At 70.2% G+C, this 106,844-nt stretch carries 107 protein-coding genes, 2 pseudogenes and 1 riboswitch; of the genes and pseudogenes, 50 read left to right on the top strand and 59 right to left on the bottom strand.

The features are described 5' to 3' along the window. Window positions 1-196 precede the first annotated feature (196 nt). Window positions 197-472: a helix-turn-helix domain-containing protein gene (locus HKK72_RS05215; protein ID WP_187233065.1), complete on the bottom strand. Its 276-nt coding sequence runs from the start codon at window positions 470-472 to the stop codon at window positions 197-199. A gap of 62 nt (window positions 473-534) precedes the next feature. On the opposite strand from HKK72_RS05215, the gene map reads away from it, so the two are divergent. Both map and HKK72_RS05205 read left to right on the top strand, forming a co-directional pair. Beyond that, complete coding sequence (map, locus tag HKK72_RS05210) at window positions 535-1,302, top strand: type I methionyl aminopeptidase (protein WP_187233064.1); 768 nt, start codon at window positions 535-537, stop codon at window positions 1,300-1,302. Between the two features lie 370 nt (window positions 1,303-1,672). Beyond that, complete coding sequence (locus HKK72_RS05205) at window positions 1,673-1,930, top strand: hypothetical protein (RefSeq protein ID WP_187233063.1); 258 nt, start codon at window positions 1,673-1,675, stop codon at window positions 1,928-1,930. A gap of 16 nt (window positions 1,931-1,946) precedes the next feature. Here HKK72_RS05205 and HKK72_RS05200 read toward each other — a convergent pair whose 3' ends face one another. After that, on the bottom strand, window positions 1,947-3,071 hold the full coding sequence (locus tag HKK72_RS05200; RefSeq protein WP_187233062.1) for a DUF6461 domain-containing protein: 1,125 nt from the start codon (window positions 3,069-3,071) through the stop codon (window positions 1,947-1,949). A gap of 907 nt (window positions 3,072-3,978) precedes the next feature. Between HKK72_RS05200 and HKK72_RS05195 the strand changes: the two genes are divergently transcribed. Then, window positions 3,979-4,284: a hypothetical protein gene (locus tag HKK72_RS05195; RefSeq protein WP_187233061.1), complete on the top strand. Its 306-nt coding sequence runs from the start codon at window positions 3,979-3,981 to the stop codon at window positions 4,282-4,284. Further along, window positions 4,212-4,804 (top strand): annotated as a pseudogene (locus tag HKK72_RS05190) (transposase family protein); the annotation flags it as partial. The gene HKK72_RS05195 and the pseudogene HKK72_RS05190, both read left to right, overlap by 73 nt. Window positions 4,805-4,854: 50 nt before the next feature. Here HKK72_RS05190 and HKK72_RS39710 read toward each other — a convergent pair. After that, entirely contained in the window at window positions 4,855-5,262 is a 408-nt protein-coding gene (locus HKK72_RS39710) for a DUF4111 domain-containing protein (protein ID WP_222720345.1), read from the bottom strand. 107 nt (window positions 5,263-5,369) lie between these two features. Then, window positions 5,370-5,606, bottom strand: coding sequence for a nucleotidyltransferase domain-containing protein (locus tag HKK72_RS42650; protein WP_222720344.1), 237 nt, complete (start codon window positions 5,604-5,606; stop codon window positions 5,370-5,372). Window positions 5,607-5,868: 262 nt separating this feature from the next. Between HKK72_RS42650 and HKK72_RS05180 the strand changes: the two genes are divergently transcribed. Both HKK72_RS05180 and HKK72_RS42645 read left to right on the top strand, forming a co-directional pair. Beyond that, complete coding sequence (locus HKK72_RS05180) at window positions 5,869-6,645, top strand: phosphotransferase family protein (RefSeq protein ID WP_315987083.1); 777 nt, start codon at window positions 5,869-5,871, stop codon at window positions 6,643-6,645. Window positions 6,646-6,923: 278 nt separating this feature from the next. Continuing rightward, window positions 6,924-7,199, top strand: a complete 276-nt coding sequence (locus tag HKK72_RS42645) for a helix-turn-helix domain-containing protein (protein WP_187233083.1) — start codon at window positions 6,924-6,926, stop codon at window positions 7,197-7,199. A gap of 115 nt (window positions 7,200-7,314) precedes the next feature. Here the strand turns inward: HKK72_RS42645 and HKK72_RS05170 are convergent, their stop codons facing one another. Both HKK72_RS05170 and HKK72_RS05165 read right to left on the bottom strand, forming a co-directional pair. Next, entirely contained in the window at window positions 7,315-7,803 is a 489-nt protein-coding gene (locus HKK72_RS05170; protein ID WP_187233060.1) for a hypothetical protein, read from the bottom strand. 112 nt (window positions 7,804-7,915) lie between these two features. Then, the gene (locus HKK72_RS05165; protein ID WP_261986555.1) at window positions 7,916-8,137 is read right to left on the bottom strand and encodes a hypothetical protein; all 222 of its coding nucleotides are present in this window, start codon (window positions 8,135-8,137) and stop codon (window positions 7,916-7,918) included. A gap of 6 nt (window positions 8,138-8,143) precedes the next feature. Between HKK72_RS05165 and HKK72_RS05160 the strand changes: the two genes are divergently transcribed. Beyond that, window positions 8,144-8,518 (top strand): hypothetical protein, encoded by a 375-nt coding sequence (locus HKK72_RS05160; RefSeq protein WP_187233059.1) that lies wholly within the window; start codon window positions 8,144-8,146, stop codon window positions 8,516-8,518. A gap of 98 nt (window positions 8,519-8,616) precedes the next feature. Here HKK72_RS05160 and HKK72_RS05155 read toward each other — a convergent pair whose 3' ends face one another. The 3 genes from HKK72_RS05155 to HKK72_RS05145 all read right to left on the bottom strand — a co-directional run bounded on the left by HKK72_RS05155 (window position 8,617) and on the right by HKK72_RS05145 (window position 10,232). Continuing rightward, a complete protein-coding gene (locus HKK72_RS05155; protein ID WP_187233058.1) occupies window positions 8,617-8,862 on the bottom strand; it encodes a hypothetical protein in 246 nt (81 codons plus the stop codon). A gap of 64 nt (window positions 8,863-8,926) precedes the next feature. Continuing rightward, on the bottom strand, window positions 8,927-9,310 hold the full coding sequence (locus HKK72_RS05150; protein WP_187233057.1) for a hypothetical protein: 384 nt from the start codon (window positions 9,308-9,310) through the stop codon (window positions 8,927-8,929). A 34-nt stretch (window positions 9,311-9,344) separates the two neighbouring features. Then, on the bottom strand, window positions 9,345-10,232 hold the full coding sequence (locus tag HKK72_RS05145) for an SDR family NAD(P)-dependent oxidoreductase (protein ID WP_187233056.1): 888 nt from the start codon (window positions 10,230-10,232) through the stop codon (window positions 9,345-9,347). 71 nt (window positions 10,233-10,303) lie between these two features. Here HKK72_RS05145 and HKK72_RS05140 point away from each other — a divergent pair, with 71 nt between their 5' ends. Then, window positions 10,304-11,221: a LysR family transcriptional regulator gene (locus HKK72_RS05140; protein WP_187233055.1), complete on the top strand. Its 918-nt coding sequence runs from the start codon at window positions 10,304-10,306 to the stop codon at window positions 11,219-11,221. Between the two features lie 82 nt (window positions 11,222-11,303). Here HKK72_RS05140 and HKK72_RS05135 read toward each other — a convergent pair whose 3' ends face one another. Continuing rightward, complete coding sequence (locus tag HKK72_RS05135; protein WP_187233054.1) at window positions 11,304-11,561, bottom strand: GlsB/YeaQ/YmgE family stress response membrane protein; 258 nt, start codon at window positions 11,559-11,561, stop codon at window positions 11,304-11,306. Window positions 11,562-11,738: 177 nt separating this feature from the next. After that, on the bottom strand, window positions 11,739-12,665 hold the full coding sequence (locus HKK72_RS05130; protein ID WP_187233053.1) for an alpha/beta fold hydrolase: 927 nt from the start codon (window positions 12,663-12,665) through the stop codon (window positions 11,739-11,741). A 66-nt stretch (window positions 12,666-12,731) separates the two neighbouring features. Between HKK72_RS05130 and HKK72_RS05125 the strand changes: the two genes are divergently transcribed. After that, on the top strand, window positions 12,732-13,301 hold the full coding sequence (locus HKK72_RS05125; RefSeq protein ID WP_187233052.1) for a helix-turn-helix domain-containing protein: 570 nt from the start codon (window positions 12,732-12,734) through the stop codon (window positions 13,299-13,301). Between the two features lie 49 nt (window positions 13,302-13,350). Here the strand turns inward: HKK72_RS05125 and HKK72_RS05120 are convergent, their stop codons facing one another. From HKK72_RS05120 to folE, 3 genes are all read right to left on the bottom strand, one after another. Further along, entirely contained in the window at window positions 13,351-14,547 is a 1,197-nt protein-coding gene (locus HKK72_RS05120; RefSeq protein ID WP_187233051.1) for an MFS transporter, read from the bottom strand. Window positions 14,548-14,792: 245 nt separating this feature from the next. Further along, window positions 14,793-16,025 carry an NAD(P)/FAD-dependent oxidoreductase gene (locus HKK72_RS05115; RefSeq protein WP_187233050.1) on the bottom strand — a complete coding sequence of 411 codons (1,233 nt, stop codon included), beginning with the start codon at window positions 16,023-16,025 and terminating at the stop codon, window positions 14,793-14,795. Window positions 16,026-16,072: 47 nt separating this feature from the next. After that, window positions 16,073-16,669: a GTP cyclohydrolase I FolE gene (gene folE, locus HKK72_RS05110; RefSeq protein ID WP_315987082.1), complete on the bottom strand. Its 597-nt coding sequence runs from the start codon at window positions 16,667-16,669 to the stop codon at window positions 16,073-16,075. Between the two features lie 240 nt (window positions 16,670-16,909). On the opposite strand from folE, the gene HKK72_RS05105 reads away from it, so the two are divergent. Then, window positions 16,910-17,617, top strand: coding sequence for a helix-turn-helix transcriptional regulator (locus HKK72_RS05105; RefSeq protein ID WP_222720343.1), 708 nt, complete (start codon window positions 16,910-16,912; stop codon window positions 17,615-17,617). A gap of 229 nt (window positions 17,618-17,846) precedes the next feature. On the opposite strand, the gene HKK72_RS05100 is transcribed toward HKK72_RS05105, so the two are convergent. Next, the gene (locus HKK72_RS05100) at window positions 17,847-19,268 is read right to left on the bottom strand and encodes a sensor histidine kinase (protein ID WP_187233048.1); all 1,422 of its coding nucleotides are present in this window, start codon (window positions 19,266-19,268) and stop codon (window positions 17,847-17,849) included. A 412-nt stretch (window positions 19,269-19,680) separates the two neighbouring features. Here HKK72_RS05100 and HKK72_RS05095 point away from each other — a divergent pair, with 412 nt between their 5' ends. Next, a complete protein-coding gene (locus tag HKK72_RS05095) occupies window positions 19,681-19,875 on the top strand; it encodes an FCD domain-containing protein (protein ID WP_187233047.1) in 195 nt (64 codons plus the stop codon). Window positions 19,876-19,905: 30 nt separating this feature from the next. Here the strand turns inward: HKK72_RS05095 and HKK72_RS05090 are convergent, their stop codons facing one another. Next, entirely contained in the window at window positions 19,906-20,136 is a 231-nt protein-coding gene (locus HKK72_RS05090; RefSeq protein ID WP_187233046.1) for an AzlD domain-containing protein, read from the bottom strand. Between the two features lie 3 nt (window positions 20,137-20,139). On the opposite strand from HKK72_RS05090, the gene HKK72_RS40640 reads away from it, so the two are divergent. After that, a complete protein-coding gene (locus HKK72_RS40640; RefSeq protein WP_315987081.1) occupies window positions 20,140-20,388 on the top strand; it encodes a cupin domain-containing protein in 249 nt (82 codons plus the stop codon). A 37-nt stretch (window positions 20,389-20,425) separates the two neighbouring features. On the opposite strand, the gene HKK72_RS05080 is transcribed toward HKK72_RS40640, so the two are convergent. After that, window positions 20,426-22,300, bottom strand: coding sequence for a serine/threonine-protein kinase (locus HKK72_RS05080; RefSeq protein ID WP_261986553.1), 1,875 nt, complete (start codon window positions 22,298-22,300; stop codon window positions 20,426-20,428). Between the two features lie 92 nt (window positions 22,301-22,392). Continuing rightward, window positions 22,393-22,461: riboswitch (guanidine-III (ykkC-III) riboswitch) on the top strand. A 35-nt stretch (window positions 22,462-22,496) separates the two neighbouring features. On the opposite strand from HKK72_RS05080, the gene HKK72_RS05075 reads away from it, so the two are divergent. Then, window positions 22,497-22,772, top strand: coding sequence for a DMT family transporter (locus HKK72_RS05075; protein WP_315987080.1), 276 nt, complete (start codon window positions 22,497-22,499; stop codon window positions 22,770-22,772). A 270-nt stretch (window positions 22,773-23,042) separates the two neighbouring features. Then, window positions 23,043-23,495 carry a response regulator gene (locus tag HKK72_RS05070; protein WP_187233045.1) on the top strand — a complete coding sequence of 151 codons (453 nt, stop codon included), beginning with the start codon at window positions 23,043-23,045 and terminating at the stop codon, window positions 23,493-23,495. Window positions 23,496-24,115: 620 nt separating this feature from the next. On the opposite strand, the gene HKK72_RS05065 is transcribed toward HKK72_RS05070, so the two are convergent. Both HKK72_RS05065 and rpmG read right to left on the bottom strand, forming a co-directional pair. Next, a complete protein-coding gene (locus HKK72_RS05065) occupies window positions 24,116-24,361 on the bottom strand; it encodes a type B 50S ribosomal protein L31 (protein ID WP_187233044.1) in 246 nt (81 codons plus the stop codon). A 2-nt stretch (window positions 24,362-24,363) separates the two neighbouring features. Next, the gene (rpmG, locus tag HKK72_RS05060) at window positions 24,364-24,528 is read right to left on the bottom strand and encodes a 50S ribosomal protein L33 (protein ID WP_187233043.1); all 165 of its coding nucleotides are present in this window, start codon (window positions 24,526-24,528) and stop codon (window positions 24,364-24,366) included. A 62-nt stretch (window positions 24,529-24,590) separates the two neighbouring features. Here rpmG and HKK72_RS05055 point away from each other — a divergent pair, with 62 nt between their 5' ends. Beyond that, window positions 24,591-25,757, top strand: a complete 1,167-nt coding sequence (locus HKK72_RS05055) for a CobW family GTP-binding protein (protein ID WP_187233042.1) — start codon at window positions 24,591-24,593, stop codon at window positions 25,755-25,757. Between the two features lie 109 nt (window positions 25,758-25,866). Then, entirely contained in the window at window positions 25,867-26,181 is a 315-nt protein-coding gene (locus HKK72_RS05050) for a GNAT family N-acetyltransferase (protein ID WP_187233041.1), read from the top strand. Between the two features lie 33 nt (window positions 26,182-26,214). On the opposite strand, the gene HKK72_RS05045 is transcribed toward HKK72_RS05050, so the two are convergent. From HKK72_RS05045 to HKK72_RS05000, 9 genes and pseudogenes are all read right to left on the bottom strand, one after another. Further along, window positions 26,215-26,706 (bottom strand): hypothetical protein, encoded by a 492-nt coding sequence (locus HKK72_RS05045; protein ID WP_187233040.1) that lies wholly within the window; start codon window positions 26,704-26,706, stop codon window positions 26,215-26,217. After that, window positions 26,696-27,262, bottom strand: a complete 567-nt coding sequence (locus tag HKK72_RS05040) for an RNA polymerase sigma factor (RefSeq protein WP_187233039.1) — start codon at window positions 27,260-27,262, stop codon at window positions 26,696-26,698. Before HKK72_RS05040 ends, HKK72_RS05045 begins: the two co-directional genes overlap by 11 nt. A 205-nt stretch (window positions 27,263-27,467) precedes the next feature. Next, a complete protein-coding gene (locus HKK72_RS40635; protein ID WP_261986552.1) occupies window positions 27,468-28,781 on the bottom strand; it encodes an alanine racemase in 1,314 nt (437 codons plus the stop codon). A gap of 38 nt (window positions 28,782-28,819) precedes the next feature. Beyond that, complete coding sequence (locus tag HKK72_RS40630; protein WP_187233038.1) at window positions 28,820-29,041, bottom strand: hypothetical protein; 222 nt, start codon at window positions 29,039-29,041, stop codon at window positions 28,820-28,822. 162 nt (window positions 29,042-29,203) lie between these two features. Next, entirely contained in the window at window positions 29,204-29,602 is a 399-nt protein-coding gene (locus HKK72_RS40625; protein WP_187233037.1) for a sensor histidine kinase, read from the bottom strand. Between the two features lie 142 nt (window positions 29,603-29,744). After that, a pseudogene (locus tag HKK72_RS42640) lies at window positions 29,745-30,002 on the bottom strand (two-component sensor histidine kinase); the annotation flags it as partial. A gap of 266 nt (window positions 30,003-30,268) precedes the next feature. Further along, a complete protein-coding gene (locus tag HKK72_RS05010) occupies window positions 30,269-30,565 on the bottom strand; it encodes a hypothetical protein (protein WP_187233036.1) in 297 nt (98 codons plus the stop codon). 221 nt (window positions 30,566-30,786) lie between these two features. Next, window positions 30,787-31,962, bottom strand: coding sequence for a glutamate--cysteine ligase (locus HKK72_RS05005; RefSeq protein WP_187233035.1), 1,176 nt, complete (start codon window positions 31,960-31,962; stop codon window positions 30,787-30,789). A 55-nt stretch (window positions 31,963-32,017) separates the two neighbouring features. Further along, the gene (locus HKK72_RS05000) at window positions 32,018-32,518 is read right to left on the bottom strand and encodes a hemerythrin domain-containing protein (RefSeq protein WP_187233034.1); all 501 of its coding nucleotides are present in this window, start codon (window positions 32,516-32,518) and stop codon (window positions 32,018-32,020) included. Between the two features lie 312 nt (window positions 32,519-32,830). On the opposite strand from HKK72_RS05000, the gene HKK72_RS04995 reads away from it, so the two are divergent. Next, on the top strand, window positions 32,831-33,688 hold the full coding sequence (locus tag HKK72_RS04995) for a L,D-transpeptidase (RefSeq protein ID WP_315987079.1): 858 nt from the start codon (window positions 32,831-32,833) through the stop codon (window positions 33,686-33,688). A gap of 85 nt (window positions 33,689-33,773) precedes the next feature. Next, a complete protein-coding gene (locus HKK72_RS04990) occupies window positions 33,774-34,421 on the top strand; it encodes a choice-of-anchor P family protein (RefSeq protein ID WP_187233033.1) in 648 nt (215 codons plus the stop codon). A gap of 109 nt (window positions 34,422-34,530) precedes the next feature. Here the strand turns inward: HKK72_RS04990 and treZ are convergent, their stop codons facing one another. The 6 genes from treZ to HKK72_RS04960 all read right to left on the bottom strand — a co-directional run bounded on the left by treZ (window position 34,531) and on the right by HKK72_RS04960 (window position 43,274). Further along, the gene (gene treZ, locus HKK72_RS04985) at window positions 34,531-36,234 is read right to left on the bottom strand and encodes a malto-oligosyltrehalose trehalohydrolase (protein WP_187233032.1); all 1,704 of its coding nucleotides are present in this window, start codon (window positions 36,232-36,234) and stop codon (window positions 34,531-34,533) included. Then, entirely contained in the window at window positions 36,231-38,534 is a 2,304-nt protein-coding gene (gene treY, locus HKK72_RS04980) for a malto-oligosyltrehalose synthase (RefSeq protein WP_187233031.1), read from the bottom strand. The genes treZ and treY overlap by 4 nt, the downstream gene beginning before the upstream one ends. Beyond that, entirely contained in the window at window positions 38,527-40,617 is a 2,091-nt protein-coding gene (gene glgX, locus HKK72_RS04975) for a glycogen debranching protein GlgX (protein ID WP_187233030.1), read from the bottom strand. The genes treY and glgX overlap by 8 nt, the downstream gene beginning before the upstream one ends. 106 nt (window positions 40,618-40,723) lie before the next feature. Continuing rightward, window positions 40,724-42,022: a phenylacetate--CoA ligase family protein gene (locus HKK72_RS04970; protein ID WP_222720341.1), complete on the bottom strand. Its 1,299-nt coding sequence runs from the start codon at window positions 42,020-42,022 to the stop codon at window positions 40,724-40,726. A gap of 134 nt (window positions 42,023-42,156) precedes the next feature. Beyond that, a complete protein-coding gene (locus HKK72_RS04965; RefSeq protein WP_187233029.1) occupies window positions 42,157-42,831 on the bottom strand; it encodes a class I SAM-dependent methyltransferase in 675 nt (224 codons plus the stop codon). 44 nt (window positions 42,832-42,875) lie between these two features. Then, window positions 42,876-43,274, bottom strand: a complete 399-nt coding sequence (locus HKK72_RS04960) for a hypothetical protein (RefSeq protein WP_222720340.1) — start codon at window positions 43,272-43,274, stop codon at window positions 42,876-42,878. Window positions 43,275-43,419: 145 nt separating this feature from the next. Here HKK72_RS04960 and HKK72_RS04955 point away from each other — a divergent pair, with 145 nt between their 5' ends. Further along, a complete protein-coding gene (locus HKK72_RS04955) occupies window positions 43,420-43,656 on the top strand; it encodes a hypothetical protein (RefSeq protein ID WP_187233028.1) in 237 nt (78 codons plus the stop codon). A gap of 143 nt (window positions 43,657-43,799) precedes the next feature. Further along, window positions 43,800-44,717, top strand: coding sequence for a sensor histidine kinase (locus HKK72_RS04950; protein ID WP_315987078.1), 918 nt, complete (start codon window positions 43,800-43,802; stop codon window positions 44,715-44,717). 30 nt (window positions 44,718-44,747) lie between these two features. Here HKK72_RS04950 and HKK72_RS04945 read toward each other — a convergent pair whose 3' ends face one another. Then, window positions 44,748-45,116 (bottom strand): STAS domain-containing protein, encoded by a 369-nt coding sequence (locus HKK72_RS04945; RefSeq protein WP_222720339.1) that lies wholly within the window; start codon window positions 45,114-45,116, stop codon window positions 44,748-44,750. A 241-nt stretch (window positions 45,117-45,357) separates the two neighbouring features. Continuing rightward, window positions 45,358-46,011, bottom strand: coding sequence for a TetR/AcrR family transcriptional regulator (locus HKK72_RS04940; protein ID WP_187233026.1), 654 nt, complete (start codon window positions 46,009-46,011; stop codon window positions 45,358-45,360). 370 nt (window positions 46,012-46,381) lie between these two features. Between HKK72_RS04940 and asnB the strand changes: the two genes are divergently transcribed. Continuing rightward, window positions 46,382-48,247, top strand: a complete 1,866-nt coding sequence (gene asnB / locus HKK72_RS04935) for an asparagine synthase (glutamine-hydrolyzing) (RefSeq protein ID WP_187233025.1) — start codon at window positions 46,382-46,384, stop codon at window positions 48,245-48,247. 14 nt (window positions 48,248-48,261) lie between these two features. On the opposite strand, the gene HKK72_RS04930 is transcribed toward asnB, so the two are convergent. Then, on the bottom strand, window positions 48,262-48,369 hold the full coding sequence (locus tag HKK72_RS04930) for a LuxR C-terminal-related transcriptional regulator (RefSeq protein ID WP_410050283.1): 108 nt from the start codon (window positions 48,367-48,369) through the stop codon (window positions 48,262-48,264). A gap of 210 nt (window positions 48,370-48,579) precedes the next feature. Between HKK72_RS04930 and HKK72_RS04925 the strand changes: the two genes are divergently transcribed. From HKK72_RS04925 to HKK72_RS04915, 3 genes are all read left to right on the top strand, one after another. Then, the gene (locus HKK72_RS04925; protein ID WP_222720338.1) at window positions 48,580-49,065 is read left to right on the top strand and encodes a hypothetical protein; all 486 of its coding nucleotides are present in this window, start codon (window positions 48,580-48,582) and stop codon (window positions 49,063-49,065) included. Continuing rightward, entirely contained in the window at window positions 49,046-49,351 is a 306-nt protein-coding gene (locus HKK72_RS04920; RefSeq protein WP_187233023.1) for a transcriptional regulator, read from the top strand. Before HKK72_RS04925 ends, HKK72_RS04920 begins: the two co-directional genes overlap by 20 nt. 562 nt (window positions 49,352-49,913) lie before the next feature. Beyond that, window positions 49,914-51,017, top strand: a complete 1,104-nt coding sequence (locus HKK72_RS04915) for a calcium:proton antiporter (RefSeq protein ID WP_187233022.1) — start codon at window positions 49,914-49,916, stop codon at window positions 51,015-51,017. Between the two features lie 109 nt (window positions 51,018-51,126). On the opposite strand, the gene HKK72_RS04910 is transcribed toward HKK72_RS04915, so the two are convergent. Beyond that, window positions 51,127-54,735 (bottom strand): protein kinase domain-containing protein, encoded by a 3,609-nt coding sequence (locus HKK72_RS04910; protein WP_187233021.1) that lies wholly within the window; start codon window positions 54,733-54,735, stop codon window positions 51,127-51,129. A gap of 90 nt (window positions 54,736-54,825) precedes the next feature. Between HKK72_RS04910 and HKK72_RS04905 the strand changes: the two genes are divergently transcribed. Together HKK72_RS04905 and HKK72_RS04900 are read left to right on the top strand one after the other, a co-directional pair. Beyond that, window positions 54,826-55,311 (top strand): NUDIX hydrolase, encoded by a 486-nt coding sequence (locus tag HKK72_RS04905; protein ID WP_315987077.1) that lies wholly within the window; start codon window positions 54,826-54,828, stop codon window positions 55,309-55,311. 173 nt (window positions 55,312-55,484) lie between these two features. After that, entirely contained in the window at window positions 55,485-56,042 is a 558-nt protein-coding gene (locus tag HKK72_RS04900; RefSeq protein WP_187233020.1) for a hemerythrin domain-containing protein, read from the top strand. A 68-nt stretch (window positions 56,043-56,110) separates the two neighbouring features. On the opposite strand, the gene HKK72_RS04895 is transcribed toward HKK72_RS04900, so the two are convergent. Next, window positions 56,111-56,536: a hypothetical protein gene (locus HKK72_RS04895; protein ID WP_187233019.1), complete on the bottom strand. Its 426-nt coding sequence runs from the start codon at window positions 56,534-56,536 to the stop codon at window positions 56,111-56,113. Between the two features lie 158 nt (window positions 56,537-56,694). Further along, window positions 56,695-57,006: an STAS domain-containing protein gene (locus tag HKK72_RS04890; RefSeq protein WP_187233018.1), complete on the bottom strand. Its 312-nt coding sequence runs from the start codon at window positions 57,004-57,006 to the stop codon at window positions 56,695-56,697. A gap of 397 nt (window positions 57,007-57,403) precedes the next feature. On the opposite strand from HKK72_RS04890, the gene HKK72_RS04885 reads away from it, so the two are divergent. Next, entirely contained in the window at window positions 57,404-57,946 is a 543-nt protein-coding gene (locus tag HKK72_RS04885) for a hypothetical protein (protein WP_187233017.1), read from the top strand. Window positions 57,947-58,351: 405 nt separating this feature from the next. Then, entirely contained in the window at window positions 58,352-59,818 is a 1,467-nt protein-coding gene (locus HKK72_RS40615; protein ID WP_187233016.1) for a PhzF family phenazine biosynthesis isomerase, read from the top strand. A gap of 493 nt (window positions 59,819-60,311) precedes the next feature. Here HKK72_RS40615 and HKK72_RS04875 read toward each other — a convergent pair whose 3' ends face one another. Together HKK72_RS04875 and HKK72_RS04870 are read right to left on the bottom strand one after the other, a co-directional pair. Continuing rightward, window positions 60,312-61,778: a DEAD/DEAH box helicase gene (locus tag HKK72_RS04875; protein WP_187233015.1), complete on the bottom strand. Its 1,467-nt coding sequence runs from the start codon at window positions 61,776-61,778 to the stop codon at window positions 60,312-60,314. Between the two features lie 367 nt (window positions 61,779-62,145). Beyond that, entirely contained in the window at window positions 62,146-62,349 is a 204-nt protein-coding gene (locus HKK72_RS04870) for a cold-shock protein (RefSeq protein WP_187233073.1), read from the bottom strand. A 291-nt stretch (window positions 62,350-62,640) separates the two neighbouring features. On the opposite strand from HKK72_RS04870, the gene HKK72_RS04865 reads away from it, so the two are divergent. Beyond that, entirely contained in the window at window positions 62,641-63,444 is an 804-nt protein-coding gene (locus HKK72_RS04865) for a phosphatase PAP2 family protein (protein WP_315987076.1), read from the top strand. A gap of 102 nt (window positions 63,445-63,546) precedes the next feature. Here the strand turns inward: HKK72_RS04865 and HKK72_RS04860 are convergent, their stop codons facing one another. After that, on the bottom strand, window positions 63,547-64,404 hold the full coding sequence (locus tag HKK72_RS04860) for a helix-turn-helix transcriptional regulator (protein WP_187233013.1): 858 nt from the start codon (window positions 64,402-64,404) through the stop codon (window positions 63,547-63,549). 184 nt (window positions 64,405-64,588) lie between these two features. Between HKK72_RS04860 and HKK72_RS04855 the strand changes: the two genes are divergently transcribed. Then, on the top strand, window positions 64,589-65,938 hold the full coding sequence (locus HKK72_RS04855) for a sensor histidine kinase (RefSeq protein WP_261986550.1): 1,350 nt from the start codon (window positions 64,589-64,591) through the stop codon (window positions 65,936-65,938). Between the two features lie 12 nt (window positions 65,939-65,950). Here the strand turns inward: HKK72_RS04855 and HKK72_RS04850 are convergent, their stop codons facing one another. Genes HKK72_RS04850 through HKK72_RS04835 form a run of 4 tightly spaced genes read right to left on the bottom strand, consistent with a single transcriptional unit; the run spans window position 65,951 to window position 69,438 of the window. Further along, the gene (locus HKK72_RS04850) at window positions 65,951-66,697 is read right to left on the bottom strand and encodes a family 16 glycoside hydrolase (RefSeq protein WP_187233011.1); all 747 of its coding nucleotides are present in this window, start codon (window positions 66,695-66,697) and stop codon (window positions 65,951-65,953) included. A 42-nt stretch (window positions 66,698-66,739) separates the two neighbouring features. Beyond that, entirely contained in the window at window positions 66,740-67,921 is a 1,182-nt protein-coding gene (gene wecB, locus HKK72_RS04845; RefSeq protein WP_222720337.1) for a non-hydrolyzing UDP-N-acetylglucosamine 2-epimerase, read from the bottom strand. A 57-nt stretch (window positions 67,922-67,978) separates the two neighbouring features. Beyond that, window positions 67,979-69,220 (bottom strand): glycosyltransferase family 2 protein, encoded by a 1,242-nt coding sequence (locus HKK72_RS04840; RefSeq protein ID WP_222720336.1) that lies wholly within the window; start codon window positions 69,218-69,220, stop codon window positions 67,979-67,981. After that, window positions 69,217-69,438: a hypothetical protein gene (locus tag HKK72_RS04835; RefSeq protein ID WP_187233010.1), complete on the bottom strand. Its 222-nt coding sequence runs from the start codon at window positions 69,436-69,438 to the stop codon at window positions 69,217-69,219. The genes HKK72_RS04840 and HKK72_RS04835 overlap by 4 nt, the downstream gene beginning before the upstream one ends. A 376-nt stretch (window positions 69,439-69,814) precedes the next feature. Here HKK72_RS04835 and HKK72_RS04830 point away from each other — a divergent pair, with 376 nt between their 5' ends. Further along, window positions 69,815-71,662, top strand: a complete 1,848-nt coding sequence (locus HKK72_RS04830; RefSeq protein WP_187233009.1) for a DUF2334 domain-containing protein — start codon at window positions 69,815-69,817, stop codon at window positions 71,660-71,662. Between the two features lie 61 nt (window positions 71,663-71,723). Here the strand turns inward: HKK72_RS04830 and HKK72_RS04825 are convergent, their stop codons facing one another. The 5 genes from HKK72_RS04825 to HKK72_RS04805 form a co-directional block, all read right to left on the bottom strand. After that, window positions 71,724-72,755, bottom strand: coding sequence for a glycoside hydrolase family 113 (locus HKK72_RS04825; protein ID WP_187233008.1), 1,032 nt, complete (start codon window positions 72,753-72,755; stop codon window positions 71,724-71,726). 163 nt (window positions 72,756-72,918) lie between these two features. After that, a complete protein-coding gene (locus tag HKK72_RS04820) occupies window positions 72,919-73,356 on the bottom strand; it encodes a response regulator (protein WP_187233007.1) in 438 nt (145 codons plus the stop codon). A gap of 10 nt (window positions 73,357-73,366) precedes the next feature. Then, complete coding sequence (locus HKK72_RS04815; RefSeq protein ID WP_261986549.1) at window positions 73,367-75,148, bottom strand: sensor histidine kinase; 1,782 nt, start codon at window positions 75,146-75,148, stop codon at window positions 73,367-73,369. Beyond that, window positions 75,145-76,359 carry a PP2C family protein-serine/threonine phosphatase gene (locus HKK72_RS04810; protein WP_187233006.1) on the bottom strand — a complete coding sequence of 405 codons (1,215 nt, stop codon included), beginning with the start codon at window positions 76,357-76,359 and terminating at the stop codon, window positions 75,145-75,147. Before HKK72_RS04810 ends, HKK72_RS04815 begins: the two co-directional genes overlap by 4 nt. Before the next feature lie 302 nt (window positions 76,360-76,661). Further along, on the bottom strand, window positions 76,662-77,138 hold the full coding sequence (locus HKK72_RS04805) for a MarR family winged helix-turn-helix transcriptional regulator (RefSeq protein ID WP_261986548.1): 477 nt from the start codon (window positions 77,136-77,138) through the stop codon (window positions 76,662-76,664). A 108-nt stretch (window positions 77,139-77,246) separates the two neighbouring features. Between HKK72_RS04805 and HKK72_RS04800 the strand changes: the two genes are divergently transcribed. Next, window positions 77,247-78,437 (top strand): GAF domain-containing SpoIIE family protein phosphatase, encoded by a 1,191-nt coding sequence (locus HKK72_RS04800; protein ID WP_187233004.1) that lies wholly within the window; start codon window positions 77,247-77,249, stop codon window positions 78,435-78,437. Window positions 78,438-78,489: 52 nt separating this feature from the next. On the opposite strand, the gene HKK72_RS04795 is transcribed toward HKK72_RS04800, so the two are convergent. Then, a complete protein-coding gene (locus HKK72_RS04795; RefSeq protein WP_261986547.1) occupies window positions 78,490-79,206 on the bottom strand; it encodes a DsbA family protein in 717 nt (238 codons plus the stop codon). Window positions 79,207-79,890: 684 nt separating this feature from the next. Next, a complete protein-coding gene (locus tag HKK72_RS04790) occupies window positions 79,891-80,286 on the bottom strand; it encodes a DUF488 domain-containing protein (protein WP_187233003.1) in 396 nt (131 codons plus the stop codon). Window positions 80,287-80,397: 111 nt separating this feature from the next. Here HKK72_RS04790 and HKK72_RS04785 point away from each other — a divergent pair, with 111 nt between their 5' ends. The 6 genes from HKK72_RS04785 to HKK72_RS04760 are packed head-to-tail and all read left to right on the top strand — an operon-like array spanning window position 80,398 to window position 85,390. Further along, window positions 80,398-80,952 carry an RNA polymerase sigma factor gene (locus tag HKK72_RS04785; protein WP_187233002.1) on the top strand — a complete coding sequence of 185 codons (555 nt, stop codon included), beginning with the start codon at window positions 80,398-80,400 and terminating at the stop codon, window positions 80,950-80,952. After that, window positions 80,949-81,866 (top strand): hypothetical protein, encoded by a 918-nt coding sequence (locus tag HKK72_RS04780; protein ID WP_187233001.1) that lies wholly within the window; start codon window positions 80,949-80,951, stop codon window positions 81,864-81,866. Before HKK72_RS04785 ends, HKK72_RS04780 begins: the two co-directional genes overlap by 4 nt. Window positions 81,867-81,913: 47 nt before the next feature. After that, on the top strand, window positions 81,914-82,390 hold the full coding sequence (locus HKK72_RS04775; RefSeq protein WP_187233000.1) for a hypothetical protein: 477 nt from the start codon (window positions 81,914-81,916) through the stop codon (window positions 82,388-82,390). Further along, window positions 82,387-83,463 carry a peptidoglycan-binding protein gene (locus tag HKK72_RS04770; RefSeq protein WP_187232999.1) on the top strand — a complete coding sequence of 359 codons (1,077 nt, stop codon included), beginning with the start codon at window positions 82,387-82,389 and terminating at the stop codon, window positions 83,461-83,463. Before HKK72_RS04775 ends, HKK72_RS04770 begins: the two co-directional genes overlap by 4 nt. After that, complete coding sequence (locus HKK72_RS04765) at window positions 83,460-84,203, top strand: ABC transporter ATP-binding protein (protein WP_315987075.1); 744 nt, start codon at window positions 83,460-83,462, stop codon at window positions 84,201-84,203. Before HKK72_RS04770 ends, HKK72_RS04765 begins: the two co-directional genes overlap by 4 nt. After that, window positions 84,200-85,390, top strand: a complete 1,191-nt coding sequence (locus tag HKK72_RS04760) for an ABC transporter permease (RefSeq protein WP_187232998.1) — start codon at window positions 84,200-84,202, stop codon at window positions 85,388-85,390. Before HKK72_RS04765 ends, HKK72_RS04760 begins: the two co-directional genes overlap by 4 nt. A 160-nt stretch (window positions 85,391-85,550) precedes the next feature. Here HKK72_RS04760 and lepB read toward each other — a convergent pair whose 3' ends face one another. Further along, on the bottom strand, window positions 85,551-86,258 hold the full coding sequence (lepB, locus tag HKK72_RS04755; protein WP_187232997.1) for a signal peptidase I: 708 nt from the start codon (window positions 86,256-86,258) through the stop codon (window positions 85,551-85,553). A 260-nt stretch (window positions 86,259-86,518) separates the two neighbouring features. Next, window positions 86,519-87,736: a PQQ-binding-like beta-propeller repeat protein gene (locus HKK72_RS04750; RefSeq protein WP_222720335.1), complete on the bottom strand. Its 1,218-nt coding sequence runs from the start codon at window positions 87,734-87,736 to the stop codon at window positions 86,519-86,521. A gap of 692 nt (window positions 87,737-88,428) precedes the next feature. Here HKK72_RS04750 and HKK72_RS04745 point away from each other — a divergent pair. Continuing rightward, on the top strand, window positions 88,429-89,802 hold the full coding sequence (locus HKK72_RS04745; protein WP_187232996.1) for an HNH endonuclease signature motif containing protein: 1,374 nt from the start codon (window positions 88,429-88,431) through the stop codon (window positions 89,800-89,802). Window positions 89,803-89,836: 34 nt separating this feature from the next. Here the strand turns inward: HKK72_RS04745 and HKK72_RS04740 are convergent, their stop codons facing one another. Then, on the bottom strand, window positions 89,837-90,544 hold the full coding sequence (locus tag HKK72_RS04740; RefSeq protein ID WP_187232995.1) for an SDR family oxidoreductase: 708 nt from the start codon (window positions 90,542-90,544) through the stop codon (window positions 89,837-89,839). 147 nt (window positions 90,545-90,691) lie between these two features. Between HKK72_RS04740 and HKK72_RS04735 the strand changes: the two genes are divergently transcribed. The 6 genes from HKK72_RS04735 to HKK72_RS04710 all read left to right on the top strand — a co-directional run bounded on the left by HKK72_RS04735 (window position 90,692) and on the right by HKK72_RS04710 (window position 99,262). Further along, window positions 90,692-93,928 carry a BTAD domain-containing putative transcriptional regulator gene (locus tag HKK72_RS04735; protein WP_187232994.1) on the top strand — a complete coding sequence of 1,079 codons (3,237 nt, stop codon included), beginning with the start codon at window positions 90,692-90,694 and terminating at the stop codon, window positions 93,926-93,928. A gap of 81 nt (window positions 93,929-94,009) precedes the next feature. Further along, the gene (locus HKK72_RS04730) at window positions 94,010-95,581 is read left to right on the top strand and encodes an MFS transporter (RefSeq protein WP_187232993.1); all 1,572 of its coding nucleotides are present in this window, start codon (window positions 94,010-94,012) and stop codon (window positions 95,579-95,581) included. A 161-nt stretch (window positions 95,582-95,742) separates the two neighbouring features. Further along, window positions 95,743-96,624, top strand: coding sequence for an ABC transporter permease (locus tag HKK72_RS04725; RefSeq protein ID WP_222720333.1), 882 nt, complete (start codon window positions 95,743-95,745; stop codon window positions 96,622-96,624). Beyond that, window positions 96,621-97,472, top strand: a complete 852-nt coding sequence (locus tag HKK72_RS04720) for an ABC transporter permease (protein ID WP_187232992.1) — start codon at window positions 96,621-96,623, stop codon at window positions 97,470-97,472. Before HKK72_RS04725 ends, HKK72_RS04720 begins: the two co-directional genes overlap by 4 nt. Then, window positions 97,465-98,232, top strand: a complete 768-nt coding sequence (locus tag HKK72_RS04715; protein WP_187232991.1) for an ABC transporter ATP-binding protein — start codon at window positions 97,465-97,467, stop codon at window positions 98,230-98,232. The genes HKK72_RS04720 and HKK72_RS04715 overlap by 8 nt, the downstream gene beginning before the upstream one ends. Window positions 98,233-98,263: 31 nt before the next feature. Continuing rightward, entirely contained in the window at window positions 98,264-99,262 is a 999-nt protein-coding gene (locus tag HKK72_RS04710; protein ID WP_187232990.1) for an ABC transporter substrate-binding protein, read from the top strand. A gap of 12 nt (window positions 99,263-99,274) precedes the next feature. Here HKK72_RS04710 and HKK72_RS04705 read toward each other — a convergent pair whose 3' ends face one another. Beyond that, window positions 99,275-100,015: a hypothetical protein gene (locus HKK72_RS04705; RefSeq protein ID WP_187232989.1), complete on the bottom strand. Its 741-nt coding sequence runs from the start codon at window positions 100,013-100,015 to the stop codon at window positions 99,275-99,277. Between the two features lie 132 nt (window positions 100,016-100,147). Next, on the bottom strand, window positions 100,148-100,888 hold the full coding sequence (locus HKK72_RS04700; RefSeq protein WP_222720332.1) for an IclR family transcriptional regulator: 741 nt from the start codon (window positions 100,886-100,888) through the stop codon (window positions 100,148-100,150). Window positions 100,889-100,988: 100 nt separating this feature from the next. Between HKK72_RS04700 and HKK72_RS04695 the strand changes: the two genes are divergently transcribed. The 5 genes from HKK72_RS04695 to HKK72_RS04675 form a co-directional block, all read left to right on the top strand. Further along, window positions 100,989-102,248 (top strand): FAD-dependent oxidoreductase, encoded by a 1,260-nt coding sequence (locus tag HKK72_RS04695; protein WP_187232987.1) that lies wholly within the window; start codon window positions 100,989-100,991, stop codon window positions 102,246-102,248. 56 nt (window positions 102,249-102,304) lie between these two features. Next, entirely contained in the window at window positions 102,305-103,384 is a 1,080-nt protein-coding gene (locus HKK72_RS04690; RefSeq protein WP_187232986.1) for a cupin domain-containing protein, read from the top strand. Window positions 103,385-103,395: 11 nt separating this feature from the next. After that, window positions 103,396-104,262: a fumarylacetoacetate hydrolase family protein gene (locus HKK72_RS04685; protein WP_187232985.1), complete on the top strand. Its 867-nt coding sequence runs from the start codon at window positions 103,396-103,398 to the stop codon at window positions 104,260-104,262. A 7-nt stretch (window positions 104,263-104,269) separates the two neighbouring features. Next, entirely contained in the window at window positions 104,270-105,778 is a 1,509-nt protein-coding gene (locus tag HKK72_RS04680) for an aldehyde dehydrogenase family protein (protein WP_187232984.1), read from the top strand. Next, on the top strand, window positions 105,775-106,844 hold a 1,070-nt coding region (locus tag HKK72_RS04675), incomplete at its 3' end, for a thiamine pyrophosphate-binding protein (protein WP_187232983.1). The genes HKK72_RS04680 and HKK72_RS04675, both read left to right, overlap by 4 nt.

Below are 106,844 nucleotides of genomic sequence, written 5' to 3'. Positions count from 1 at the left end.
GAGCCTCACCCTGGCTGCTGCCCTCCGGACGCCCCGGCCAGCCGATCAGCTCCTATCGCTTAGTGGTCGGCTCGAAGTCCTTCGGGGTTGACCTTAGGGTCCGCGCCGTGCCGAGAAGACAGCGTCGATCTGGTGCCATGCGGCGAAGATCGGCACTCCCGCGCCATGTTCGGTCGGACTGCAGGTCTCGTGACGTTCACGCCGACACGGCCTGGCCACCGCCGTCGGCATCCTCTGCGCAGGCTGTGGCCAGGTCGTCCAGCGATAGGTCCAGCGCGTGGGCCAGGGCCGCCACGGTGAAGAAGGCCGGGGTCGGGGCCCGGCCGGTCTCGATCTTGCGGAGTGTCTCCGCGGACACCCCTGCTGTGGCGGCCACATCCACCATGCTGCGGTCACCGCGGGCCTCGCGGAGCAGGGCCCCGAACCGCTCTCCACGTTGCCGCTCTTGCGGGCTCAAAGGAACTCTCACCATGCCCGTGATACTAATACCGGTATAGGTATTGGGTAGATTCGCGCCGCAGGGAGTCACGACACATGGTGGAGATCAAGACCGACACGGCACTGGAGACGATGCGTGAAGCCGGACGCGTCGTGGCCCAGGCCCTCGCAGCGGTCCGCCAATCGGCAGCCGTGGGGGTTCGCCTGCGCGAGCTCGACGAAGCCGCCCGCACCGTCCTGGCCAAGGCCGGGGCGCGCTCTCCGTTCCTTGGCTACAAGCCCTCCTTCGCCCCCATCCCCTTCCCCGCGGTGATCTGCGCCTCCGTCAACGACGCCGTCGTGCACGGCATCCCCGACGACTACCGCCTGTGCGACGGCGACCTGGTCAGCATCGACTGCGGGGCCGAACTCGACGGCTGGACCGGCGACGCCGCGATCAGTTTCACCGTCGGCACCCCCCGTCCCGCCGACCTGGAACTCATCGCCGCCACCCAGCAGACGCTGGACGCCGGCATCGCCGCCGCCACCGTCGGTCACCGCATCGGAGACATCTCCCATGCCATCAGCACCGTCGCACGCAAGGCCGCCTGCGGTATGCCGGCCGACTTCGGCGGCCACGGCATCGGCCGCCAGATGCACGAAGACCCCCACGTCCCCAACCACGGACGACCCGGCCGCGGCTTCCCCCTGCGCCACGGCCTCGCCCTCGCCATCGAACCCATGCTCATGGCCGGCGGACGCAACGACTACCGCACCGACCCCGACGGATGGACCCTGCGCACGATCGACGGCAGCCGCGCCGCCCACATCGAACACACCATCGCCATCACCCAGGACGGCCCCCGCATCCTCACCCTGCCCTGACCTCGAACCCGCTCACACGCGGCAGCGGACGACGCCACTCTCGGAAAGCACAGACCTGCGATCACAGGCTCCCACCGGCGTCGATTCCCTGGCAGGCAGCCACGCGCCCTTGACCGCGGAGCGGATCGCGCCTCGGCGCACGCAGGCGCCTTGACCGTTCCGAACGATGCCCCGAGATTGGCCGTCGCCCTTCCATGCCTGTGGCCCGAGCCGTGTCGCTTACCTTGACCGCCTCCGAGCGCCACCGGTTGAAGACGATGGCCTACGGTCACAAGACCGAGTATCAGGCCCGGCGGCGGGCATCGATCGTGCTACTGGCAGCCCGCGGGCACTCCAACGCACGAATAGCAACACGATCTCGGCGTCCACGGTGCGCCGCTGGGTGCACCAGGACGCGATCAAGCCCTGGCAGTACCGGTCCTGGATCTTCATCCGCGACCCGGACTTCCGCGCCAAGGCCCAACGGGTCCTGGACCTGTACGCCCGCACCTTCGAAGGCGTGCCGCTCAGCGACGATGAGTATGTCGTCTCCAGTGACGAGAAGACCTCGATCCAGGCACGCTGCCGCGTCATAGCCGAGGGCTTGGGCGATGACAGGTGCGGGCCTGGCGGGACCGGTTCTGGCTAAGCGGGACCGGTTCTGGCTAAGAGGCCGCGAACGCCCGCATCACGACCTCGCGCAATCCCGCCACGTCGTGCCCCAGGTCCCGCCGCGCCTCGTCGGCGTACTTGATCGCCCGGTACGCCACGACCACGGGCGCGGCCGCCTCCGTCGCCTGGTGGAGCGCCTGGACCGCCATGGCATGCCCGGGCTCAGAGTCGGAAACCCCCTCGGGATACCCGCGCAGCCGGCGCGCTATTTCGAGATCGGCAGGCCGCACTGCGGGCGCCGTCTCACCCGCCCTACCCTGCGCCCGCATGGGCCCGGGGTTAGAGCGTGCCGGTCGTGAGCCCACTGACTGCGCCATCCGCTCCAGGAGCGCGGGCCGTTCAGGCCAGGCCGCCAGAGCCTCGGCGATCACCGGATGACCAGAGATCCCCGCCATGGTCACGGCGTACTCCGCTGCGGCGAACGCGGCGCGCCGCAGCGGCCCTTCGCCCGCCGAGCGCAGCGCCTCACCCAGCGCCCCGTCGAGCTCAGGCAAAAAGAGCCGCCCGTCAGCGTCGCGTCGCGGCCACCGGACCAGCGGAACGGCCAGGAACTCACCGTTCAGCCACTCGGGCGTGAACACCTGCCCGGTGAGCCGGCCCGCCAGCGTGAACATGGCGCCCAACCTGCTCTCCCAGCCCAGCCCCTCCAGCGCCGCGTCAATGCGACCGGGGTCAGCACCGTGCACCGAACCCAGCGCACCGTCGGAGAACTCCGCCAGCACCCGCCCGTTCTCGGCGAATGCGAACTTGGTCAGCATGTTGACGTTCCAGAACACGCTGACCGACCGACACACGCGCGACGCCCGTTCAAGGACCGCCGCGCGGGTGCCTTCGCCGCCGTTGTCCTCGAACGTGACCGCCCAGCCGTCTCGGCGGGCGAACAACGCCACCGGCAGGCCCTTGCCGAACCTGGATCCGGGGATCCGCTCGGCGACGACGGCCAGCGCCTCGGCGAGCGGCCGGACTCCCTCCACGGGTAGGGCGTGGTCCAAGCGTCCGCCGAACGCGGCAGCAACGCGGCCTACCTCATCGTCTTCCGTGAAGGTGACACACGCCGCCTCGCTGAGGCACGTGGCATCGATCCAGCCGAACGCGTCCTCCCCAAGCTGTCCGTCCATGCCCGACATCTACCACCCGCTACCGTCATTCCTTCTCGGGAAAAGACGACGGTCAGCCCGACGGTGCCCCACGGGACGACCACTGTCGCTGGCGAGGCGGTGGGCGGCCGACCGAAGCCCTCAGCCGAGCTGCTCGGCCAGTGCGACGATGATGCCCTTGGGGCCGCGGACGTAACAGAGCCGATAGCTGTCCTCGTACTGCTCCAGCTCGCCAACGAGTTCGCCGCCGTGGGTGTGCAGGCGGGCAAGGACGTCCTCATGTCTTCGACGGCGAACATGATGCGACGTATGCCCAGCGTGTTCGCCGGTGCGTTTTCCGGCTCAGCGCTGACCGCCTTCAGCGTGCGACATGGAATCACTAATCGACCTGCTGCGCATGTGCAATCGCGAGGGCATGGCCGCCGCTCGCGCCAAGGACAAGCCGCGCGGCAAGCAACCCAAGCTCTCCCCGAATCAGCAGGCCGAACTGCGCCGCATGCACGCCACCGGCGACTACACGATCACCGATTCTCGGCGAGTACTACGGCGACCCCTTGAATGCTGCAGCTACACGTCCAAGCGTCCTTCGTCGGGCTTCAAACGATGGATTTTTGAAGATCAGCCGCCGGCGATCCGCCTTCGGCGGGGGCCGTGTCCGGGCATCGCCGGCCTTCCGGCCGGACGCTCCCGACACCGCCTGTGCGATCGAACGGAATCCGGCGTTAAACCGCCACGGGGATCCATCGGCGCCGACGGAGCGCTGACCAGCGGAACTCGCTGTCGCCGGCTTCCGTTCCGAATCCCTTCGACCCCCGGCTCCGATCGGTCCGCGAGTCATGTCGAAGACGGGCGCCTGGCTCCGTCCTAGCGGGTGACAGAGCCTCGACGCGAACGCGGAGCGGCGGACAACGACTGGTAGGAGGCCGGGATGCGGAAGTTGATCGCGAACGAGTGGATGACGCTGGACGCGGTGGTGCAGGCTCCCAGTTATGCCGATGAGGACGTGACCGGTGGCTTCGGGCACGGTGGCTGGCATAGCCGCTACTTCGATGACCTGTCCATGAACTGGGTGATCGAGAACGTGCGCGGCGCGGGCGGCTACCTGCTGGGGCGCGGCACGTACGAGATCTTCGCCGCCCACTGGCCGAACACGCCGGCGCCATCGGCACCACAACCGCGTGGCGTTATGTGCGGGAGTCGGTCGACCTGCTCGCCGTCCTCGCCGACGACCTGAACGCTGCTGCCGTCCGGGTCTGTCGGCTGGCCTACGCGATCCTCGACGGCACGCTGATTCCGATCGACCGTGTCGCTGACCAGAAGTCGTACTACTCCGGCAAGCACAAACGTCACGGCATGAACGTCCAGGTCCTCGCCGACCCCGCCAGCCGGCTCGTCTGGGCCTCGCCCGCTATGCCGGGAGCGGTGCACGACCTGACAGCAGCCGAGCTGTCGGCCTGACCGACGCATTGACCAGCGCCGATGTGATGACCTTGGCGTACAAGGGATACCAAGGCGCGGGCGGCACGATCCGCACCCCCTTCAAGCGTCACCGGCATCGCCCAGGGTTGTCACGCGGGCAGAATGCCGTCAACCGCTCTCATGCCCGCATCCGAGGTTTGGGCGAACGCGCTGTATCCACGCTGAAGACCTGGAAAGTCCTGGCCAAGCTCCGCTGCTGCCGGCACCGCGCCGCCGCAATCGTGCAGGCCAGCCTCGTCCTGCAAGCCATCGAAGCCGACCACCACTCAGGATGAAGAGGATGTACCGACTTCGATCGCATCGCGCAGGGCTGCGAGCGTCAGCGCTACGACAGCCGGTCGATCTCAGCGAGCACCTCGTCTACGTGCGGACGCACCTGTGCCTTCAGCTCATCGCTCCAGCTCTCCTCGGAGTACCGGCAGCTGAGATACAGCTCCTTGGCATGCTCCAGGACGCGGCGGCGCTCCGGTGGGAGCTGAGCGAGGGCCCACTTGGCGGCGGCGTCCTTCGACCTGATCTCACCGGTGGCGAGCGTAGTCCAGATGCGAGCGAAGGTCAGCACGACGTTGCGGGTGTCACCGTCCAGGTCGTCGAGCAGGCCAGGGATGCCCGCCACACTCGCCCGGACCAGGTCCGCGTGCGGGACGGGGTCCAGGACCTGCGCCGGTGGCGGGCCGGTGAGGGGATGGTCGCCGGCCAGTACCATCGTGATCAGCAGGGCCAGATCCGGCATCGGTTCCGGCTGAGGGGCTCCAGTGGCCTCGAGTTCGTCACGTAGCCACTCGCCGTACAGGAAATCACCGGTCGGCGGGAACCGCCACGGGCGGACCTCGGACTGGACTACAACGGTGAGTTCGACCGGGCGGGCCCCGGCCGTGGAACTGGAGATCTTGAACAGTCCTTCAAGGATCGCCCTCGTTCCTGACCGTCCATACGCCGCTGGGAGACGACGAGGACGTCCAGATCGCTAGCCGGCTTGAGGCCGCCGAGCAACGAGGATCCGTGGAGATAGGCACCAATGGCCTCGGGGCCCAGTACGTCGCCGACCAGCCCCACGATCTCCTGAATCTGATCCATTACGCCAGTGTCGGCCATCAACCGGAGGAGCGCACCCCGCGTTTACCGGTCGGCGCGCGTGCATGTTTCAGCGCGTCGATCAGTCCGGCGGGTGGGCGGCGGTCAGGTCGTGGGTGCTGCCCCGGGTGATCCGCAATCGGGTCGTGACCTGCGCCTTCAGGTTGGAAATACCTCACTGCTCGATCCGTCAGCGGTCGGTGTCGTGCACAAGGCCGCCGGGCAGCGGGACGCGGTCAGCCGCGCAGTCGCACGCGATAAACCCGTGGCGACGTCGGTGGTCATCCCCGCGATAATGGCCGACGTGGAAGAGGTCGAGGTCGTCGTCGCCCATCACGAGCGCGCGACCCTGCGCGTCGGCGACGTGTTCCTGAAGATCGACGCTGATCAGACGCGCACCGACGTCGAGGTCGAGGCGATGGCTATGGCGCCGATCCCGACTCCGGAGGTCCTGTGGCGGAAGCCGCCCGTGCTCGCGCTCGCCGCCCTCCCAGGGACGGCACTCGGCCGCCTCGGCGAGCCGTCGATCGCGTCGTCGGCGGCGTGGGCCGCAGCGGGTGCCGCCGCACGGATGCTGCACGACGCGCCGCTGCCGCCATGGCCCGGTCGGAGCCTCGACGAGTTGGCCTCGCACCTCGACGGCGAATGCGAGTGGCTCGTCACGAATGGCGTCCTTCCCACCGACGTGGTCACGCGCAACCGCCGGGTTGCCGAGGCTGCGCTCCGGCCGTGGACACCGGTGTTCACGCACGGCGATTTGCAGCTCACCCACGTGTTCGTCGATGTTGACGAGATCACCGGCGTGATCGACTGGTCCGAGGCGTGCCAGGGCGATGCCCTGTTCGATCTCGCCACCTTGACGCTCGGACACGAGGAGCACCTTGGCGACGTCGTCGCCGGCTACGGTACCGACGTCGACCTCGACGTGATCCGCGCGTGGTGGTCGTTGCGAAGCCTGCTGGCGGTCCGCTGGCTGGTCGAGCACGGCTTCGACCCGTCCTCGCCAGGCTGCGAGGTCGACGTGCTGAGATCCCGGCTGTGAGGCTGCACGAGTCCGACGGCTACGAGTGCCGGAGCGGAGAGCTTGATCCTTGGGCTTTGGCCCGGAGAGGTTGTCCCTCGTGTCGCGTCCTTCGAAGTATCCACCCGGAGTTTCGGCAGCGTGCGGGCGATCTGGCGCGCAGCACCGACCGCCCGATCGCGCATGTGGCCCGGTAGCTGGGCGTCAAACGAGACGCTGCGGACCTGGGTGCGTCAGGCCCAGTTCGATGACGGTGAGTGGGAAGGCTTGACCAGCGATGAGCGGGCGGAGCTGGGGCGCTGAGTTTCGCCGATCGGGAGAAGATCTCCCGCGGTGTCGCGCGAGGTGAGTCGATGCGTTCGATCGCTCCCCGGCTGGGCCGCCCCGCGGCAACGATCAGTCGCGAGATCTCCCGTCACAAGGGCCGGGCCTCATGCCATCGACGCCCGGGCTGGCGCGCCAGGGCAGCCATCTGTGTGGCTTCCACCTGTAGCTGGGTCCGTCCAGATCGCTATGCCACTCACAAGCAGTATCGACTGGTGACGCTCCACGACCAGTCACTGTCACCCGAGTGACCAGCGACCTGTAATCCACCACTCAGATTCAGTGCCGCGTCGTCAGCCGGTTGATCGGCCCGGCTCGTTTCGCCGCTCCCGAAAGTCGCGTCGCGGTTCTTCAATGAAGAGGTGCTCACGAGTCGGCTCCCGGGCGAACGATCATTAGGACGACGACGACCGCCCACAGCAGGTTGTAGATACCGGCGAGCATGGCGAGCGTGCGCAGCCGCCCGCCATCGTCGGGTTCGGTGAGCGCATCGCGTTGAAGCGGATAGATCTGCACGGCCAGCAGGCCGCCGGCGATGGCGGTGAGGATCATGGCGAGGGTGATCCAGATCTCGCCCATTCGGCCTTGGACGAGGGCCAGGACGATCCCGACGACGGGCACGACAATGCCGAAGATGCCGTACACCCGGGTGATGCGGTGCAGCGTGACGGCCACGGCCCGGTTCCGCTCTCCCGAGGCCTCCGGCGAAGCGACGGGAGCACCTCCGCCGGCCGGCCCGGCGGAAACGCCGGTGGCGACCGGCGCATAGCGGGGAAACAGGCTCGTCGCGACGGCCGAGCCCCCGACGAACACGATGCCGGCGAGCACATGCACCGACAGCAACAGGTCGTCCATGGATTCTCCTTTGCAACCTTCAGCCAGACTGAAGGCCAACAGGAAGCTTCAGGTGGGTTGAAGCTAACGGGGAGGCTCGGTGCACTGCCGACTGCGTCGCCTTGCGAACAGGTCAGGACGTGGAGTCGCCCTCGAACGCGGCGCGGATGGCACTGGCGACCTGCCGCTGAATCGGGTCCGCGTCCGGGCCGAACAGCCGGTCGTCGACCCCGGCCACCGCGTCTTTCGCCGCATCGAGGAGGCGCGCACCGTCAGGCGTTATCTCGATGGTCGAAGCGGAGCCGGCGCGAGCGGTGTTATCGCGCACTAGTCCGGCGCGGGCGAGCACCTTCACCGCGGTGTGGACGCTTGCCAGTCGCTCTGCGAGGGAGGTATCGCGTCCGACGTCGAGACCTGCAAGAAGGAATTCGCCCCCATAGAGAGTCTTCTCAACCAGACATTCGGCGGCAGGAGCGAATTGTTGACGATGGCGCTATACGGCTGGAAGGTGCAGTACAACCCGCAGGGCAGCGGGGTGACGATGAACCACGCCGACAAGGTGGTGGAGATCGGCCCCTCCCGATCCCCAGAGCAGAACGCCTTCGAGTTCCGGGTGGAATGGGATGATGACCTCCTGGAGGACGACGGTCCTTCAAAGCTTAAGAAGATGAGTTCTGGGGGAGATTCTTGGCGTAGACCCCAAGGAGCATTTCCTCAAGGACTACAAGGGCCCTGAAACCATTTATTTCCGCACCGGCGAATCTTCGGCACTCCGCGGCCGTGGCCACGGGCTCATCGACATGCCGTGGTTACGGGAGTGCACAGGGCGGGTGGCTATGAGCCGTTCGCTCGTGTTCGCACCGCGTTCAGGCTTCTGACGACCGACAGCACGCCCTGATGTATAGCCACGCCGACAAGAGTGTTGAGCACCGCCAGGCCGGCCCCTCCGGCCAGGGTCGACAAGGACGTGGTCACGTCGCCCGCTAGGAGTACGACGGGCCAGATGACGGCGGCCGCCAGGAGCGATGCGCGCCACCAACGCCCGAAGACGAGCCCGAACAGGATCATGGTGGGAATCATCGTCCACGCCCTCGATGCGGTGATCTGCTGACACCGCCATCATGGCTTGGGGCGCGGGGCGCCGTCACCTGCCACGCTTCACGTAGCCGAAGACCTGGATCTCGACGCCGTCCAGCGTGGTGGTCGTCCGCACCTCCACGACCCCCTGTTCGTACCGGACGATCTCGCGCGGTTCGGTGCTGAGCGCTTGGGCGTAGCGGCCGACGATCTGACGGATCTGGTCCGCGGTACGGATCTCCTCCACGGCCCGGATCTCCGCCACGGCCTGGTCGACGTCGGTGACGTGCCCCAGGCCCACCCATCGGCCGTCCAGGTGGATCGCGCGCCAGCGCAGCACTGGCAGGTCGGGATGCGCCCGAGCGATCCAGTGGCCGATCACCTCGCCGGCCGCCTCGGCCGCCGCGTCGCGCACCGCGTCGCCGAGCCGCTCCCGATCCTGGTCGCTCAAGGGAGCCTCCCTGTGCGCTGCTCGGGGCCGGCGATCACCTGTTGGCGGGCGTGACGTTCGGGTCGGCGGGGGAACCGCTGTGCCAGGGCAGGACCTTACCGTCGCGGACCAGTTCGCCATAGGTGGCGGGATCGATCGGCTCGGCCAGGATGAAGTCGAGCAGGGGGGCGGCCGCCTGTGCGGGGGTTCGGGCTCGGCTGAAGTCGGCGAACCACGGTCGTGAGGTCGCCGTGTCGACCAGGCCGGGGCAGACCGCGGCCACCAGGGTGCCGTCCGGCAGGTCGGTTCCCCTGCGTTCGCGGGCGACGGCGCGTACCGCGGCGACCTGGGCGACCTTGGACGGTACGTTGATCCACTTCGGCCAGCCGAGGTCCTGTGCGGTGCCGGCGTGTACGGCAGTGCGCCACGACTCGACCAGCGACTCGACCGCCTCGAGCGAGGCGTTCTCGAGCAGCGGGTGCAGGCGCTCGTCGAGGTTCCCCAGGGTGCCCAGGGAACTGGCCACGACGATCAGGCGCCCGCCCGGGCGGACCGTCGGGCCGAACGAGCGCAGCATCGCGTGCGTGGCGCCGTTGGCGACGTCGATGAACTCGTCGGCCTGCTCCTCCTGCGGCAGGTCGGGGGTCATCCTGGCGATGGCGTTGGAGACCACGACGTCGATCCCGCCGTACCGCTCGCCCAGTTCGGCCGCCATGCGGGCGATCGCGCCGGTGTCGGTGACGTCGAGCTGCGCGCCCTCGACCCGGGCGACGGTCGTGGCGGCCGCAGCGGCGCGAGCGGTGGCATCGGTCACCCGGGCCGGATCACGTCCGGTGAGCAGCACCAGGTCCTGTGGGCTCCATCGCGCGGCCAGCCCCTCGACGAGCGCATAGCCGATGCCTTGGTTCGCTCCAGTGATCAGAGCGATGCGTTGAGCAGTCATGTCGCCCACGCTAGGCAGCCGCCCACCATGCGTCCAACGAGACTTTCTCATCCGTGATATGCGTAAAAGTCATGGACTTCACCGCTGTGTCGCTCACCGGGCTGCGGGTCGTACGCGAGATCGCCGAACGCGGCACCTTCAGCGCGGCGGCGGACTCGCTGGACTACACCCAGTCCGCGGTGTCGAGACAGGTCGCCGCCGTGGAGCGAGCCGCCGGTACGCCGGTGTTCGAACGCCGCCGCGACGGCGTGCGGCCCACCGCCGCCGGACGCGTGATCCTCCGGCACGCCGCGGCCGTGCTCGACGAGATCGACGCCGCCGACCGCGAACTGCGCGGCCTGCCCGCCGAGACCGGAACCGTGCGGCTGGGCGCCTTCCCCACCGCCGGAGCCGTCCTGCTGCCACAGGCCCTCACCCTGCTGCGCCGCACCCATCCCGGCATCTCGGTCGTCACCCGTGACGGCGGTACGCCGTCACTCGTACGAGGCCTGCGGGCCGGCAGCCTGGATCTGGCGATCCTGGGATCGGCGCCGCCGTTTCGGGCACCCGACTCCGAGGAACCGGCCCTGACCATCGAGACGCTGGCGGAGCGAAATCTGTGCGTGGCGGTCCCCGCGACGCATCCGCTGGCCGCGGGCGACTGGGTCGATGTCGGCGACCTGCAAGGACAGCGGTGGATCGCCGGCAGGTCGTCCAGTGACGAACCGCAACTCGGCGCCTGGCCCGGTCTGGCCGGCCGGCCCGACATCGTGCACACCTCCAGGGATTGGCTGACCAAGCTGCGGCTGGTGGCCGCCGGGTGCGGCCTGACCACCGTGCCCGCCGTCCTGGCCGCCGCGGTGCCCCCGGGTGTACGGGTCCTCGCGGTGCGGGGCGGCCCTGAGGAACGGCGCCGCGTCATCGTCGCCCATCTCCCGCACCGTCTGCCCGAGGCCACCGCGCGCGTCATCGAAGCCCTACGGGCGGTCGCCGGCACCCAGGCCTCCTGACGGGCCGGAGGCCTGGTGAGCCGTGCCGCATGTCCCCGGCGCCGCCACACACCGCGCGGCAGCCGGCGGTCGGTGGTGCCGCTCAGCCCTTGCGTCGCGCGCCGGCCAACCCTTCGACGACACCGAGGAGGACCAGGGACGCGATGACCGCGACGACGAAGCCGAGAACGTTCAGTTCGAAGATGTCGCCGGTGCCCAGGAGATTGGCGACCGTCCCGCCGATGACCGAGCCCACGACGCCCAGCAGGAGTGTCCAGAGCAGCCCGATGCGCTGCTTTCCGGGCTTGATCAGACGAGCAAGGGCACCGATGATGAGGCCCGCGACGATAAAACCGATCATCTGGTGTACCTCTGCTTCCGGTAGAACTGACGTAAAGGTCGCCACGCACATGCCCTGGAGGAGCGGTCACAAACTCGCCTCTCGTCGCAGGTCGGCCGCCATGACGCGGACCAGGAGCGCTGCGGCCCGCGTCGGCTGACGAACGGGTGACCGAGGCTCAGAGGCGGGCGACCCGCGTCACCTGCCCGCCTGGTCGAGCAGGTCCGAGATCGCTTGGAGGACGGCGTCCGGCCGTTCCTCATGTAGCCAGCCGTGCCCGGCGTCGTGGAGGATCCGCTGCTCACCGCGTGGAACCGATGCGGCCAGCTCCGCGTGCAGGAGTCGTTTGCCGTCGTTGATCTCACGCAGGAGTTCTTCGGACCAAAGACCGGCCTGGGTGGCGTCGTGTCCCAGAGCCGTCAACACGATCATCGGCACGTCCGGAGTGCCTGGTGCGTTCCGGAGTTCGTCGGACACCTCGTCGTACAGGTTCTTGCCTTCATGCCAACCGGTCCGCCACGAGGTGAGGTGGTACTCGATGAGCGGCCGGCGTACGGGCTCGGGCCACTTCGCGAAATGCGGTGCGATCAGGCCGCGGGAGCGCTCGATCTGTTCCTCGGTCGGCTCCGGCAGCTCCGGGTCCTTCATCCGCTCCAACTTGTCCAGAACCTGCCGGGGTGCCCGGGCGGCCATGTCCTCGTGAAAGGGATCCAGCAGGAGCAGCCCGGCCACGTCGCCGGGGAAGAGCCGCGCGAAGTGGCGCGCGTAGGCCCCGCCCAGCGAGTGGCCGACCAGCAGGTAGGGGGCGGGCACACCGGCGGTGCGCAGCAGATCGAGCAGCTCCGCGGTGACGTCGGCGGCGGTGCGGGGCAGTTCGGCCGGGTCGCTCCAACCGGTGCCCGCGCGGTCGTAGAGCACGCTGGTCGTCAGCCGGGCCGCCCGGGCGTGGATGTTCACATAGTCCAGCCCGACCATGCCGTTTCCGGGGAGGAACACCACCGCCGGGCCGCCGGTGCCGGAGCGATGCAGCATCAGCCCCCGCCCTCCGACGTCGTACCGGCGCCCCAGCGGCGACGCTTGCGCGATGGCCGGCTCGCGCCGGGATGTGGGCGATCGGTCTGGCATTGTCGGCTCCTCGGGCTAGCTATTCTCAACTTTGAGAAAGATAGCAGATATGAGATCGTTCATCCCATGGACACGGTCGACCTGCTCCTGCATCCGGTACGGCTGCGCATCGTGCACGCCATGTCGGGCGAGCGGCCGCTCACGACCTCGCAGTTGTGCGCCCTCCTGCCCGACGTCTCGAAGGCGACCGTGTACCGGCACGTCGGTCTGCTCGCCGACGGCGGCCTCCTCGAGGTGGACGGCGAGCAGCGGGTGCGCGGCGCCGTCGAGCGCCGGTACCGCCTGCACCGGGCGCGGGCGGTGATCGACGCCGACACGGCCGCGTCGGTGTCGCCGGAGGACCACCGCCGCGTGTTCGCCGTGGCCATGGCCACCCTGCTCGCCGAATTCAACGCCTACCTCGACCGGGACCACGCCGATCCGGCCGCCGACTCCGTGGGCTACCGCCAGCACACGCTCTGGCTCAGCCAGGACGAGCGCGCCGAGATGATCAAAGCGATGCGCGGCGTGATCCTGGCCCGGAGGGGAAACGGACCCGCGCCCGACCGCACGCGGCACCTGCTCAGCCCGATTCTGTTCCCCACCGAGGAACCGCCCCCGCGCACCTCCGGCGAGCAGGCCGAACCCCGCCGCTGAGCCCCGCGTGTCGTCTGCACGCCTCGCAGGCCGGCCGTCGCGGCAGAGATCAGGCCGCGGCCGGTTCGGGGACCGTCGCCCCGGCGGGCGGGGGGATGCGTCGCCAGAACGGGATGGCCACGGTTACGAAGAACAGGCCGGCGAGGCCGGCGAAGGCGAAGGACCAGCGAGTGCCGTAGGTGTCGATGATGTGGCCGGTGATCGGACCCGAGACCGCCAGGCCAAGGGTGAGAGCGGTGCCGTGCAGGCCCATGGCCTCACCTCGCGCGACGGCCGGCACCCACTGGCTGAGTGTGTCGATGGTCGTGGAGAGGGCTGGGGCGCAGAGGATTCCCGCGGGGATCATGGCGACACAGAGCAACTGCCAACTGCCGATCAGGCCGACGGGCACGGTCAGTGCCGCCATGGCGCCGATCATGACCAGCGGGGAGAAGCCTCGGGGCAGGGCGCCGTACACGAAGCCGCCCACGATCGACCAGAAGCACCACAGTCCGATCGCGAGCCCGGTCCACCGTGCGGCGTCGTCGGCCGTGAGTACCGCGACCAGGCTCAGCTCGGTCGCGATCAGTACGAACGTCGCCGCGAAGGTGAGCCCGAGCAGGGAGAGCAGGGCCGGGGTGAGCCATTGCCGGCGCGGTACGACAGCGCCCAGGGCCTCGTCGCCCTTGGCGCGAGTCGGCGGGTTCAGTACGAGCATCGCGACGCCGGAGCCGACCATGCCCACCCCGACCGCCGACATGGACCAGCCGCTGCCGAACGTGGTGGCGAAGGCCACCGCGAGAGCCGGGCCGATCATGTACGCCACTTCAACGATCATCGAGTCGAGCGCGTAGCCGGTACGGCGCTGCTCGGGCGGGACGGCCGCCGCCATGCATTGGCGGATCAGGCCGAAGACCGGGAGCGACAGCACCCCGCCAAGAACGGCACCGGCCAGCAGGAGCGCATAGGGCAGGAAAGGAGCCGACACCCAGAACGCGAACTGCGCGACCGTGGTGACGGCGACGATGGGCCTGAGTCCGTGCCGGTCCATGAAGCGCCCGGCCACCGGCGCGCCGACGGCGGTGCCGACGGTGGCCGCCGCGCCGACCAGCCCCGCCTGGAAGAAGCCCAGCTTCAGGTTGTTGAGCACATGCAGGGTCAGGGTCAATCCGGTGGCCGTCACCGGGATCCGGGCGACCAGCCCGACGAGCAGGAGGGCTCGTACGCCGGGGATCGCCAGCACCCGCCGGTAAGGCTCGACAGTCATTTAGTTGCTTACCTCCGCCGGACATTGTGGCAGCGCCCACCGGCATGCCGCGCGCCTATTACCGCCGAGGCCCCCGCGGGCCCTCTTGCCGACGGATTCCCCATGACGGCGGCCGCGACACGAACGGCGAGGTCACGGCTGTGGGCGGCGCCCACAGCCGTGACCTCGCAGATGTTCCGTCGCGGTGACGGAGGGTCGTGACCACCGCACCGTTCCGGCCTCCGGGCCGGGCGGTGCTGCGGTGGTCAGCCGATGAGCCGGTCGAGAGGATGGCCCGGATCGGCGAGTTGCCGCTCATCGATCGTGGCGTTCGAGTGGATCAGCGCCTTGATCTGGTCGGTGACATCCCAGACATTGACGTTCATGCCGGCCAGCACACGCCCGCCGGAGCACCAGAAGGCGATGAACTCACGGCCGGCCACGTCGCCGCGGAAGACGACCCGGTCATAGCCGCCCGGTTCGACGTGGCCGGTGTACTCCATGCCGAGGTCGTACTGGTCGGTGTAGAAGTACGGCAACAGGTCGTAGACGGCCTCGCCGCCGAGCATGGTCGTGGCGGCGACGGCGGGCTGGTTGAGCGCGTTGGCCCAGTGTTCGACGCGGATGTTCCTGCCCAGGATCGGGTGAGCGGCGTTGGCGACGTCACCGGCGGCGCAGATGTCGGGATCGCTCGTACGCAGCGCCGCGTCGACGACGATGCCGTTGTCGACCTTCAACCCCGCGTCCGCGGCCAGCCCGGTGTTGGGGCTGATCCCGATTCCGGCGATCACGGCGTCGGCGTCGATGACGGCGCCGTCGGCGAGCCGTACACCGGTGACCTTCCCCTGCCGGGCGTCGATGGCCGCGATCTGGGTCTGCAGGCGCAGGTCGACGTCGTGGGCGAGGTGCAGGTCGGCGAAGACCTGGGCGGCCTGCCGGCCGAGTACACCCAGCAGGGGCAGTTCGGCGGTCTCGATCAGCGTGACCTGGAGGCCGGCCTCGCGGGCGGCGGCGGCGACCTCCAGACCGATCCATCCGCCGCCGATCACGGCGATCCGGGAGGACGTGGCGAGGGTGTCCTTGATCTGGTCGCTGTCCTCGATGCGCCGTAGGTAGTGCACCCCGTCGGCGTCGGCGCCCGGGACCGACAGTCTGCGGGGGCTGGATCCGGTCGCCAGCAGAAGTCTGTCGTAGCCGAGGCGGCTGCCGTCGGCGAGCACGACCTGGTGGACGTCGCGGTCGATCGCCGCGACGGCCTGTCCTGACCGCAGGTCGACGTCATTCTCGCCGTACCACCCCTCCGGGTGGACGAAGACCTGCTCACGTTCGCTTTTGCCCGCGAGGTAGTCCTTGGAGAGCGGAGGACGCTCGTACGGGCGGTGCGGCTCGTCACCGAGCAGGACGATCCGGCCGTCGAAGCCCTGATCGCGTAGGGCCTCGGCGGCCTTGGCGCCGGCCAGGCCGGCACCGACGATCACGAATGTCGGGGTGGGTGCCACAGCTTCTCCTCTTCCTTGCGTCGTTCCTGCGTTGTTCCTTGGGGTCGTCAGGCGTTCACGCCTGCCAGCGCGAAGAACTCGCTGCGGGAGCGGGCCTCTTCGCGCAGGACGCCGAGCATGGTGGAGGTGACGGTCGAGGAGCCCACGGCCTGAACACCGCGCAGGGTCATACAGGTGTGTTCCGCCTCGATGACCACGCCGACTCCTCTCGGCTGGAGGTGTTCGGCGAGCCAGTCCGCAATCTGCTTGGTGAGCCGCTCCTGCACTTGCGGACGGTAGGCGAAATGCTCGGCGAGGCGGGCCAGCTTGGACAGCCCGAGAATGCGTTCGGCGGGCAGGTAACCGATGTGGACCGTGCCGACGAACGGGAGCAGGTGGTGCTCGCACACCGATCGCAGCGGGATGCCCCGGGCCAGGACCAGTTCGTCGTATCCCTCGTCATTGGGGAAGGTCGTCAGGTCGAACGGGCGAGGGTTGAACAGCTCGGCGTAGGCCCGGGCCATCCGGCCGGGAGTGCCGCGCAGGCTCTCGGACTCCAGGCCGATTCCCAGTGCGCGCAGGAGATCGGCGGCAGCTCGTTCGGCCGCGACCAGATCAACACCGTTTACCTCGCCGACGACCCGCAACGCCGAGCTTGAGAGCACAGCATCTTCCTTTCCCTGACCGAGCGATGGACACCTGTCGAACCACGCCTGCCCGAACCACGTCTGCCGAACCCGACGAGAGCGGTGCCGTGTACGGGCCGGCATGCGGTGGACACCGCGCCGACCCGCCACCTATTTCGCTAACAAGTACTAGTCTTATTTTGTAGATCCGTCAACGAGCCGGTGACATCGGCATACTTTGCTGTTTTATCCAGCACTGATGGGCGTTATTGTGAGCGCGTGACCTCTGACGCCTCGACGATCGCGGCCGTCGCCGTGCTCAGCGACGAGTTGCGGCGCCGCATGTACGCCTTCATCCGCCGGGCGGGCCATCCGGTCACCCGCGACGAGGCCGCGGCCAGCGTCGGCATCTCCCGGAAGCTGGCGGCCTTCCACCTGGACAAGCTGGTCGCCGCCGGCCTGCTCAACGCCCGCTACGCCAACCTCACGGGAGTGCGGAAGGCCGGTCGTAGCCCCAAGGTGTACGAACCCGCCGACGTCGACGTCCAGGTGAGCATCCCCCAACGCGAGCACGGGCTCCTGGCCGACATCCTCCTGGATGCGGTGCTGAGGCAGACCCCTCGAACGGACGCCCGCGCCGCCGCGCTCGAGGCCGCCGTTGAGCACGGCCGGCGGCTCGGCCACGCCGAACGCGCCCGGACGCGCGGCAGGCTCGGCGCCGAACGCGCGCTCACCATCGCCGACCAGGTCCTGGAACGGCACGGCTTCGAGCCCGTCCGCCCGACGCCGACCTCGCTGCGGCTCGAGAACTGCCCCTTCCAGCCCTACGCCGCCAAGGCCACCGACCTGATCTGCGCGATCAACCACGCGTTCCTCACCGGATTCCTCGACGGCCTCGGGGCCAGGACCGTCCAGGCGTCACTCGTCCCCCGCCCGGGGGCCTGCTGCGTCGAACTCGCCGCCCCTGGTTTTGCCGGCGAAAAGTGACCGCGCTTGTTCGTGAGTTCCGACCGCACAGGATGGCCGGAGCCGGCTCGGCGCTGGGGGCTGGGCAGGGCGTCGACGGCGTTGGCGATCACAGCGACCTCGGCTGCGCCCGGTGTGTCCTGCAGCGTCAGCAGCTGTTCCGGGTGGTCGCCGGTGCGCCAGGAGGAGAGGTACATGCGCAGCTGTGAACCTTGAATCGGGGCCCTGATCCGCCGCCCGACGCGCCGGGTCAGCGGTCTTCCTGAGAGCCGGGCGGTTCAGTGAAACTGGACGCGGCGCCGATGCGTAGGCGCGTCCGGCCCGGGTCGAGCAATGGCAGGCGCAGGACGAATCGGGCGCCTTGCGGTGCGTCCTCGGCCTTGAGCGTTCCGTTGTGGGCATGGGCGATGTCGGCGGAGATCGCCAGGCCCAGCCCGCTGCCCTTGGGGTCGCGGCGCTGTCCGTCGGCCAAGCGGGTGAAGCGTTCGAAGACGCGTTCCCGATCCCGTGGTGGGATGCCGTCGCCGTCGTCGGCGACGCTCACCACGGCGAGGTCGTCCACGCGTTCGGCGGTGATCTCGACACGGCTGTAGGCGTGCCGTTGCGCGTTGTTCAGAAGATTGTCGATCAACCGGGTCAGCTGCATCCGGTGGCCGTGGACGCGTACCCCTGGAGCGGCTTGGGCGACCACGGACACGCGTTGGGCGTGGGTGGCGGCCTCTTGCGTCACGAGCTCGCCGACGTCGATCGGCTCAGGTGGCGCCGGGTTGGCGCGGAGCCGGGCGAGCAGCAGCAGATCGTTGATGACCGCGTTGAGGCGATCGGTGGCCGACAGGGCGGTGCGGATGACCTCGTGCGGGTCGACGTCCTCGGGATAGAGCAGGGCCTCTTCCAGCTGCAGGTGCAGGGAGGTGATCGGCGTTCTGAGTTCGTGGGAGGCCTCGGAGGCGAACTGTTCCTGCTGTTGGAGTGCGCCTTCCAGCCGATCCAAGGCCTGGTTGGCGGTGTCGGCGAGCGCCGAGATCTCACTCCCGCCGAAGGGCGAGGACAGCCGGACGCTCATATCGCCGCCCGACAGTTTGGCGATCTGAACGCGGACGGCCTCCACACGGCGCAGTGATCGGCTCACCACACCCCAGGTCACACTGGCCGATACGGCTGTGAGTGAAAGGACGCCGATGGCGATGAAGAACTCGAGCCGGTGCGTTGAGAGGATCGCAGGAGCCATCGCACCCGCGTAGACGAAATGTGGATCAGTGTTCCCCGGTGTGTTCTGCAGGGCGAAGCGGACGACCGTGAGGAGGACGCACCCGCCGTGCGACCGGCAGACGGTCACGTTGTCGAGCCGGTCCGTGGCCGTGGGCCGAAGGGTGCTGAACGGCGCCATGGTCGACGCGGCCGCGCTGGCGTCGAGGACCCTGCCGCGGGAGTCCACCAGTTCGAGCAGCTTGACGCGGGATGGAGTGGACACCGTGTGCGGCACACTGCCGGTCCGTGCGGCGGCGATCCACTGGAGGGCCGACCGCTGCGTGTCCGCGAAGATGCTGTCCCGGATGTTGTCCCGGATCGCCAGGCCGAGGCTGAGTCCGATGATGGTCAAGCCGATCAGGGACAGCGCCGCTGCGGTCAGCGTGTAGCGAACGCGAGTCGAGCGTGGTCGTAGAGCCGGCATGGACTTCCCCGATGCGTCTTCGCCATGGCCTACTTGAGCGCGGCGCCGATTATCGGTGCCTTTGCAACAATATGCCCCGTTTTGCACACGGATGGCGGCACTGTCTGGTTCTTTGTCCAGACATGACCATCGTGTTGCCTGACCTTTCACCACCCCGGTATGAGTCCATACCCGCGACGGGGCCCGCCTTCCTTGATCGGTCGGACGGGCCCGGACGCCTGTCGTGCTCAGGCCGGCACCCCCCGGGCCGACGCGCTCAGCCGGCCCAAGCAGCCGGCCCAAGCAGCCGGCCCGCTCAGCCGGGCGCCCTCAGGAGAGGGTGGGGGCGGCCTGGTTGTGGTCGATGCTGCCGGGGTTGGGCGGGGTGGGCGCCGGGGCGTCGCCGGCCTCCTTGTGGAAGCGGCCGTCCTTCATGAACTCCGCGCGCGCCCTGCCGGTCTGGGGCAGCCTCAAACAGCGCACGTTCACCCCCGACCGCCGGGCCTGCTACCACGAGGACCACACCGCCATCGTGGAGGACCTCCACGACCGCGACCCCGAGACGGCCCGGGAACGCATGCGGGACCATCTCATCCGGGTCTCCGACAACCTCCTTGGCCGCCACTGACCGGTGGGGAGGACGCCCCACGCCGTCCGATCAGGACACACCGCACAACCGGAGCAGTGCCGTGGTGGCGGTCGCCGCGATGACCACCGCGGGGAACGGCACGCGCCGGACCGCGAGCAACCCGCCGACCAGCACGCCGGCCGGCCTCGCCCAGCCCGCGAAGCCGTGTCCCTCGGTGAGCGCGGCGGTGGCCGCCAAGGCGATGAGCAGCACGGCCGCGGCGATCGACAGCAGCCGTTGCAGGTGGTCCGGGATGCGCATCCGGTGCCGGAACAACGCCCGGACATCTACCGGATAGCGGTGCAACCGGGCGAGGCCCGGGCCTCCGAGCCGCACATGTCCGGCACGACAGAACACGTGGTGCTCAGCACCGGGCGCGCGCTGGTCGGCCCGGCCGGCGAGCCGGTCGAACTCGGGCCGGGCGACTACGTCACCTATCCCGGCGACACGCCGCACGTCTTCAGAGCCCTCGAACCGGACACCACCGCGGTGATGGTCATGGAGCACGTGTGAGCCCCGAGCCGTACAGCCGGTGACACCGGCAGGTCGGTCATGAGCGAGCGGGCGTCGGCGCGGCGCCGGGCAGCAGTGCGGCCACCTCGGGCCTGATGAGATCGGCGATCTCGGCGTGGGGCACCTTGAACAGGCGCACTCCGGCGACGGTCGGATAGTCCAGGCTCGGCAGCGCGATGCTGAACTCGACGTTGCGGGCCGTGAACATGAACTCCACCGGCGGATTCTGGTCGGTGAGCTCGGCGGGCGTCACGGCGCGGCAGACGCGGGGGGATGTCAGGTATCCCGGGCAGAAGTCCCGTTCCGGGTCGTGGCGCCGCAGCATGCCGGTGAGCGCCGTCATGCCCGATGCGGTGAGGGTCCGGGCACGGAACACTTCGCGGGCGCCCAGCCGGCGCCCGGTGGTGAGATCGACCGTCACCGTTGTGCTGAGGCTCTCGAACTCCCGGAAGAAGAAGATTCCGGAGCTTGCGGGCGGGTCGAACGCGTACCTGAGCGACAGCAGGCGTGGGCCGCGCAGGCCCCACACGACGTCCGAGCCCGCCGACGTGGTCTCGGTGGCGAACGGAGTGGCGGTGGGAAACGCGTTGCGCGACCGCGCCAGCTCTGACCGGTAGTGCTCCATCATCTGCTCGACGGGGGCTCGAAGGATCTGGTTGACCCTCTGCTCGACCGCCGCATCAGCGAGGCCGCTCACCTTCACGTACTGCGCCCGTACGGTCAGGCCCGCCTCGGTGTGGTCGCCGGTGAGGGACGCCAGGTCGAGTGCCAGCGTCGGGCGCGGCGTCGGACGTGGTGCGGGCGGGTCAGGTCTCCCGCGCACTCCGGTGACGACGACCGCGCCCGTCGTGGCGACGACCACGGCGGTCGCGGTGGCCAGTGCCGCCTTCGCGCCGCCGATCTTCGCCAGCAGAGATCTGCCGGAAAGATGTCCGACGGCACTGGCGGCGCCCTGCCCGACCGCGCCGCCCATGGCCCCGCCTCCCGATGCGGCGACGAGCAGGGCGAGCGGGAAGACCGCCGCGATGGCGGCGGCGCAGGCGGCGAGGCCGCGCAGGCCCCGTACCTCCCAGTCCGGCCCGTATCCCGCGACGGCGGCCGCCTCCAGTTCGGCCACGAACGCGGCCGCGCCGGGCACCCGCTGGGCCGGGTCCTTGGCCAGGCCGCGGGCGACCAGCGGGCGGACCGGTTCGGGGAGATCCTCGACCGGTACCGGGGCGTTAATGTGCTCGCTCATCAGCGCCGACGTGGTGTCGGCCCGGTACGGCCGGTGACCGGTGACACATTCGAAGAACACGCAGGTCGCGGCATAGACATCGGTGGCCGGAGCGACGGGTTCGCCGCGCCACTGCTCGGGCGCCATGTACGCCGGGGTTCCGGCCCGCGCTCCCGCCTCACCCGAACGCACCGCGATGCCGAAATCCACCAGCTTGCTGCGACCGTCGCCCTGAACCAGGACGTTCGCCGGCTTGTAGTCCCGATGAACGACACCGCTCGCGTGCGCCGCGGCGAGCCCCAGCAGCGAGCCCTTCAGTACCACCAGCGCCGCCTCGGGCCCGAGGGCGCCGTGTTCCCGCAGCACCGCGGCGAGCGACGCCCCGTTCACCGCCTCCATCACGATGGCGGCGCCGAGGGGAGTCTCCGCATAGCCGTACAGCCGGGCGATGTGCGGATCGCGCAGCCGCGCGAGCGTTCGCGCCTCCGCGCGGAACGCTGTCACGAACTGCCCGTCCTCCAGCAGCCGGGGGGACAGGTACTTGATCGCGGCCAACGACCCCGAGGCGTCGTGACGGGCCAGCACCACCCGCCCGAAACCTCCCGCACCGAGCTCACGCAGTTCGGTGTAACCGGGCAGCGCCCACGTGCCCATCCGCACCTCCCCTGCGACGCCCGGCACCGGTGGGAGAATCATGCTCCGCGAGACGACCGGCCGCCACCGGTGAGCCTCGTCACCATCGGCCTCCCGATCTTGCCATGCGGAGCCTCGAGGGGTTTCGTTGACACATGTGAAACCTTGGCGGTTTCACTCCGGACGAGGTGCGCCGTACCCCGGTCAGGCCAAGACGACGCGACGCCAGCCGTAGGTCGATGTTCCGGAGGTGGCCGCCATGGCCTGGATGCTCATCATCGTCGCGGGCCTGTTCGAGGTCGCGATGGCACTCTGTCTCAAGCTGAGCAAGGGCTTCACCGTGCTCTTCCCCTCGCTGGGCGTCGTCGTCTTCGCAACCGTCAGTTTCGGGCTGCTCAACCTTGGACTGAAACAACTCGAGGTCGGCACCGCGTACGCCGTCTGGTGGGTATCGGCGCGGTCGGCACCGCGCTGGCCGGCATGCTCCTCATGGACGAGAGCACGTCTCCACTCAAGATCGCGGCACTCACGATGATCATCCTCGGGGTGGTCGGGCTGAACCTGGCGGACGCACGCTGACCGTGTGGACGCCGTGACGTTCCATCACCGCACAAGGCTCTGACCTGCGGGAACGGCGGGCTCGGCGGCAAGGCGGCCGTACTGCCGTACCCTCTCCACCGATCCTCGTAGCGCGCCAGGTGGTGTACGGTTCGAACGGCTGGTCGCCGACTGGCGAATGGGCCCTGCTGTGGCTGTGTACCGACCCCGGTGAGGTGTCGGTACGGCGAAAAGCGAGGAGTGCCCGATGACGGATGCCGTGCGACGGCTGAGGATCCTAGTGGTCGAGGACGACCCAGGCGATCAGATGCTGATCGGCGAGGCCTTCGCGGAACATGGTGCAGATCATGAGGTGACGATGGTGGCCGACGGCGCGGAGGCGCTCGACTACGTACACCGCCGTGGCTCGCACACGGCCGCGACGCGTCCCGACCTGATCCTGCTCGACCTGAACCTGCCCAAGTACGACGGCCGGGCGGTGCTCGCCCAGATCAAGGCCGACGAGAGCCTGTGCACGATTCCGGTGGTCATCTTCACCACGTCCTCGCGCGCCGAGGACATCAGCGGCGCCTACGAGCTGCACGCGAACGCCTACGTCACCAAGCCCGTCGACTTCGATCACTTCACCAGCGTGGTGAAAGTCATCAACGACTTCTTCACCTCCGCCGCCCGTCTTCCGGGCCCGCCCGCAGCCGCCTGAACCGGCGCCCGCCCGACCCCCCGGCCCCGAACAACAACCGTCCGCGTATGTGCGGGTGCCGCCCGGCCACGGCCTGAGCCCTGACTCCGAACAGTAACTGTCCGCGTGTGTGCGGGTGCCGCCCGGCCACGGAGCGTCGACTGCCGACGGGTGACACCGCGCGACCCGGGCCCAACGCGCATAACTGCGTGATCACGAACGGTATGCGCGGCATACGGAAATCCCACACCGAGGGATCTTCGCAACAGAACACCACACCACCCCAGTCACTGGACCCAACCACCCCCCGTGATCATGCAGTTGTTCTCGCGCCCACCCCCCGTGATCATGCAGTTGTGTTCTTGCGTCCCCCGTGATCATGCAGTTGTTCTCGCACGCGGGCTCCCGTCTCACGCCGACCGGCGGCCTGAGCACCTGGCTCCGGACGCGCGCATCACAGCCCCCCGTACGGCCCGGTCGCAGGCGCACGACCGGCCGGGCCCGTAAGCCGCTCGAACGGCCGGGCCGCAGCCGTTCGAACGGCCCGACCGCGGCCGCTCGAACGGGCGAACCGGGGCCGGCCCCAACGGCTCTCATGGGTCGCCGGCTTTACCGGCCGGGCCTTGCGCCGGTCACCGGCATCAGCGCTTGCCGTAGCGCTGGTTGAAGCGGTCGACCCGGCCGGCCGTGTCCACGACGCGCCCGCGACCGGTGTAGAACGGATGGCTCGCCGAAGACACGTCGACGTCGACCACGAGGTAGACGTTCCCGTCCTCCCACTCGATCGTCCTGGCGCTCGTCATGGTGGACCGGGTGAGGAAGGCGAAGCCGGCGCTCGGGTCGCGGAAGACGACCGGGCGGTAGTCAGGGTGGATGCCGATCTTCATGGTCAGCGCTCCTCTCGGTAGAGCACGTGCTCGCGGGCGACGGGATCGTACTTGCGCAGCGTCAGCCGCTCAGGGTCGTTCCTTCGGTTCTTGCGGGTGACGTATGTGTGGCCGGTCCCGGCGGTCGAGCGCAGCTTGACCACGGGACGCAGCTCGTTTCGGGTCATCGAGGTTCCTTCCTCCGGTCGTGCGCATGCCATGATAGCGATAACGGTTATCGTTTTATTCCATGGAGGTGGGCACGTTGTCCGTCCCTGTCGTCCTGGTGTCCGGGCTGCACGGCCCGTCCCGTGCCGCCGTCGTCGATCGGCTGTTGCGCGAGCATCCCGGCTCGCTGGCGATCCATCACGACCTGCGCGGGATCACCAGCGGTCTCGTCGTACGGATCGTCCGCGACGCCGCCGTGGTGCTGGAGCACGCCGTCGTCCGGCCGGCGCACGGCTGCATGACGTGCGCGGTCCGCGACGACCTCGTCCCGCAACTGCGGCGGCACGCCGCCCGCGCACGGCTTCTGATCGTGGATCTATGGGACTGCGTGGAGCCGAGGTCCGTGGCCGAGTGCCTGGACCAGGCCGAACTGCACAAGGAGCTCCGGCTCACCGCGGTGCTGACCGCGCTGGACGCCGAACTGACGCCCACCGACATCTGCCGGGGCGAGCGGCTGGCCGAGGTGGGCAGATCGGGCGCCGTCGGCGATGAACGCCATCTCGCCGAGGTGCTGGCGCGGCAGATCGAGTACGCCACCGCGCTCGTGCTCCCGGAGGTGCTGCCGGACCCGCTGCCGGGCGTCGGCGACGACGAGCTCGACCTGTGCCGCGATGTGCTCGGCCACCTCGCACCCCAGACGCCGGTGACACTGCCCGGCGAACCCCTGCCGGCGCTCGCGGGAGCCGCGCTCTGCACGCGCGAACTCGCGGCCCGGGTCGACCAGCCCACGGCGCAGTTGCCCTGCGATGCGCACACGCCCGCCGCCGACACCGTGGTCTGGCGCCGGGCACGCCCGTTGCACCCCACGCGATTCTTCGACGCCGTGGACTCCCTCGCCACCGAGTCCGTCCGGAGCCGGGGCCGGTTCTGGCTGGCCAACCGGCCCGACCGGCTGCTCGCCTGGGAGACGGTGGCCGGTGTCGTCACGGTGCAGGACACCGGCCCATGGCTGGCCTCACTGCCCGAGGCGGCCTGGGACCTGGTGCCGCCCGCTCGCCGGGTGGCCGCATCCCTGGACTGGTCGCCCGACCACGGCGATCGCGTGCAGCACCTCGTCCTCACCGGCCCCGACCTGGACCGGGACCGCATCCACGCCCTGCTCGACTCATGCCTGCTGGCCCCGGGCGAACCGGCCATCGGCCTCGACGACCCCTTCGCCGGTCTGCTCGACGTCGGGGAGGCCACCTGAGTCATCCGGCCCGGGCCGGCATGGGCCCCGTGACTCGCGCCCGCCGGGAAGGCGATACGGTCGTTCGACCCCATGCGGGTCAATAGACGTACAGAAGGGGGTCGCCACCATGACCACGGCCAGCACTGTCAGGGTCACCGACGCCGAAGGCAGCGACCGCTTCGAGGCGCGCATCGACGGCGAGCTCGCCGGATTCGCCGAGTACATGCGGACCGGCCGCCTGGTCGTCTACCCGCACACCGAGGTCGAGCCCGCCTACGAGGGCCGTGGCATCGGCAGTGCGCTGGCCCGCGCCGCGTTGGACGACGCCCGCCGGCGTGGGCTTCCGGTCCTGGCCATCTGCCCGTTCATCGCCGGCTGGATGAGCCGCCATCCGGAGTACCAGGACCTGGCCTACCAGAACCGCAGCACCGCCACCGACTGATCCGCTCTACCGTGCCGGGCCGTCGGCCCGGTGTCACCGATCACCGCGCTGCAACTCCCGCTTACGGCGCAGGAGCGCCGCGCGATGGGCCCGTGCCCGCACGAGCAGCGCCGTCGCCGCGGAGACGAGGACCAGGCCGGTCGGCACGGCGATGAGCAGCATGGTGAGCTCGCCGCGCACAATCGCGATCAAGGCGATGCCGCCCGTGGCCACCGTGGAGAAGCCGAGCGCGAGCCCGCCGGCGATCACCCGGTCGCGGGCGAAGAGGGGACCGCGCCGGCTCAGGACCCAGGCGGCGAAGCCGGCCCAGCCCAGCCCGGCCGCGGTGAGGGCGGCGAAGGCCACGTGGGTGCGCGCCGGCAGCCCGCCCGGCTCGGTGGCCCACAGCGAACCGACGAGCGCGGCGACCGTCAGCCCGGCGACCCCGAGCAGTACGTACCTCAGCCGCTCCCATCCGGTCAGGCTCAGGTTCGCCATGACCTGATCCGCGGACAGGGTCGGCTCGTCGAAGCGGTCATCGGTCATGGCTGAAACCCTTTCCCAGCAGGTGGGAGCGCAGCATCTGGCGCGCGCGGAACAGTCGGGACTTGACGGTGCCCTCAGGGATCTGAAGCACCTGAGCGCAATCCCGCAGCGACAGATCCTGCAGGTGGAACAGCACCAGGACCTCGCGTTCGATCACCGGCAGGTCGGCCAGCCCGGCGAGCAGTTCCAGCCGATCGACCGTGATGTCGTCGGAACCCGCCTCGGGCCGCCCAGCACCCGACTCGGCCCACCCGGCTCCCGCCTCGGCGTCCCGCTGCTCCGCGTACTCCTCGCGCAGCCGGTTCATGACCACCCGGCGGGCGATCGTGAACAACCACGGTGCGAAACGCTCGGGCTCCCGCAGCCCGGGCAGCCCCCGGAACACCCCCACCCAGGCGTCCTGCGCCAGGTCGTCGGCGTTGTCGGCGGAGCCCGCCATGCGCCGCAGATAGTTCCACAGCGGCGTGTGCCATGTCTTCACCAGCTGTCTCAACGCCTCGCGCTCGCCCAGCTGGCAGCGGACCACCAGCAGTGCCACGTCGTCGGTGCCGTCCACGCGACCTCCTCATCCGGTCACCAGCACAGTCGTGGTTCGGCCCCGGCGGGTTCATCGTGAGCGTCAGCGACATCTCGGGACGTGCCCGCGAGGACCGGCTCTCGGCCAGTGGGCACGAGCCGGATTCGCGAGCTCTGCGGCGCGCTCTGTACGGCGCCCGCTCAGAGTCTGTACGGCGCCCGCTCAGAGTCTGTGCGGCGCCCGCTCAGAAGAGAGTCCGCGCCGCTCCGATCAGCGTGCGGTCGGCGTCGACCACGGGGATCAGCCGCCACTTGTCGAACGTGGTGCACGCATGTGAGATGCCGAAACCGACCAGGTCGCCCACCTGCAGGTCCAGCGTCGGCGAGGTCGTCGCGTCCGCTGGCTCCAGGTAAGCGTGCTGGTCGTTGAGGGCCGTCACCCTCGCATCGGGCGCCGGGCCCACCACGGTGTCCCCGCATCGGAGGACGTGCTGCGGCACCGGCATTCCGGTATCGGTCCCAGTGTCGCGCTTACCGAAGTCGACGATCGCCAGGCCCGCCTCCGGCCTGGACAGCACGCGAGCCCACAGTTCCAGCGCGGGCCTCAGCTCGAGGGGATCGCACCGGTGCGCCATCAGCTCCCGGAAGTCGCGCATGGCCACGGAGTCGTGCGCGACGTAACAGCCGCTGCGCAGCACCGGCCTGATCGGGCGGCCAGCCCGCCACCGCGCGTCGAAGACGTCGCGCACCAGCTCGAAATAGGCGCTGCCGCCCGCGGTGACGATGAACTCTTCACCCTCCGGCCCCTCACCCACATGAAGGTCGAGGGCGAACACCTTGTCCGCGACGTCCCGCATCACCCGCAGGTAGGCCTCGACCTCGTCGAGGTCCTCCGGCCGCAGGGAGCCGCCGATGAGGCCTTCGTAGCCGCCCACCCCGGCCAGACGGAGCCACCGCGACCGGCCGATCCGCTCGGCCAGCCGCACCGCGTCCGCGGCGTCGCGCAGCCCGGCACGCCCGCCGGAGGTCCCCAGCTCCACGATCACCGGTAGCCGCCGGCGCCCGCCCCGAGCGGCCAGCGCCTCTTCCAGCACCCGGACACCCGCCTCGGAGTCGGCGTAGCAGTAGCCGGTGAAGCCGTCGTCGTCATCGAGCTGCTCCGCCAGCCACGAGACGGCCGCCGGGTCGACCAGCTCGTTGGCGATGAGGATCCGCCGCACGCCGATGGCGCGGAGCGCCCGTGCCTGGGTGACGGTCGCGACCGTGACCGCCCAGGCGCCGCCGTCCAGCTGCCTGCCGATGATCTCCGGCGACATGGTCGTCTTCACGTGCGGTGACAGCGAGAGGCCGGACTCCTCGCACAGCCCCTGCAGCGCCCGTACGTTGTGGTCCATCGCCGCCGAGTCGAGGAGCAGCACCGGTGTCAGGAATCCCCCGGCCGCGAGCCGCAGGTCTCCACGCAGTTCGGCCACCGGCCGGCCTACCGCGTGGGCCGGGAAGCCCTTGTGATGAGCCTGGACGACGAGGTCGTCGCCCGGCCGCCGGCCGGCGTGTGGCATGAACGCCCACCCTTCTTGCGCAGATCGTGGAACTGGAGCTACTTCTCGTCGGCCAGGCGGAAGTCCCGTAGCCGCTCGCCTTCCATGACGGCGGTCAGTTTCCGGCCGGCCAGGTCGTCGGCGGCCAAGCCGACGTCGCGGGCGATGTCGGCCGCCGGCACCCGCATCGGATCCTTCGGGCCGCGCATGGGCGTCACGAGTTCGGCCTGATCGCCCACGGTGAGCAACACGGTGATGGGCACGCGAGTCGATGCGGTCATCGGTCCGTCCAATCTCAGGGACTCGGGAAGAGAATCGTCGTGCGAGCGAACGCCTGCCTGGCCCACGGCGGATTCTTCCATGCCGCACGGCCGGTGCCCCCGGCCCATGAGCACCCCGAGCGCGGCCACGGCCATCCCAACGAAGGCGCGGGGCCAGAACAGTTAGACGGCGGGTTTCGGTGCGGACCGGCCGGTGTCCAGAGGTGGCAGTCTGAGGACGAATCGGGCGCCGTGTGGTGAGTCCTCGGCCTTGAGGGTTCCGTGGTGGGCGTGGGTGATGTCGCGGGAGATGGCCAGGCCGAGGCCGCTGCCGCCGGGGTCGCGGCGGCGTCCGTCGGCCAGGCGGGTGAAGCGTTCGAAGACGCGTTCGCGGTCGCGGGATGCGATGCCGGCGCCGTCGTCGGTGACGGTGACCACGGCCTGTCCGTCGACGGGTTCGACGGTGACCTCGACGGCCGATTCGGCGTGGCGGTGGGCGTTGTCGAGCAGGTTGTCCAGTACCCGGATCAGCTGGATCCGCGACCCCATCACCCATACCGCCGTCGCCTGCTCGACCCGCACCCGCAGGCCCTTGACGCGGCTTGTCGATCTCTTCGCGTACGAGTGCGCCGAGGTCGATGGGTTCTGGTGGCGCGGGGTCGGTGGCCCGCAGCCGGGCGAGGACGAGGAGGTCGCTGACGATGGCCTCGAGCCGGTCGGTGGTCGACAGCGCCGCGCGGATCGTGTCGTGCGGATCGATCTGGCCCGGATACAGCACCGCCTCCTCCAGCTGCGTACGCAACCCCGCGATGGGGCTCCTGAGCTCGTGGGAGGTGTCGGAGGCGAACTGCCGCTGCTGTTCGACCGCTCCTTCGAGGCGGGCCAGGGTCTGGTTGGCGGTACGGGCGAGCAACACGATCTCGTCCTCGCCCGGCGGCAGCGGCACCCGCAGGCTCAGATCCGAGCCGGTGAGCTCCGACATCCGCGTCCGGATCGCCGCCACAGGGTGCAGTGTCCGGCCCACCATGGACCAGGTCATCCACGCCGCCAGAGCCATGATCAACGCAGCGCCCCCGGCGATGCCGTACTCCAGCCCATGGGTGGCCAGGATCGGCGGTTCGGCCATCCCGGCGTAGACGACCGGCGAGTCGGGCGCGGGCGTGCCCCGGATGGCCATCACGCACCCGTGCCGACGCGCGCACTCGTTCACATAGTCGAACCGGTCATCGGGCGAGGGCCGATGCCTGCTCAACGCGGGCCGGCCGCAGCGCTGCTCGCGCTCAGCACCCGGCCCTGACGATCCACCAACTGGATCAGATTGATCCGGGTCAACGCCGGAATCGCGTGCGGGACGACCCCGATCCGCGCCGCCGCGCTCCACTGACCGGCGACCCGCTCGGACTCCTCGAACACCCCCACCTCGGCCCTGGAACGGATCACCAGGTCGACGCTCACGCCGATCGCGACCAGGACGACCAGCGACAGCAGGGTCACCAGCCTGGTGTAGCGGGCCCGGATGGAGGACGCGTGCGGCAACAGGCTCACGCCGCCCTCCGCGCAAGCGGTGCCCGGGTCACGAGGGCCCCGCGAGCACGTCCACGCGCGGCCTCTACCTGGGCCTTTACCTGGTCTGGGTCAGGATCTGTGGCCCTTCATTGCTTCAACGGTACGGTCGGACCGGCCGATGAACGTGGCCGTGATGCACCCAGGCTCAGCCCTCCGAGGGGCCCGCGCGCCCGGCCCGTCGGGGGCGGCGATGAGGCCGGTCAGAACCCCAAGGTGCGTGAGACGGCCGACTGGACGACCTCGGTCATCTCGCCTCCGCGCTGACGGACGGCGTGCTGCAGGTCGGCCCCGGTTCCGCGGCGCAGCAGCCCGCCGAGCAGTTCCCGTACGGCGTGGAGATCTCCGGCCTGCTCCAACGCGGGTGTGACATGGTCCACGAGGGCGCTCAGCACGTCGTGTGCGGGAGCCGGCCGCTGAGTGACAGGATGCAGGAGTTCGCCCTGCAGCCCGGAGCGGGAGGCCCGCCACATGGCGAGCCGGAGCACCTCAGGGCGTACGGGGTCCGGTAGCTCGCCCGCACGCCACCCGAGGGCCGCCGTCTCGGCCAGTGCCCTGGCCAGCGCCGCCAGCAGGACCGCGTCGTCGGCGAGCAGGCACACGTCAGCGACTCTGATCTCGACCGTCGGATAGTTCCTGGAGAGCCGGGCGTCGAAGTAGACCATGCCTTCGTCGAGCAGGCCGCCCGACCTCACCATGTCCTCGACGGTGTCGCGGTAGGCCTTGACCGACTCGAACAGCCCCGTCGGACCCGCCGACGGCCACCGGCTCCACAACTGCTGCCGGAAGCTGGCATAGCCGGTGTCCTGGTCCTGCCAGAACGGGGAGTTCGCCGTCAGGGCCAGCAGCGGCGGCAGCCAGGGCCGGATGCGGTCGAGCACGCCGACGCCCTCGTCCGGCGACTCCACGCTGACATGCACATGGCACCCGCAGGTGAGCTGTTCTTCGGCCGTCTTGCCGTACGCGCGCGCCATCCGCAGGTAGCGGGAGGACGGGGTGACGGACGGACTGACCGCCACCGGAGAGGTGGCCAGCGCGGCTATCTCCGCACCCAGCCCGTGCGCGGCGTCGGATGCGGCCCGCCGCGCCGCGTGTATCTGCTCCGCAAGCTCCTCAAGGGAGAGGCACGGCCGGGTGGCCGTCTCCAGTTGCTCTCGCTGAAACTCCGCCTCGAGCGGTTCGACGTCCCCGCCGTCGTCCCCTCCGTCGTGCCAGTCGTCGTCCCCGCCGTCGTCCCGGTCGTCGTCCCGGGCGTCGTCTCCCTCGTCCCCGTTCTCCCGGGCGAACCGGATCACCCCGCCGGCGATCGCGCGCGGAACCCCACTGCTTGGATCGATGAGCAGTAGTTCCTCTTCGACTCCGACACTCCGTACATTCACGGAACGGTTGTGCCCATCCTCCGGCGGTTACACCTCAGCCGCCTGTCCGGCCGGGTCACTCGCGTCCGCGGCCGAGGTAGTCGCGGACCCTGTCGGTCAGGCCGGCGCCGGGGGCCTCCCTCCTGGCGGATTCGATCTGCTCACCGAGCCGGACCAGGTCGTCGGATTCGAAGTGGTCGCTGAGCGAGGGGAACAGGTAGTGCTCCTCGTCACGGATGTGCGCGTTGATGTCGTCGATCAACGACGCCACGACGGGTTCGAAGTCCACGCCGGACGGATCGGCGGTCGCCAGCCGATGCAGGAGTTTGTCGATCTCGGTGTGGTCGGTCAGTTCCTTGTCAGCGATCACATCTCCACCGGGAACCTGCCGCCGTACGGCCGGGTAGAGGTGCCTCTCCTCGACGACCGAGTGCCGTAAGACCTCGATCGTCAGCTCGTCGGCGAGCCTGCGCCGTTCCTGCGGCTCATCCGTCGATCTGAGCTCGCTGAGCAGTTCCTCGAACCGACGATGATCGCGAGTAAGGACCCCGATCACGTCATTTCGCTGTTCGACCATCGCACTGGTCCCTCCAAAATGGATATTTCGGTCATTTCCCTACCCCTCGCCGCCGAACGCAATCGAGAACCGGCCGTCGCCGGTCCGCACCAGGTCAGACGGCCAAGATCTTTGAAGTGTCGTGCAACCCGGGCCGTGGTCCATGCGTATAGGACGAGCGCAGGGGACTTACCGGGAAGAAGGCGAGCTGCGATGGAGAGGGCCGATCTCGTCGGCGAGTTGACCGCACCGGTCTGCGACTCACCGCGGGTCGGCGGACCTGCCCGGCGGGCCCCCGCGTTACACCCGAATTCACGATCTCTTGGAGTTTTCGTGAGCAATCCTTTCAAGAACGCTCTCCTGGGCCGGCCGACTCCTCCGCATGCCCCCGCCCGTGGCTCAGGCCGTGCGATCGCGGCCCTCGCAGCCTCGGCGGCCGCCGCGATGCTGATGACGGGCTGTGGAGGAGGCGAGGGCGAGGGGAGCGAGAAGAGCGGGGGAAAGCGGTCCTCGCAAGGGCAGCCGGCCGCGGCCGCGAAGTTGCCGCAGGCGACGACGTACGCCGATCTCCGGGAGATCCCCCAGGACACCGCCCCCTTCGCGGGCAGCGATGGGACGGTGGTGCATCCGACCGTGCCGACGCCCGTCTCCGCGAGCCCGGGCGGGCCGGCCGTCGCGACACTGCCCGTCACGCAACTGGGCGGACCCACCTGGGTGCCGGTCGTGGAGACCAGGCCGGGGTGGCAGCGGGTGCTGCTGCCCAGCCGGCCCAACCGCGCGACAGGATGGATCCCGGCCGGCGGCGGACTGCAGAAGGCGCGCAGTTCGCACGTGGTCAAGGTCGACCTGAGCGCACGCCGGCTCACCATCCTCGACGCCGGCCGCACGGCCGGAACGTGGAGCGTCGCCGTGGGCGCGGCCAAGACTCCCACCCCCACCGGGCGGACGTTCATGCTCGCCTCACTGGCGCCCGCCAAGAAGACCTACAGCCCGCTCATCCTCCCCGTCGGCGCGCACTCCGCGACGCTCGACACCTTCGGCGGCGGCCCCGGCACGGTCGCCTTCCACGGCTGGCCGACGAAGTCGGTGTTCGGCCGGGCGGTCACCCATGGATGTGTACGGGTGCCCGCAGACGCGCTGAAGCGACTCGCCCGCGTCCCGCTCGGTACGCCGGTCCTCATCACGGACTAGCCCCGCTGCGGCGCACGGCACCAGAGCCGTCCTTCAGCTCGATGTTCCACCCCCAAAGAGAAATCACCCCCCCGAGGAGATGATCATGCGTTTGACGCAGCTGACCAAGGCCGCGGCCGTCGCCGGCGCGCTGGTCGCGCCGCTCGCGGTCGCGGCACCGGCCACGCACGCGAGCACCGGCGCGGCCTCCTCCGCGTACGGCATCGCCGCCAGCGGGCTCGTGTCCCTGCCACCGGTCTCCGCCGTGGCCTCCTTTGGCCGGCCGGCCAGAGACAGCGTCGCCGAACTGCCCGCCAACCCGCTGCTCAGGGCATCGGTCCTGAGCGCCGCGGCCGCCCCCGGGCACGCTCGGGCCAGTGTCGCCGACCTGCGCTCCCGCAAGCTCGGCCTCAGCGCGCACCTGATCACCGCGCGGTGTGAGAACGGCGTCGGCAGCTCGAACCTGGTCAAGGTCGTGCTGGGCGGCCGGCCGCTGGACGCGACCGCGTCCCCCAACACCGCTCTGAACGTCGGGCTCGACTCGCTCGGCGCCGCCTCGGTGGTGCTGAACAAGCAGGGCCGCGACGTTCACGGCCGTCTCACGGTCACCGCCGTCGAGGTGACCGTGGCGCTCGCCCCCGGCAGGACCCAGACGATCAGCATCGCCTCGGCGACCTGCGGCCCGGTCAGCGGGCCGGCCGAAGCGGCCCCGGTGCCGACCCCGGTGCCGGGAGACCTCCCCGTCACCGGCTGACGACCGGCGGCGCCGAAAGGCGAGACCGAGGGTCCGTGCGCGGCAACGCACGGACCCTCGGTCGTAATGCACGGACCCTCCGTCGTACCGCATCGGCCCGAGTGATCGTCTATGCCACCCGCACGATGGCCAGCGAGGTGCCGGGGAGGCGTTCGCCGGAGCGTACGGCCGGGTCGGACGCCAGGAGCACCTCGCCTGGCGGTGGCGGCGGGCCCGGCTCGGACGCCAGGTTGGCGACGACCCGCAGCCGTCCCCGGTGGAGAACGAGCGAGTTCGCGTCGTGCTCCACGGTGACCTCGTCCAGGCGCCCGTCGGTCAGCTCGGGCCAGGCGCGGCGCAGCGCGATCAGCGCGCGGTACCACTCGTGCAGCTCGCGGTGGTGCGGCTTGTTCCGCTCGGCCCAGTCGAGCACGGAACGGCGGTACGTCCGCTGGTCCTGCGGGTCGGGCACGTCCTCGGACGCCCATCCGTGCGAGGTGAACTCCCTGCGCCGGCCTTCGCTGACATCGCGAGCGAGCCAGGGCTCCTCGTGGTCGGTGAAGTAGCACCACGGGGTGCGGGCCCCCCATTCCTCGCCCATGAACAGCATCGGCGTGAACGGCGCGGTCAGCAGCAGCCCGGCGCCGACCTTGAGCAGCCCGGGCGGCAGGCCGGCGGAGATCCGGTCCCCGGCCGCCCGGTTGCCCACCTGGTCGTGGTTCTGCAGGAAGCCGAGAAAGCGGTGGCCGGGCACGCGCAGCCGGTCGACCTTCCGGCCGTGCGAACGACCGCGGAACGTCGACCACGACCCGTCGTGGAAGAAGGCGCCGGTGAGCGTCTTGGCCAGCGCGCCGAGCGACCCGAAGTCGCCGTAGTACCCCTGGCGCTCGCCGGTGAGGGCCGAGTGCAGGGCATGGTGGAAGTCGTCGTTCCACTGCGCGTCGAGACCGTACCCGCCCGCCTCGCGCGAGGTCACCAGCCGGGGGTCGTTCAGATCCGACTCGGCGATGAGGAACAGCTCCCGGCCGATCCGCGCCTTCAGCCGCGCGACGGCGCCGGCCAGCTCCTCCAGCAGGTGCACCGCACGGTTGTCCTTGATGGCGTGCACGGCGTCGAGCCGCAACCCGTCCACGTGATAGTCGCGCAGCCACATCAGCGCGTTCTCGACGATGAACGCCCGCACCTCATCGGATCCGGGCATGTCGACGTTGACCGCCGGGCCCCAGGGCGTCTTGTAGGCGTCGGTGAAGTACGGGCCGTAGCGGCCCAGGTAGTTGCCGCTCGGCCCGAGGTGGTTGTAGACCACGTCGAGGACGACCGCCAGCCCGCGGCCGTGGCAGGCGTCGACGAACCGCTTCAGTCCGTCCGGCCCTCCGTACGGCTCGTGCACCGTCCACAGATGGACGCCGTCGTATCCCCAGCCGTGCCGCCCGGGGAACGCGGCGACCGGCATGAGCTGTACGGCGTCGACGCCGAGCTCGACCAGCCGGTCCAGCCGCTCGACGGCCGCGTCGAACGTCCCCTCGGGCGTGAACGTGCCGATGTGCAGCTCGTACAGCACGCTGCCCACCAGGGGGCGTCCCCGCCAGAGCCCGTCGGTCCACGGGAACCGGTCGTGGTCGTACACCCGGCTGAGCCCGTGCACGCCGGCGGGCTGCCAGGGCGAGCGCGGGTCCGGGAAGGGGCCCTCGCCGTCGAGGACGAAACCGTAGTCGCCGGCGTCCGCCTCCGCGGTCCACCATCCGCTCAGCTCGGCGGGCGCCATCGGGTGCCGCAGGTTCCCGGTCGCCAGCTCGACGGTCTCGGCTCCCGGCGCCCATACCTCGAACCTCATCCCTCCTCCGTCAGGACGGCGACCGGCATGGCGGCGAGCAGACCGGTCAGCGCGATGTCGGGGCCGTACGACCGGCCGGTCAGCAGGTCACGCCACGGGCCACCGGGTAGTGAGAGCACCGTGTCGCCCCAGCCGCCGCGCCGCTCCAGTCCGGCCGGCAGCCGGGTCACCGCGACGATCGCGCCACCGCGCCGGTAGGCCAGGGCGTTCCCGGCGGCCGGCCCGGTCGCCGCCAGCGGCTCGTATCCGCCGGAGAACCAGTCCGGATGCAGCCCGCGCAGCCGCAGCGCCCGCGAGGTGACGAGGAGCTTCTCGCCGTCGAGATCCGACGGCGCCGAGCCCGCGTCGAGGTCGGCGAGCAGTTCGCGGCGGCGACCGTAGTCGACCGGGCGCCGGTTGTCGGGGTCGACCAGGGACAGCCCGGCGAATTCGCAGCCCTGGTACACGTCCGGCACGCCCGGCATGGTGAGCTGCACGAGCTTCTGCCCGAGGGAGTTGACCCGGGCGTACGGAGCGATGCGGTCGCAGAACGCCTCGAGGTCGGCGGTGAGCACGGGGTCGGACAGGACGGCGCCGGCGTGGGCGTGCACCGCCGCCTCGTACGCGGGGTCCTGGTCGATCCAGGACGTCCGGGTCTTCGCCTCGCGCATGGCCTTGGTGAGGTAGGCGTTGAGCCGGCTCGCCGACAGCGGCCAGGCTCCGACGATCGTCTGCCACATCAGGTAGTCGAGGTCGGCCTCGACCGGCCCGGCGGGGGCGCGGGACCGCCAGCGGGCGACCGCTGCTGCCCATTCACCGGGCAGTTCGGTGAGCACGGCCAGCCGGGCGCGGACGTCCTCCTGCCGTTTGGTGTCGTGCGTCGACAGCGTCGTCATGCCCTGCGGCCACTCGCTCACCGCCCTCGCGCAGTGGGCGTGGAACTCCTCGGGCGGCACCGCGAACCGGGCGGGGTCGCCGCCGACCTCGTTGAGCGCGGCCAGCCGCGACCAGCGATAGAACGCGGTGTCCTCGACGCCCTTGGCGGTCATCGGCGCGGCGGTCTGCTGGAACCGTACGGCGAACTCGTCGCGCAGCGGGTCGCTGCCGCCGAGCCCGAGCAAGAGCGGCACCACCCGGTCGAGCAGCTCGCCCGTGGGCAGCGCGGCGCGGGCCTCGGCAGCGGCCAGGGCGACGACCTCGAGCGCCTCGGCGGGCGGCTGCTCGCCGGGCACGACGTACGCCCGGTAGACCGGCATGGCGATGAGGAGCTCGACGAGCACCTCCCGCAGCGCATCCGGCTCCTCGTCGGCCAGGATGCCGGCGAGCAGCGCCGTCAGCCGCCGCACCTCCGGCACCAGCAGGCGCTCGGCGGCGTATCGCTTCGCCTCGCGCTCGACCTCGGTGAAGTCGCCGGGCCCGCCGGTCAGGCGGTTGTAGACGTCGGTCAGCGGTTGCTCGCCCGCCGGGTCGGCGAACAGCCCGCCGACCATGCCGAGCGCCTCGTAGCCGGTCGTTCCCGCACACGGCCAGTCGGCGGGAAGCTCCTCCCCGGCGGCGAGGATCTTTTCCACGACCACCCACGCCCGCTGCCCGGCCAGCGCGCGCAGGTAACCGCGGGGATCGGCGAGCCCGTCCGGGTGGTCGATCCGCAGGCCGGCGATCAGCCCCTCGCGCAGCAGCCGCAGCGGTACGGCGTGCGTCCGCTCGAAGACCTCGGCGTCCTCGACGCGCAGCCCGATGAGCGTGGAGATGTCGAAGAACCGCCGGTAGTTCAGCTCGGGGTCACGCCAGTACACCAGCCGGTAGCGGCCCTCTCGCGGGAAGACGTGCTCGTGGTAGCGCACCACGTCGCCGTCGGGCCTGGCCTCGTCGCCGGGCGCGCCGAGGATCGGCACCACGAGGTGGCCGACCGACCAGTCGATGTCGAACCAACGGGCGTACGGGGAGTCGGGGCCGTCCCGCAGCACGCTCCACAGCGCCCCGTTGAGGTCCTCCGGCACGGGCATTGCCATGTGGTTGGGGACGAGGTCGACGACGATCCCGATGCCGTGGTCGCGGAGCCTGGCGGCCATGGCGCGGAACGCCTCCTCGCCGCCGAGCTCCTCCGACACCCGGTCGTGGTCGACGACGTCGTAACCGTGCGCCGAGCCCGGCGCGGCCTGCAGGATCGGCGACAGGTAGGCATGGGACACGCCGAGCGCCGCCAGGTAGCCGGCCAGCGCCCCGGCCTCCGCGAACCCGAAGCCCTTACGCAGCTGCAGCCGGTAGGTCGCGCTGGGCGCCCGCGACCCGGCCTTCGCCCGCTTCGTCGACTCAGACACGGCGGAGCACCTGAATCGACCGGGCCTCGACCGCCAGTTTCTCCCCCGCCCGAGCCGAGGGGCCTTCGTAGGTGTCGAAGAGATAGGTGGTGGTGGTGTCGAGCACGCACGTCCAGAACCCGCCGGCCTGCTCGGGCACCGCGAACGACAGGTTCTCGGGCGAGGCGTTGAACAGCAGCAGGAACGAGTCGTCGCGCACGGGCTCGCCGCGCCGGTCCGGCTCGTGGATCGCGTCGCCGTTCAACAGGATCGTGATCGCCTTGGCGTACCCGGTCTGCCAGTCGCCGTCGGTCATCTCGTCGCCCATGGGGGTGAACCAGCCGATGTCCCCGTCGCCGGACAGGAAGCGGCGGCGGCGGAACACCGGGTGGTCGCGGCGCAGCGCGGTCAGCCGGCGCACGAAGTCGCGCAGCGCCCGTTTCTCCGGCGCGTCCGACCAGTCCACCCAGGTCAGTTCGTTGTCCTGGCAGTAGGCGTTGTTGTTGCCCCGCTGCGTGCGGCCGATCTCGTCGCCGTGCGACAGCATCGGCACGCCCTGCGACAGCAGCAGCGTGGTGAGCATGTTGCGCTTCTGCTTCTCGCGCAGCGTCTGGACGCCCGGGTCGGCCGTCTCGCCCTCGGCTCCGTGGCCCCACGAGCGGTTGTCGTCGGTGCCGTCCCGGCCGCCCTCGCCGTTGGCGTCGTTGTGCTTGTGGTCATGCGACACCAGGTCGTGCAGGGTGAACCCGTCGTGACAGGTGATGAAGTTGACCGAGGCGCTCGGCAGCCGCCCGTCGTCGGCGTACAGGTCGCTGGACCCGGTGAACCGGCTCGCGAACCACGGCAGCGTGCCGTCCCGGCCGCGCCAGAAGTCGCGCATCGTGTCGCGGTACTTCCCGTTCCACTCCGTCCACAGTGGCGGGAAGTTCCCGACCTGGTACCCCCCGTCGCCGACGTCCCACGGCTCGGCGATCAGTTTCGTCTGTGACACGACCGGGTCCTGCTGCACGAGCTCGAAGAAGGTCGCGAGGCGGTCGACGTCGTGCAGTTCCCGGGCCAGGGTCGAGGCCAGGTCGAAGCGGAACCCGTCGACGTGCATCTCGGTGACCCAGTACCGCAGCGAATCCATGATCATCTGGAGGGAGTGCGGGCGCCGGACGTTGACGCTGTTGCCGGTGCCCGTGGTGTCCATGTAGTACTCCGGCCGTCCCTCGACGAGCCGGTAGTAGTTGGCGTTGTCGACGCCGCGGAAGCCGAGGGTGGGCCCGAGGTGGTTGCCCTCGGCCGTGTGGTTGTAGACCACGTCGAGGATGACCTCGATGCCCGCCTCGTGCAGGGTGCGGACCATCAGCTTGAACTCCTGCACCTGCTCGCCGCGCTGCCCGCTGGAGGAGTAGGCGTTGTGCGGGGCGAAGAAGCCGATCGTGTTGTAGCCCCAGTAGTTCGACAGGCCCTTCTCGATCAGCATGTCGTCGTGGACGAACTGGTGCACCGGCATCAGCTCGACGGCCGTCACACCCATATCGCGCAGGTAGTCGATCATCCCGGGGTCGGCCAGCGCCGCGTAGGTGCCGCGCTGCCGCTCCGGAACGTCGGGGTTCCGCCTGGTGAGGCCCTTGACGTGCGCCTCGTAGATGACCGTCTCGTTGTACGGCGTGCGGGGCGGCCGGTCGGCTCCCCAGTCGAAGTACGGGTTGATCACTACGCTCTTCGGTACGTACGGGGCGCTGTCGTCGTCATTTCGGGTGGCCGGATCGGCGAACCGGTAGGCGAACACCGCCTCGTTCCAGTCCACCTCTCCTTCGATCGCCTGGGCGTACGGGTCGAGCAGCAGCTTCGCCGGATTGCACCGCAGGCCGCGCGCCGGGTCGTAGGGCCCGTGCACGCGGTAGCCGTACCGCTGACCGGGGTTCACGAAGGGTAGATAGCCGTGCCAGACGAAGCCCTGGACCTCCTCGAGATCGACCCGGGTCTCCCGGCCTTCGTCGTCGAAGAGACACAGCTCGACCCGGGTGGCGACCTCGGAGAACAGCGCGAAGTTCGTACCGGCGCCGTCGTATTGGGCGCCGAGGGGATAGGGAGCACCAGGCCAGATATGCGTCACATCAGGTCAATTGCCCGAGAATGATCGAATCACACGTCACGGTCCGGCACCACAGGGTCCCTGGCTGCGACCGGATCCTGCCAAAGTGGCCGTTGAGCCTGCCGGTTCAGCCGAGTCCGGCCAGCGGCGGAGCCCCCTCGGACCAGGTGAGCACCCGGACCGCCTTGCCGACCTCCGTACGGGGAACCGTGCCCTGCGGCACCACGCGCACGTCGGCGCGCACTCCGAGCCGGTCGGCCAGGGCGCCCTCGACCTCGGCGCGCACGCCGTCGCCTCCGGCCACCTGTTCACACGCCACGATCAACCGCGTAGGCCCGCGCCGGTCCATGACGATCACATAGTGCGGTGCCAGCCGGGCGTCGCTGAGCAGCTCCTGCTCCACCTCGCTCGGATAGACGTTCACCCCCCGCACCACGAGCATGTCGTCGCGGCGGCCGAGCACCTTGCTCATCCGCACCAGCGTCCGCCCGCACACGCACGGTTCCCGCGACAACGTCGCGATGTCGCCGGTGCGGTAGCGCAGCAGCGGCAGCGCCTCCTTGGTGAGGGTCGTGAACACGAGTTCGCCGGGCCGGCCCTCGCCCGCGGGCTCCCCCGACTCGGAATCGACGGTCTCGACCAGGAAGTGGTCCTCCTGGACGTGCAGGCCGCTTGCCGCCTCGACGCATTCGACCGCGACGCCGGGGCCGAGCACCTCCGACAGCCCGTAGATGTCCAGGGCCCTGAGCCCGAGCAGGCCCTCGATCTGGGTCCGCAGCGCCTCGCTCCACGGCTCGGCGCCGAAGATCCCGATCTTGAGCCGGAGCCGGCCGGGGTCGATGCCGGCCTCCTGCGCCGCCTCACCGAGCCGCACGGCGTACGTCGGTGTGCAGGTGAGCACGTCGGGCTCCAGATCGACGAGCAGCCGCAGCTGACGGCTGGTCATGCCGCCGCTGAGCGGCACCACCGTCGCGCCGAGCTCGACCGCTCCCTGATGGATGCCGAGCCCGCCGGTGAACAGCCCATAGCCGTACGCGTTATGGATCACGCTGGACGGGCTCGCGCCCGCGCAGACCAGCGAACGCGCGCACAGCCGCGCCCAGAGGGCGAGATCGGCGCGCGTGTAGCCGACGAGCGTGGGGCGGCCGCCCGTGCCGCTCGACCCGTGGATCGCGACCACCTCTTCACGGGGCACCGCGAGCATGCCGAGCGGGTAGCTCGACCACAGATCCTCTTTGCCTGTCATGGGCAGGCGCTGCAGGGAGGCGAGATCCACGTCGTGCCCCGAGTCCACCCCGGCCGCGCGCAGCCGGCGGCCCTGCTCTCCGCCGGCCTCCAGCAGCCGGTCGACCAGCCGGCGGAGCAGACCCTCCTGCAGTGCCGCCCGCTCGTCCTGCGACATCGTCTCTGCCCGGGGTTCGTACATGGCTTCCTCCGCAGCGACGATCACGCGATCACCCGATCGTAGGGTCAGCGCGACCGGCGTGCCACAGGCCGCCGTCGAGAATCACCCGCCGCTTCGCCCTAAGGCCCGATAAGGCCCCGGCGGTCGCCCGCACGTCACCGGCCGGCGGTCGCCCACACCTGCAGCCTGCGGGAGGGGTACTCACCCTCGTACGGCTCGCGGGCGTGCTGCTCGACCAAGGTGAACCCGGCGGCCTCGACCGCCTCGGCCAGCTCGCCGGGCGACATCAGGGTGGCCCGGATCGGGACGGCGTGGCCCAACCACTCGTCGGTGCTGATGATCCCTTCGCCTCCGTGCATGGCCAGGAGGAGGGCCCCGTCGCGCGCCAGCACCCGGCGAAACTCGGCCAGCGCCTCCGGGATGCGCTCACGCGGCAGATGGATCACGGAGTAGAACGCCACGATCCCGGCGAGGGACCCGTCCTCGGCCGGCAGGTCGCACATGTCCGCGACACCGAACCTCAGATCGCGCTCGCGACTCCGGGCGACGTCGACCACCCGTGGGGACAGATCCACTCCGGCCACGTCGACCCCGCGATCGGCGAGATAGCGGGTGACGTGGGCGGCGGGGCCACAGCCCACGTCCCAGACCGCACCCTGGCCCGCCACGGCCGACGCGTAGCGGTCCAGCAGCTCACGGTCGAAGGGCTTGCCCGCGAGTTCGTCGGCGAACGCCGTCGCGTAGTCGTCCGCCACGACGTCGTAGGTATGGGAGATGTCGGGCCAGTCGACGGACTCCGCCGCCCTGAGCGTTCCGGGTTCCTCGACCATGGCTCGCGATCATAATCGGGCGGACGCCCGGGGTGATCCGCCGCTCAGTCGCCGAGCGCGTCCTCGAGCTGCTTCTTGGTCATCGACGAGCGGCCCTTGATGCCCTTCTTGCGCGCCTCGGCATAAAGCTGGTCTCTGGTCCGGCCGCGCGGGCCCGGGCGGCCTGATCGCTTGCCTCCGCGCCGTTGCGGCGACATGTCGTCGGTCGAGGTCCTGCTCGCCTGCTTGGCCTCGCCCGACTGCGCCCGGTTCTTGTTCACCGTGCGCGCGGCTATCTCCTCGGCCCGGTCTTCACCGACACCGCGGCTCTCCTGCGACTCCTTGATGTGCTCGTACTGCCGTTCGCGCTTCTTGCTCCACGCCCGCTGCGGCATTTTTCGTTCCTCCCGCCGATGACGGCCGGCGCCGATGCCGGCCTCGAACAGGGCTCTTGAAACATTCATGTTCCCTCTGTGTGCGGCTGAAACTGCCACGCTCTGTCGTTTAGTCGCGACGGGGAGGGTATGGCCCCATCTCCGAAGAGAGGCCATCCGCGAACTCGGCGGCCGCTTCGGCCCGATCCGCCCACGCGACAAGGAGACAGACACGATGGTTCCCCTGGCGGCGTCACCCGTCGGCGATAACTCCCTGCTCATCGTCGGCCCGATAGTGCTCGTCCTGGGCATCATCGCCTTCGTCGTCGCGACGACCGTGATCGCGCGTAAGCGCGGCCGGCCGGCACGCGGCTCCGATGACGGCCCCCACCGCGGCGCCGTGCAGGGCGGGGTGATCGAGGGCGATCCGGGCCAGCGGAACCGCCGCGACGAGGCCCCGCGGCAGAGCTGAGGCGGTGACGAGCATGCCGTGGGCTCCAGAGCCGTGGCCCGCGAGCGGACCGGCCCGCTCGCCGTCCGAGGCTAGGATCTGCGCAGCGTACGACCCGAGGCCGTCGCACTCAACGAGCGGGTGATGAAGTGCCAGAAGGCGCCGTGGGGGGCCGATTCCGGCATCTGGCGTTCTTCTATCGCGGCGCTCGCGACTACGTCACCCGCACCACGGCGTTCATCCATGGCGGGCTCGACGCCGGGGAGCCCGTAGCGGTCGCCGTTCCCCAGCCGAAGCTCGACCTGCTGCGTTCCGAGCTCGGCGCGTCGGCTGCCCAGGTCTGGCTGGTCGACATGAGCCGGGCGGGCCGCAACCCAGGCCGCATCATTCCGGCGATCGTGCGGAAGTTCGCCGACGCCCACCCGCGCACCCGCGTACGGATCGTCAGCGAACCCATCTGGCCGGGTCGCAATGAGCAGGAGTACCCGGCGTGCGTACAGCATGAGGCCCTCATCAACCTGGCGCTCGCCGACCGCGCCGTCACCAAGGTGTGCCCGTACGACGCCGCGGCGCTCAGCGCGAAGGTCATGGCCGACGCCGCCGGTACCCACCCGATCCTGATGGACGAGGCGGGCGAGCACCTCAGCCCCGACTACTCCCCCGAACAGGTGCTGGACACCTACAACGTGCCGCTGAGCGAGCCGTCCGCCGAACCCGTGGTGCTCACCTTCGATTCCGGAATGCTCAGCGCGGTGCGGGCCCTGGTCCTGCGGGAGGCCCGGCGCGCCGGGCTGGCGGCCGACCGCACGCTCGACCTGGAACTCGTGGTCAGCGAGCTTGCCGCCAACACCTTCGAACACGGCGGCGGGTCGGGCACGTTGCGGACCTGGCGGCAGGACGGATACCTCATCTGCGAGGTACGCGACCTCGGCGTCATCACCGATCCGCTGATGGGCCGCCACTCGGTCGATCCCGCCGTTCCCGGCGGCCGCGGAGTTCTGCTGGTGCACCATCTGGCCGATCTGGTGCGCCTGCACACCTGGCTCGGCGGCACGACCACCCGCGCCTACTTCGCGCTCTGACCCTCTCGCCCCGCCGGGGTCACCGTGCCGCTATGCCCGCTCGCGGCTCTTGGGCAGGTGCGCGAGGGCGTCGTCGACGGTGGGGTAGACGGGGATCAGGCGCTGGACACCGGTCGTGTGCAGCAGCCGCACGAGCCGTTCCGGAACGGCGGCCAGGCAGAGGGAACCGCCGACCGCCTGCAACCTGCGATACAGGATGATGAGGGAGTTCAGCCCGCTGGAGTCGCAGAACGGAACCCCGGCGAGATCGAGGATCACGTGGGCGTGGTCACCGGCCTCGGCCTGCGCGGCCGCGCTCAAACCCCCGCTGGTGAACAGGTTCAGCTCGCCGGAGACGGCCACGACCGCCGCCGCTCCGCTGGTCTGCGTCAGACTGACGCCCAGGTCATCGCTCTGCACATGCCGTCCTTTCGTCCAGCGACCGAATCAGGGCCGGCACCGTGACCGTATCCTGTCCCCACTGAGACGCCGGAATCGGGACACTGGTTCTGCGGCTGACGAAGCGGACCGGCAGGCCGACGGTGCGGTGAACGCCCAGGCCCCCGACCGGCCTCCCCCACGTCATGGGCATCGATTCCACGTAGCCCTGATGCCCAGCATGTGACGAGTGAACCACCGCGGCCGGATCGGGTATGACCCGCTACTCCACGACGCTCCGCTCTGCGGTGCTCCGATCCGGCGTGTCCGGGCCCACGGTGATCCGGCCTGCGGCGTTCCGGTCGGCCGGGCGACGGTCGCCATGGCGTGCCGGGGTGAGGCCGCGCAGCATGAGCTGCAGCCAGCGGTAGCGGGCTCGCGTGTCGATCTCGTGTCCCGGCATGGTGGTCAGCAGGAGCGCGATGTCGGCGCTGGTGACGTCGGGGTGCAGGTCGCCGTCCGCGTGGGCTGCGGTGATGAGCCGGTCGAGGCCGGCCCGTGCCCGCATCCGCTGTTTCGCCTGGTCATCACCATTGATCCCGAGTGCGGCCGCCGCGCTCTTGACGGCGCGGTCCTCGCCGCTGACGTCCACGAGCTGGGAGAAGACCGCGGTGATCTCCTCCAGCGCGCGCCCGCCGCCGCGGACCCGCTCGACCGCCGCCTCGACCGAGTCGACGACCCGGGTGGTGCGGTCGGTCAGGGCCGCCGAGATCAGGTCGGCCTTGGTCGGGAAGTGGCGGTACAACGTGCCGACGGCCACTCCAGCGGCCTCGGCGATCTCGTCCATGCCGGCGCGCGGACCGTAGCGGGCGATCTGGGCCCGCGCCGCTTCGAGGATGCGCGCGCGGTTACGCGCGGCATCGGCGCGCAGTCCCATGGCTCACCATCCTTTACCTGCGGTTTCCACTTCCCGGTATAATATGAACTATAGTTCATATTGATGATGAACCATAGTTCATCATCGGCTGAGTGATGACGGCCGCCACGCGACCCGCCCGCGTCGATCCACTCGACATCCGTTCGGCGTCCGTACGAGATCCGTCCGAGATCGGTACGGCATCCGTACGGCGGTGCCCGCGCGTACACCGGATGACCGGACGCTCTTCGCCACCACCAGGTGACCTCGAGCGGCCCCTGCCGCCACCGCTCGACCGACAACTCGGGCGATCAGTGGGTGCGAAGCGCCGCGGCCGGCGACCCGGCGCTTTGTGACACCCGGCGATATTGCGAAAAGGAGGCGGGGATTCATGTGCGGAATCACCGGCTGGGTGAACTTCGAGCGCGACCTGAGCCGTGAGGGGCAGATCGTACAGTCGATGACGGACACCATGGCGTGCCGCGGGCCGGACGCCGAGGGCATCTGGTTCTCTCCTCACGCCGCGTTAGGCCACCGGCGCCTGTCCATCATCGACATCGAGGGCGGCCGCCAGCCGATGACCATCGAGGAGGACGGGCGCACCGTGGCCGCGATGACCTACAGCGGCGAGGTGTACAACTTCCGCGAGCTCCGCGAGGAGCTGGCCGGGCACGGTCACCGATTCCGCACCTCCAGCGACACCGAGGTGGTGCTCCACGCCTACCAGCAGTGGGGTGAGGACTTCGTCGACCACCTCAACGGCATGTACGCCTTCGCCATCTGGGACCCGCGCATCGAGGAGCTGCTCCTCGTACGCGACCGGATGGGCATCAAGCCCCTCCACTACTACCCGACCCCCCATGGCGTGGTCTTCGGCTCCGAGCCCAAGGCCCTGCTGGTCAACCCGGAGGTCGACGGGGTCGTGACCAACGACGGACTGCGCGAGCTGCTCGGCTTCGTGAAGGCCCCCGAGTCGACGGTCTTCGACGGCATGTACGAGGTGCGCCCCGGGCAACTGGTGCGCGTCAAGCGCACGGGCGTCGGCAAGCGGCGCTACTGGCGGCTGGAGGCGCGCGAGCACACCGACGACCTCGACACCACCGTCCGGACCGTACGAGAGCTGCTCGACGACATCGTCGACCGCCAGCTGATCTCCGACGTGCCCCTGTGCACCCTGCTGTCCGGCGGGCTCGACTCCTCGGCCGTCACCGCGCTCGCCGCCAAGGCGCTCGACGCGCAGAACGCCGGCCCGATCCGGTCGTTCTCAGTGGACTTCGTCGGTTACACCGAGCACTTCAAGGCCGACCCGCTGCGCGAGACCCCGGACACGCCGTACGTCCACGAACTGGCCGAGCACATCGCCGCCGACCACACCGACATCGTGCTGTCGACCGCCGACCTGATGGATCCGGCCGTACGGCGCACCGTGCTGCGCGCCAACGACCAGCCCAACGGCATGGGCGACATGTACACCTCGCTCTACCTGCTGTTCCGGGCGATCCGGAGCCGGTCGACCGTGGCCCTGTCCGGTGAGTCGGCCGACGAGGTGTTCGGCGGCTACCGGTGGTTCCACGACGCCGAGGCCATCGAGGCCGACACCTTCCCGTGGCTGGCCGCGATGTACTACAGCCTGCGGGCGGACGACGACGAGGGCGCCAGCCTGCTCGACCCCGGCCTGAACGAGCAGCTCGACCTGCCCGCCTACCGCGAGGCGAGCTACCGCGCCGGGCTGGCGGAGGTCCCCTACCTCGACGGCGTCACCGGCCGGGAGCGCCGGATGCGGGAGATCTGCTACCTGCACCTCACCCGGTTCGTCCAGATCCTGCTCGACCGCAAGGACCGCATGAGCATGGCCAGCGGCCTGGAGGTACGGGTGCCCTTCTGCGACCACCGGCTCGTGGAGTACGTGTTCAACACCCCCTGGTCGATGAAGACCTTCGACGGGCGGGAGAAGAGCCTGCTGCGGGCCGCGGCCTCGGACATCCTGCCGGAGTCGATCCTCCAGCGACTCAAGAGCCCGTACCCGTCCACCCAGGACCCGACGTACGAGCGGGCGCTGCGCGACGAGCTCGCCAAGCTCCTCGCCAAGGAGAACGCACCCGTCAGGAGCCTGATCGATGTCGACCGCGCTCGCGCCGTGGCGGCGGGGCGGACCGGCTCGATCGGCCTGGAGCACTACCGCAGGAACATCGAGCTGGTGCTTCAGCTCAACACCTGGCTGGAGGACTACGACCTGAAGCTCGACCTCACCGGCTGACCGCCCCCGGCGGCTCATTGGCCCAGGCCGGCCGATCGTGCCCGCACGATCGCCTCGGCCCGGCTGGCGACCTGGAGCTTCGCGAAGATGCTCGAGATGTGGTTGCTGACGGTGTTGGACACCAGCTGCGCCCTTGAGCGTGTAGACATCGGTGCGGGCCCGCGGTCTCGACCAGGTGCGTGAGCTGCTCGTGCATGACTTCCGGGCCGCCGCCGACGGGCCGGTGCAGTACGCCCCTCGGCCGCACGGGGCCGGGCACCGCGTCGGTCGGCCTCAGACGGCGTCGGTCATCGTGCTTTCCATGACGGAAAGTTCGCGTTATGCTTTCCGTCATGGAAAGCAGCTCTCCCCGGGCCGAGATCCCGGACGCGGCGGCCGCCCGTGCCGCTCTCGACGGGGTCGCCGACGCGCGTGCCAGGGTGGCCGACCGCATCACGATCCCGTGGTGGTACCACGTGGGGCTCGGCGCGGCGATCGCCTTCGCCCTCGTCTCGATGAGCCTGCGCTTCGCGTCCTTCGGGGTTCCGCTGCTCACCCTCGTGGTGCTCGGGCTCGGCTGGGCGGTCAAGCGCTCGACGGGGATCTCCTTCGACCCCTACACGGCGACGCCCACCGCCCGTCGGCTGAGCGTGGCCTGGGCTCTGGCCGGTCTCGTCGTCGCCGCGATCGGGATGTACCTGGAGTGGGGGGCCGAGGTGCGCTACGCCATCGCGGTGGGCGGGGTGCTGATCGGAGTAATGACGATCGTCGTCGGCCTCCGCATCGACCAGGCCGTACAGCAGGATCTACGGGCGGATCATGAGCGAGCCGGTCTTTGACGAGCTGATCCACGCGCCCCACCGGCTGCGGATCTGCGCCATGCTCGCAGCCGTCGACTCGGCGGAGTTCTCCGTGATCCGGGACACCCTCGGGATCGCCGACTCGGTGCTCAGCAAGCATGTCAAGGCGCTGCAGACCGCCGGCTATGTGACCGTGACGAAGACCTCGGGCCAGGCGCACAGGCGCACCTGGCTAGCGCTCAGCCCCGAGGGCCGGCGAGCGCTGGCCGGCCACCTCGCCGAACTGCGCCGCATCAGCGACCTGGCCCAAACCGGTAGACACTGACCGGCAGACACTGACCGGCAAGAGCTGACCGGCACCGTGGAGCGCGAGTGGGCGCGGCACTGTTGATCAGAGGTTCCCGGGGCGGGGAGCTCACCCCGGCCGGCGCCGTCCTGCTCCGCTCCGCCCGCGAGACGGTGCGCGCCGCCCAGTAGGCCGTACGTGAGGCCCGTCGCGCCGCGGGCGTCACCGACCCGGTGCTGCGCCTCGGACTGCTCAACGGGGTACCTCCGTGGCTGCCCGCACGGCTGGAGGAGCTGCTGCTCAGTCATTGTCGGCGGCAGCTCCGGCATGGGTCTCGCCCCTGGCCGAGACCCTGCTCGCGGCGGGCAGCGAGGTCACGATCGTCGGCCGGTCCGCCGAGCGGCTCGCAGCCGCCGAGAAGCGGCTCCCCCAATACCGGCAGGCTGAGCACCGCGGTCGCCGACATCGCCCGCGAGCACGAGATCGAACGGCTGCTGACGGCGGTCACCGCCTGGTCTGAGGCCGCCATCCTTGATCAAGGCTCGCGTGCCGCGCTGACCAGGTGCTTCCCCGCCGGATCGGAACAGGCAGCATGGAGGGCATGACGCGGGTAGTCCGGTTCACCGTCGCACGCTGGATGATCGTCGTCCCGGTGACCGCGATCGTCGCCCTGGTGCTGACGTGGGGCCGTCACCTGCCCGGAGCCGTGGTGGTGATCGTTGCCTGCCTTCTCGCGGGCGCGGTGCTGGCCGCCGTACACCACGCCGAGGTGGTCGCCCACCGCGTGGGCGAGCCGTTCGGCTCGCTGATCCTCGCGGTGGCGGTCACCGTCATCGAGGTGGCGCTCATCGTCACCCTGATGGTCTCGGGCGGGCCGAAGGCGTCGTCGCTGGCCCGCGACACGGTGTTCGCCGCCGTGATGATCACCTGCAACGGCATCGTGGGGCTGTGCCTGTTGGTCGGCGCGCTGCGCCGCCGGGTGGTGGTCTTCCACGCCGAGGGCACGGGCGGAGCGCTCGCGACCGTGGCGACGCTCGCCACGCTGAGCCTGGTGCTGCCGACCTTCACCACGAGCACGCCCGGGCCGGCCTTCTCCCCGCCGCAACTGGCGTTCGCGGCGGTCGCCTCACTGGCTCTGTACGGCCTGTTCGTGATCACCCAGACCGTCCGGCATCGCGACTACTTCCTGCCCGTCGGAGCCGATGGCACCGCCGGCGAGGTCCCGGTCGAGCACGCCGCTCCACCCCCGGCACGGGCCGCCATGACGAGCCTCGGCCTGCTGCTGTTGGCCCTCGTCGCCGTGGTGGGGCTCGCGAAGGTCGAGTCTCCGGTGATCGAGTCGGCGGTGGTGTCCGCCGGGCTGCCGCCCGCGGTGGTGGGCGTCGTGATCGCGCTACTGGTCCTGTTGCCAGAGACCCTCGCCGCGCTGCGAGCCGCCCGCCGCGACCAGATCCAGATCAGTCTCAACCTCGCACTCGGCTCGGCCATGGCGAGCATCGGCCTCACCATCCCGGCGATCGCCCTCGCGTCGATCTGGCTGACCGGCCCACTGCTACTGGGCCTGGGCGCCACTCACATGGTGCTGCTCGGCCTGACGTTCGTGGTGGCCACCCTCACCGTCGTCCCGGGGCGGGCCACCGTACTGCAGGGCGGAGTGCACCTCTCCCTGCTCGCGGCCTTCCTCTTCCTGGCCATCAGCCCCTGACCACCGACCCATGCCATGATCGCGCGCTGACGGGCGTACGCATGCCGAGAACAACCGCGTGATCACGACCGGGGACCCGGCCGCCACCTGGCCGACGCTCCGGCGTGGTTCATCCCGGCTCGAAGTCGCGGGTGGGGCCGTCAACGGAGGGCGTCCGATGATCCATGCCGCGCTCGCGCGACGCTACGGGCGCTTCCACCTGGGCCGCCTTCCGGACGCGCCGGCTGCGTCGGAGGGCGGCGAGAGCACGCCGTGCGGCGGTCATCGCCGCCTCGGGGGGCGCGCCGGGCGGCAGGCGGTCGGCGGGCGATCTCTCCAGCCAGCGGTCGACCAGGTCTGCGACCACCTCGGGGACTCCCGGGACGAGCCGGTCGACACGCTCGGGCCGGCCGCCGAGGTCGAGGAACGAGACGACACCGAACGGGCTCGCAGACCGGCCGAGCTCCCGTGCGAGAGGCGCCTCGGCGGTGATGAGCCAGTACAGGAGGGCGCCGGCACCGTAGAGGTCCGCCAGAGGCGTGCACCACCCGGGTTTCTGGGCGATCTGCTCAGGGCTGGCGAAGAAGGGGGTGCCGCCCGTCATCGGTTCGCGCCCGGGGTCTGTGTTCCGCCAGCGCACCGAGAGCCCCCAGTCGATGATCCGTGCCGCGTCGCCGTCCAGCACGACGTTGGCCGGTTTGACGTCGAGGTGGACGAATCCGTCCGCGTGCGCCGCCTCGAGCCCTTCGAGCACCTGGTCGGCGATCTCCAGGCACCAGCCCAGACGACGGCCCGCCTCGGGAGAGGCCAGGTGGCCGCTGAGGCTGCCGGGACCGTACTGTGGCATCACCAGATAGCCGAATCCCTGGTCTTCGCCGGAGTCGACGATCTCGCGGATCCGCCTGCTGCGCGTGTTCATCCGCATGTCGTTGCGCAGCGCCCTCCGGCGCAGCACGCCGGTCCTGGTCGCCGAACCCAGGCTGCCCGTGGGAACGAGCTTCACCACGACGGGCGTCTCGCCGGCCACCTGAACGGCGTCCCACAGAGTGCTCGTCCCAGCCCGGTCGATGTTCTGGCGCAGTGCGACCAGCCGCCACCGACCGTTGAGAACGAGATCGGAGGCGGCCTGCCACACCTCTCTGGCATAGATCTCCTCCAGATAACCGGGCCGGCCGAGAATGGAGGCCTCCCCCCGCCAGCGGTCCACGCCCAGGGGTGCGGGCGAGAGCGCCTCGGGGTCTCCGGCTCGCGGCTCGGGAACGTACGGGGACGGCGGGATCTCGAAGCGCGGATCGGTCTGGTCGCGATCAGGGTCACTCACCCGAGGCTCTGCGACGCCGAAACCGGCAGGCGGAGACGGCGGAGACGGCGGGATCTGGAAGCGCGGGTCGGTCTGGTCGCGATCAGGGTCACGGGGCCGCTCATCGCGTTCGGCGGACATCTCTCGCTGACGCTGGCGGAGGCCCGGTGGGCCGTACCTCATGGATCCGCCGCTCATCGGTTCTTCCACTCGCATCCCGCCGGTCGTGTCCGACGGGGTCCACGGGCGGCCCGGGGCGAACTCGTCGAGCCGTCCGGCATCGGCGGCGTGCTGCAGCACATGCCTGATCACGTACGGCTCCGCCACGTCCCAGTCCCGGGCAGGCCCGGCTCCGAGCGGTGCGACCAGCAGATCGAGGAACACCGACGTGCGGAAGGCCTCCTGGATGCGCATCGAGGAGTTCCGCCCGCGGCCCAGCAGATGATCGGCCAGACCTTGGTGGAACAGCCGGTAGAGCGTCGTCCCGTCGGTGTCGGTGACCTGCCGGAGATAGAAACGTCCGAGGTCGAGCGCGTTGCGCAGTTGGCCGGTGGTCGGTTCGGAGATTCCGGTGAGGTAGGCGCCGCACACCCTGCGCAGCACCGAGAGCGGCATCCCGTCGCCATACGTGCGCGCCAGCGCCAGCAAGGCGGGCCGCAGGAGCGACGACGTGGTGGCGTCGAGGTCGAGGGCGAGCACCTCCGGGAGGCTGCGCGGCACTCGCCTGCCCAGGTCCCTGGCCTCGCGGGCCTTGCGGATCGGCCGGTCGAAGGTGGTCGCGACCACATGCCGTGCGTACAGGCCGGCGACCAGGAACTCACCCCATCGATTGCGGACCCCCTCCGCCGGAGGCGCGGCGAGCACCCCCGCCACCTCCCGGGCGAAGTTCCTGCGTACGGTTTCGCGCTGCTTGTAGACGTCGCTGGCGCTGAGCAGCTCGGTGACGTACTCCTCAAGATCGTCCTCGAGCACCTCACGAGGCTGGTCGTCGAGGTCGGCCAGCAGACCGTGGCCTGCCGCGAAGTCGCGGAGCGGGGCGTAGTCGCCGTACTTTCGCACGCCCACGACCAGCCGCACGAGCGGTGAGCCGTCGTCTCGCTGCGCCCTCGCCAGCGGAAGGACGAGCTCTTCCATGATCAACGGGCCGTTCTCGGCCTCGTCGAGGGCGTCCAGCACGATGGCCGGCGGCGGCAGGTCGCGGATCGCGTCGACGAGGTCGTCGGGAAAGTCGAGTTCGCCCAGGCCGAGCTGGCGGGCGATGGAGGCGACGATCTCGTCGAGCCGGCGCCCGCGAGCGTGCACCGCCGCGAACCTCTCGTCCACCGTGTAGAGGGCGCGGCGCACGTGATCCCAGACCTGGTGCGTCGTCTCCCGCAGGCTCGGATGGGACGAGCAGACGAGCACCCCGAGCAGTGCGGACTTGCCCGCCCCCGGGCTCCCGGTGACCACGCCCAGCGCCGGAGCGGGCCCGACCTCGGGGAACTCTCCGCTGAGCAGCCAGGAAAGTCTCCGCAGCTCCTTGCGGCGGCCGGTGAAACAGCCCGACATCCGCGAAAAGCCCGGTGTCCGGTTGAAGGGACTCGATCCGGTGGCGCGCTCGATGAAATGACGGGCATCAAGGCCCTCGTCGAGATCATCGAGAAAGGGCAACAGGCCGGCGTCGAGCCGTGCGCGGAACCGCCTCCGCGAATCCGAAGGGTCGTGCGCGGGATTTGGAAAGAATGCGAGCTTTGTCAGGTCTGCACTGGAATCGATGAGTGTCGCGGTCACCTCCTGGCGGGACCCATCGGCCTTTGCCGCGAGGAGATTGACCTCCTCTCTGACCGCGCGGGCCACCGCCGGATACGGCACATTCGGCAGGGCCGGATCGATATCGAGCTCTTCCCGCCTGATGCGGTCGAGTACGTTGATCACGGCCTGTGAGAAACGACCGTCGAAGGCGCCCTCGTCGCTCTGGCAGGCGGCGAGCACCCAGGCGCGAGCCCGCCCATCGGCGAGAGCGATGTGCCAGGGCAATCTGGCCGCCGTACCCGATCGGCACAGATCCAGCAGAAACAGCACCATCGGCCCGTCCGGGCCACGCTCCACCGCTCTGAGCCAGCCCTCGATCTCCGTGGCACCGTCACCGGGCTCGCCGTCCGACCCCGCGACCCAGAGCGCTCCCGTGCGCTGCTCGATATCTCCATGGCTGATCACATGCACGATGACGACACTGTCCGCATCCGCCTCGCGGAGCCGGGACAGCACCGCGTCGCCGAGCGCCCGGGTGGAAAACGGCACGTCATCACGAATCGTGCATTCGTACCCGAGCGCGCCGAGAGAACTCGCCAGCTCCCGTGCCAGCCGGGCGGCGAAAGGCAACGGCAGAAGATCGCTTCCGTTTTCGGCGGCATCACCGAACTCCGTGACCCCGATGGCCAACGCGCGCCGCTGCGTCATGACGACCCCGTTCCCCATCCATCCGCCCCGGAAAGAGAATAGACCGGCGACCCCATGCGGCGAGAAGGGCCGTGGTGAGGAGGTGTCGCCGTGACCGATGCTCTCGCCGTCGACGACATGGGCAACGCGCTGGTGGCGTTCCATCGCGTCGCCGAGAAGACCCGCTTCGACGACGCGCCGCTGCCGGCCGCGCTCGTGGCACTGTGGCATGGCGACCGGCTGCTCATCGTCTTCGATCGGTTCCGCCAGCGCTGGGAGCTGCCGGGCGGAATGATCGATCCCGGAGAGACACCGCGTCAGGCGGCCCGGCGTGAGTTGCGCGAGGAGGCCGGCATCGACGTCCCGGACCTCACCTTCGCCGGCTACGCACGATTCGTACTCGGGCCCGAGCGGTGCCCCGAGTACGCGGCCCTCTACACCGCAGAGGCGACGCCGGGCGACGGCTTCGTCCCGAACGACGAGATCAGCGCGATCTGCTGGTGGGACGGCGTCCAACCCATCGACGGCCGCGTCCAGATACTGGATCTGACGTTGGGCCGGCTGGCCAGAGACTCCGCTGCGCCCCCTCGCCCGTAGTCGTCGGACGTGGTTCCGGAGCCGTGTGCCGTTCGTATGCAGCGGATTGTGGCCGGTCACATCGGTGATCGCTTGACGGCCCGTCCGAACGATGATGAAATCCCACGTCAGCGTCGCGTGTACCCGGCAACGAGTCCGTCGTGGGCATGGAGGCGCCGAATCATGGGACCTCCATGGAAACACCCACCGAACCGAACGGCCGCCTCACGGCGTTCGGGAATCAGCTGATCGAAGTCCACCTCTGGCTCCGCGAGGAGCTGGACCGGCTCCGTGCGGACGTCGACTCCTACCTCGACGGCGGCGCGCGGCCACGGGAGCTGCGGGCGCACTGCCTGACGTTCTGCTCGGCACTGAGCCGGCATCACACCGGCGAGGACGACGGGGCGTTCCCCGTCCTCGCGGAGCAGTTCCCCGAACTGCGCCCCGTGCTCGAGGAGCTGGGACGCGACCACCAACTGGTGACCGGGACCCTGCTCAGGCTGGAGGAACTGCTCGGCGGCCTAGGAGCGGCGGCGGATCCGGGTCCGGACGAGGCGAAGCGCGTGCGCTCCGAGTTGGACACGCTGGCCGCCCTGCTGGAGACGCACTTCGTCTACGAGGAGAAGCGGATCGTCGCGGCACTCAACTCGCTGAGCATCCAGAGCTGGGCCGGCGCCAAGCCGGACTTCCTGCTGACCACATCCGCCGGGTCCGACCTCGGCGTGCAGGCCGGCGGAGGCACCGGCCCGTGACCCGGGTCGCGGCATCATCGCGGCCGGCTTGAGCAGCGTTCAGGAGCGGGTGCGGTCCTCGCGTCTTCTCAGCCGTGAGGGCCGCGGTTCGGTGTGGGCCCGATCGCACGGTCGCGCCATTGCTGGAAGTCATGCCAGCTTCCCGCGCTTCCTTCCCGCAGGATCTCTCCGGAGGAGCAGTCGATCGCCACGCATCCGAGCGTCCTGGCGATGTGGTGGATCACCGCGAGCACTTCGTCACCCGCTCCACGAACGCACAACATGACGCCCTTCACCGGGTCGTCCCGGCCGACCGACACTTCAATCGACCACGTGTCGCCCTCGACCGCGCCCCCGGTCGAGCCCCTCGGGCCGAACTCGACGGCACAGTCGGTACGCAGGCGCTCCACGACCTCATCGACCGGGCCGACCGGACTCTCGCGGAAGTCAGGCTGGAGTTGCTCCACGGAGGTCACACGATCCGGAAACCCGACAAGAAAGACATCCCAGCTCATCGCCCACCTTTGGAAGCCGCGAATTCGGACCGTCATCCGGACCCTATTCATCGGGTAGAGTCCGAACAATACCGCGAAGCACTCCGAGCCGGAAATGTCGCGCGCAGTGGCCGAAGCCGGCCCACTCCCGAGATCGGCGGAGCACGCCGAAGGCGACGTCAGAGAAGGACGAAGTAGTCGTCCAGCTTGGTGATCTCCATTAGGCGGAACATGGACGGATGGACGCCGGCCAGTAGCATCTGCGTGTTCCGCCGCCTGGCGTGACGCTGCACGGCGACCAGCGCGCCAAGTCCCGTCGCTCCGATGAAGGACACCGCGCTCACGTCGAGGATGATCCGTTCGTGTCGGCCGAGGAGAACGCGCTCCATGTACGACCTCAGATCGGGTTCGGTGGCGATGTCCAGTTCCCCGGCCACCGTGACGGTCGCGGTGCCGTTATAGGTACGGATCGACAGACGCAGTACTTCCACGATCGGCTCCCTCGCAGCGGTTCAGACAAGAACACCTGCCGGCCGGCGGGAGGGGTCGTGAGCCCCACGCTCGGGCCTCACCTCGCCTGGACGGACCGTAATCTGGCGTGGCGCAAGGTCTGAGCGCACGAAAGATCGCGATATGCGAAATGCACCAAATGCAGTTTTTTTACTGATTTTTGTGACTAAGCAAATTCGTTATGTACTATAGGGCGGGTCGCCGCGCCGTTTGAGAGGAATGGAAAAATCTCACAAGGACGCTGCCCATGTTATAGCCGCCACCGCGAAACCCGGTGTCCCTGGTAATCGGCATCCGTGATGAGTTCTGCTCGACTTGCTCATTTCCGTGGCATTCGAAATCGGCTTCACTGAACCGATCAGGCTGAGGAGCCCGCTGATGACGACGCACGGAGAATCAAAACAGGACGCGCCGACGACCCCGGCGGCCAGGGAGATCGGCCTCAAGGTTCACGCACCGGAAATGGCCACGCGAGTGACGAAGAAGGTCACCGCTCAGAGCCACCAAGCCGTTCCTTCGGCCAAAGAGCGTACGAGTCACGGTCGTCGGAAACAACAGGCCAAGGTCGGCCGGTTCCACAGCGGTCTCTGGGAGGACGCCTCCCCCGAGAACCGGCCGCACGCGGTGCGGCGTGGTGCCGATGCGGTGATCGCGCGCATGGCCGCGCCTATGGTGTGGGTGCGCCGGCGCCGGAGCGCCAGGAGACGGACTCGGCTGGCCTCGGCCATGAAGACCATGCGGCGGATGCGCGCCAAGGCGCGCGCCGCCTCGATACGAGCCCGCGAGTCCGCCGCGGCCGCCGAGCCGGCGCCGAAGGCGCGCAGCGGCCGCACGGCGACGGCCATCGTCGGTGTGCTTGTCGCGATGACCTGGTGGCGGCGTCGGAGCGACCCGGACGGGCGGCCGGGTCGCTCCCGGTGACGCCGGACACCGTGTGCTCACCGCGGGCGGCGGCGGTACGGCCCGCCCCGTCTGCGGTGGGCGCGCCGGCCAGGGCACCGTCCCAGCCTGCCCTGAATCCCACAGAACCAGCGCAGGCGCTAAGGGGCAGTGCAATCCCTGGCGCACAACTGCATGATCACGGCAGGGGGTTCTCCGCCGTGATCATGCAGTTGTGCGCATGGGCCTTACTTCATTTCATGTGCTCGGCTGCAGCGCGGCCGGGAACAACTGCATGATCACGGCGGGTGGGAGGGGTCACCCCCGAACGGCTGTTGGGCACCACCGCCGCCTGACTCTCCAACACGGTCGTGGGCCTGCTGATTCTCCAAGTACGGTCGTGGGCCTGCTCGTTGCCGCCTCTGGGCGGTATGTGACCATTTCCTCGTGACAGACGAAGACGACCGGCAGGCGCCGGCCACGGCCGGTCCGAAGTCGGTGCGGCTGGTGCCGCTGCCCCCGGCGGCGATGACGGCGCTGCTGGAGGGAGATCTCGCCGGGGCGGGCGCCGAAGCCGGGATCGCTCTCACCCCGTACTTCACCACCGACGTCTCGGCGCGGGTGTGGCGGCTGCGCATCGACCAGCTGGCCGCCGACCCGGGCGGCGCACCGTGGAGCACACACGCGGTGGTGGCCGAACCCGAGGGCGTCGCCGTCGGATATGCCGGCTTTCATGGATCGCCCGACGAGACCGGTACGGTCGAGATCGGCTACTCCGTGGACCCCGCCTGCCGGCGCCGGGGATACGCGAAGGCGACGGTCCGCGAGCTGCTGCGCCACGCCGGCGAACGCTCGGTCAGGACGGTACGGGCGTCGATCAGTCCGGGCAACGCCGCGTCGTTCGCGACCATCGCCGGCTTCGGGTTCGTCGAGATCGGCGAGCAGTGGGACGACGAGGACGGCCTCGAAATCGTTCTCGAAGTCCCGCTGAAAGAAATCGCTCATCTTGATATAGAGGCACCTATGACGGAATCTTCGTACGCCGGCGGCCCCGAGATCCTGCGGTATGCGGCCTTCACCGCCGACCCAGCCGGCGGCAATCCGGCCGGAGTGGTGCTCGACGCCACCGGGCTGGACGACGCGGCGATGCTCGCGATCGCCGCCGAGCTCGGCTATTCGGAGTCCGCCTTTCTGACCGCGCCACCGGCGGACCTCGGCGAGCCGGGCAGGGCGTTCACCGCGCGGTACTTCAGCCCCAAGGCCGAGGTCACGTTCTGCGGCCACGCCACCGTCGCGACCGCCGTGGCGCTGGCGGAGCGGATCGGCCCCGGCGAGCTGCACTTCGCGACCCTGGCCGGGATCGTCCCGGTCGACGTGGTGGCGGACGGCGACGGTGCGCTGCGGGCCACACTGACCAGCGTCGAACCGTACGTCGAGGAGGTCGGCGCGGCCGATCTGGCCGAGGCGCTGGCCGCGCTGGGCTGGCGAACCGAGGAACTCGATGCCGGGTTGCCGCCGCGGATCGCCTACGCGGGGGCACGCCATCTGGTCCTGGTCGCCGCCACCCGGGAGCGCCTGGCCGACCTGGACTACGACTTCGACCGGCTGGAGCGGTATATGACCGGCCGGGATCTCACCACCGTGCAGCTGGTCTGGCGGGAGTCGGCGGACACCTTCCACGTACGCGATCCGTTCCCGGTCGGCGGCGTGGTCGAGGACCCTGCGACCGGGGCGGCGGCGGCCGCCTTCGGCGCGTACCTGCGGGAGCTGGGCAAGGCGGACTCCACTGCCGTGCTGACGCTCCATCAGGGAGCCGACATGGGACGGCCCGGCCTGCTCCGGGTGGAGCTGCGGGACGGCGACCCCAGGATCCGGGTCTCGGGTGCGGCCGTGCGCATCCCGGCGGAGGGCTGAGGCCACGAAACGGTCGGCGCCGTGCCAGTGACCGGCGTGTTCGGGTTCGCGTTCGTAGCGGCGGCGGTTTCGGCGTCCTCCACGTTCTTCACGCACGTCCGCGAGGAGGTCCTGACAGACAGCGGCAAGCCGCCCTGTCGGTGATCAGATGGATCTCCGACGCGTTCTGGCCCAGAGGACAACTGCATGATCACGGCAGAATTTCGTTTGCGGTGATCATGCAGTTGCTCGCACCGGAAGCACCGCCACGCCAGGCGACGAGACACCACCAAGACACCGTCGCGAACAACTGCGTGATCACGGCGGGGATTGTCTGCGGTGATCATGCACTTGGAGGTCGACATTCCTGCGATCCTCCCGGCCGTCCGGCCGTTCCCTCGCACGGAGCGTGGCATGCCACGGGCCGGAGCCGACGCACGAACGCCGTGGCCGAATGGCGATCTCTCACCATCGGCCACGGCGTGGGTCGTGCCGTGCTCGCGTTCCGCCGGTGCTAGGCGACGGCGGTACGGCCCGTGCCCGCTTGCGAGCCACCGTGACGTGATGACGTACGGCGTCCGGCCGACGGGCGGCCACGGCCACGGCCACGGCCGGACGCGCCACCGTTACGCGTCCTGGGACGCTCGGCGACGGTGGCGACGGTGACCGGCACTCCCGAAGGGGTCTCGGCGCCGGTGATGCGAGCGAGCTCGGTGTCGCCGGGACGTACCCGCGTGGTCTCGGGCCGGATCGCGGCGGTCATCATCATCCGGTCGAGCTCCCGGCGCTGGCTCGGGGTCACGAGCGTGACGACGGTGCCCGACTCGCCGGCGCGCGCGGTGCGGCCACCGCGGTGCAGGTAGTCCTTGTGGTCGACGGGCGGGTCCACGTTGACGACCAGGTCGAGGCCGTCGATGTGGATGCCGCGGGCCGCGACGTTGGTGGCCACCAGGACGGTGACCTGCCCGGTCCGGAACTGCTCCAGGGTGCGCGTGCGCTGCGGCTGGGACTTCCCGCCGTGCAGCGCGGCCGCGCGTACGCCCGACGCGAGCAGCCTGCGGGCGAGACGGTCGGCGGCATGCTTCATGCCCACGAACATGATCGTCCGACCGTCACGAGCGGCGATGTGCGTGGTGACGTCGTTCTTGTCCGCGTCGGTGACGTGGAGCAGGTGGTGCTCCATGGTGGTGACCGTGGCCTCGGACGGGTCGACCGAGTGGGTCACCGGGTCGCTGAGGAAACGGCGGACCAGCCGGTCGACGTTGCGGTCGAGCGTCGCGGAGAACAGCATCCGCTGCCCGCCCGGCGCGACCTGGTCGAGCAGGGCGGTGACCTGGGGCAGGAACCCCATGTCGGCCATCTGGTCGGCCTCGTCGAGCACGGTGATCGTCACCTGGTCCAGCCGGCAGGCACGCCGGTCGATCAGGTCGGCCAGCCGGCCCGGGGTGGCGACGACGACCTCGGCTCCGCGCTTGAGGGCGTTCGCCTGCTTGGAGATGGACATCCCGCCCACCACGGTGGCCATGCGCAGGTGCACGCTGTTGGCGTACGGGGTGAGCGCGTCGGTGACCTGCTGGGCCAGCTCGCGGGTCGGGACGAGCACCAGGGCCAGCGGGGTGCCCGACTCGGCGCGCCGGCCGGCGGTGCGGGCGAGCAGCGACAGCCCGAAGGCCAGGGTCTTGCCCGAGCCGGTACGGCCGCGGCCGAGCACGTCACGGCCGTCCAGGGCATCCGGCAGCGTCGCCGACTGGATGGGGAAAGGCTCGGTGACCCCTTCGCGGGTCAGGGTCGCCAGCAGGGCCCCGGGCATGTCGAGCTCGGCGAAGGTCGCCGCCGGCGGGCGCGCCGGGGTCGAGGGGACCAACGACACGGGGGCCGGACGAGCGGCGGCCGAACGGGCGCCGGACGAGCGAGTGCCAGACGAGCGGGCACCGGACGAGCGGCCGGTGCCGGTGGAACGGGACGAGCGCTTACGAGGCATACGTTCGGTACTGATGATCTGCCCTTTCTGGGGCTTCACGAGCGTCTTGGGGCGCGTCGAGACGACGTTGCGCATGGCGGCCCGAGCGCAGATCGCGCCGACGAGCCGTGGTGGAGATCGAAACAGTGGGGAGGACAGAGTCGCGCCGACGCGCCGGCGTGCTCAGGGGCTGCGGACGGTCGCGCGGCCCTCCCGCTCGGCCTGGTCGGCCGCGGTGCTTCAACCGCGCCTGGACCCGCCGTGTGAGCGGCATCTCCCGTCGTGCACGCGGCGCGCGGCCCAGAGGGGCCGCAGCGTGCCGCGTTGAAGCGACAGCCGAAGGCCCGCACCGACGGTGCGGGCCCGGCCGCGTGTTCTGCGTGAGTTCTCAGACCGTGCGGATGTTCTCGGCCTGCAGGCCCTTCTGGCCCTGCGTGACGTCGAACTCCACCTTCTGGCCCTCCAGAAGCTCACGGAAGCCCTGACCGTTGATGTTCGAGTAGTGGGCGAAGACGTCGGCGCCGCCGTCATCCTGCGAGATGAAGCCGAAACCCTTTTCGCCGTTGAACCACTTCACGGTACCGGTTGCCATATCTATCTCCTTCTGGGGCAGTGCTGTCAGCCCGCACATCGCGGGCCTGGTGTCGCCGTGATGATCGCCCCGTCCGGAGATCCGGAAAAACAAAAAGCGCCTGAGGTTAACCAGCAGGCGCACACAAAGTCCATGGGAACCACAACTGCAACTGTCCAAACAGTAGCACGTCCTGACGACATGCCGGGCACTGCCGTACAACCGGGCGGCCGTACAACGCGATGACCTTCGGCCGCACAGCACGTCCGGCCCTCATGCATGCTCCGCGATCGGTCGGGTAGATGGGGCGGCGTGACAACGAAATCCCGGACGTCGCCGCGTTCCTGGTCGGACCGGCGACTGAACCCCGACCATCGGCTGGGCCTGCGGTTGACGCTCGCCAGCCTGGCCGCGTTCCTCGTCCTGGTGCCGTTCGCCGGACTGCTGGCCCTGGTGGAGACCAAGTGGGGACCGCTGGAGAGGCTCGACGAGGACGCCACCCGCACGCTCAACGAGTACGTGCTCGATCACCGCGGCTTCGTCCATCCGCTGCAGGCCACCTCGTACATCTTCCACGCCTGGGTGTTCCGGCTGATCATCGGCGGTCTGGCGATCTGGCTGTTCGTGCGCGGAGCGCGGCGGCTGGCCGTGTGGGCCATGACCACGCTGGTCGTCGGCGGACTGCTCGGCCTGCTGTTCAAGGTCGTCGTGGATCGCCCCCGGCCCGACCTGGAGTCGCCCATCGCGCACGCGCCCGGCGGCTCGTTCCCCTCCGGTCACGCGATGACCGCCGCGCTCGGCTGCCTTGTGATCGTCCTCATCCTGCTGCCGGTGATCCCCGCCTCGTGGCGGAAGGCGGTGTGGGCGGTCGCCGCCGTGGTGGCCGTGGCCGCCGGCTTCTGCCGGGTGGCGCTCGGCGTGCACTACGTCAGTGACGTACTCGCGGGCTGGGTGTTCGGGCTCGCGGTCGTGATCGCGACGACCACCGCTTTCGAGACGTGGCGGCGAAGCGAGGGCCGCGCGCCCGCCACGCCCGCGATCGAGGGCGTCGAACCGGAGGCGGCACCCGAGATCGCACCGAGCGGCGATCCGAGCAAGGCGCCGGACCGCACCTGACCGGGTTTGGAACCGGGCCGGCCGCCCGCCCCCGGTGGCCGGCCCGGTTCCCGGGCGATGCCCGCGTCAGGTGGTCAGGTGATTCAGAAGTGGTCAGGTGATTCAGAAGGTCAGATGGTGCGCGTGTTCAGGTGACGCGTGCTCGATGACGGCGCCGCCCAGCAGGGCCAGGGCCTGCTCGGACGTGCTGCCGGGCTCGGCCTGATAGACGATGAGCTGCTGGCCGGGAGCCCCGTTGATGCTGAACGACTCGTACGCCAGGGTCAGATCACCGACCTGGTGGTGGCGGAAGCTGTGCGACGCACGGGTCTTGCTCCGTACGTCCTGGCGCGCCCACAGCCGACGGAACTCCGCGCTCCCGACCGAGAGCTCGTCGACCAGCTCGGGAAGGTAGGGGTCGTCGAGACCCGTGCCCGCCGCCGCGCGCAGGTGGGCCGCCTTGTTGATCGCGACCATGTCCCAGTCCTGGAAGAACTCCCGCGCCTTCGGATTCAGAAAGGTCAGCCGCATCAGGTTGTCGTTGTGGTGCAGTCCCTCGTAGAGGGCGGAGCCCAGCGGGTTCCTGGCCAGCACGTCCAACCGCGCGCCGAGCACCAGCGCCGGGGTGCGCGTCCAGTTGTCCATGAGCCGGAGCAGGCCTGGGCTGACCCGCTCCACCCGGCCCGTGGTGCGGCGCTGCCGCGGCCCCGGATGCGCGAGTTCGTGCATGTACGCCGTGGAGTCGGAGTCCAGATGCAGGACGCGTGCGAGCGCGCTGACCACCTGCTCGGAGGGATGGCGTTCTCGCCCCTGCTCCAAGCGCATGTAGTAGTCCGTGCTGACCCCCGCCAGCATGGCCACCTCTTCACGGCGCAGCCCGGGTGTTCGACGATGGCCGAAGTGCAGGAGTCCCACGTCATCGGGGCTGATGGCCTCGCGCTTGGCCCGGAGAAACTCACCGAGCAGCTTGTCGCAGTCCATGAAGCAACGGTACGACCGATTCGAGCCTTCAGGGTGGGCGTAAGACTCCCAGGATATGCGGCTCCCACGGTCGCGTTTTCCCATGTGAAGAGCATCCTTGTTGCCTTGGCCCGGGGTGGTGAAGCTGGGCTCCATGACCGCGACCCGGCGTGTCCGGATGCGCCCCCATTCTCTCCGCGCCCGGATGACCGTGCTCGTGACCGTTGCGGCGGTGCTCCTGCTCGTACCCGCCGGGCTGGTCGCCGGCACGGTCGCACGCCATGCGCTGACGAGCACCGAGTGGCGGGAGGTCCGGCAGCAGTCAGCGGTCACCGCGCGGGCCGTCCGGAGCGGGACCATCACCACCATTGTGGAGCCCCGCGTCGCCGGCGTCGACCTGGTGCAGGTCGTGGCGCCGGGCCACCATGTGATCGCGTCGTCGCACGCCATCCGCGGGTTGCCGCCCTTAACGGACGTCTGGCCCGGCGTGCGGCACCCCCGCAAGGATCTGCAGGTCTGTGCGCATTCGCACATGGGCTGCCTGCGCCTCTCTGCGATGCGCGTCCGGTCCTCGCCGGACTCGCCGGTCGTGTACGCGGGCCGCCGGGCTCCGGGCGTGCTGTCCACGGGGTTCTTCGACTCGCTCTTCGGCATACAGGTGGTCTCGTTGATCGCCCTCGCCTCGTTGGCGACCTGGAAGATCACAGGTCAGACGCTCGAGCCGGTCGAGGCCATCCGCGCCGAGCTGGCCTCCATCAATGTCAAGGACATGAGCAACCGGGTCCCCGAGCCGGACGGTGCGGACGAGATCGCCAAGCTCGCCCGGGCGATCAACAGCACGCTCGACCGTCTGGAGCAGGCCAAGTGCCGGTTGCAGACGGCTTTCGATCAGCAGCGGCAGTTCACCTCCGATGCCTCGCACGAGTTGCGCACCCCGATCGCCGGGCTGCGCACCCAGTTGGAGGAGGCTCAGCTGCACCCGGACGAGACCGATCTGCACGAGGTGCTCGACCGGGCCCTGAGCGACGTGGACCGGCTCGAAGCGATCACTACGGACCTGCTGCTGCTGGCGCGCGTGGGGGTGAACCACCCGGCGACGCTGGAGCGGCTGGACCTGGCCGAGTTGGTCCGCACCGAGGTGTCCCGGCGTTCGGACCGGCTCACCGTGCATCTCCGGCTCGACCCCGGCGCGATCGTGAACGCCGTGCGCGCCCAGGTCCTCCGGGTCCTCACCAACCTGCTCGACAACGCGCAGCGTCACGCCCGCCACGCGGTGTGGACCGAGGTGCGTCACAACGGAGGCAAGGCCGAACTGAGCGTGATGGACGACGGAGACGGAATCGCCGAGGTCGACCGGGAGCGCGTGTTCCAGCGGTTCACCCGGCTGGACTCCGCTCGCAGCCGCGACCACGGAGGCACCGGGCTCGGCCTGGCGATCGCCCGCGAGATCGCGCACGCCCACTGCGGCACGCTCGACGTCGAGGAGTCACCGACCGGCGGCTCCCGGTTCGTCCTCCGGCTGCCCCTCGCGATGCCCCTGCCCGACGAGATCTGACCGCCTCCACGGTCAGCGCGGGCTCACCTTGATGGAGCGGAACTCGGTCTCGGCGTCCTCGGTGTAGACCCCGACGGCACCCGAGAGGTAGGGGCGCTCCTCGTCGGCGTGGACGGTCAGCTCGCGGTCCTTTATCCGGACCGTCATGGTGGCCCCCCGCTGACTGATCTTGACCTGGTACCAGCGGTCCACCGGGAACTCCGGGTCGCCCGTGGCGAGGAACCGTTGCCCGCCGGGATAGGCCGGGTCGCGCTTGCCGAGCTCCCAGCCGTTGGGCTTGAGGGTGAGGTAATAGAAGTGGTGCTCGTCGGTATAGGCCCAGACCACCCAGGCGACCTCCCAGGGGTTCGGCTGCGGCTGCCGGAGCTGGGCGGTCGTACGGAACCGGATGCTCAGATCCATGTCGTGATAGGTCTTGCGGGACACGACCAGGCACGCGTGGGTCTCGGCCGGCTGCACGGCGGGTTTCGGCCGCAGCACGATGACGCCGTCCCGAACGCCGCTGATCCCCTCACCGTCGAAGACCGCGCGCCACGGCCCGTGCGTCGTGCCGTCCCGCCACCGGTGCAGCACGCCGTCACCGGAGTCGGGCAGGAGCGCCGGCACCAGGATCCCCAGTAATCCGGCGAGCGCCAGAACGGCCGGGCAGCCCACCCGCGGCCGGAGCCACCAGCGGCGACGGCCGGGACCGCCGCCGCGCAGAGTCGCGCCGCGGGTGGGCGTCGCCCACCGTTCGTGCAGAGACGAGAACGGCTTCATGAGGCCACCGGGGCTCGGGGTGGTCGGTGGCCGCCCAGTCTGTCAATCCAAGGCGGTCGCCAGCAAGGCATCGGCGCCGGGCCGGCGGCGGTCACGGTCGAGTTCCGCGAGAATGCGCTCGCTGGCCCGCCCGTCGCCGAACGGGTTGGCGGCTCCCGCCATCCGCTGGTATTCGAGCGGATGGTCGAGCAGCTGGGTCGCCGCGGCGAAGACCTCGTCGGCGTCCGTCCCGACCAGGCGGGCCACGCCCGCCTCCACGGCCTCGGGTCGTTCGGTGGTCGCGCGTAGGACGAGAACGGGCTTGCCAAGGGTCGGCGCCTCTTCCTGAACTCCGCCGGAGTCCGTCAGGACCACGTCGCAGGCCGCCAGGGTCGCGGCGAAGTCGGCGTAGCCGAGGGGTTCGGTCACGATGATGTGCGGGTGGCCCACGAGTTCGGGCAGCAGCGACTCCCGTACGGCCGGGCTCTTGTGCAGTGGCAGCAGCACCTCGCAGTCACTGCGGTCGGCGAGCCGCCGCAGCGTCCGCGCCATGCCGCGCATGTCCGTGCCCTGGCTCTCCCTGCGGTGCAGGGTCACCAGCAGCCTGCGCCGTGCGCTGCGGAACGCCGAGGTGCCTCCGCCGCCGGCCAGGATCCAGTGCAGGTTGTCGATGACCGTGTTGCCGGTGACGATCACGTGCTCGGCCGGCACGCCCTCCGCGTACAGGTGGTGCGCGGCACGTTGGGTCGGCGCGAAGTGCCATCGGGCGATCCGGCCGATCAGCCGGCGGTTGATCTCCTCCGGGAACGGGTTGTAGGCGTCGCCGGTCCTTAACCCCGCCTCGACATGGGCGACCGGCACCTTCTCGTACGCGGCCGCGAGGGCGCCGCACAGCGCGGTGGTGGTGTCGCCCTGGACGATGACCAGGTCGGGCCTGCGGGCACGGACGACGTCGTTCAGCCCGGTGACGAGCCGGCCGGTGAGCTCCGACAGCCGCTGCCGGTCGCGCATCACGGCCAGGTCGACCTGCACGCCGACGCCGAGCAGATGGAGCATCTGCTCCAGCATCTCCCGATGCTGTCCGCTGTTGATGACGAGCGGGACGAATCCGTCCGTACGGGTCATGGCGCGTACGACCGGCGCCAGTTTGATCGCCTCGGGTCTGGTGCCAAGGACGATCATGGCGCGTATCACCTCCCCGGACTCGGGCTCCCCCGCCGGGTCCTGGCGCATGGCTGTGGACATGACGTTCTCCTCTGGGTGACGTAGGCGCGGGCGGAACCTGTGGGCGATCGGTCGCGCTCAGGTGCGCGCGGTCTTAAGCCACGTCTGCCGGCCCCTGACGGTGCGGCCCACCGCCCACCATCCGGAGACGAACCAGATGTAGCCGTAGAGCACGTAGACGTGCCCGAGCAGAAGGGATCGCAGGATCCCGAGGTCCGGCTCGCGCTTGCGGTACACGTAGGTGTACGCGCTCGCGACGCCGAAGGTCATCAGGTAGAACCAGGGCAGCCACCAGGGCGACAGCAGCACATGCCCGCTCACGATCGACGCGATGACCGTTCCGGCGAACGCCACGAGGAACGACAGCGGCAGCAGCGAGGTGAGCAGCAGAAGCACCGGGCTCGACAGGTGATACAGCAGGTCGACGGCCGGGCGCGGGGCTATCTTCCGCAGGATGAGGGGCGCCAGGCGGGCGGCCTGCATGTGCCCCTGGAACCACCGGGACCGCTGCCGCAGCAGCCGGCCGAGGGACAGCACGGCCTGCTGGTGGACGGCCGCGGTGAGGCAGTGGCTGTTGCGCCATCCCTGCGCGAGGAGCCGTACGCCGAGATCCAGATCCTCGGTGAGACAGTCGCTCCACGGATCACCCGGAAGCGAATCGAGGGCGGACAGCCGCATGAACTGCCCGTTGCCGCCCATCCCCACGCTGCCGATGTGCTGGCGCGCGCTCTGGAATATGTCGCCGTACACCACGAACTCCATATCCTGGAGCCGGGCCAGCAGACCCTGTTTCCGGTTGTACATACGGACGCCTACTTGTACGGCGCCCGTAGTCGGGTCGTCAAAATGCGGGTTGACTTCCTGGAGAATATGTGGATCGAGCCGCCCGTCCGCATCCACCACACAGACGATCACATCGTCTGGATCATAGCGACGGACAATTTTCGCATCCCGCAAACGACGTAGTCCGGCATTGAGCGCCGCACCCTTTCCGCGTCGTGCATTCGGCAGCTTCCGTTGGTAAAGCGCCACCTTCGGGGAACCGATGTCGCGGACGACCCGTGCGGTGCCGTCGTCAGAGGCATCGTCGATGACCATGGCCACGAAATTGTCACCGTGCAGCGAGGTGATGCGTTCCAGACTCGCCGCGATGACCTTCTCCTCGTTCAGGCAGGCGAGGATGAAGACGTACAGGCGGGGCCGCGACCGACCTTCGGCACGCCGGTGCCGCCGCCGGGACAGACCGAACATGCCCGTGTTGTACGTGACGGCCAAGACGATGATCGCGACACTGCCCGCCATCGCGAAATCCGAGGTCACAGGCCCTCCACCGCATCGCCGCGACGGCGCTCGACGGCGTCGCGCCACCGCATCCAGCACCCCACGAGGAAGAGCACGACGGCACCGGCGCAGTAGAGGCCGAAGCCCACCCCGGTGATCTGGAGCAACAGCCTGGCGACGCGGAACGTCGGGGTGGCCGTGGGCATGGTGGCCGCCCCGGCTACGGCGAGCAGGCCAATGGAAGGCTTGGCGTACATTAATGACCCCGTCCAGAAATGCGGCGACCGTTCGATCGCCCTTCCCGATTCGGATCTTGGCGACGTGGACCCAGGGCTCCCCCCATCGGCCCCTTCCACCCCGACCCGCCGTGCTTTACGGAGGCAAAGTACCCCGAACGGAGCGCTGAGCGAAGGTTAGCCGGTATCTGCGGCCACTGTCGGGCGATGTAGTCCGGATGGATTGCCTATCGGATACTTCCGTGGTACAGACGGAAAGCGATTTCCTATTGCCGGGCATTACGGTGGCCGAGATCGGCTTCAACTATTGCTGGTGGATTTCCCGTTCTTCAGTTCATACTTCGCTTGTGCGCTTCGCGTCTGTCAACACACCGCAAGAAAGGCGGGGGTTACGATCATGAGAATTCGATGGGAACGGGGGAAGGCGGTCGCGGTAATCATCGCGGCCGCCGGACTGCTGGCGGCCACCGCCGGCAGTGCCGCCGGTTCGCCCGGCGGCCGTCCGGCCCCGGGGGAGGCCGGCACCGCGTTCGTGCAGCCGAGGTCCGTCACCACGGCGCTGCCCAAGTGGGCCACGAAGCAGCGCTCGGCCGATGTGGCCCGTCGCAAGCAGCGCCGGACCACAGCGCCCACGGCGCTCTCGGCGACCGTGGCCAGAGCGGTCAAGAGCGTCGGCGCCGTACCGGGCAAGGCCAACGCCCTGCGGGCCGCGAGCCAGCCCACGACCCTGGTCCTCTATGACACGGCGGGGCCGTACGGGTTCCTGGGCGAGCTGTACGCGATGGCCACCGCCAACCTGGCCGGGCACTTCGGCACCGTGACCACCAAGCCGGTGTCGCAGTACACCTCCGGGCAGATCAACCAGTTCACCGCGACGATCTACATCGGCTCCACCTACTACGGGGGTGACATCCCCGACGCGATCCCGAACGCGTTCTACACCGACGTTGCCACCTCCACCCAGCCGGTCATCTGGATGAACGACAACATCTGGAACCTCGCCGGCAAGGTGGGCGTTCCGGCGTTCACGGCCCGCTACGGCTGGGATCCGACCACGTCCTACTTCGACGTCGGCGGCTCGGTCGGCCAGGTGACCCAGGTCGACTACAAGACCCAGCCGCTCGGCCGCAACATCCCGGCCGGCGCCGACAGCGGGATCCTCCGGCCGAACGTCCTCACCGGCCCCGGCTATCCGGCCGTGACAAGCCTGGCCGAGGCGGTCGACACGAGCACGTCACCGAACACGCGATTCCCCTGGGCGGTCCGGTCGAGCAACCTCACCTACATCGGTGAGATCCCCTACACCTACTTCAACGAGTCCGACCGGGCCATCGCCTTCTACGACCTGCTGTTCGACGCACTCGAACCGACCACGCCCACCCGGCATCGGGCCCTGCTCCGGCTGGAGGACATCAGCCCCGGTAGCGACCCCGAGCAGCTCATGGACATCGCCGAGTACCTCACCGAGGAGGGCATCCCGTACGGCTTCCAGCTGATCCCGGTCTACACCGACCCCAAGGGGGCCTACAACGACGGCGTCCCCGAGACCAGGACGCTGCAGCAGGCGCCCGCCGTCATGGCGGCGGTGCGGTACATGCTCGCTCACGGCGGCACGATCATCGATCACGGCTACACCCACCAGTACGGCAACGTCGACAACCCCTACAACGGCGTCACCGGCGACGACTTCGAGTTCTTCCGGGCGCACGTCGACAGCGCCGACAACGTGATCTACGACGGCCCGGTCGCCGAGGACTCGGCCGCCTGGGCGAACTCCCGCATCGTCAGCGCCAAGACCGCGTTCCTGCTCAATCTGCTGCCCACGCCGAAGCTGTGGACGACACCGCACTACGCGGCGTCCGCCACCGACTACGGCGTGATCAACCAGCACTTCACGGCACGCTACGAGCGCAGCCTCTACTACGCCGGTCAGCTCACCCCCGCGCCGATCAACCCGCAGGTCTACATGGGCCAGTTCTTCCCCTATCCGGTCAAGGACGTCTACGGCTCGAAGGTGATCCCTGAGAACCTGGGCAACTACGAGCCCGACTCCTACAACAACCGTCCGCCGCGGCTACCCGCCGACATGATCAACTCCGCCAAGCTGAACCTGGCCGTACGCGACGGCTTCGCCAGCTTCTTCTACCACCCGTACTACCCGGTGGCCCCGCTGCGCGAGACCGTGCAGGGCATCCGGGCCCTGGGCTACACGTTCGTGAGCCCGACGTCCGTCGTCCTCCCCTAGGCCCCTAGTGCCCTAGCCGCCCAGTCACTCGGAGAACAGGTCCGGGGCCGGTGACCCCCGCTCACCGGCCCCGCCACCATCTGCGAACGACCTGCTCGGCCGGCTTGTGGTGCGGCGAATAGGCCAGCGCGTGCGGGGTCTCACCGGCTCCGGGCCAGTCGTCCCACATCCACCAGTGGACACCGGCCCACCACGTCCGGCCGCTGAAGCCCTCGAGCAGTGCGTGGTAGGCGGCGGCCTGCTCCTCGTCGCCGCGCACCTCGCTGATCGTCCATGAGTACGGCCGGGTCGTGGCGCCCTGCTGGCTGACATAGCCGGCCTCGGTGAACAGGATCCTGCGGTGCCGCGCGGCGGAGAACGCCGCCAGCTCCGCCGCGATCGGCTCCCAGGCGCGCCGCAGCGCCGCCCGGTCGGTCGTCGGGACCTGCGCGAGCGGCCAGTACGCGTCGACTCCGATGAGATCGAGCGCGTCCCAGAACCGCACATTCGGGTACTCGTCGTAGTTGGCCGCGTAGACGAGTGGCCCGTCGAAGCGGGCCCGGACCGCCTTGATGACGGCCAGCCATTCGGCCCGCTCGCCCGAGACCCCGGCGAGCTCGGTGCCGACCGCGAACTCGGCGGCGCCCGACTCCCTCGCCAGCTCGGCGTAGTGCACGATGAACCGGGTGTAGGCGGCGAACCAGCGGCCCGGATCCGCGGGTCTGATGGTGGCCCGGTCCTGCCCGTCGAGCAGATCGACATGTGGCTTGAGCAGCACCTTGAGCCCCGCAGCTCGGGCGAGCCGGATGATGTGGCGCACGCTGTTGTCGCTCGCCGTCTCGCCGGTGGTGCGCAGCGCGTCGTCGTGCGGGCTCTGCTGGTACCAGGTGGGATTGAGCTGCAGCCACCGGGCGCCGGTGTCGGCGATCGCCTTGACATAGGCTGCGGCCTCCGGGCCGGCGTAGTCGCCTGCGCTCCACGACGGGAGCGCAAAGCCGCGCTGCTGCGCACGCACCGCCTGCGCGCCCCCCTTGCCCAAAGGGCCTTCGGCCGCCGGCGGCGATAACGGGCCGGGCATGCAGCCGGCCGTGACCGCCAGTGCGGTGGCCGTCATCGCCAGCCATGATCCACGCCGAGATGCCGCCCGTACCCCCATCGGCCACGTCCCCCTCGGTGAGCCCGATCCTCATGATGACCGTGATCGGGCGTCGTGGCGATGCCTATGGACGCACTCGCCGTCCCCGAGTCCTACATGTCACGACCGGGGAAGGGTGCGGTCAGCGGGGGAGCTTGACGACGGTGACGAAGAAGTCGTCGATCCGGCGCACGACGCGGATGAACTGCTCGAAGTCGACCGGCTTGGTGACGTAGGCGTTGGCGTGCAGATCGTAGCTGTGCAGGATGTCCTCGTCCGCGTCGGACGTGGTCAGGACCACCACCGGGATCGAGCGCAGCTCGGGGTCGGCCTTGACCTCCTCGAGCACCTCGCGGCCGTCCTTGCGGGGCAGGTTGAGGTCGAGAAGGATCATGTCGGGGCGCGGCGCGTCGGCGTAGTCGCCCTCCCGCCGCAGGTAGGCCGTGGCCTCCTCGCCGTCGCTGACGACGGTGAGGTTGTTCCTCACCTTGTTGTCGGCGAACGCCTCCTTGGTCAGGAGCACGTCGCCCGGGTCGTCCTCGACGAGGAGGACCTCGATGGGACGGGCTGCCTCGGTCATCACGGTCGCCCTATTCGTCGGTACTGGCTGAGTCGGCGGACCCAGCGGAGTCGGAGTCTGAGTCGCCGGCCCCGGCCACGTCGGGGGTCGCGGCCGGCTCGGGGGTAGCCGCGGGAAGGGTCCAGCGGATGGTCGTGCCCTGGCGGTCCGGGTCCGACTCGGTGTCGAGCCAGATCCGGCCGCCGTGGTGTTCGACGATCTTGCGGCACATGGCGAGCCCGATGCCGGTGCCGGCGTAGACGTCCTGCCCGTGCAGCCGCTGGAAGATGAGGAAGATGCGGTCGGAATACTTGGCGTCGATGCCGATCCCGTTGTCCGCGCAGCTGAACTCCCACATCGCACCGTCCTGCCGCGCGCCGATGTGCACGCGCGGCGGGTCGTCGCCGTGGAACTTGAGCGCGTTGCCGATGAGGTTCTGCAGCAACTGGGTGAACTGTCCCTGGTCTCCGGGCAGCTCGGGAAGCTCGTCGGACGTCACCTCGGCGCCGGTGTCCTCCCGCAACTGGGCCAGGCTGTAGAGGGCCCGGTCCAGGGACTTCTGCATGCTGACCGATTCCTCGCGGCGCTCCACCCGGCCGACTCGGGAGAAGTTGAGCAGGTCGTTGATCAGCGCCTGCATGCGCTTGGCCCCGTCGACGGCGAAGTCGATGTACTGGCGGCCCCGCTCATCGAGCTGGTCGCCGTACCGCCGCTCCAGCATCTGGCAGAAGCTCGCCACCTTGCGCAGCGGCTCCTGGAGGTCGTGGCTGGCCACGTAGGCGAACTGCTCCAGCTCGGCGTTCGAGCGGCGCAGCTCGGTGGCCTGCTCGTCGAGCATGCGGCGTGCCTCGGAGGTGAAACGCCACTCGTCCATGATCCGGTGCCGCATGGCGTCGACGATGGCGGCCAGCTCGACGAACTCGGCCGGGCCGTTGATGTCGAGCGGGTGGGCGAGATCCCCCTGGGCCACGGCCCGGACGTTGGTGGCGAGTGAGGACACCGGGCGCAGCACCGTACGTCGGAGTACCCAGGCGAGCCCGACCGCGACGACCAAGATGATGATCACGGCGGCCGCGAACGACCAGTAGAAGTTCACGACCCGCGCCTGTAGCCGATCGGCGAAGGTGGTGTGCAGAGCGCTCAGGTTCTTCTGCAGGGTGGCGTTGGCCGTCCGGATCTGAACGAACGACTCCTGGCTGAGCTCCTCGCCGTCCGGGGAGGGCCGCCCCGGGCGCCGGCCCGGTGCGGCGAGCGGTTCGGCGAACCGGGTACGCCAGCTCGCGACCGCGGCCTCGACCCGGTCGATGTCACCGAGGGTGCGGTCCGCATCGGGCACATCGGCCAGCAGCCGCCGCATCGACCCCGAGATACGGGCCTGGTCGGTGATCGTCTGTCGGTATGCGGCCAGCTGGGCCGGATCGCCGGACTCCGCGTACTGCCGGATGGTGGAGTCCTGCCGGCCGATCGAACCGCTGAGCTGCACCTGCAGGAGCGCGGCAGGGTCGACCTTCTCGATGAGCAGGTCGCGTGCCACGGTCTGCTGGTAAGTCGAGAGCCCTGCCTGGGCGAGCACGGCTATCAGCAGGAGGGCCAGGATCCCACCGCCCAGGCCGTACCACTGCCCGAGCCGCACCCGGCTCAGCCTGCTGCCCTCGCCCGGCTGGATGAACGGGGCGAGCACCGGCGGCCCGAGCGCGCCGGCCAGAGCGGTGGCGCGGTCGTCCAACGGGTCGGCCGGTCCGCCGTCGGTCAGGTCGGCGGACGCCGAGGGGGGCGGGTCGGAGGATGGCACCGGCATCTCGTCGGTCCTCATGTGGCACTTCCCCGCCCGAGCATCAGTATCGCCAGGTCGTCGGTCAGCACGCCCTGGTTGAGCGCCTCGACCTCGGCCACGAGCGTGTCGATCATTTCGCCGCCGGTCATGCCGCGCCCGAGGATCTGCCGGGTGAGGGTCACGAGGCCCTCGGTGTCGAGCCTTTCACTGCCCTCGCCCGCGTATCCCTCGATCAGGCCGTCGGTGTAGAGCATGAGTCCCCAGGACTCGCCGAGCTCGATCGTGGTCATCGGCCACCCGACGCCGGGGATGAGCCCGAGGGCGGGCCCGCACCGATCGTCGGGCAGTGCGTCGACGCCGGACTCGGTGAACAGCAGCGGCCGAGGGTGCCCGGCCCGGTACATCAGTGCCGTTCGCCGGGACGGATCGATGGTGACCATGCAGAGGGTCGTGAAGATCTCGTCGGACCACCGTTCCAGGGCCAGCACGGTGTCGAGGGTGTCGAGGAGCTTCTCGCCGGTGAGCCCCGCGAGCACCAGCGTGCGCCAGGCCATCCGCAGCCGAACCCCGAGTGAGGCCTCGTCAGCGCCATGGCCGCTGACGTCGCCGATCACGACGTGGATGGCGCCGTCCTCGGTCTGGACGGTGTCGTAGAAGTCCCCGCCGAGCAGGGCCCGCTCGCGCCCGGGCTGGTAGCGGGCGTGATGCCGCAGGTTCTCGTCCTCGATCAACGGGACCGGCAGGAGGCCGCGTTCCAGGCGGGCGTTCTCCTGGCTCAGAATGCGCGCCTCGACGAGCTGCCGCTCGGATTCGTCGGCGCGCTTGCGCTCGAGCGCGTAGCGGATGGCGCGGGCCAGGAGCGGGGCGTCGACGTCCTGCTTGACCAGGTAGTCCTGGGCGCCGGCGGCGACCGCCGACACCCCGACGTGCGCGTCGTTGAGGCCGGTGAGCACCAGCACCGCCGCCCGCGGCGCCATGGTGAGCACCTCTCGCAGCATGTCGAGCCCACTGCCGTCCGGCAGGGAGAGGTCCGCCAGGACGCACTGCGGTCCGGAGGCCTCGGAGATGAGCAGCCGCCGGGCGTCGGCGAGGCTCTGCGCCACCGTCATCCGTACGTCCAGCTCGCTCTCCTCGAGGAACTCCTCGACCAGGAAAGCGTCACCTGGATCGTCCTCGATCAACAGAAGCTCGAGAACGTCCTGCCCCGCGCCCGAGACGGCCAGAGGCCGCGATCGACTGACGGTGCTCACAAGCGGTTGAGCCTTTCGTGGAGAAACCGGCTTCCGGCTCGCATGGACGGCGACTCAGCGGATGGGCCGCCGTGCCGCCGGAGGTGGAGTGGTGTTCGGCCGCCGGTTCCAGACAGGGGGCAAAAAGCCCATATCGGGCATCCCGCCACCGTACCCGTCCCGGCTCGTCGGTGCGCCCCCTTCGATCAAGCCGGAGCGCGCCGGCGTTCAGCCTCGCATCGGCACGATACCCAAGACATTTGCCATGCAACAACTATCGCTGCGTGCGACGACTCCGCTGCTCACCGTGCGAATTCGGATGATCAAGCAGGTCTGGAGACCGAGTCGGAGGCCTCGTTCGCCCGACCGAGCCCGGTCGCCGCGTGAAAATGCGCCAGCCCGGTGAGCAGGGCGGTGCGCGAGCCAGGGGACATGGCCGCCAGCACCCGCTCGAGCTCCTCGCGGCGTGCCCGCCGTACCTCGTCGAGCAGGCTCTGGCCGTCCCGGCTCAGCCGCACCGTGATCTCGCGACGGTTCGGGCCGGGGTCACGCACGAGCAGACCGCCGGCCTGCAGCCGGTCGCACAGGCGGCTGGCCGAGGGCACCGAGGCCTCCAGTTCGGCCGCCAGCCCGCTGACGTTGACGCTGCCCCGCCGTTCCACGATGAACAGAACCCTCATCTGGGTGGCCGGCACCTGCGTCGTGGGGGTCTGATGGGCGCGCTCCCATACCTGGTTGAACGTACCCGCGAAGTCGTCGATAGCCGCCGCCAGCTCGACCAGCCGGGATGGCTCATCCAAGGCGCCCATAACAATACTGTTGCATACGGCACCCGAACCGGTGAGAACCCGCGCCCGCGCGACCCGCGGCGTGCTCGGATCGGTGGCCCCGACTCGAAGGTAGACGTGATGTACGAAGACCGGCTCAGCGACGCCGAACAGGCGATCTGGCAGGCACAGCCCCACGCCGTCGCCGGCACCGCCCTGGACGTGATCGCCGGGCACTTCCCCGTCACCGGCGCCGAGATCTACCTGTCCGACTACCGGATGGCCTTCCTCATCCCGGTCAGTGCGGGCGGCGAGCCGATCCGGATGGACAACACCCCTATCGGCCGCGCCTTCGCCGCCCAGCAGACCATTACCGAGGCCGCCACCGCTCCGGAGGACCGGCCCCACCGGGCCCACCAGACCCATGTGCCGCTCAGCGTGCACGGCGACCGGCTCGGCGTGCTGTCGATCTTCTCGGCCGGCGAGATCGCCGACGACGACCTGCGGCAGCTCACTTCGCTCGCCCACATGATCGCCCGCGCCCTGAAGATCGCCGAATCCGGCACCGACGTCTACCGGCGCCTGCGTCGCCGCAGCCGCCTCACCCTCGCGGCCGAGATGCAGTGGGATCTGCTGCCCGGCCGCTCGTGCGCGTGCGCCGAGTACAACCTGGCCGGGCAGCTTGAACCGGCCTACGACGTCTGGGGCGACAACTACGACTGGTCGGCCACCGCCGACCGCCTCATCGTCACCGTCAGCAACGGCATGGGAAAGGGCACCCAGGCCGCGCTCCTGACCAATCTGGCCATCAGCGCCATGCGCAACGCCCGCCGCTCCGGCGCCGGACTGGTCGACCAGGCGACCCTCGCCAACGAGATGATCTATTCGCACCATGGCGGCGAGATCAACGTCGCCACCCTTCTGCTGGAGTTCGAGATCGCCACGGGGCGCGTGCGGGCCATCGACGCGGGATCGCCGCTGATGTGGCGCCTGCGCGGCAACGACGTCGGGCCCATCGAGCTCGAGGCGCAGTTGCCCCTCGGTCTGTTCCCCGACACCGAATACACCGTGCAGGAGTTCACCGTCGAACCGGGCGACCGGCTGATCATCGTCAGCGACGGCGTCCACACCGCCCTCTCCCCTGCCGGGGAGGCGTACGGAAACCTCGCGCTGCCCAAGGCGCTGCGCCGGACCCGGCTGCTCGACCCCCCGGAGGCCGTCCGCAGCCTCACCCGCGGTCTGCTCGACTACCACGAGGGCGGCGAACTCCTCGACGACGCCGTCATCCTCTGCCTGGACTGGACCGGCAAGAAGTCCGCCCACTCGGAGTGATCGCACCTGCACCCGGTATGACCCGGCGTGACCGGGCAGGACCGGGCCGGGCTCAGGCGGTGAGGGCCGCCACGGCGTTGAGGATGGGCCGCGGGTTGGCGGGTACCGGCAGGCCCTGCACCAAGACGGTCGGGGTGGCCGCGACCCCGCGCTTGAGCGCCCTCTCGGTGACGTACGTCGCCCAGTCCAGGTAGGTGGCGTTGCGAACGCACTCGGCGAAGCCGGGCTCGCGGAGCCCCACCTGCTCACCGAGCGCGATCAGCTCGTCATCACTGAGGCCGGGCCCGCCTTCCGGCGGCTGGGCGGCGAAGAGCGCGTGGGCGTACTCGACGAAGCCGCCCGCGTCGGAGGCGCAGCCCGACGCGGCGGACGCCCGGGAGGAGTAGCGGGTGGTCGACAGTTCGTCGAGGAACCCCATGGGGTGGTAGACGACCTCGATCAGATCCTGCGCCACGAGGCGCTCCAGCACCGGCCCTGTGGTCTGCTCGAACAGGCGGCAGAACGGGCAGAGGAAGTCGAGGTAGACGTCGACCGTGAGAGGGCCGGCGCCCACGACGATGCCCTCGCCCTCCTCGTCGACGGCCGCCGGGACGCGGTTCGGTCGCGGGGACCGGCCGCCCAGGACCTCCGGCCCCGGGGGCCCGATCAGCAGCAGGGCCATCATCGCCAGGTGACGCAGCCCACCGCCGCGCCCAGCGCCCCGCGGCCCGTCCTGCGTTCGCGCCGCCCGACCGGGCCCGGGCGGCGTCTTCTCCGTTGACGCGTTCATCTCGTCCTCCTCAGTCGCGCTCAGTCGCGTGTACCTGCCCGCGAGCGCCTGGGAACGATCCCCCGTACGTCGTCGTCGTCCCGCCGTACGTCGTCGTCCCGCCGATCGATCGGCGGCCCCTCGATCGGAGGTCTACCCGGGCCGTCGACGCCGAAGACACCGGCCGCCGGCGGATCCCCAAGGGCGCGGGCCCATCGGACCCGCGCCCCCGGGCGGGGATCAGAGGCCGGCGGTGATCCGGGTGAACTCCCATTGCTGCTGCGACACGCCGCTGCAGTTCGAGACGACCCCGCCGCCCGGGCACGGCCGGTCGCGGTTGACCGAACCAGAACGCCGGCCGGGCGAGGCCTCTGGCCTTGCCCCAGTCGCAAATCTGGGTCCAGGTGGCCGGTGAGGTGGTCTCCTGCTGGTCCGCCATGAGCCTCGCAATGTCGGTCCTCGGGCGGGTGGGGGCGAGGCAGGAAGGGCGAGCGTTCTGGCTCCCGACAAGGGAGGAGAGGGCGTGCCGTTGACACGGTCACGCCGCATCACGTTTCCGCTGCTCAGGCTGGTTCTGTGGAGGGGAGCGCGGCACGGCAGATCACCTTACTAATAGTAAAGTTTACTGTCTGATGACTGACAATAACCTTTGCTCCTCCTGACGACAAGGCCCAATTCCCGGGTCGGCGGCGGGCCGCCGCCCGCTCAGTCGGCCGGCGTTCTCAGCAGCTCGGCCAGCACTACCGCGTGGCTGTGCTCGACGTCCTTCGTCGCCGTGAGCAGCGTCAGCGTTCCCGACCTCGCGAGCTCCCCGAGCCGGTCGAGCTCCCGAGCGCGCTCGGGGTCGCGGAGCTCCTCCTCATAGCGGTCGCGGAACTCGGCGAACCGCTCCGGCCGGTGGCCGTACCACTGGCGCAGCGAGGTCGACGGAGCGACCTCCTTGCCCCATTCGTCGAACTCCGCGTCCTGCTTGGCCAGCCCCCGAGGCCAGATCCGGTCCACGAGCACGCGGGTGCCGTCCTCGGGCGCCGGCGGGTCGTACACCCGTCGCACGCGGACCTCGGGCGTTCCCTCTGCCGTCCCCGTCCCAGTCCCAGTCATCGCACCCCCAAGCCTGGCGCTACCCGGCCGACGCTTTCCCGAACCGGCCGCGCGTGTAACGCTCGCGATCGTCCGGACATCTGCCGAGATAACCCTCGGAAGGGAGACAGCGTGGGTCACCCGCCGGACGAGCGGCGCCGCTTCGAGGAGATCTACGAGGCGCACTACGAGGCCATCTCGCGTTACGTGCTGCGCCGTACCGACTCCCCCGACGACGCGGTCGACGCGATCGGCGAGACGTTCCTGACCGCCTGGCGCCGCCTCGACGCCGTGCCGCCGGGTGACGGAACGCGGCTCTGGCTGTACGGCGTCGCGCGCCGGGTTCTCGCCAACCACCACCGTGGCGCCGCCCGGCGTGAGCTGCTCATCACCCGGCTGCGGAGCGAGTTCGCCGAGGCCGCGCCGAACGCGCCTCAGCATCGGGAGGAGGTGCGCGCCGCCTTCGCCCGGCTGACGCCCGATGAACGCGAGCTGCTGTCGCTGACCGGCTGGGAGGGGCTGTCCCCCAGCGAGATCGCCGAGGTGCTCGGCTGCCGGGTCGGCACCGTACGGGTCCGCTTGCACCGCGCGCGCAAGCGCTTCGCCCGGCAGCTGGCACTGAAGGGTGTGGACGTGGAGCGATACGGGGCGCGCGCCGTGGCGATGGCCGAGGGGATGGGCAAATGAGCATCAACGAGATCGTCAAGGGCCTCGAACCCGCACATCGCCTTCCGCCCATGGGCGAGGGCACGCGAGAGCTGCTCGCCCAAATCACCGCCACGCCGATCACGGCCGAGCCGAGGGAGCCCGGCCCCGCGGCCGCACCCCGGCGCGGCCACCGGATGCTCCGCAGCAGGGTCGCCGCGCCGCTCGTCGTCGCGCTGGCGGCCGCCGTACTGATCGCTGGCTGGTTCCTGCCCGCGACAACGCACATCGGGCCGCGTCCTGCGGCCGCGCTCGACATCACGAGGGAAGGCGACTACTACATCGTCACGGTGAAGGACCTCTTCGCCGATCCCGAGCGCTATGAGTCCCAGCTCCGCGATCTCGGTCTCTCGATCACGCTCAGGGTCGAACCGGTCTCTCCGAGTCTCGAAGGCGCCGTCTTCCCGCCGTTCGACATGCGGACTAACGGCCTGTCATTCGACCAGCTGTCCCGCCGGAAGGACCTGGTCTCGCCCATCAAGCGCCCGGGCTCCTGCCACGCGATCGTCAGCTGCACGATCGGGTTGAGGATTCCGGTCGATTACCAGCCCTACCGCGACGCGAGGTTCAAGGGGAAGTCGGTCATCGGGCTCGGCCGGAAGGGCCGCCCGGGTGAGCGGTACAACGCCTTCGGCCAGCTCAACAATCCCGGGGAACCGCTCGCGTGCGTCGACTTCGTCAACCAGCCGGTCTCGCGGGTGACGAGTCTGCTGAGGGAACATCACGTGGTCGCGAGCTTCGCCGTACCCCTCAAGGGCTACCGGACCTCGGTGCCCGGCGCCTGGTTTGTCCACGAGGGCTGGCTGACCGAACAGGGCAAGGCGCTCCTGGTGGCCGACTCGACCCGCGTCTCCCAGTCCTACCCGATGAGCAAGGCGTGCCGTAAAGGCAGCTGACCTCGAAGACACCCGGCCCCCCTGCGTCCACCCGAGAGGACTCCTCCATGAATCGTGTCTCGACACTGTTGCTCACCGTACCGATGCTGGCACTCACCGCATGCGGCGGCTCGTCCGGGGACGGCATCGCGAGCGCGGGCGGCGGCAAGGCGTCCGCCTCCGCGTCCGCCCGGGCTTCCGTCGACCCTGACCAGGCGCAGCTGAGATACGCGCGGTGCATGCGCGAGAACGGCGTCGCCATGCCCGACGACCCACGCGACCTTCCGAAGGGCGGGCTCGCCATCCCCGACAAGGCCATGAAGGCCTGCGAGGAGTTCCAGAAGGCCCTGGGCGGCACCCGGATCGACATGAACGACCCCGAGACGCGCGACAGGTTCACCAAGCTCGCCCAGTGCATGCGCAAGCACGGTTTCGACTTTCCCGACCCGCCGAACATGCCGCCGCCCGACTTCGACGGGGGCAACAAGCCCAGGTTCGACCGGTCGCTGAAGGACTGCGGCAAGTTCCTGCCGAGCCGCGGGTGAGACGGCAGGTGGCCGCCGGGGCCGCCGTACTCGTCGTCGCCGGCGCCGGGGTCGCCGTGGCCCGGGCCGGCGGAGCGGGCGAGGCGGCCCCGGCGGGTTCCCCGGCACCCGCCACGGCCGAGGTGACCCGCGGCGACCTGGTCGACACCACGTCGGTGGACGGCACTCTCACCTACGCCGGCGAACGCGGCGTGGCCGCAGCGGCGCCGGGCACCGTCACCCGGCTTCCCGCACCGGGCGCCGTCATCAGGCAGGGCGCGGCCCTCTATGAGGTGGACCGCAGGCGGGTCGTGCTGATGTACGGCACCGTGCCGCTCTACCGGACGCTGCGGCAGGGCGTCGAGGACGGGCCCGACGTCAGGCAACTGGAACGCGCGCTGCGGGCGCTCGGCCACGGGCGTGGTCTGACCGTGGACGCGCACTTCTCCGCGGCCACGGCAGAGGCCGTACGCCGGTGGCAGGGCGACAACGGGCTGGCCAAGACCGGCTCGGTCGACGCCGCCCAGGTGACCTTCCTGCCCGCGCAGGTGCGGGTCACCGGGGCCAAGGCGGCGGTCGGCGACCGCATCGGCGCCGGCCGGCCGCTGCTCGCCGTGACGAGCACCAGGCGTGTCGTGCATGTGGATCTCAAGGCGAGCGACCAGCACCTCGCCCGGAAGGGCGCCTCGGTGACCGTGGAGCTACCGGACGGCGGCACCGTCCCAGGCAGGATCACGTCCGTCGGGACGGTCGCCGAGAAGGCCGAGCCGGCCCAGGGCTCCGGCCCCTCCGGGCAAGGCGGCGAAGCGACCGTCGACGTCGACATCCGGCTGGGCGACGGGCGGCGGACCGGCCGGTTGGACCAAGGGCCGGTCATGGTCACGATGGAGACCGCACGCCGCAGGAACGTCCTCAGCGTGCCGGTGGAGGCCCTGCTCGCGCTGCGCGAAGGCGGCTACGGTGTAGAGATCGTCGACCCGGGCGGAGCCCGGCGGGTCGTCGGCGTCCGCACCGGCGCGTACGGCGGCGGCCGGGTGGAGATCATCGGCTCCGCACTGTCGAGCGGCATGAAGGTCGGGGTGCCGGCCCGGTGAAGCCGTCCACCTCCCCCCACTCCAAGATCATCGAACTGACCGGGGTCACGAAGCGCTATCCCGCGGGGGTCGACGCCCTGCGCGGGGTGGATCTCACGGTCGAGACCGGTGAACTGCTGGCCATCACCGGCCCGTCCGGCTCGGGCAAGTCCACGCTCCTGCACCTCATCGGCACGCTCGACCGGCCCTCGGGCGGGACGGTCCGCATCGCGGGACACGACGTGGGCGCGCTGGCCGACCACCGGCTGTCGGCGCTGCGTGCCGCGCACATCGGCTTCGTGTTCCAGCAGTTCCACCTGGCCGAGGGCAGGTCGGCGCTCGACAACGTGGCCGACGGGCTGCTCTACGCGGGGCGGCCCGTGCGCGTCCGGCGCGAACTGGCCGGGGCCGCCCTCGAACGCGTCGGGCTCGCGCACCGGCTGCGGCACCGGCCGCACGAGCTGTCCGGCGGCGAACGGCAGCGCGTGGCGATCGCGCGAGCGGTGGTCGGCGACCCCCCGCTGCTCTTGGCCGACGAGCCCACCGGCAACCTCGACTCGGCCTCCGGTGACGCGGTGCTCGGACTGCTCCGCGATCTGCACGCCGATGGCACGACGGTCGTCATCATCACCCATGACCGAGAGGTCGCCGCGCGATGCCCCCGGCGGGTGCGCGTACGTGACGGCGACATCGTCTCCGACGAGACGGCTAACGACCCCGGGGGCGGGCCCGCGGCGCTTCGGACGGAGGACGCGCGATGAATCCGCTCGTACCGGCCAGATTGAGCCCCGGCGACGTCGCCAGGGTCGGCGCCTCGGGGCTGCGTGCCCGCCCGGCCCGCGTGGTGCTGTCCGCGCTCGGGATCGCCATCGGGATCGCCACCATGGTCTCGGTGATCGGCATCTCGGCGTCGGGCCAGGAGGAACTGCTGCGCCGGCTGGACCGGCTCGGCACGAACCTGCTCCGCGTGGAGCCCGGCGCCACGTTCTCGGGCGGCGACGTCAAGTTGCCGGTCGACGCGGTGGCGATGGTCGGCCGGGTCGGCCCGGTGTTCACGGCGAGCGCCACGGGAGAGGTCACGGCGACGATCCGGCGGACCGACCGCATCCCCAAGGTCGAGACCGGCGGGATCAGCGTCCGGGCCGCCACGCTCGACCTGCTCGAGACCCTCGACGGGCGGGTGCGCACCGGCGTCTGGCTCAACGCGGCCACGGCCCGCTATCCGGCCGTCGTGCTCGGTTCGGTGGCCGCCGACCGGCTGGGCATCAGCCGCGTCGGCGTACAGGTGCGGGTCGGCGACCGCTGGTTCACCGTCACCGGCATCCTCGACGCGATGCCGCTGGCACCGGAGATCGACCGCGCCGCGCTCGTCGGCATTCCGGCCGCACGCGCGCATCTGGGCTTCGACGGCCATCCCACGACCGTCTACGAACGGTCGGCGGAGGAGTCGGTCGAGGCCGTCCGGGACGTCCTGCCCCGCACGGTGAACCCGGAGAGCCCGCACGAGGTCGCGGTGTCGCGGCCCTCGGACGCCCTCGCCGCCCGGGCGGCCGCCGCCGGCACCTTCACCGGCCTGCTGCTCGGCCTCGGCGCTGTCGCCCTGCTGGTCGGCGGCGTCGGGGTGGCCAACACCATGGTCATCTCCGTACTGGAACGCCGCAGAGAGATCGGCCTGCGCCGCTCGCTCGGCGCCACCCGCGCGCAGATCCGCACGCAGTTCCTCACCGAGTCGCTGATGCTCTCGGCCCTCGGCGGGGCGGCCGGCTCGGTCATCGGCTCCCTCGTGACAATGGCGTACGCGCTCGCCCGGGACTGGCCTCCCGTGGTGCCCGCGTGGGCGCTCGGGGGCGGGCTCGCCGCGACACTCGTCGTCGGCGTGGTCGCCGGCCTCTACCCCGCCGTACGGGCATCCCGGCTCCCCCCGACCATCGCCCTGACCAGCACGTGACGCGACCACCCCGCCGCCAGTGTGGGCTCGCGAACAACTGCATGATCACGACAGAGAAACCTCTGTCGTGATCATGCAGTTGGGCGGCGCGCCGCCGCGGCAATGGTTGATCACCTCGACCCGCACCACGCCCCGGCTGCGGAAGGCGATGACCTGGGGCTCAGCCGGTGGTGTCGAGGAAGTTCCAGCGGGTGGGCGGCCAGACGATGATGAAGGCCTTGCCGATCACATCGTCGACCGAGACGGTACCGGTGAACTGGTCGCTGACGTGGGCCCGCGAGTCCGCCGAGGCCGACCTGTGGTCCCCCATCACCCAGAGGCGGTTCGCGGGGACGGTCACCGGCCCGAACTCCCGGTCCTTGACCGGGTTGTTCTCGTAGATGTACGGCTCAGTGAGCGGTTTGCCGTCGACCGTGACCCGGCCGCGCCGATCGCAACAGGCCACCTTCTGACCGCCGACCGCGACGACCCGCTTGACGAAGTCCTTCTCGCTCGCCTGCGGCAGGCCGAAGAACCCGCCGATCCGGCTGAGCATCCCCTGGTCCGGAGGCGGGGCCTCGGGGGTCCACGACGACGGTCCGCGGAACACGACGATGTCCCCTGGGCTCGGGTCACCGAACCGGTACGAGACCTTGTCCACCAGGATGCGGTCGCCGGTGCATCCCTGGCACCCGTGCAGGGTCTTCTCCATCGACTCCGAGGGGATGAAGAACGCCTGGACCAGGAAGGTCTTGACGAGCAACGACAGAACGAGCGCCACACCGAGCAGTAGCGGAAGCTCCCGTAGGAACGAACGGTTCTTCGGCTCCCGTTTCGGCCTTCGCCTGAGCGGGCCACCGAATCTGCCCGTAGAGGAATCTCGACTCACCTCCGCACTCTAGATGGAGCTGGGGTAAGAGCGGTGTAAGGGGTCGGAAAGAGACCTGCTGTGCCATGTCCACCAGGCCTGCAGTCCTGCCGGGCTCAGGGTCCGCGCGGGTGCCGGCGCATGCGTCCGGACATGAGCGTGACGCCCAGGGCGGGCCTAACGACTCCGACCAACGTGCGTCAGGGGCCTCATGCCGGCATCTCTCCAGGCATCAGGCCCCTGACTACTGACCATTGATAGTGAGTGTGATCGCCGCCTGCTCAGCGAGTGGCGGCCCCGAAGGCGACCAGCGAGTTGGTGGCCGGGACTATGAGACGGGAGCCGTCGGCGGCGAGTCCGGTCAGCGGAGTGCTGACGTTATGCTCGTCGGGCGCGCTGATGGGAGCGCCGGCCATTGCGGTCCAGGCGACCTGTCCGGTCTTCTCGTTCAACGCCCACACCTGTCCTGAGTTCGAACCTATGTAGACATGTCCGGCGATCACGATGGGGGCACTGGTCAGCCCGCCGTCCCCCGTGAAGCTCCACGTCGCGGCCAACGTGCGGGTGTTCCGGGCATAAAGGACGCCATCGTGCAGGAAGTAGCCTTGCCGCCCGTTGAAGGCCGGGGCCCGGTTCGCCTGGTACCTGGCCCGTACCGAGCCGTCGGAACTGCGCAGTGCCAGCGGATCGCCCTCAAGGGTGTCGCGGATCCATACCGCGTTGTCGGCGACCACTGCCGTCTTGCCACCGCCGCCGCCGCATGCTTCGGAGTAGTGCCAGATCTGGGCGCCGTCACCAGGGTCGAACGAGTAGGTCTGCGCACAGGCGTAGGAGACATAGACCGCGGAGGCGGTGACTGCGGGCGAGCTCTGATCACCATTGGCGACCGACTGGGTCCAGCGGATGCTTCCGTCAGCGGCGTTGACCGCATACAGCGTGCCGCCGGATCCCGCCCCGCCGGTGTAGACGACGCCGTCCCGATAGGTGGGAGCGGAGCTGAACGACCACTGACCGGGCAGATCGACACTCCACAGCTGCTTGCCGCTACCGGGTCGGAACGCCGACAGCCGACCGTCTCCGTTCAGCGCGTACAGGCGACCGCCACCATAGGCGAGCGCCGACCACCAGTAGGTGCCGCCCAGGTCGATGGGGTCCCACAGCTCGGTGCCGGTGGCGGCGTCGAGCGCATGCAGCCGTGTGCCATAGACATCAGGCTTTGCGGCGGTGACGAAGACGCGCCCCCCGGCCACGATCGGGTACGAGACCGCGCCGCCCAGATCGCGCGACCACATCGGCGTTCCTCCCAGCGATGAGGCCGCGACCCCGCCGGGCAGGTGACCGTTATGTCGGGCATTGATCTGATAAGCCACTGACTGCGGTGTGGCCGCCGCCTGGACAGGCGCGGTCAGTAATCCGGCCAGCGCGATCGCCGCCGCCAGCATCGCGACGACGGCAAGACGCGGGATGCTGGATCGCATGACCGGCGATGTGGTGAGCATCAGATCCCCTCTCTGTCCGTGGAAGGATCACTGAGTAGACGCGCCCCCCTTCACGGGGGATGGCCGGTCGGCCGAAGGCGGACACGCCCTTGAGATTCCGCCGCTCATCTGGAGACTTGGTCACCTGGATCGGACGGGGTCGGGCTGGACGGAAGACGGCCGAGTCCTCGATCGCAAATCATTCATTGGACTTGGGCGCGCGGTTCAGCGCGGCTTCAATCAGAACTCTCCGAGGAGAGGCGGTAGACGCGTACAGCGTTGCGTACCGTCTTTTCACCTTGGTGGTCGTCGCATTCCGCCATCTTGACGTAACCACGCTTGTCATAGATACGTGCAGTTCATCGCTTCCCGCCCAGTGGTCAAGTGCGAATGCGGGAGCTCCGTGCGTTCTGGCTCGACGCTCGGCTTCGTCCATGAGCGCCGTACCGACGTCCCGGCCGCCCGGGCCGCGGTCGGACATGACGGTGTGCACGAATCGAATTGGAACTGATCGACAGGTTCTTGTCCTGTGCACTGGACAACCAGAAACGTCACGCGAACCGACCGCGGAGTGGATCATCGTGACGGCCCAATGACCCGCACTCATTGAAAGTCTTGAGTGGAATATTCGCGACAATCCATGCCTTATCAATTGGCTCACACTTTCGCGATAAGCCTATTGAAAATCAGGGTCATAGAGTATTATCGAACATGTGATCGAACAGGAATCATCGCAGCCGTTGCCGGTGGGGTTGGCGGAGATGCCGCCCGGCCCGGCGCTGGGTGCGGCGTTGGCCTCGATCGACCGATCCGCGTTGTCGGGGTTCGATCTGGTGGTGCTGTTGCAGGCGCGTTCGCGGCAGCTGGCGTTCGAGCAGGCCGAGCTGGCCGCCGACATGGTGGCGGTGAGCGAGCGGGTCCGGGTGGAGAGCTCGCGGTTGTCGCATGTGTGGGACTCCGACATCGAGGGGCTGGCGGCGGCCGAGATCGCTGCGGCGTTGAGGTGGACCAGGCGGTCGGCGTTGGCGAGACTGCAAGAGGCCTGGGGCCTGGTGGAACGGCTGCCCGCCGTGTGGGCCGCGCTGGCGACCGGGTCGATCGACCTGCCCAGGGCCAGAGTGCTGCTGGAGGGCACCGGTGCCGTCCCCGAGCAACTCGCCCGCCGCATCGCCGCGCAGATCCTGCCGCAGGCACCGTCGCTGACGACGGGGCAACTGGCCCACCGGCTACGGAAACTGGTGCTGGAGGCCGACCCTGACGCCGCCCGTGAGCGCTATGAAGGAGGGGTCGCCGAACGCAAGGTCGTACGCGGCCTCAACGCCGACGGCACCGGGTACCTGTCGGGGTGCAATCTGCCCGCCGACCGGGCGGCGGCGGCCGACGAACGGCTGGACGCACTGGCCCGCGCCGCCAAACAGGCCGGCGACGACCGGCCGATCGACCAGATCCGCGCCGACGTCTACCTGGACCTGATCTCCGGCACCTATGCCGGGCCCGGCCCGGTACACCGCCGCGGCGTGGTCGAGCTCACCGCAGACCTGCCCACCCTGATGGGGCTGGCCGAACGGGCAGGTGAACTGGCCGGATGGGGCCCGGTGATCGCCGACGTCGCCCGGCAGATCGCCGCCACCCGCACCTCCGATGGAGAGACGATCTGGCGGTTCAGCATCACCGACCCCTTCACCGGCCGCCTGCTGCACCACGGCACCACCCGCCCGCCCGAGCGGCAAGCCTGGCGTGATCCGAGGCGCGCGCCCACCCGCCGGCAGCGGGCGTTCGTGATCGCCCGTGACCGCACCTGCCGAGGACCGGGCTGCCGCGTGCCCGCCTCCAGATCCGAGATCGACCACCGCCTCGACCACGCCAAAGGCGGCCCCACCAAGGTCTGGAACCTCGACGCCGAATGCGGTCACTGCCACGACCTCAAAGACCTCGGCTGGACCCCCCGCCGCAACGCCTTCGACGACATGAAGTGGACCAGCCTCCTCGGCCACACCCACCACGTCCCCGCCCAACCCCTCACCCCACCGAAGGCCCTCAGCCCCCTGCAGGAGCACTTCCTCCACACCATCCGCATGCGGAACTGATGACGCCGGCCGGCAAGCGGTTTCGGGCCGACGGTCAGCGCTTACCTCCGTCGACATCCAGGGTGATGCCTGTGGTGAAGGTGTTCTCCACCAGGAACAGCGCCGCGTGGGCGGCCTCTTCGGCCGTCCCAATCCGGCCGAGCGGCAGCCCTGCGGCAACGGAGTCGACATACGCCTGGTGGGTCGCCTCGTCCATGGGCTCACCACCGCCCAGGGTGTCGATCTGTCCGGGCGCGAGCGCGTTGACGCGCACGGGCGCCGCCTCGATCGCCAGCGCCTTGACCAGCCCCTCGATCGCCCCGTTCACCGCCGCGAACGGCGAGAGCCCTGGCTCGGCCTTGCGGTACAGGAAGCCTGACAGCAGTACGACCGATCCGTCCCTGGCGAGCCTCGGCAGCGCCGCCTTCACCGAGCGATACTGCCCCCAGAACTTGGTCTCGAAGAAGTCGCGCACATCGCTCTCGGCCAGTTCGGCGAACGGTCCCGCCAAGGATCCCGCCGCGCACGTGACCAGATGGTCGAACGCGCCGACCGATGCGAACGCCCCTTCGACCGCGTCACCGTCGGTCACGTCGAGCACCTCGTAGGAAGCCGCGTCCCCGAGCTCTTCGACGGCCTCCTTGAGCGTCGCCTCGGTGCGGCCCATCAGCACCACCGACGCCCCCCTCGCCACTGCCAGTCTCGCCGTGGCCAGGCCGATGCCGGTCCCGCCCCCGGTGACGACGACCTTCCTGCCCGACAACGACCGCGACGACCCGATGACCTTGACGACTCCGACGACGATGACCCCGACAGCGACATTGCAAGCTCCTCAGTGCGTTCCAGCCCGATGGCCTCTGCAACGCCCCGTCACATCTGCGGCATCCCGGTATGGGCCACAATCAATGCCGTGTTGTTCGGCATCCTGGGCGCGGTCGAGGCGCGGTGGGCCGGCGGGGACTCGGTGCCGCTCGGCGGCCCGAGGCCGCGCTCGCTGCTCGCGCTCTTGCTGCTGGACGCCGGTCAGTTGGTCGGGGTGGAGCGGCTGATCGACGGGCTGTACGGCGCGGACCCGCCGGCCCATGCCGCCAACGCCCTGCAGTCGCAGGTGTCGAGGCTCCGCAGGCGGCTGCGGGACGAGGCCGGGCCGGGCCGCGAGGTGGTGGAGTTCCACCCGGCCGGCTACCGGCTCGCGGTCGATCCCGAGGACGTCGACGCGCACCGGTTCGAGCGGCTCGCCCGCGAGGGCGGGCACGCGCTCGACGAGGGCGACCACGCGGGGGCGGCCGTACTCCTGCGCAGGGCGCTCGACCAGTGGCGCGGACCGGCGCTGGCCGACGTGCGCGACGCTCCGTTCGCCCACGCGCAGGCGACCCGCCTGGAGGAGCTGCGGGTGGCCACGGTCGAGGACCACGCCGAGGCAGGGCTGGCGCTGGGCCGGCACCGGGCGCTGGTGGCCGAGCTTCAGGCACTGGTCGCGGCGCATCCTCTGCGGGAGCGGGCCCGGGGCCTGCTCATGCGGGCCCTGTACGGCAGTGGCCGGCCGGCCGAGGCCCTCGGGGTCTTCGAGGACGCGCGGCGCATGCTCGCCGAGGAACTCGGCACCGACCCGTCCGCCGAGCTGGCCGAGGTGCACCTCGCCGTGCTGCGGGCCGACCCGTCACTCGCACCCGCTAGGCCGGCCACGGCGTACTCAGGCGATCCGGTGACGTACCCGGGCTCGGCGGAGCCGGTTGCGGCTTACCCGGCGACGACACCGGTGCGGCCCCCGGCCCAGCTCACCAGTTTCGTCGGACGCGGGCACGAGCTGCAGCAGATCGGCAGGCTGCTCGCCGACGGGCGCCTGGTCACGCTGACCGGTCCCGGCGGCGCGGGCAAGACCCGGCTCGCGATCGAGGCGAGCCAGCGCCAGGAGGGCGAGGTGCGCTTCGTCGACCTGGCGCCGCTCGGCGCCGGGCACGAGGTGCCGCAGGCGGTACTCGGTGCGCTCGGCCTGCGGGAGGCCGGGCTGCTCCAGTCCCCCCACGGCCGGCAGCCCGACCCCGCCGACCGGCTGATCCGCGCGCTCGCCGACCGGCGGATGCTGCTCGTACTGGACAACTGCGAACACGTCATCGAGGACATCGCCCGGCTCGCCCACCGGTTGCTCAGTGCCTGTCCCGGTCTGCGGGTGCTCGCCACCAGCCGCGAGGCGCTCGGCATTACGGGCGAGACGCTGCGCCCCCTGCCGCCGCTCGCGCTGCCGCCACCGGGCACCGCTCCGGCGGAGACGCTCGGCTATCCGGCGGTGCGGCTCTTCGCCGATCGCGCCGCCGCCGTACGGCCCGGCTTCGAGGTGGACGCCGGCAACGCCGACGCGGTGCTGCGAATCTGCGGCGCCCTCGACGGGCTGCCGCTCGCGATCGAACTGGCCGCCGCCCGGCTGCGCTCGCTGTCCGTCACGGAGGTCGCCGCCCGGCTGGACGACCGGTTCCGGCTGCTGTCGCGCGGCAGCCGTACGGCCGCGCCTCGGCACCAGACGCTGCGCGCCGTGGTGGAGTGGAGCTGGGACCTGCTCTCCACCACCGAACAGGTGCTGGCCAGACGGCTCACCGTGTTCTCCGGCGGCATCACCCCGGCGGCGGCCGAGCGGGTGTGCGCGTCGCCCGGCGACGAACTCGGGGACGTCGACGAACTGCTCATCGGCCTGGCGGACAAGTCCCTTCTCCACAGTGACGGGCCGCACGGTGACGGCGCGCGGTTCCGCATGCTCGACACGGTGCGGGCGTTCTGCGCCGAGCGGCTGGCCGAGGCCGGCGAGGAGGAGCCGCTGCGGCGGGCGCACGCCGCGTACTTCCTCGAACTCGCGCGCACCGCCGATCCGCACCTGCGCGGCGCGAAGCAACTGGAGTGGCTGGCCGGGCTCACCGCTGAGCACGGCAACCTGCACGCCGCGCTCCGGTGGGCCGTGCGCGCCGACCCGGCCATGGCCCTCCGGTTCGTGGCCGCGCTCTCGTGGTACTGGTGGCTGCGCGGGCGGGTCGAAGGCGCTCCGCTGGCCGCCGAACTCCTCACCCGGATCGGCCGGGAGCCACTGAGCGGGCTCGAGGAGGAGTACGTGCTCTGCGCCGTGAACGCCCTGTGGGGCGGATCCGAACACGGCGATCCGGCGGCCCGGCTCGACCCGGCGGAGTCGATCATGGCAGGCATCGACGAGCCGCTCCGCTATCCGTTCACCACCGTCCTCTGGGCGATCGGGGCGGGCCCCGGCCGCACCGATGTCGCCTCACATCAGCGGCAGATCGGCCCGGACCCGTGGTCGCAGGCGCTCCTGCGGCTGGGGTTGGGCTTCCAGCACCAGTTCCGCGGAGAGATGGCCGAGGCCGAGCCCGAGTTCGCTGCGGCGCTCGACGGCTTCCGCGGCGTCGGCGACCGCTGGGGCATGGCCAACGCGCTCGACCCGCTGGCCCTGCTCGCCGAGTGGCGTGGCGACCGGGACAGGGCGCTCGCCCTGCTCGACGAGGGCCTCGAACTGGTGAGCCGGCTCGGAGCCCTCGAGGACACCGCCGACATGCTGCACCGTCGCGCCGAAGGGCTGCTGAGGGACGGCGACCTCGCCGCCGCACAGGCCGATTTCGAGCGGGCGTGCGACCTCGCAGTCCAGGCCGGCGCTCCTGAGAAGGCCGCCGTGGCGCGACACGGGCTCGGTCAGGTCGCGCGTCTGCGCGGCGATCTGGCGCAGGCCCGTGAACTGTACGAGGCCGCGATGCGCGCCACCCCGGCGCACTGGTTCTCCACCCTGTGGGCGCACTCGCAGGCGGTGATCGGCCTGGGCCGGATCGCCGAGGCCGAGGGAGACGCCGAAGGCGCCCGTTCCTGGCATCTGCAGGCGCTCACCGCTTCGCTCGACCACGCGAACCTCATGCTGGCGGCGGGCGCCGTGGAGGCTCTGGCAGGTGTGGCGCTGCTCCAGGACGACGGGCGGCGGGCGGCTCTGCTGCTCGGCGCGGCCACCGGGCTGCGCGGAGCCTCGGTGCCCGGGGACCCCGACGTCGCCCGTGTCGCCGCGCGGTCGCGTGAGCTGGTCGGCGACTCGGCGTATGCGGCGGCCTACGCACGGGGGGCGGAGATGACCCGCGAGGAGGCGTTCGCGCTGGCCAGGGCATGACGGGCCGGGCAAGTCGGGCTCAGGGCGTGCGGTCAGTGTCCGGTAGGCGGCCGGTCAGCGACTGCGCCGAGGCTGACGTCCATGACCTCCTCGCCTATCTCCAACACCCGCAAATGGGGCACCTTCGCCGTGGGGTGCCTGATCGCGATCGTGCCCAACCTCGACCTGACCGCGCTGCACCTGGCGATTCCCAGCCTCGCCCGCGATCTGGGCCCCTCGGCCACCGAGATCCTGTGGATCGCCGACGTGTACGGGTTCGTGCTGGCCGGGCTGCTGGTCACCATGGGCTCGCTGGGCGACCGGATCGGGCACAAGCGGCTGATGCTGACCGGCATGGCGGCGTTCGCGGCGGCCTCGGCGCTCACGGCCCATGCCCCGACCGCCGAACTGCTGATCGCGGCACGTGCGCTGCTGGGCGTGGCCGGCGCCACCATCATGCCGTCGGCGCTGGCGCTCATCCGCAGCGCGTTCACCGAACCGCGGCAGCGCACCATGGCCATCGGCGTCTTCAGCGGGGTCGGCGGGCTCTCGGTGGGGCTCGGGCCGGTGCTCGGCGGCACGGTGCTCGACCACTTCTGGTGGGGCGCCGTGTTCATGATCAATGTGCCGATCATGGCGGTGGGCTTCGTCGTCGGCCTGGTCCTGCTGCCCGACGTCCGCGCGGCCGTGTCGGGGCGCCTTGATCTGGTCAGCGTGCCGCTGTCGATCGCCGGCGTCCTCGGCATCGTCTACGCCGTCAAGGAGTCGGCCGCCGGTGGCCTCGCCCAGCCGGGGGTCGGCGTGGCGGCACTGATCGGCGTCGCGGGGCTCACCCTGTTCATCCGGCGGCAGACCCGCCTGAGCGAGCCGCTCATCGACGTGCGGCTCTTCCGCGTGGCGGCCTTTTCGGGTTCGGTCACCACCAACCTGTTCGCGATGTTCGCATTGGTCGCCCAGTCGCTCATCCTGGCGCAGTACTTCCAGCTCGTCCTCGGCTGGTCGCCGCTCAGGTCCGGTCTCGCGGGCCTGCCCGGGGCCCTGTCCGCAATGGTGGGCGGCGCCGCCCTCGCACCGCCGCTGATCAGCGCACTCGGCAGGGCCCGCGTCGTCGCGCTGGGCCTGGCCCTGTCGACGGCCGGGTTCTCCCTGTTCGTCCTGGCCGGCACCGACACCGGCTACCCGGTCCTCCTGCTCGCCATGATCCCCAACGGCCTGGGCATGGGGATGGCGCTCACGGTCACCGCCGACACCATCCTGGCCTCGGTGCCGAGGGACCGTACCGGCGCCGCCTCGGCGATCGCCGAGACCGCCGCCGAGCTCGGCGGCGCCCTCGGCATGGCCGTCCTCGGCAGCATCCTCATGGCCGCCTACCGGGGTGGCCTCGTCCTGCCCGCCGGGCTGCCCACCGGGGCCGGGGCCGCCGCAGAGGACTCGCTCGCCGGCGCACTCGGCGTCGCCGCCTCGCTTCCGGCCGGGCTCGCCGAGCAGGTCGCGGGAGCCGCGCGGAACGCCTTCGTCGACGGCATGCACGTGGCGCTCGTGTGCAGCGCGGCGCTCGCCGCGGTGGTCGCGGTCGCCGCGCTGTTCACGCTCCGCGGTGTCCCCAAGGTCATCCCCGAGGGCATCGGCGACGAGCCCGAGCACGGTGACCTGGTGAGCGTCGCGAGGCAATGACCGCCAGCGTAATGACAGCGAGAGTAACGGCGGGTACCCGCCGTTACTTTTCCGCATTTCAATTCTTGTTAGCGGAATTCAGGAGCATATGTATTGCTTCATGCGGAAGCTGCACGTTAACTTGCGTGAAATCTCAGCGCCCTGACGAGGAGGCACATGTCGTGCGGCAACCCGTAACGCACAAGGGCGGCCCGCCCTCTGTCGTGGCGCCCGAAGCGGCGGCGCCGGATGAACGGGCCGCCCGGCCACCGGCCGTTCGCATCTGGCTCGGCAAGCGCGCCGATCTGCTGACCAAGGTGGCGGGGGTGCTCGTCGTCCTCGCCGTCATGGAGTTGTGCTCGCGGCTCGGGGTACTCCCGCGTGACTGGTTCCCGCCGGTCAGCTCGATGTACGCCGAGTTCTTCCGGCTCGTCGTCGAGCAACCGCTGTGGGTCGAGATCGGGCGCACGCTGCGCGCCTGGGCGGTCGGCATCGGTCTGGCCACGCTGCTGGCCGTGCCGATCGGAGTCCTGCTCGGGTCGAGCCCGCTCGCCTACCGCCTGTCGCGGATCGTCATCGAGTTCTGCCGGCCGATCCCGTCGGTCGCGCTGATCCCGCTCGCCGTGCTGGTGTACGGCACCGGGCTGGAGATGAAGGTCTTCCTGATCGCCTTCGCCACCTTCTGGCCCCTGCTGTTCCAGACCATCTACGGAGTACAGGACGTCGACCCGGTCGCGCGCGACACCGCTCGCTCGTACGGACTCGGCCCGTCCGCCCGGTTCTGGGTGATCACGATCCCGAGCGCCGCCCCGTACATCGCGACGGGCCTGCGCATCGCGGCGGCGATCGGACTGGTCCTCGCCGTCACCTCCGAACTGGTCGGCGGGGCGCCCGGTCTCGGCCGGGCCATCGCCGTCGCCCAGTCGGCCGGCAACGTGACGCTCATGTACGCCCTGATCATCACCACCGGGCTGCTGGGCCTGACCCTGAACTCGGCGTTCGCCGCCGTGGAACGCAAGGCACTGCGGTGGCACCCCTCGCAGCGCCAGGAGGTGGCACGGTGACCCTCAGACGGCTTTCGCTGTTCCTGCAGCATCTCGTCGTACCGGTGGCGCTACTGCTGGCCTTCGGCCTGTGGTCGGCGCAGGCCGAGGACTTCTTCTTCCCGCCGCTGACCGAGATAGTGCGGGTCTTCGCCGACAACTGGCTCTTCGACCGCGTCGGCAGCGACCTCGTGCCCAGCGTGCTGCGGCTGCTCGCCGGTTACAGCATCTCCATCGTCGGAGGGGTCACGTTCGGTGTCCTCTTCGGCATGTCGAGGATCCTGCGGACCGCCTTCGACCCGGTGGTGCAGTTCCTGCGGGCGCTCCCCGCCCCGGCCCTGATCCCCTTCGCGATGCTGGTGTTCGGAACCGACAACAGCTCGAAGGTGTTCATCATCGTGCTCGGCACCATGTGGCCGATCCTGCTCAACACCCTCGACGGCGTGCGCGGCGTCGAGGAGGAGCAGCTCGACATGGCGCGGGCCTACCGCATCCCGACCTCGGCCCGGCTGAGGCACATCATCCTGCCGGCCGCGTCCCCGCGGATCTTCGCGGGAATGCGCACCAGCCTGGGCATCGGCATCATCCTGATGGTCGTCTCGGAGATGGTGGCCAGCCGCGACGGCATCGGTTACTTCGTGCTGCAGTCGCAGCGCTCCTTCGAGATCCCGGCGATGTGGGGCGGCGTCATCCTGCTCGGCCTGCTCGGCCTGACCCTCAGCTGGATCTTCGTACGCGTCGAGGACCGGGTGTTGCGCTGGCACCGCGGCGCCAACGGCCTGCTGCCCGAATCAGCCCAGAAGCCCAAGAACCCCAAAAACCCGGGCGGCGCCGCCCGGAAGAACGTCCCGGAGGTCAACGATGCTTGAGGTATCCCGGCTCCGCAAGGTTTACGGACCGGATCCGCAGGCCGCTCCCGCGATCGCCGACGTGACCTTCTCGGTCGCCGATCGCGAGTTCGTCTGCATCCTCGGATCCTCCGGATGCGGCAAGTCCACCCTGCTGAGGTGCCTGTCCGGCCTCATCCCCTCGACCAGCGGCGAGATCGTGCTGCACGGAGAGAAGGTCGTCGCACCGCCGAAGGACATGGCGTTCGTCTTCCAGGACTACAGCAGGTCGCTGCTGCCCTGGATGACGGTGGCCCGCAACGTCTCCTTCCCGCTCCGCTACAAGGGCGTCTCCAAGCAGGACGCGCAGAAGGCGACCGAGGAGGCGCTCGAGGCGGTGGGGCTGTCCGGGCGGCAGAAGCGCTACCCGTGGCAGCTGTCCGGCGGCATGCAGCAGCGGGTGGCGATCGCGCGGGCGCTCGCCTACCGGCCGAAGATCCTGCTGATGGACGAGCCGTTCGCCTCGCTCGACGCGCAGACCAGGTTCGACCTCGAGGACCTGCTGCTGGACATCTGGCGGCGGTTCGACGTCACGGTCCTGTTCATCACCCACGACATCGACGAGGCCGTCTATCTGGCCGACCGGGTGCTGGTCCTGGAGGCGCCGGCGAAGGTCGCGCTGGACGTCGATGTCCCGCTGCCGCGCCCGCGCGACCAGCTGAAGACCAAGCAGCTGCCGGAGTTCGCCGAGCTGCGCAGCCGCCTGTTCTCGGCGATCCAGCGCGAGCCGGCCGCCCTGTGAGCGGCCACCCGAGCGACTCGGAGAGGATCAGATGAGTCCGATCAGAAGGTTCCTCACCTGTGTGGGCGCGGTGCTGGCGCTCGCGCTGGCCGCCGCCGGGTGCGGGAACGCCGACTACGACCTGTCGGCGGGCACGTACAACTCGGGCGGTAAGGCGCAGGACGGCCTCCGCAAGATCACCGTGGCGGATACCGCCGGCATGCCCGCGGCGTTCGTGCGGTACGGGATGCAGCGCGGCCACTTCAAGACGCAGGGCCTGTTCATCGATTTCAAGACCTCCGGCGGCGGCACCACGGTCATCCCCTCGCTGATCAGCGGTGAGCTCGACATCGCCGGCTCGGCCGTCGTCTCCTGCATGATCGCGATCGACCGCGGCCTGCCCGTCAAGATCATCGCGCCGGGCACCAGCGCGTCCGACACCGCGACGAAGGACTTCTCCTCGCTCCAGGTGCCCCAGAACAGCCCGATCAGGGATGTCGCCGGGCTGGCCGGAAAGCGCGTGGCGGTCAACACGCTGCAGGGCGTCAGCGACGTCGTCATCGCCGGGCTGATGAACTCCGACCCCAAGGTGTTCTCCACCATCAGGTTCGTCGAGATGCCGTTCCCGGACATGGTCGCGGCCATCCAGCGCGGCAACGTGGACGCCGGATTCCTCATCGAGCCGTTCGGCACGGTCGGCCTGGCCCGCGGGCTGCGCGAGGTCGTGCAGCCGTACGCCGCGCTGCGGCCGGCCCTGCAAGTCGGCGGCTACCTGGCGGCGTCCGAGACGGTGAAGACCAAGCCGGCCCTGGTCGCCGCCTTCCAGCGGGGGCTGCGGCTGACGGCGCAGGACATCGCCGCGGACCCGGAGTCGTTCCGCCAGGCGCTTCCGAAGATCAGCACCCTGGACGCCGCCATGGCCGCCAAGGTCCGCCTGAACCAGTGGAAGCCGCAGAACGACCGCGCGTCGCTGGAGTTGTTCGCCGGCATCATGCGCAAGATCGGTTACCTGAAGCACGACTTCGACTACGGCAAAGCCGTCATGGGCTGAGCGGGGAACGGCTCAGGTCGTACGGCGGTAGGCGGTCATCGTGCAGCGGGTGCGCGACCAGGAGACGTGGTGCGGGCTCGCGCCGGCCGGCGTCCAATGTCTGCCCAGGAGCTCGAAGAACCCGTCGTCGGCGCAGCGCCCGCCCGGGCCCTCGCCGATGTAGACGAGCAGGTCGCCGGCATAGGCGGCGAGGGCGAGCGCCGCCCAGGGGTCGCCCTGTGACGGCCAGCAGAGCAGCATGGCGCGGTCGGGATGGCGCCCGGCGGCCGTGTGGTCGCCCCGAAGGGTCGCGAGGTACTCGACGCCGTCGCTGTAGCCGTTGTCGGCCGGGTCGCTCGGCTCGTAGGCGAGCACGTCGATTCCGGCCTGCCGCGCCTGCCACGCCCAGTAGCCGGAGCCCGCGCCGATCTCGACGAGACCGCGGTGGCCGAGGAGGTCGGCGAGCCAGCCGATGTCGCCCGGCGAGGGGATCGCCCACGAGTAGCGCATGGTCAGCAGGTGATGGCCGACCGGCAGACCGCGGGCGAAACCGTCGGCGGCGACGCCGTCGAGGCCCGCGTCGACGGAGGGAAGCTGGCGCACGAACTGCCAATAGGGGTTGTCCACGCCGTCGCGGGTGGTCTGGTCGTTCGCGCTGCCCGCGATCCGGAAGGGCCGCGGGCCGCGAGCCGCGGGCATCGGCCCGGAGCGCGTGGCCGACCACTGTGTCCGCCACCACTGGCTGATCTCGGCGAGCTCTGCCGACACGGTCACGAGCGCCTCCTCGGCGGATGACGCCGATGGTATGCGCTCGGGCGGCGTCCGCCCGGGATCTGGAGCTCGGCCCGGGATCCAGAGTTCAGCCCGGATCTAGAATTCAGCCCGGATCTAGAATTCAGCCCGGATCTAGAATTCAGCAGAGAGCAGTTGCTGGATGGTCTCGGCCGCCCGCAGCACCGTGGGCGCCAGCGCTCGCGCGGACTCCTCCGTCGGCATGCGGCTGGACGGGACGACCACGGCGATGGCGGCCAGCGGAGCGCCGGTCACGTCGCGCAGCGCCACGGCGACGGCGCTGATGCCGCTCTCGCCCTCCTCGCCGTTGAGGGCGTAACCGTCCCTGCGGACGTCCTCCAGCTCCCGGGACAGCACCGCCCAGTCGCTGATGGAGGCCGGGGTGCGGGTCGTCAGCTCCCGGTCGCGATAGCGGCGGTCGAGCTCCACGGGGGCAAGGCACGCGAGGATCGCCTTGCCGCCGGCGGTGCAGTGCGCGGGCATGACCATCCCGGTCCGGTTCCCGACCCGTACCGACCGGGGGCTCTCCACGCAGTCGACGAAGCGGATGTTCCGGCCTTCGAGCAGCGACAGGCTGACGGTCTCGCGGGTCTGCTCGCGCAGCTCCTCGAGCACCGGCCGCGCCGTGCGGCGGATGTCGATCCGGCCGATGGCGGCCAGCCCGATCTCGTTGAGCACCGGCCCCGGGCGGTAGGCGCCGTTGGGCTTGTCCTGCAGTACGAACCCACGCCGGCGCAGCGCGGTCAGCAGCCGGTGCGCGGTCGACCGGGCGACTCCGAGCAGGTCCGCGGCATCCGCGACCCGCAGCACCTGACGTTCCCCGATGATCTCGAGCAGCCGGAGCGCGTTGTCCACGGAACTTGATCCACCGTCACCAGCGCCCGGATTATTCGACATGAAGGAACTGTACCTTGACTTACTTCTGATAGCTGGAATATCTCGTTAGTGTAGCGGGATGACGAGCATTACCCCCGGTCACAACGAGCCCCCTGTCATCGTCGTCGGCGCAGGTCCGGTCGGCATGACCGCGACCGCGATGCTGGCGCGCGAGGGCATTCCCGTGGTGCTGATCGAGGCCGAGGCCGTCCCCAAGACCGACTGGCGGGCGTCGACCTTCCACGCCGCCACGCTCGAACTGCTGGAGCGGATCGACATCACCGGTCAGATGGTCGCCGAGGGACTGGCCGTGCCCAGATACCAGTTCCGCGACCGGCGCGACGGCCTGGTCGCCGAGTTCGATCTGACCCTGCTGAAGGACGAGACGCCGTACCCGTACCGGCTCCAGCTGAACCAGCAGCATCTCGTGCGGATGCTGCATGAACGGCTGCGCACCGACGACAACGTCACGATGTTCTTCGGCAGCCGGGTCCGCGAGGTCGTCAGCACCGGCGACGGCGCGACGGTGCTGATGGAGACCGGGAACGGTCCAGTGACCCTGCACGGGTCGTACGTGATCGGAGCGGACGGCGCGAGCAGCACGGTGCGGCAGTCGCTGGGGGTGGACTTCGCGGGCTACACGCACCCGGAGCGCTTTCTCATCGCCAGCACGACCGCCGACATCAGCGAGCTCGTGCCCGGCATCGCCGACGTCAACTACGTGGCCGACCCCCGGGAGTGGCTGTTCATCCTGCGCACCCCGGAGTCATGGCGTGCGGTCTGGCCGGTACCGCCCGAGGTCTCCCGCGAGGAGGCGACCAGCCCGCAGACGCTCCAGGCGCAGCTGCAGGGGCTCGCCGCTTTCCCGGGCGGCTATCCGATCGTGGACCACCAGATCTACAACGTGCACCAGCGGGTGGCCTCGACGTTCCGCGTCGGCAACACCATGATCATCGGCGATGCCGCCCACATCAACAGCCCGATGGGCGGGGTCGGTCTCAACAGCGGCATCCACGACGCCATCGACGTCACCACCAGGATCGCCCGCGTCCTCGCGGGCACCGCCGAGCGCGAGGACGAGCTCCGCACGTTCGCCGAGATCCGCCGCCGCGTCGCCGTCGAGTACGTGCAGGCCGACACGCGACGCAACACCGAACGGCTGGCCGAGACCGACGACGCGCGCCGGCGCGAGAACCAGGACGAGATGCGGGCGATCGCGGGCGACCCCGACCGCGCGCGCGCCTGGATGCGCCGGGTCTCGCTGCTGGAGAGCGTTCAGCGGTTCGGCATCGGCACACCGCCGCACGAGTACGAGAGCATCCGCGCGGCCGCCGGTTAGCGGCGAAGCAGCCGAACCGGCGGCATCTGCCGCGACGACCGAGGAGGGAGCACGACATGGCGGACGAGCGGGCCGTACCGGCCGACGAACTGGAGTCGCTGTACAAGGAGGTCGCCGCGGCCGACCTGCAGCCGCTGTGGACCATCACCGAGCAGCTGCTGACGCCCACCCCGCAGCCCAAGGCGGTGCCGTGGCTCTGGCCGGCCGCCGTGATGCGTCCGCTGGCCGAGCGCTCGATCGGGCTCGTACCGGTCGGACGCGGCGGTGAGCGCAGGGTGCTGAGCCTGGCCAACCCGGGCCTCGGGGGACGGCCCTACGCCGCGGGGACGCTGTGGGGGGCGATCCAGGCGCTGGGCCCGCACGAGTCGGCGCCGGCTCACCGGCACACCCCCGGCGCCATCCGGTTCGTCCTCGAGGGCGAGGGGGTGTCGACGACGGTCGACGGCGACGCGTGCGAGATGCGTCCCGGCGACCTGATCCTGACGCCCGCGTGGAACTGGCATGACCACACCAACACCGGTGACGCGGCCATGTTCTGGTTCGACGGGCTCGACCTGCCGATGATCGAGGCGCTCGACGGCATCTTCTTCGAGCCCTATCCCGACCTGCGGCAGCCGGTCACCGGCCGGAACCGCTCCGAGGAGTTGTACGCCGGTGCGGGGGGGATGACCCACGGCCGGGTCGAGGACCCGCTGGACCCCGCGCCCTCACCGCTGCTGGTCTACCGGTGGACCGAGACCGACGCCGAGCTCGGCCGCCTCGCCGCGCGCGGCGACGACCCCATGGTGAGCCTGGAGTTCACCAACCCGCGGTCGGGCGCGAGCGTGCTGCCCACGCTGGCGTGCGCGATGCACCGGCTCGCCCCCGGGCGCTCGACGCTCCCGGTGCGGCGCAGCGGCAACGCCGTGTACGTCGTCCACCGCGGAACCGGCACGACCGTCATCGCCGGGCAGGGCTTCGAATGGGGACCCGGCGACATGTTCGTCGTGCCGTCCTGGGCACCGGTCGAGCACCTGGCCCACACCTCCGCCGACCTGTTCACGCTGAGCGACACCCCCGTGTTGCGCGCGCTCGGCGTCTACCGCGAGCAGACCCTCGACACCCCGCAGACCGTCACCGGCATGTTCCGGCCCTGAGGAGAACCGACATGAAGCTGGCCATCTTCGACGACCTGCGGCTCGGCGCGGTCGACGGCGACACCATCGTCGACGTCACCGACGCCCTGCCCTGGCCGCACGACCCCGACGGGCTGACCGCCGGCTGGTGGCGCCGGCTGTGCCGCGACTTCGCCGAGGCGCGGCCCGACCTGGAGAAGGCGGCGAGCGGCGGTACGCGGCTGCCGCTCGCGTCAGTACGGCTGCACGCACCCGTACTGAACCCCTCCAAGATCGTCGCGTGCGCGAGCAACTACTCCGCGCACGTCGAGGAGATGCACGACGTTCAGCGGCGGACGCTCGGCCGGGTCGAGTCGTGGATGATGAACTTCGACGTCTTCCTCAAGGCGCCGTCGTCCATCTCCGGCCCCGCCGACGACATCGTGTTGCCACCCGAGATCGTCGCGGCGGGTGAGGAGATCCACCACGAGTCCGAGCTGGTCATCGTCATCGGCGCCGGCGGCAAGGACATCGCCGAGGACACCGCGCTCGGCCACGTCTTCGGTTACACCGTCGGGCTGGACATCACCGTCCGCAGCCCGGCCGACCGGTCCCGCCGCAAGAGCTACGACACGTTCTCGCCGCTCGGGCCCTGGGTCACCACCGCCGACGAGGTCGGCGACCCCGGCGACCTCGACATCCGGCTGCTGGCCAACGGAGAGCAGCGGCAGGCGGTCAACACCGCCACGCTCATCACCAAAATCCCGGCCATCGTGTCGTACGCGTCGCGGATGATGACGCTGCTGCCCGGCGACGTCATCTTCACCGGCGCGCCGCCCGGAGTCGGACCGATCCGCCCCGGCGACCTGCTCGAGACGCAGATCAGCCGGCTCGGCGCCATGACCCTACGGGTCAGGTAGGCCGCCCATGACCACCACACGAGACACCCGGCTTCACCTCGCCCCCGTGCTGGTCGCGGGCCAGGCCAGGCCCGCGCCGCTCGCGCCCGTGCACAACCCGGCCCGCCGCAGCGAGATCGTCGGCGAGCACGCCCTCGGCACCGCGTCGGACATCGACGACGCCGTGCGCGCCGCGCACTCGGCCTTCGGCGGATGGGCCGGGCTCGGCCCGCACGAGCGGGCCCGTCTGCTGCGCGACGCGGCGGCCGAACTCGGCGGCATGATCCCCGAGCTCGCCATGCTGCTGACCAGGGAACAGGGCAAGGTGCTCTGGGAGTCCCGGCTCGACGTCGGCGGCGCGGCCCACATCCTCGGCTACTACGCCGGCCTGGCCGGTGAACTGGACGAGGACCGGGTCCTGCGCGCGGACGAGCGGGTCACCGTCCACGTCGGGCGGCGGCCGATGGGCGTCACCGGCGTGATCGTCCCGTGGAACTCCCCGGTCTATCTCTGCTTCCTCGGCCTCGCGCCTGCCCTGCTGGCCGGCAACCCCGTCGTCGTCAAACCCTCGGAGTTCGCGCCGCTGGCGCTGGGCGAGGTGCTCGCCGCACTGGCCCGGCACCTGCCCGACGGCGTCGTGAACGTGGTGCCAGGCACCGGCGCCGAGGCCGGCGACGCGCTCGTGCGGCACCCCCTCGTACGCAAGGTGTTCTTCACCGGGTCGGCCGGCACCGGCCGGAGCGTGCTGGCCGGCGCGGCGGGCAACCTCAAGAACGTCAGCCTGGAGCTCGGCGGCAACGACCCGGCACTGGTGCTCGAGAGCGCACACGTGACCGACGCGCTGGTCGGCGAGCTGGTGCAGGGCGTGTACGGCAACACCGGCCAGGTGTGCTTCAACGTCAAGCGCATCTACGTGCACCGCTCCCGGTACGACGACTTCACCGAGCGCTACCGCGCCGCCGTCGACGAGATCGTCGTCGGCGACGGCCTCGACCCGCGCTCGACGATGGGGCCGCTGAACAACCGCGCCCAGTTCGATAAGGTCAACGGCCTGATCGACCGCGCCCGGGCGGCCGGCGCCACCGTGCACGAACTCGGCAGGAAGCTCGACGCCGGGTCCTTCGACGACGGGTACTTCCTGCTTCCGCACGTGGTCACCGGCCTCGATCCGACCGCCGAGCTGGTGGCCGACGAACAGTTCGGGCCGGTCGTGCCGATCCTTCCCTTCGACGATGAGGACGACGCCGTTCGGATGGCCAACGCCACCGAGTTCGGGCTCGGGGCATCGGTGTGGAGCGAGGACCGCGACCACGCCCGCGACGTGGCGCGGCGCATCCACTCCGGCAGCGTGTTCCTCAACGTGCACCGAGTCGGCGCGTCGGCCGTCGACATGCCGTTCGGCGGGTTCAAGGGCAGCGGCATCGGCCGCGGGCACGGCGTCGCCGCCCTGGAGGCCTGCACCGAACCGCAGACGATCGCCGACTGGCGCGACGTCTCCGGTCTGCCCGGGCCGGCGCCGGCGGGTGATGGGCGATGACCGCGGGTTCGACGGCCGGGGACACAGGGCGCACCACCGCCGACGCGGTGCTCGACGTGCTGCAAGCGTGGGGCGTGGACCGGGTCTTCATCTGCCCGGGCAGCACCGAGGCGGCCTTCCTCGACGCGACGCTGCACCACCCGGGCATCGAGGTGGTACTGACGACCCATGAGTCGGTGACGGTCGCGATGGCGGACGGCTACGCCCGCGCGACCGGCCGGCCCGCAGTGGCCTACCTGCACACCCATCTCGGGCTGGTCAACGGGCTGAGCCACCTGGACGCCGCCCGCATGGCGCGGTCGCCGGTGATCGTCCTCAACGGCCTCAAGCCCGCGAGCATCCAGTCGCACGGTGGCTTCACCAGCCTGCCCGGCACGGGCGAGCTGGCGCGGCCGTTCGTCAAGCGGCAATGGCAGTCGCTGACCGCCGAGTGCGTGCCCGAGGACCTGACCGAGGCGCTGCGCACGGCCACCGCGGAACCATGCGGACCGGTGTGGCTGGGGCTGGCCCAGGACCTCATGGAGGCCCCCGGCGACGGCCCCGTCCCCGATCCGGCACGGCACCTCGTCGCGTCCCGCGTGGCGCCCGACCCCGAACGGCTGCGCGCCGCCGCCGAACTGCTCGACGCCGCGCGGCGTCCGGTGCTCGTGGCGGGGGCCGAGGTGGCCAGGCACGGCGCCGAGCACGACCTCGTCCGGCTGGCCGAGCGGACGGGCGCGGTGGTGTTCAACGAGGACCGGCGGAGCTTCGAGCGGCCCGCCTTCCCGACCGACCACCCGCAGTACGCCGGCAACTACTCCGCCGCCCACCCGGCGGCGGACGGCGCCGACGTCGTGATGCTGCTCGGCTGCCGCTCGTTCATCGAGTTCGAGCCCGATCCCGGCCCCCCTGTCCCGCTCGGCGCCGAGGTCGTGCACACGCACGTCGACGCGGCCGAGATCGGAAGGGTCGTCGCCGTGGACGTCGCGGTCGTCGGTGACGAGTCCCTGATCGTGCGCGGGCTGCTGGACCTGGTCTCCAATCGCCCCGCTCGACCAGGACCGGCCGCCCGCCCACCGCAGGCGGC

It is taken from the genome of Actinomadura sp. HBU206391 (assembly GCF_014323665.1).
GTDB lineage: Bacteria > Actinomycetota > Actinomycetes > Streptosporangiales > Streptosporangiaceae > Actinomadura_C.
Note: the sequence above shows the minus strand (reverse complement) of the source record. Positions and strands in the feature narration are given on the sequence as shown.

Excerpts from the sequence above, each read along its gene's own strand:
- HKK72_RS05215 (WP_187233065.1), bottom strand. The coding sequence starts at position 472 with ATGGTGAGAGTTCCTTTGAGCCCGCAAGAGCGGCAACGTGGAGAGCGG.
- map (WP_187233064.1), top strand. The coding sequence starts at position 535 with ATGGTGGAGATCAAGACCGACACGGCACTGGAGACGATGCGTGAAGCC.
- HKK72_RS05200 (WP_187233062.1), bottom strand. The coding sequence starts at position 3,071 with ATGGACGGACAGCTTGGGGAGGACGCGTTCGGCTGGATCGATGCCACG.
- HKK72_RS05195 (WP_187233061.1), top strand. The coding sequence starts at position 3,979 with ATGCGGAAGTTGATCGCGAACGAGTGGATGACGCTGGACGCGGTGGTG.
- HKK72_RS39710 (WP_222720345.1), bottom strand. The coding sequence starts at position 5,262 with ATGCCGGATCTGGCCCTGCTGATCACGATGGTACTGGCCGGCGACCAT.
- HKK72_RS42650 (WP_222720344.1), bottom strand. The coding sequence starts at position 5,606 with ATGGATCAGATTCAGGAGATCGTGGGGCTGGTCGGCGACGTACTGGGC.
- HKK72_RS05170 (WP_187233060.1), bottom strand. The coding sequence starts at position 7,803 with ATGGACGACCTGTTGCTGTCGGTGCATGTGCTCGCCGGCATCGTGTTC.
- HKK72_RS05155 (WP_187233058.1), bottom strand. The coding sequence starts at position 8,862 with ATGATTCCCACCATGATCCTGTTCGGGCTCGTCTTCGGGCGTTGGTGG.
- HKK72_RS05145 (WP_187233056.1), bottom strand. The coding sequence starts at position 10,232 with ATGACTGCTCAACGCATCGCTCTGATCACTGGAGCGAACCAAGGCATC.
- HKK72_RS05140 (WP_187233055.1), top strand. The coding sequence starts at position 10,304 with ATGGACTTCACCGCTGTGTCGCTCACCGGGCTGCGGGTCGTACGCGAG.
- HKK72_RS05135 (WP_187233054.1), bottom strand. The coding sequence starts at position 11,561 with ATGATCGGTTTTATCGTCGCGGGCCTCATCATCGGTGCCCTTGCTCGT.
- HKK72_RS05130 (WP_187233053.1), bottom strand. The coding sequence starts at position 12,665 with ATGCCAGACCGATCGCCCACATCCCGGCGCGAGCCGGCCATCGCGCAA.
- HKK72_RS05125 (WP_187233052.1), top strand. The coding sequence starts at position 12,732 with ATGGACACGGTCGACCTGCTCCTGCATCCGGTACGGCTGCGCATCGTG.
- HKK72_RS05120 (WP_187233051.1), bottom strand. The coding sequence starts at position 14,547 with ATGACTGTCGAGCCTTACCGGCGGGTGCTGGCGATCCCCGGCGTACGA.
- HKK72_RS05100 (WP_187233048.1), bottom strand. The coding sequence starts at position 19,268 with ATGCCGGCTCTACGACCACGCTCGACTCGCGTTCGCTACACGCTGACC.
- HKK72_RS05095 (WP_187233047.1), top strand. The coding sequence starts at position 19,681 with ATGAACTCCGCGCGCGCCCTGCCGGTCTGGGGCAGCCTCAAACAGCGC.
- HKK72_RS05090 (WP_187233046.1), bottom strand. The coding sequence starts at position 20,136 with ATGCGCATCCCGGACCACCTGCAACGGCTGCTGTCGATCGCCGCGGCC.
- HKK72_RS05080 (WP_261986553.1), bottom strand. The coding sequence starts at position 22,300 with ATGATTCTCCCACCGGTGCCGGGCGTCGCAGGGGAGGTGCGGATGGGC.
- HKK72_RS05075 (WP_315987080.1), top strand. The coding sequence starts at position 22,497 with ATGGCCTGGATGCTCATCATCGTCGCGGGCCTGTTCGAGGTCGCGATG.
- HKK72_RS05070 (WP_187233045.1), top strand. The coding sequence starts at position 23,043 with ATGACGGATGCCGTGCGACGGCTGAGGATCCTAGTGGTCGAGGACGAC.
- HKK72_RS05065 (WP_187233044.1), bottom strand. The coding sequence starts at position 24,361 with ATGAAGATCGGCATCCACCCTGACTACCGCCCGGTCGTCTTCCGCGAC.
- rpmG (WP_187233043.1), bottom strand. The coding sequence starts at position 24,528 with ATGACCCGAAACGAGCTGCGTCCCGTGGTCAAGCTGCGCTCGACCGCC.
- HKK72_RS05055 (WP_187233042.1), top strand. The coding sequence starts at position 24,591 with ATGGAGGTGGGCACGTTGTCCGTCCCTGTCGTCCTGGTGTCCGGGCTG.
- HKK72_RS05050 (WP_187233041.1), top strand. The coding sequence starts at position 25,867 with ATGACCACGGCCAGCACTGTCAGGGTCACCGACGCCGAAGGCAGCGAC.
- HKK72_RS05045 (WP_187233040.1), bottom strand. The coding sequence starts at position 26,706 with ATGACCGATGACCGCTTCGACGAGCCGACCCTGTCCGCGGATCAGGTC.
- HKK72_RS40635 (WP_261986552.1), bottom strand. The coding sequence starts at position 28,781 with ATGCCACACGCCGGCCGGCGGCCGGGCGACGACCTCGTCGTCCAGGCT.
- HKK72_RS40630 (WP_187233038.1), bottom strand. The coding sequence starts at position 29,041 with ATGACCGCATCGACTCGCGTGCCCATCACCGTGTTGCTCACCGTGGGC.
- HKK72_RS05000 (WP_187233034.1), bottom strand. The coding sequence starts at position 32,518 with ATGGTCGAACAGCGAAATGACGTGATCGGGGTCCTTACTCGCGATCAT.
- HKK72_RS04990 (WP_187233033.1), top strand. The coding sequence starts at position 33,774 with ATGCGTTTGACGCAGCTGACCAAGGCCGCGGCCGTCGCCGGCGCGCTG.
- treZ (WP_187233032.1), bottom strand. The coding sequence starts at position 36,234 with ATGAGGTTCGAGGTATGGGCGCCGGGAGCCGAGACCGTCGAGCTGGCG.
- HKK72_RS04970 (WP_222720341.1), bottom strand. The coding sequence starts at position 42,022 with ATGTACGAACCCCGGGCAGAGACGATGTCGCAGGACGAGCGGGCGGCA.
- HKK72_RS04965 (WP_187233029.1), bottom strand. The coding sequence starts at position 42,831 with ATGGTCGAGGAACCCGGAACGCTCAGGGCGGCGGAGTCCGTCGACTGG.
- HKK72_RS04960 (WP_222720340.1), bottom strand. The coding sequence starts at position 43,274 with ATGAATGTTTCAAGAGCCCTGTTCGAGGCCGGCATCGGCGCCGGCCGT.
- HKK72_RS04955 (WP_187233028.1), top strand. The coding sequence starts at position 43,420 with ATGGTTCCCCTGGCGGCGTCACCCGTCGGCGATAACTCCCTGCTCATC.
- HKK72_RS04940 (WP_187233026.1), bottom strand. The coding sequence starts at position 46,011 with ATGGGACTGCGCGCCGATGCCGCGCGTAACCGCGCGCGCATCCTCGAA.
- asnB (WP_187233025.1), top strand. The coding sequence starts at position 46,382 with ATGTGCGGAATCACCGGCTGGGTGAACTTCGAGCGCGACCTGAGCCGT.
- HKK72_RS04925 (WP_222720338.1), top strand. The coding sequence starts at position 48,580 with ATGGAAAGCAGCTCTCCCCGGGCCGAGATCCCGGACGCGGCGGCCGCC.
- HKK72_RS04920 (WP_187233023.1), top strand. The coding sequence starts at position 49,046 with ATGAGCGAGCCGGTCTTTGACGAGCTGATCCACGCGCCCCACCGGCTG.
- HKK72_RS04915 (WP_187233022.1), top strand. The coding sequence starts at position 49,914 with ATGACGCGGGTAGTCCGGTTCACCGTCGCACGCTGGATGATCGTCGTC.
- HKK72_RS04910 (WP_187233021.1), bottom strand. The coding sequence starts at position 54,735 with ATGACGCAGCGGCGCGCGTTGGCCATCGGGGTCACGGAGTTCGGTGAT.
- HKK72_RS04900 (WP_187233020.1), top strand. The coding sequence starts at position 55,485 with ATGGAAACACCCACCGAACCGAACGGCCGCCTCACGGCGTTCGGGAAT.
- HKK72_RS04895 (WP_187233019.1), bottom strand. The coding sequence starts at position 56,536 with ATGAGCTGGGATGTCTTTCTTGTCGGGTTTCCGGATCGTGTGACCTCC.
- HKK72_RS04885 (WP_187233017.1), top strand. The coding sequence starts at position 57,404 with ATGACGACGCACGGAGAATCAAAACAGGACGCGCCGACGACCCCGGCG.
- HKK72_RS04875 (WP_187233015.1), bottom strand. The coding sequence starts at position 61,778 with ATGCCTCGTAAGCGCTCGTCCCGTTCCACCGGCACCGGCCGCTCGTCC.
- HKK72_RS04870 (WP_187233073.1), bottom strand. The coding sequence starts at position 62,349 with ATGGCAACCGGTACCGTGAAGTGGTTCAACGGCGAAAAGGGTTTCGGC.
- HKK72_RS04860 (WP_187233013.1), bottom strand. The coding sequence starts at position 64,404 with ATGGACTGCGACAAGCTGCTCGGTGAGTTTCTCCGGGCCAAGCGCGAG.
- HKK72_RS04855 (WP_261986550.1), top strand. The coding sequence starts at position 64,589 with ATGACCGTGCTCGTGACCGTTGCGGCGGTGCTCCTGCTCGTACCCGCC.
- HKK72_RS04850 (WP_187233011.1), bottom strand. The coding sequence starts at position 66,697 with ATGAAGCCGTTCTCGTCTCTGCACGAACGGTGGGCGACGCCCACCCGC.
- wecB (WP_222720337.1), bottom strand. The coding sequence starts at position 67,921 with ATGTCCACAGCCATGCGCCAGGACCCGGCGGGGGAGCCCGAGTCCGGG.
- HKK72_RS04835 (WP_187233010.1), bottom strand. The coding sequence starts at position 69,438 with ATGTACGCCAAGCCTTCCATTGGCCTGCTCGCCGTAGCCGGGGCGGCC.
- HKK72_RS04830 (WP_187233009.1), top strand. The coding sequence starts at position 69,815 with ATGAGAATTCGATGGGAACGGGGGAAGGCGGTCGCGGTAATCATCGCG.
- HKK72_RS04825 (WP_187233008.1), bottom strand. The coding sequence starts at position 72,755 with ATGACGGCCACCGCACTGGCGGTCACGGCCGGCTGCATGCCCGGCCCG.
- HKK72_RS04820 (WP_187233007.1), bottom strand. The coding sequence starts at position 73,356 with ATGACCGAGGCAGCCCGTCCCATCGAGGTCCTCCTCGTCGAGGACGAC.
- HKK72_RS04815 (WP_261986549.1), bottom strand. The coding sequence starts at position 75,148 with ATGAGGACCGACGAGATGCCGGTGCCATCCTCCGACCCGCCCCCCTCG.
- HKK72_RS04800 (WP_187233004.1), top strand. The coding sequence starts at position 77,247 with ATGTACGAAGACCGGCTCAGCGACGCCGAACAGGCGATCTGGCAGGCA.
- HKK72_RS04795 (WP_261986547.1), bottom strand. The coding sequence starts at position 79,206 with ATGAACGCGTCAACGGAGAAGACGCCGCCCGGGCCCGGTCGGGCGGCG.
- HKK72_RS04790 (WP_187233003.1), bottom strand. The coding sequence starts at position 80,286 with ATGACTGGGACTGGGACGGGGACGGCAGAGGGAACGCCCGAGGTCCGC.
- HKK72_RS04780 (WP_187233001.1), top strand. The coding sequence starts at position 80,949 with ATGAGCATCAACGAGATCGTCAAGGGCCTCGAACCCGCACATCGCCTT.
- HKK72_RS04775 (WP_187233000.1), top strand. The coding sequence starts at position 81,914 with ATGAATCGTGTCTCGACACTGTTGCTCACCGTACCGATGCTGGCACTC.
- HKK72_RS04760 (WP_187232998.1), top strand. The coding sequence starts at position 84,200 with ATGAATCCGCTCGTACCGGCCAGATTGAGCCCCGGCGACGTCGCCAGG.
- HKK72_RS04750 (WP_222720335.1), bottom strand. The coding sequence starts at position 87,736 with ATGCTCACCACATCGCCGGTCATGCGATCCAGCATCCCGCGTCTTGCC.
- HKK72_RS04730 (WP_187232993.1), top strand. The coding sequence starts at position 94,010 with ATGACCTCCTCGCCTATCTCCAACACCCGCAAATGGGGCACCTTCGCC.
- HKK72_RS04715 (WP_187232991.1), top strand. The coding sequence starts at position 97,465 with ATGCTTGAGGTATCCCGGCTCCGCAAGGTTTACGGACCGGATCCGCAG.
- HKK72_RS04710 (WP_187232990.1), top strand. The coding sequence starts at position 98,264 with ATGAGTCCGATCAGAAGGTTCCTCACCTGTGTGGGCGCGGTGCTGGCG.
- HKK72_RS04695 (WP_187232987.1), top strand. The coding sequence starts at position 100,989 with ATGACGAGCATTACCCCCGGTCACAACGAGCCCCCTGTCATCGTCGTC.
- HKK72_RS04690 (WP_187232986.1), top strand. The coding sequence starts at position 102,305 with ATGGCGGACGAGCGGGCCGTACCGGCCGACGAACTGGAGTCGCTGTAC.
- HKK72_RS04685 (WP_187232985.1), top strand. The coding sequence starts at position 103,396 with ATGAAGCTGGCCATCTTCGACGACCTGCGGCTCGGCGCGGTCGACGGC.
- HKK72_RS04680 (WP_187232984.1), top strand. The coding sequence starts at position 104,270 with ATGACCACCACACGAGACACCCGGCTTCACCTCGCCCCCGTGCTGGTC.